Source organism: Cellulosilyticum sp. WCF-2, from assembly GCF_003990395.1.
Taxonomy (GTDB): Bacteria; Bacillota; Clostridia; order Lachnospirales; family Cellulosilyticaceae; genus Cellulosilyticum; species Cellulosilyticum lentocellum.
This window is the reverse complement of record NZ_CP034675.1, coordinates 3270040-3385382: the sequence shown is the minus strand read 5'-3', so window position 1 is coordinate 3385382 and position 115343 is coordinate 3270040. Positions and strand designations below refer to the sequence as shown.

The window sequence follows — 115343 nt, the reverse complement described above, 5'->3', positions numbered from 1 at the left end:
ACCACAGGTAAAGAAAGAAGGGCTTTTGAATCAATGACTTCTAGTGCTTCTTTAGCGGTATGTGTCATCCTCAAAGTGGTTAAATCACTTACAGGAATCATGATATTCTTAATTAACATAATTATCACCTCTTTATGTTTATTATACTATTGTTTAAAGATAAATACCAATAAAATTTACAGATAAATTTCTGTTTGAAGTGAAACAACTTAAAAAAGTAAAATAAATATTTATCTTGATTTTTATCTAGTAAAATAAATAAAAGTCAAGATAAATATTTAAAATAAAGGATAAGGGAATAAATATTGACAGTTAGATGCAAACATAGCATAATGAGTTGACTTAGGTCAAAAATCTGAGACGAAAAATGCTAAGAAAGAGGCGGTAAGATGAGTAGGTTTTTTAATGGTCAAGAGGTAGAGCTCCTAGCACCAGCAGGAAACTTTGAAATTTTTAAGGAAGTCATTCAAACCGGTGCAGATGCCGTTTATTTTGGTGGCAAGAACTTTAATATGCGTATGCATCGTAAAGATTTTAATTTTACACAGGAAGAAATAAGACAGGCCGTGGAAATGGCCCATGCTTTAAATAAGAAGGTCTATATTACAGTTAACAATTTATTAAGTCATGAGGATCTTAAGCATATAGAAGATTATTTGGTCTTTCTAAACGAAGTGGGACCAGATGCACTTATTGTGCAAGATGTTTGCTTAATAGAGAAAATAAAAGAGATGAAGCTTGATTTAACTATTCATGCATCAGTTATGATGAATGTTCACAATTTACCTATGATTAAAACCCTAAGAAATCTAGGTGTAACGAGAATAGTAGCGTCTAGAGAAATGTCTCTAGCTCAAATTAAGGCCCTACATGTTCAAACAGATATGGAATTTGAATATTTTGTTCATGGTGACATGTGTATTGCCCATGGGGCACAATGTACTTATTCAGGGATGATTTTTGGACAAAGTAGTAACAGAGGACGTTGCATGAAGCCTTGTCGTTGGGGGTACAAAGCCATAAAAGACAACAAGCTTTATGATACAACTTATCCTTTAGCGGTAAAAGATATGGCCATGTATAGCCATATTCCTGAATTAATTGATGCAGGCGTTGTTTCCTTTAAAATAGAGGGACGTATGCGTAGTATGGATTACTTAGCAACCATTATTAAGGCTTATAGTGAAGCCATAGATCGCTATATACAAGACCCCATTGATTACAACCGAGAACAGGATTTAGCACAGCTAAAAGCAAATCGTAATAGAGATTTATCAACAGCTTATGCTTTTGGTAAGCCAGGACTTCAAAATATTAATAGACGTTATGAAGGAACTGGTAAATTCTACAGCACAGGTAAAGTGTTTAGCCAGCCAGTAGAAGAAATCGAAATGAAAGAGGAACGTTTGCAGGTTATTAGGGAAGTTTTAACAGGAAATCAAGCAATAACTAAAGCACCTGAACTAACGATTCGCGTTAATGATTATGAGAGTGCAGTATTAGCACTGAGCTTAGGTGTAGAACATATTTACTTATCAGGAGATACGTATGAGCCAAGTAAACCTTTTTCAGTAGCACAAATAAAGGACCTTACGACACGTAAAGCAGGTAGTAAAATTTATTTAGCTTTACCACGTATGATGTACGAAGAAGATTTTAAAGTGTATCATCATTATTTAAGTCAAGACTTGGGATTAGATGGACTTTTAATAACGGAGCTTGGTGCTATTGGTGAGTATAAACATTTAGGACTTGAGCTAATAGGGGATTTCTCATTAAATGTATATAATGCAGAGATGGCTAAATTTTACCAGCATCAAGGCTTAGATCGTATAACTTTATCTATTGAATCACCCCTTTATAATACAAGAGACTTTTTAGCGGCAAGCAGCATGCCAGTAGAAGTCATTGTTCATGGTAGACCGGCTGTGATGTATATGGAACATGATTTATATGATAATACAAAAGCTTTAGCAGGAGCTGAATTAGATGAAACTCATTATAAAGAAGGCATTTTATACCTAATAGATGATAAGGGGTACGAACATCCTATTTATCGTGATTGTAAAGGTAGAAATCATATGTTATTAACCAAAGAATTAGCTTACCTACCCTTTATAGAGGCGCTTTATAAAGCAGGAGCTACGTATTTCCGTATAGAAGGTGCTAGTTATAACTGTGAGGAGTTAGAACACATCATTAGGCTTTATCAAGCCGCACAAAAAGCAATTGTTCAAAAAGAGGAAATGCCACAGTTTATAAGAGGAGAAAAGGGCTATACATTAGGTGCATTGCAATTTGACTAGGAGGAAAATGAAATGGATTCATTAAAGGAGCAAGTGATTGAAAATAAACAAAATTATTTGTGTCCACCTAGCTGGAATCATTTTTACAAAGAGCCACCAGTAATCGTAAAAGGTGAGATGCAGTATTTATATGATGATACGGGCAAAAAGTATTTAGACTTTTTTTCAGGTGTTTCGGTAATGAACTGTGGTCATTGTAATCCGGAAATTATTGAACCAGCTATTGCTCAAATGCGTACATTACAGCACACTAGTATTATTTATTTAACAGAGCAAATGGGAGAATTAGCAAGACGCTTAAGTGGACTTTTACCAGGTGATATATGTCGTTCTTTTTTCTGCTGTACAGGTTCTGAAGCTAACGAAACAGCTTTATTAATGGCTAGACTTTATACAGGGAAAAAAGAGTTTATTGCTATAAAAAATGGTCTCCATGGGCGAACACATTTAACCATGAGTACTACGGCGATACCTATGTGGCGAAGTGATCCTTATTTATCTGATGCCGTTCATTTTGCAGAAAATACATTTATTTATGGTGAAGACATAGAAACAGCAGCTAAGAAGTCTTTAGAAAGTATTAGAAAAATCATTGAGATGAGAGGCAAAGATAATATTGCAGCACTTATTATGGAACCTATTCAAGGTAATGGTGGGATTATTACACCACCACCTCACTATTTTAAGGCACTTAAAGCACTTTTAGAAGCCAATGATATTTTACTTATTATAGATGAAGTGCAAACTGGCTTTGCACGTACAGGAAAGCTTTTTGCTATTTCACATTATGAGGTGGTACCAGATATTTTAACAGTAGCTAAAGCACTAGGTAATGGTATGCCTATATCAGCAGCTTGCACCAATGAAAAGATTGCTATGGCCTTTAATAAACCATCCGCTTCTACTTTAGGAGGTAATCCGGTTTGTAGTACCACGGCTTTAGCAGTGCTAGATTATATTGAAAAATATGACTTATGTCAGCGTGCAGAAACCTTAGGAAAACAATTGATGCAGGGACTAAAACAACTTCAAGAAAAGTATCCTATTTTAGCAGATGTAAGAGGTATGGGACTTATGGTAGGCGTAGAAGTACGTCACTTAAATGGAATGGCAGCACCAGAACTGGTAGATGATATATTAGAAGCTTTAAAAGAATGTGGCATCATTTTAGGTAAAAATGGCTTAGAAAGAAATGTCTTAGCCTTTCAGCCACCATTAGTGATTACGCCAGAGAATGTCAAGGATTTATTAGATGCATTAGATAGCATTTTAGCTGGAATAGCAATAAATAAAGCCGCTTTATACAACGACTAGAGAAGTGGGGACAAATAATGAGTTATAAAAATTTACAAAGCTTTATTAAAAAGCTAGAGGAAGAAGGACAACTTGTAAGAGTTAAAAAAGAAGTAGATTCTTATTTGGAAATTACGGAGATTACGGACCGTGTTTCTAAGGCTTATGGGCCTGCTTTACTATTTGAAAAAGTAAAAGGCTCTCCTTACCCTGTACTTATTAATGCCATGGGAACTTATGAGCGTATGAGTATGGCGTTAAGTGCTAAAAACTTTAAGACTTTAGAAGAAGATTTAGCAAGATTTCTGGATATGACCAATTACATGGGCATTATGAACTTAGCTAAATCAGCACCACGTTTAAGTCGGCTGGCTTCTGTTTTTCCAATTAAGCTCCCTACCAAAGGAAGCTGTCAAGAAGTGATTGAAACCGAGCCGGATTTAACAAAATTGCCAGTGCTTCATTGTTGGCCTCAAGATGGCGGACCCTTTTTTACCTTGCCATTGGTCATTACAAAAGACCCAGAAACAGGTGTGCAAAATATGGGCATGTATCGTATGCAAGTGTTTGATAAGAACACCACAGGGATGCACTGGCATTGGCATAAAGATGGTCGTGAAATTTATGAAAGCTATAAAAAGCGTGGAGGTAAGATGCCGGTATCAGTGGTTTTGGGAGGTGACCCAGCCATTACTTATGCAGCAACAGCACCTCTGCCTAAAATGATAGATGAGATGATGTTTGCAGGGTATCTTAGAAAAATGCCAGTTAAAATGGTAAAATCCATTACCAGTGATATTTATGTGCCAGCTGAAGCTGAGTTTGTCATTGAAGGTTATGTAGACGTTAATGAACAGCCAAGAAGAGAAGGACCATTTGGTGATCATACGGGTTATTATTCCTTAGAAGATGATTATCCAGTTTTTCATGTGACTTGTATTACCCATAAGAAAAACCCCGTTTATCCAGCGACTATTGTAGGGCAACCACCTATGGAAGATTGCTATATAGGAAAAGCAACAGAGCGTTTGTTTTTACCATTGCTTCGTATGATCAGTCCAGAAGTAGTGGACATGGATTTTCCGTTAGAAGGTGTTTTTCATGGCTGTGTCATTATGTCTATTAAAAAACGTTTTCCAGCACATGCTAAAAAAGTGATGAATACCGCATGGGGAATGGGACAAATGATGTATACCAAAATGGTCATTGTAGTAGATGAGGATATCAAACCAAGTGACTATGAAGCCGTAGCAAGTTGTATTCTTAAGAATACAAGGCCAAAGCTAGATATGATCTTTTCACCAGGGCCACTAGATGCACTGGATCATGCATCGCCAATGTCTCATTACGGCTATCGTTTAGGTGTTGATGCTACTCGTAAATGGCCATCTGAAGGAGATATGAGTTTATGGCATGAAAAAGAGCCAGTTGAAGCATGCGTCCCATTTGACCTAGCTGATTTTAAAGAGGTGATTCAAGAAGGAGCGGTTTTAACAAATGGTATTTTAAAAGGGTATACTGTAGTAGCTATTCATAAAACCGATGGCAGCGCAGCTAAAGGCCTGACAGAAGCCTTTTTAAAAGCGCCAAAGGTAGAATCTAAGGTTCTCATTTTAGTAGATGCGGATATTCCAGTAGACAAAGTATCCATTGTATGTTGGAAACTCTTTAATAATATTGATGCCAAACGAGATATAACGGTACAAGAAATAGCTACAGATGATGTAAGAGTGGTAATTGATGCGACTAAAAAACTACCTTCAGAAGGACATGAACGTATCTGGCCAGATGATATTGTCATGAGTGAGGCCGTTAAAACATATGTAACAAATAATTGGGAGGCCTATAAAATTGATAAAAATCATTAAAAAAATAAAGAATAAAGTCAATGATTATGCCACATTAGTGATGTTTTCACACACTATTTTTTCATTATCTTTTGCACTTATTGCCATGTTATTAGCTGCAGAAGGCTTGCCTTCGCTTGATACTATGTTTTGGATTTTGGTAGCTTTTATGGGGGCTAGAACAGGTGCTAATGCCATTAATAGAGTCATTGATGCAGAAATAGATGCTAAAAATGCTAGAACAGCTAATAGACAAATCCCTAGTGGACTTATGAATAAAAAGGAAGTTATTATTTTTACGATGATTTGTTTTATGGTGATGGTATTAGGCGCATTACAGCTGAATACTTTATGTTTCATCCTATCACCACTAGCCATTTTCTTAATGACCATTTATTCATATACCAAACGTTTTACATGGGCTTGCCATCTAGTATTAGGTATTACTTCTGCAGCAGCACCTGTAGGAGCATGGCTTGCAGTGACTGGAAAAATCAGTTTACTACCTCTACTGATGGGGGCTGCTAATACTTTATGGGTAGCTGGCTTTGACGTTATTTATGGTGCGCAAGATTATGAGTTTGATAAAGCTCATGGTATTCATTCTATTCCAGCACGATTTGGTGTGAGAAAAGCTTTAATGATTGCCAGAGTATTTCATGCTTTGGCTTGGGTTATACTAGTGGCAATAGGACTAATGAGTAAGCAATTAAATGTTATTTATGAAATAGGGATGCTTGTTATTGGTATTTTATTTATCATTGAACACAAGTTGGTATCACCAGATAATCTTACGAATGTTAAAATTGCCTCTTACCAGATTAATCAAGTTATTAGCATTGTATTTCTTATATGCGGCGTACTAGCTACAGTATTATAAGATCATTCATTTGATAATAAAGGAGCGTATATGAAAAGAATTGTGGTAGGTATAACAGGTGCTAGTGGTAGTATTTATGCTAAAAGATTAATTGAAGAACTACTAAGGTTAGATTTGGAGATTCATGTGATTGCGACTGCTACAGCTGAAAAAGTATTTGCTTATGAGCTAGACTTAGAGTTTAAGTCTTATATGGAAAAGCTTAGAAAGCAGTACCATCAGCTTATTTTAGAAGAAAACGATCATTTGTTTGCAGGAATTGCTAGTGGTTCTTATGGCTTTGATGCCATGATTGTAATGCCTTGTTCTATGGGAACTTTAGGTGAGATAGCTTATGGTCTATCTAAAAATCTCCTGGTACGTGCGGCAGATGTAGCACTTAAGGAAAAAAGACCACTTATTTTAGTACCAAGAGAAACCCCTTTAAATGCTATTCATTTAGACAATATGTTGAAGCTAGCTAAGATGGATGTGGGTATTTTACCTGCCATGCCAGGTTTTTATCACAAACCCAAATCTTTAGAAGAAGTTATAGATTTTGTAGTAGGTAAAGTGCTAGATCATTTAGGAATCCATCATCAGCTATTTCAAAAATGGACAGATCATTAACCCACAATAGATAACGACTTGATGAAAGGAAAGAGAATGAAGATGAAAAAGAAATTAAGTGTATTATTATGTTTCATATTAAGTGTAGTCATGGTAGGATGTAATGCAAAAGCGCCCATTCCAGAAGCCAGTCCATCACCATCAGAAGCAGGAGCTGAAAAAGAAAGTCTTTCTTTAGGACTTATTAGTTCGATTTCAGCGCTACCCATTATTATGGCAGAGGAGAAGGGGTATTTTGAGGAAGCAGGAGTAGATGTAAAGTTAGAATTTTTTAAAGCTGCTAAAGATCGTGATGCAGCGCTTCAAGCAGGCCAAATTGATGGGGTCATTTGTGATCAGATTGCCATTGCTATTTATCAAAATGCAGGGATTGATATGAAAATTACTGGCATGACAGATGGCGAGTTTGTCTTAGTAGCAGGTGCCAATAGTGGTATTAATCAAGTAGCTGATTTAGTGGGTAAAAAAGTGGCTATTTCAGAAAACACAGTCATTGAATATACATTAGACCAACTATTAGATAAATATGATGTGTCTGAAGCAGCAGTAGAAAAAGTAGCCATTCCAGCAATGCCAACAAGACTTGAAATGCTTAATAATGGAGAAATAGATGCTGCCATTATGCCAAGTCCTTTTTCTGATACAGCCATTGCAAATGGTGGTAAAATGATTGAAAAGGTAGATGTGGATAGTGGTATGTACCCTTCTGTTACAGCATTTAAGCAATCTGTTATTGATGAAAAACCAAATGCTATTAAAGCCTTTTATACAGCCTACAACAAAGGTGTCGATTACATTAATACAACAGATGTAAAAGCTTATGAAGATGTGATTATTACAACCATTGGTTATCCAGAAGAGATGAGAGGTAACATTATTGCACCTGTATTTAGAAAAAATCAATTACCTCCTTTAGAGGAAGTAGAAGATGTATTTGATTGGTGTGAAGATAAGGGACTTTTAACAATTGCGCTTGAACCAGCAGATGCAGTAAGTGACATTGGTGTTATTCAGTAATAGCAACTAGTAAAGAGGTGTTGTACTTAGTTAGTGCAATGCCTCTTTTAGTGTGATGTTTAGAGATAATCTCATGTTAAAATAAAGAATTAAAGAGAGGTGAATACAACATGATTGAGGTAAGGGATTTAGTAGTGAAATATAAAAATAATAAAATTTTTGAAAGGGCATTAGGACCGATTGATTTAACACTAGACCCAGGAGAGATTATTGCCATTATAGGTCCTTCGGGATGTGGAAAGTCTACTTTTATTAAAGCGTTAGCAGGCATAACACCTTATGAAGGAAGTCTTTTAATGAAGGGAGAAAGCTTTAATTATCAAAAGCAGCGCATTGGTTATATTCCTCAAGGTTATGGTCTTTTACCTTGGAAAACAGTATATGAAAATTGTACTTTACCATTTCGCATTAAAAAGATGAAACTGTCAGAAGAAAGAAAAGCGCATCTTGAAGAAGTATTAGAGACTTTAGAGCTTAAGCAGTTAACGAAACGGTATCCAAGTGCTTTAAGTGGTGGACAGCGTCAAAGAGTAGCCCTTGCTAGAGCTTTTGCTTTTTCACCAGAATTATTATTAATGGATGAACCTTTTTCAGCTTTAGATGCCATTATGAAAGAAGAGGCAGAAGAAATCTTTTTGAAAGTTTGGAGAGTGCATCATTGTACGACTTTAATCGTAACACATAGTATCGAAGAAGCACTTTATATGGGAAATAAGATTCTTGTCATGCATCAAAATGGAACAGTAAATGCTATATGGGAAAACCCTCTTTTTGCAGATGCACATTTTAGAGAAAGAGAAGAATTTAAAGTGCTTTATCATCAAATTAAAGAACAAATTAAAAGGGGGAGAAGCTGATGAAGCAAAAGAAAGGTTTATTATTTTTACAAGGTTTCTTATTCTTTAATCTTATATGGTATTTGGGAGCCATTTGGTTAAAAACACCAGCTTTACCAGTGCCGACAAAAGTCTATGGCTATTTACCACAAATTATAGGGGGGCCTATGCTAGAACATATAGGGGCAAGTCTTCAAAGAATTTTTTGGGGGCTATTGATTTCTACGTTAATAGGCGTAATGATTGGGCTATTAATGGGTACTTCACCTGTTATTAACCGTCTTTTAAATCCGTTAATCTATTTTACTTATCCTATTCCTAAAACTGCATTACTCCCTATTCTAATGATTTTGTTTGGTTTAGGAGATCATTCAAAGATTACGCTTATTGTGCTGATTACAGTTTTTCAGGTCATTGTAGCAGTAAGAGGGAGTGTTCAGCAGATTGATGCAGGCCTTTATCATAGTATGAGGAGTTTAGGAGCGAGTAAAGGGCAAATGTTTTACCATGTCACTTTACCAGCAGTACTTCCTGATATTTTAACGCATCTTAGGTTATCAGTAGGGACTACTTTATCTGTTTTATTTTTTGCTGAAAACTACGGAACACAGCATGGGTTAGGTTATTATATCCAAGATAGTTGGAGTCGAATGAATTATTTAGCTATGTATGGTGGTATCTTAATATTAGGTTTATTAGGATTTATGCTATTTATTATGATTGATGGGGTAGAACAATGGTGGTGTAAAAAATAAAATGATGTATTTTAATAATTGATTAGTTAAAAACGACCAATTAAGCTAAAAAATGACCATTTATGCCTAAAAGCTTGAAAAGTTCATATTAGAAATGGTATTTTAATAAAGAGGTAGATTAAAAAAAATCATAAGTGACTAAATAATTATAAGAAAAAATGAAACTGGGGAGACGATATGAGCACAAGAATAGGTATTGAACAAATACAGGTGGGGATGGTTATAGATAAACCTATTTATAAACATAATGGTGTTTTACTTATTCCAAGACAAACTACGATAACATCAAGGGTTCAGCAATTACTAAAAGAGTATTTAGTAGAGTATATAGATATTGAAGAAAAAGCAGCGATGCCTATAGCAACCTCGACTGAAGCTATTAAAGAGACTGAAGCCTTTAAAGTATTCGATCAAGGGATGTTAGCTACTACAGAAAATCTAAAAAGCACACTATCTCATGTAGCTCATACAGACGAAGCACTTGATGTACAAACATTAGTTGCAGAAGTTGATAACTTGTTCAAAAAAGCAGATAATAATATCCAGTTATTGGATATGATGTATTGTATGCGCAGTTATGATGATTTAACCTATACACATAGTGTCAATGTGGCATTAATGTGTCATATTATGGGAAGATGGTTAGGATTAAGTGAAGAGGATATGCAAGTTTTGAGTTTATGCGGGCTATTACATGATGTTGGTAAGGTGGATATTCCACAAGAAATAATTACAAAACCTGGAAGGCTTACAAAAGAAGAATTTGATGTGATTAAAGAGCATCCTGTAAAAGGCTATAAGATATTAGAAAAGCAAGCTATTGACGAACGTATTAAAGCAGCAGCCTGTATGCATCATGAGAAATGTGATGGGACAGGATATCCTAAAGGATTAAAAGGTGAACAAATAGATGATTTTGCAAAGATTGTAACCATTATAGATGTATACGATGCAATGACAGCTAATCGTATTTATAGAAAAGGAATGTGTCCATTTAAAGTTGTAGAAGCACTTATAGATGAAGGATTTGAAAAATATGATCCCAAATATTTACTTTTATTTCTAGAGCGTATAACTGAAACCTATATTAATAAACCTGTTAGATTAAGTAATGGGCAAGAGGGTAACATTGTAATGATTAATAAAAATGATTTATCACATCCTATTATTCAAATAGGAAATGAGTATATCAATTTATCTATCCATAAACAGATTACTATAGAAGCCATTTTATAAGATCTATACAAAATAAGCAGACTTAAAATGAAGTCTGCTTATTTTATATGCCATTCATACGAAATTGTTTTGGCGTAACACCTTTATACTTTTTGAAAGTCTTAATCAGGTGGCTACAATCAGAAAAGCCAGTTTCTTGGCTAATAAAGGCTAAGTCGAAATCAGTGAAACGTAATAAGTCCTCTGCTTTACAAACACGAATAAAGGCTATGTATTCTTTACAAGATTGTCCATAGAGTACTTTAAATTGTTTAGCAAAATGAGAATAGCTCATATGACATTGTTTAGCTAGGTCTTCCACTTTTAAAGGTTCACTAGAGTGAGCGTCAATATATTCAGTAATGGTGTCAATAGAGTCATAGGTATTGTTTTTGGTAAGGACAAGGTCTGTATTAAAGTCATTCTTGCGCCAAAAACGTGCAATGGCAATCAGTAAAGAAGTAAGCTTTGCATAAATAAGTAAATCATAACCAAAGTCTTTAGTCTGAGTTTCATGAATGCAAGTTAGAAAAATTTCCTTCATCGGAAAGCTTTTTAGCTGTTCAGCAGAAAAGAAGACACAAGTATGAACATCTGTTTTAGCAGCTTGAAAAATAGAAGCTAAATCTGGGCCAAAAGTAGAGGAAGGTTGAAGCTTATGAATATCGAACTTTAAAACACCATACTTTAAAGGCGAAGGTGTAGTAGCAGAAATAGCATGAATCATTTTGGGGTGGAATAAAATAAGGTCACCAGATTCTAATACATAAGTATGCTGCTCACAATTAATGAGGGCAGTACCTTCTAGTATAAAAATCATTTCCATAAAGTAATGCCAGTGGGCGCGAATAGGTAAAACATCTTTAGCCGCATCAAATAAAAAAGCTTCATACCAAGTGTAACGTTTATCATTGAACTCAAATAAGTAATGCATGTTTGACTCCTAAAAATAGATTTGTACAATTTTAATATGAGATTATTATATAGTCTGCTTATCATAAAATCTATAATAAGAGAAAAGGGTAAAAGGAGACAGAAGATGGAATTTATTAAAGGTATAACATTTGCACCTTTTGCGGCTCAAGGGAGTTTTGCAAATGAGAAGGCAAAACAAAGTTTAAAAAGTTTACAAGAAAGAACAGGTGCTAATTTTATTATTTTAGTGCCTAATGGCCTTCAAGATACAGCACAGTCAGAGGTGATTGATTTTAAGTCTAAGGCTAATGTATCAGATGAAGAATTAAGAGAGATGATTCGTTTTGCAAAATCATTGGGTCTTAAAGTGGCTTTAAAGCCTACAGCCAATTGTAAAAATGGTACTTGGAGAGCACACATTAATTTCTTTGATAAAGATGTGCATTGTGAACCTAAATGGCATAATTGGTTTAAGTCTTATACAGATTTTCAGGTACATTATGCACGTATTGCTCAAGAAGAAGGCTGTGAGATGATGATTGCAGGCTGTGAAATGGTCATGAGTGAGAGAAGAGCAGACGAGTGGCGTAAGCTTATTGATGACATTAAGCAGGTTTATCATGGCCTTGTATCCTATAACACAGATAAATATCAAGAAGATAACGTGACTTGGTGGGATGCAGTAGATGTTATTTCTTCTAGTGGGTACTACCCTCTTGAAGATTGGGAAAAGGAATTAGATCGTATTGAAAAGGTAGTAGAGCATTTCCAAAAACCATTTTTCTTTGCAGAAGCAGGTTGTATGTCTACGGCTCATTCTTCAGAAGTCCCTAATGATTGGGGAAAAACAGGAGAAGTAGCTTTAGAAGAACAAGCAGCTTGGTATGAAGCTATGTTTAAAGCTTGCTCAAAACGCTCTTGGGTATCTGGTTTTGCTATGTGGGATTGGCCATGGAAGCAATATGATTTAAAAGAAGCAGCAAAAGACAAAGGCTATGCATTATATGGAAAACCAGCTGAACAGGTTATAAAAAAATGCTATAGTCGTTAGTAAGTACTAGACATAAAAGAAAGTTGTACATAAGGACAGAAAGCATAAAATCATGCTTTCTGTCCAACTTATTACAGGGAAAATGACTTGAAAAACAAATAGAAAAATAAGATTGAATAGTCTATAAAAATAAGGTAAAATAAAGCTAATATTAAGGGGGTGTAGCTCATCTGGGAGAGCGCTTGAATGGCATTCAAGAGGTAAGGGGTTCAAGTCCCCTCATCTCCATTAATAATAACATCTACAGGCTCTATTTAGAGGGTTACTTCTAGATAGAGTGTTTTTATTGTGTGACGTATCAAATACATATAGGAGAATAGGATATGAAAGACTTAACAAAAGGAAATCCAGGAAAGCTTATCTTACAGTTTGCTATTCCTATTTTTATTGGTAATTTAGTTCAGCTTTTTTATAGTTTGGTAGATATAAGAATTGTAGGAGAGATTTTAGGAGAACAAGCATTAGCGGCAGTGGGTGCGACCAGTACACTTAATAATTTAATCATTGGCTTTTTAATTGGTCTAACCAATGGATTTGCTATTATTGTAGCAAGAGATTTTGGAGCAGGAGATTTTGAGGCACTTAGAAAAAGCGTAGCAGGTACATTAAGTTTAGGGATGATCACCGCTATTATTTTAACCATAGTTAGTGTAGGTTTATTGGAACCTATTTTAAGATTGCTTAATATGAAAGATGAACTCATGTTACAAGGTATTCTTTACATAAGAGTTGTTTTATTAGGAATGATGGCTGCCATGCTATATAATGTTTGTGCCAGTGTACTTCGTGCTATAGGCGATGCCATTACACCACTTTATTTTCTTGTGTTATCTGCATTAATGAATATAGGGCTTGACTACTTGTTAGTAGGGCCTATGAATCAAGGCGTGGCAGGAGCAGCTTATGCTACGGTTATTTCACAGAGTATAGCTGCTATCTTATGTTTTATTTATATAGTGAAACGCTATCCAATGCTTCATTTAAGGTGGAGTGATTTTAGGCCTCAAAAATCACGTATGGTACTATTATTAAAATCGGGATTATCCATGGGGATGATGCAGTCTTTAGTTTCACTTGGAACCGTAGCCCTGCAAAGTGCTATTAATACTTTCAGTACCAATATCATTGTAGCTCATACGGGTGCCCGTAAAATTACAGAAATGTTAATGTTGCCTTTTAGTGTGTTAGGCATGACTATAGCAACCTATTGTGGGCAAAATAGAGGGGCAGGAGAAATCCAGCGTATCAAAATAGGTATAAAACAGGTTATTTTAGCAGCATGGGGCTGGTGTGTGGTGGTTATTATCATCAGCTATACTTTATCGCCTCTACTGATTCAAATGGTAACAGCAAGTAAAGAAGTTGAGGTGATAGAAACAGCCACTCTTTACTTGCGAGTAGATACATTACTTTATTTTGTAACTGCCATGATTGCAGTTTTTCGAAATGCACTTCAAGGGTTAGGAGATCATACAACACCTATTTTCTCAAGTTTTATTGAACTTATTGGAAAAGTACTTGTTGTTATTTTGCTAGTACCTTCTCTAGGTTATATGGGTATTATTGTAGCTGAACCTATTGTGTGGGTATTAATGGTAATCCCTCTAATTATTCAATTAGTCAGACATCCTTTGTTTAAAGAAAACGTTAACCTTAAAGAAAATAGTAAAATAATGTAAATTAAAAGAGCCTTGTTGCAAGGCTCTTTTTTAATTTTTATAATAAAAGAGATAGATATAGGGGCTAAAAGGAGTAGTCTAATGAACAAGAAACAAAAATTAGCGTATTGCTTGATTATTATAATGATTATAAGTCTAGTACCTCATTTCTCTCGTGGGGCTTCTTGGAACCGTATTAATAAGGTCATAACGGTTATGGAGCAGGAAGTTATTTCTGCAGAAGATGCGCCAGAATTGATTATTGACTTAGTAGATGAGTTAGAAGTAGGCGATTTATTTTATTTACAACTTTCAGGAGCTAAATGGTTAGATGAGCCATACATAAGTACGTTAATAGGTGCAGCATCAGAAGCATCGCTAGAAACAAAATTGATAGGTAGTATGTTGCAGATTAAGATTCAAGGAGCCAGGCTAGAAAGAGGAACAAGTATACGAATTCCTATGGCCCTTCAAATGGTGGATGAAATAAGTTTTGTGGAAATTATAAGTAATAATACAGCTGTGACATCAGGGAGATATCATGTTGCAACAGCTATGAATTATAGAGGAAAAGTGAGTACTCATCAAATACCAACAGCAGTAAAAGAAGGTGAAATGGCAGATCTATGGATTGAAGAGCCTTTTTCTAAAGCCTTTTCAAAGGCAATGAATCAAGGGAAACAAGGGGTTATTGAAATTCAGTTAACTCATCAAGGTTTTTCATTTGATATAAATACGAGTACACCTCAGCTTATAGGAATAAAGGGCTTCGAGGGGATTAATAGTGGAGCTGATGCCATTAAGCAGATAGACGGACAGACTCTAGAAATCCTTTTACCCGATATAAGCCAGGCTAAATATACAGGAGGTTTCATTTTATCAGGTATTAAGATTATAGAAGAAAATCATAATAACTTTCAAGGAAAGCTAGCAGTAAAAGCTAAAGGAGACCTTATTCAAGAAGCTACTGTAGAAGTACTAGAGATAATGGATTACACAGTTGACTTAGAAGTGAAGAGTAAAAAGGTATACTCTGGAACAAAGCAAGAAGTTCAATTTGCTTTAGTAGAAAAAGTAGCAGATTCTTTGGTGAAAGAGAGAGTAACTTATTTTGAGTTTGGAAATGGTGTGAGTTTAGAAACGAATACTCAAGGCAAGGTAGAAGTGACTATGAATGGAGAGGTAATGGTATGCGAACCTATAAAAAAAGGAAACCTAGTTATAGGTTTTAAAGTACAGCAATTACCAAAGGAAGCGAGTCGTTATGATTTCCAGGTGACATTAATGATACCTCATGGCACACAAGGAAATATCGAACTTGTAGTAGAAGGAAGATCGCTTATAAAAACACTAACAGCCAAGGTATTAGCAGTTGACACACCTTTTCAGGTAGAAGTAGAACCTTTTGAGGTTCGTATAGGCTTTAAAGATCAAGTGGGTGGTAAAATTGAAATCCGAGAATTAGCGCCGGGAGAAATAGCTCAAGGTAAAACTATTATATTACAGTTTGAAGAAAGTGGGATGAAATTTACAAAGCTACCACAAATCACGGTAACAGAAGGAGATATACGTTTAGGAACGCCGGTATGGCAATCTAATAGACTAGAGATACCTATTGTTAGACGATCCAATGAGGCTTCTATTATTACAATAAGTCACTTTACCTTAACAGCAGACCAAACCATTGCTTCAGGAAATTATAAGTTACAAATAGGGGGAACTGGTTTTTCTGAATTAGCCACAGAGCAAAGCCTAGATGCTATTTGGCAAGGAGATTTTCTTAAAGTAGCAGAGGAAAATGAAGTTATACCTACACCACCGCCAGTCATGGTAACACCTATAAAATTTACTATTGGTAAGAGTCATTATACAATAGGAAGTACTAATAAATCTATGGATGCCACACCCTATATCTCTAATGGTAGAACTATGCTACCTATCAAGTATGTAGCGGATGCGATAGGTATTGGAGGAGAGTGCATTTTATGGCATCCTACTACTAAAACAGTAACTATTAAAGCTAACCAAACCATTACATTACAGCTAGGAAGCAAAATAATGAAAATAGATGGTAAGACTTATACCATGTCAGCCCCTCCAGAAGCTAAAAATGGACGTACTTTTGTACCCGTTGCAGAGATTACACGGGCTTTAGCTATACAAACAGTGTGGGAAAGTAGTACAAAATCCGTTATTTTTTATATTTATGATTAAGTCTTTTTTTATTTTAAACAAAGGTATAAAATAAAAAGTAGCAATATCATAATTTTTAGTTGAATATAAATAAGATTGTATGACATGGTATCCTGATAATATAACGAGGTTATACTACGTATAGAAAGAGGTGATGGTATGAATCATAATGCAAAAGCCACCTTTGCAGGTGGATGTTTTTGGTGTATGGTAAAGCCTTTTGATGAATGGCCTGGGATAAAAGCCATCCAAGTAGGGTATACAGGAGGACATCAACCTCATCCTACTTATGAAGAAGTATGCTCTAAACAAACGGGGCATGTTGAGGCTGTAGAAATTATTTATGATGAAGAGAAGATAAGCTATGAGGAATTACTAGAAATCTTTTTTAGAAGCATTGACCCTACTGATCCAGACGGACAATTTGGAGATAGAGGAGAGACGTATCATACAGCTATTTTTTACCATGATGAAATGCAAAAAGCTTTGGCACAAAGTTATATTGATAAGCTAGAAGCTAGTGGTTGGTTTAATAAGCCTATTACAGTGCCTATCAAGCCGGCTATGGCTTTTTATCCTGCGGAAGAGGAGCATCAAGATTATTATAAGAAGAATCCTTTTAGATATGGACTTTATTATAAGGGATCAGGTAGGAAGCGTTTTCTTGAAGAAAATAATTATCGTCCTTCTTTAAGTAAGGAGGAGCTACGAAAGCAATTATCTACTATCCAGTATCAGGTGACACAAGAGCAAGGCACTGAGCCACCTTTTCAAAATGAATACTTTAATCATTTCGAAGAAGGAATTTATGTAGATGTAGTAAGTGGAAAGCCTTTATTTAGTTCAAAAGATAAATTTGACTCAGGTTGTGGCTGGCCTGCCTTTGCAAAGCCCATCATAGAAAGTGTGGTATATGATAAAGGGGATACGAGTCATGGCATGAACAGAATAGAAGTAAGGAGTACTTCAGCTAACTCTCATTTAGGACATGTGTTTGAAGATGGTCCTGTAGAATTAGGTGGATTACGTTATTGTATTAATTCTGCAGCACTACGCTTTATTCCAAAGTCTAAAATGGATGAGGAAGGCTACGGTAACTATAAGGATTTACTATAATTTAAAGCGGATAATGGAATATAGAGAGTAAGAAAGAAGGGATTTTAATGATGAATCAATGGTTAAAATCCCTTCTTTCTATATCTAAATAAAATAATTAAAAAGTAAAATTATTTACATTATTTATTAATAAATTGTAAAAAATAAAATGATTATAGTATAATGTAGTAAAAATGAGAAATAGGAGGAAGGATAGTGACCTTATCTATGCTACAAGAAGGGAAAGTAATGACTTCTACCTTGGGCATTTCCTATCGTATCTTAAAGTTATTAGGAAGTGGAGGACAAGGAGAAGTTTATGAGGTGACGGCTGGAAATAAGCATTATGCCTTAAAGTGGTATCATCCTCATATGGCCACACCTAAGCAGGAAGAGACGCTGGTACGTCTTGTACATAATGGTAAACCGGATGAACGTTTTTTATGGCCCATGGATTTTATTAAAACAAGTGAGACCTTTGGTTATATTATGGCGTTAAGGCCTAATGTTTATAAAAGTATTGTTGATTTAATGAAACGTAAAGCTGAACCTACTTTTAAAGCACTATGTAGGGCAGGATATGAGCTAGCTGATTGTTTTCAAAAGCTACATTCCTTAGGGTATAGCTACTGTGATATTTCTTTTGGAAATGCTTTTATAAGACCAGATACAGGTGAGGTATTAGTATGTGACAATGATAATGTTGTGATTAATGGTGCCAGTGCAGATAGTGTACAGGGGACTTTAGGGTTTATGGCGCCAGAGATTGTAAGAGGTGAGAAAGGGCCTACGACAGAAACAGATTTATTTTCATTAGCTGTTTTGTTATTTTATATGTTTATGTTACATCACCCTTTAGAAGGTGCAACAGAAGCTAGTATTAAATGTTTAGATATAAGAGCTAAGGAAGTGCTTTATGGGCAAAAACCAGTTTTTATCTGGGATCCTACAGATTTATCTAATAGGCCTATTGCAGGTTACCAAGATAATGCTATTATTTATTGGCGCTTATATCCTGATTTTATTAAAGACCTTTTTATGGTGGCTTTTACAGAAGGAATACATACGCCAAGTAAACGAATCGTAGAGAATCAGTGGAAACGTGGGTTTAAGCGTTTAGAAGATAGCATTGTTCACTGCCTTCATTGTGGCGCTGAAAATTTTTATGAAGACAAAAGCCATTTAGGAGTGAGCTCTATTTGTTGGTGTTGTAATCAAATAGTAGAAGCAGGTGCTGTATTACTTTTAGGACAAAGAGCTATTGTATTAAACCCTGAAACGATTATTTATGCACACCATTTTCATCAGGATTTTGACTTTGATACGGAAATAGCGAGAGTAATTAGGCATCCACAGGATCCTAATAAATGGGGTGTTCAAAATAGAAGTACTAAAAGCTGGCAGGTAACGACTTCAGAGGGTAGTAGCAGAGTCGTAGCACCAGGTAAAAGTATGACACTATTAACAGGGACAGTTATTGATTTCGGTATAAGCAATACATTAGGTTTTATCAAATAAAAGTATGTCAAAATAGATTAAGAAATAAGGGAGAGGAGGATTTAGTGAAAGTTATTTCACTAAAAAGGAGAATATGATAGAAGGTTTAAAAAGACCAGGTGGAGAAATGGCAGCTAGGCCATTACATTTTATATGGTTAGTCGATTGCTCTGGCTCTATGATGGGAGAAAAAATACAATCACTTAATTATGCTATTAAACAAACTATTCCTGATATGAGAGCTGCCGCTGAGGAGAATCCTAATGCTCAGCTTTATATAAGAGCCATTACCTTTTCAGAAGGTGCTAAGTGGCATATTGCATCCCCCACACCAGTACAAGATTTTGAGTGGATAGATGTAGAGGCAGGAGGATTAACAGATTTAGGTAAAGCATTAGAATTAGTAGCTGGTCAATTAGAAATGCCACCTATGCCGGAGCGTGCATTACCACCAGTACTTGTATTACTATCAGATGGACAGCCTACAGATACTTATGAAGCAGCTCTTAATCAACTTTTAAGTTTACCTTGGGGAAAGAAAGCTGTGAAATTAGCCATTGCCATTGGTAATGATGCAGATAAAGAAGTACTTGCACGTTTTGTAGATCAACCAGAAATGCCCGTTTTAGAAGCTAATAATCCAAGTGCATTAATCAAATACATTAAGTGGGCATCTACCGTGACGAAACAAGTTTCTAGTCCTCATAGTCAGATAGCTAAAAATACTTTTGCTACAAGTATGCCTATAGATTTAGCTACCTTACCTACAGTAACTACTGATGATGCTTTAGATGTTTGGTAGAGCCTATGAGATGGGAGATGATTAAAGGGTGTGTGACAGGGGCATCTCATATCATAAAACAGATGCCTTGCCAAGATGCCATTAAAACTAACTTTTTTTCACCTAACAGCTTTGTTTGTGCTATAGCAGATGGACATGGGAGTAGTGCCTGTCCTTATAGTGATGAAGGGGCTGAAATAGCAGTATCAGTAGCCCTTGCCGTTATAGAAATACTTATATGGCAAAATGATGAAGCTTCCTTATACAGTTTATTACAAAGTATTAAGGAAGTACAATTACCTAGGGCAATTGAGAAAGAGTGGAAAGAACAAATACAGTATCATCACCAACAGAAAGAAAGAGGGGATTATCCTAAAGCAGAACAAATGTGGAAGCTTTATGGTAGTACCCTTATTATTTTATGGGTGATGCCAGACTTTGTTTTTGCTTTGCAGATAGGAGATGGAGATTTATTACAAGTAGATGCAAAAGGTGAAACGAAACGTCTTATTCTAGCAGAGCAGCAATATGGAACAGAAACTTATTCTTTGTGTCAGAAAGAATGCTGGCGTTATTTTAAACACAAACTAATTCCTATTGCTACTCATCAATCACCTTGTTTGTTTCTAATGAGTACAGATGGGTATGCCAATAGTTTTACTAGTGAAAAGGATTTCTTAAGGATTGGAAAAGATTATTTAGAACTACTGAAACATTATGATAGTACTTTGTTAGAGGAACAACTGCCGGTTTGGTTAAATGAAGCATCAAGTAAGGGAAGTGGGGATGATATTACTTTAGCTGTTATTTATCAAAATCCTATGAGGGGGAAGGAGCATGCAAAAACAAATCATTAATCAATTATTAATATTAAAAAAAACTTATGGAGAAGAGCTTTTTAATCAGCCTAAAAGGCTATTAGCTTTTATAAAAGATTACTTTCCTTTTGAAAAAACGCAGCATTATCTTTTAGCACAAAGCATGGTATTTGATATTTATAAGCGCTTAAGTCAGTGTGATACGAAGCAGTATTTATTAGAAAGACATGAATGTATTCGCATCCTTCATGAAGAGGGAATGATGGATCGTTCTCTAGCAGAAGCGGCAGTAGAGTTGTGGATGGGTTTTATTAAAAAGGAAAAGGGTAATGATACAGTTTTTAGTCAAGATAAATTATTAGGTGAAAAGTTAGGTGAAGCAGCAAGTATCATTAACACGCATGAAGAACCACATTTGTCTGATAGCTTAAGTACCGTTTTACACAAAGCACACAGTTATTATAATGGAGAAGGGGTACAAAGAAATAGTAAGGAAGCCATTAAATGGTATGAGAAAGCTGCAGCTATGGGGCATGTAGAAGCGATGTTAGTTCTAGGAAATATTTATTATATGGGACAAGGCATTTTAAAAGATGATGAAACAGCTTTTAAATGGTATACCAAGGCAGCTGATTTAGGAAGTGCAGCAGCCATGAATTATATAGGAAATATGTATTATGAAGGTAAAGGTATAGAAAAAAATTTAGAAAAGGCTATTCTTTTTTATGAAAAAGCAGCTTGTCAGGGGCATTATACAGCCATGTTTAATATGGGGTATATTTACTATGAAGCGCATATGAAGGGATGGGATGAACCCTTTGAAGTTTATTTAAAAGCAGCATTAGAAGGTGACATAGAAGCCATTAACCATGTAGCTTATAGCTATCACACAGGAAGTGATATAGAGCAAAATTATGAAGAAGCCTTCAAATGGTATCAAATAGCAGCTGCTAAAGATCAACCCTCAGCTATGATTTGGTTAGCTTATTTATATCTGAATGGGCAAGGTGCCCCAAAAGACTACCTTAAGGCCTCGTATTGGTGTGAAAAAGCAATAAAAATGTATGAATAGTTTATAAAATATTGATTTTTATTAAGGATGAGTTTATACTTACTTTATTAATTTATTACTTTATCATAGTAAAGTGAGGGGAAGCAATGAAGAATTATGCACTGCATATACCAGAAGGTGTAAAGGATTATACAGGAGAAGAAGCAGCTTTAAAAGGGAAAATTCAAGATCAAGTCAAAAAGGTTTTTGAAGGTTATAGTTACCATTGGGTAGAAACACCTACCTTTGAATACTTAAATGTTTTTACAACCGAAAAAGCAGGGTTTCAATCTCCTAGTCTTTATAAATTTGTAAATAGACAAGGTGAAATGTTGGCACTTCGCAGTGATATGACCAGGGCTATAGCAAGAGTCATTGGGATGCAAAAAGCAGAAAGTATGATGCCAAAGAGATATGCTTACATGACAAATAGTTTTAGATATCCCGAACGCTATCAAGGAAAGCTTCATGAGTTTACACAAGCAGGCGTAGAACTGATTGGCAAAAATAGTATAGAAGCGGATGCAGAAGTCATTAAGTTAGCCATTACCGCTTTAAAGAAAGTGGGCGTGACAGACTTTACTGTTCACATTGGTAGTAGTCAATTTTTAAAATGTACTTTAAGTGACTTAGGTTTAGGAGAAGCAGCAGTTGAAAAGGTTTATGAAGCCATCGATCAAAAAAATGCTGTACTGCTTAAGGATGTTTTACAAGAGGCTATTAAAGATGAAGAAACATTAGCTTTATTATTGGAGCTTATTGAGTGTGCAGGTCATATTGACTTACTTCGAAGTGTAAAGAAAAAAATGAATAGCCCTCAAGCAGTCAAAGCTTTAGATGAAATGGAGCAGCTCTATGAACTGCTAGAGGATTACGGTGTAAGTGAATCTATTTTATTTAATTTCAGCTTATTATCTTATGGTAATTATTATACAGGTATGATGTTTCAAGTTTTCACACCTTATATTGGAACAGCTATTGTAGAAGGTGGACGTTATGACCATCTGCTTGAAGAGTTTGGAAAAGATTTGCCAGCGGTAGGGTTTGGTATGCATATGAACGCTATTTTGCAGCGCCTGATTAAGCAAAAACCTCTTACACCACTATATAGTAAATGTACGTTAGTAGTAGCTAATAAACAAACAAGAAAGATTTGTTATGAAGTCAGTGATCATCATCGTGAAAGTGGCATGGTGATAGAAAATAGTTTTACAGATAACATTGAAGAAGCAAAGGCTTATGCTAAAGCAGTTGGTATGGGTGGCATACTTCATTACAAAGATTACAATAAAGTAGATGTGTATAACTTAGCAGAAGGCACTGTTCAGGAAGCAACTATTAACGAACTCTATAGAGTGGAGAATGAGAGGGGGTAATTACATGAATCAAATTACTTTTGCCCTTGCAAAAGGGAGATTAGCAGAAAAAGCAATGGATGTATTAAAGGAATTAGGTATTAGCTGCAAAGAGATGGAAGAAGAAAGCCGCAAACTTTTATTTACAAGTGATGATGGTCAGTATCGTTTCTTTTTATCCAAGGCATCTGATGTACCTACTTATGTAGATTATGGTGTAGCAGATATAGGCATTGTAGGAAAAGACACCATTTTAGAAGAAAACAGAGCAGTTTATGAAGTGATTGATTTAGGCTTTGGGGCTTGTAAAATGGCAGTAGCAGGTAAGCCAGAGAAAAAAGCACTTCTAGAAAGTGGTGGTCTCATTCGTGTTGCCACAAAGTATCCTTCTATTGCTAAGCGCTATTTTGAAAAAACTAATAGGCCAGTAGAAATTATTAAACTTCATGGCTCAGTAGAGTTAGGACCTATTGTAGGTTTATCAGATGTGATTGTTGATATTGTAGAAAGTGGTAAAACTTTGGTAGAGAATGGCTTGGTTGTATTAGAAGATATCGAACCTTTATCAGCACGCTGTATTGTGAATACGGCTAGTTTAAAAGTAAAGCATAGTGAGATAAGGCGTCTATTAAATGATATTGAAAAGAAAATGGAGGAGCGCAAATGATTCAAATCATAGAAACCATAGAAGCAAAAGAAGCTTTTTTGAAGAAACTTGAAGTAAGAGGCAATATGGATACAGGGGAATATGCTTTAGCTGCTAAAAAAATAGTAGATCGTGTACGTAGTGAAAAAGATACTGCTCTTTTCGAATATACAGCCATGTGGGACTGCCCAGAGATTCATGCAGGTAATGTCAAGGTAAGTGTAGAAGATATGAAAGCTGCTTATGATACCTTAGAACCTGAGCTTCAAGAAGCCATTACACTTTCAGCAGCGCGTATTGAAAGCTTCCATCAAAAGCAAAAACAAAACACATGGATTGATGTGAAAGAAAATGGTGAAATATTAGGCCAACGCGTCACACCTCTAGAAAAAGTAGGCGTATATGTACCAGGAGGCAAGGCGGCTTATCCTTCTTCTGTATTAATGAATGTGATTCCTGCAAAGGTAGCTGGCGTAGAGCGTATTGTGATGGTAACACCCGCTTCTAAGGATGGTCAGTTAACTCAGGAAGTGTTAGCAGCTGCTTATATTGCAGGGGTGACAGAAGTTTATAAAATTGGAGGGGCACAAGCCATAGCCGCCCTCGCTTTTGGAACTGAGACGATTCCAAAGGTGGACAAAATAGTAGGGCCAGGCAATATTTATGTGACTTTAGCCAAAAGAGAAGTATTTGGTTATGTGAATATTGATTCCATTGCAGGGCCTAGTGAAATTTTAATCGTAGCTGATGAAAGTGCTAACCCTACCTTCGTAGCAGCAGACTTATTATCACAAGCAGAGCATGATCAGCTAGCTTCAGCAGTGCTTATTACAACTAGCAAAGCATTAGCAGAAAAAGTACAAAAAGAAGTGGTACGCTTTTATGAAATCATGCCACGCCAAGAGATTTTAAGTGCTTCTTTAGCAAACTATTGTGCCATTGTGATTGAGCCTAGTATGGAAAGTGCCTGTGAACTTGCCAATGCCATTGCACCAGAACACCTAGAACTAGCAGTAACGGCACCTTTTGAAGTTTTAACACGTATTAAAAATGCAGGGGCTATTTTCTTAGGCCATTATACACCAGAACCAGTAGGTGATTATATGGCAGGTCCTAATCATGTTTTACCTACTAATGGTACTGCTAGATTTTTCTCACCTTTAGGGGTAGATGATTTTATTAAAAAAAGCAGTATTTTATCTTTTACAAAAGAAGCCTTAATGCCGATCGGAAAATCAATTGTACGTTTTGCAGAAAGTGAAAGATTATTTGCTCATGCATTATCAGTTCAAGTTCGTTTAGATGAGGAAGTGAAATAATGGTTAAATTTTTAAGAGAACGTTTTGCTACTATGGCACCTTATCATTCAGCTTATTTGACAGAAGGGGTTATTTTGAATTCTAATGAAAGTCCTTATAGCGTACCAGAAGAGTTAGTGGCTTATATGAAAGAACGTGTAGGGGATTTATTAGTGAATCGTTACCCCGATACAGATAGCTTAGAATTAGCAAATGCAGTGGCAAAAGTCTATGATGTAAAGATAGAAAATGTGGTATGTGGTGTAGGGTCAGATGAACTCATTGACTGTATATTAGGGAGTACTTTAGAAGATGGTGACAAGGTATTGATGCCTTATCCCTCCTTTAGTATGTATAGTCAGTTTACTCAGCTCAATAGTGGGCAAATGATTAAAGTACCTTTGAAATCAGATTTTACATATGATGTGACGGCTATTAAAGAAGTGGTATGCAAGGAGCAGCCTAAAGTCATTTTTCTTTGCAATCCTAACAATCCAACGGGCTGTATTTTTACTAGAGATGAAATAAGAAGTATTTTAGAAGTAGCAAAAGGGCTTGTAGTGGTAGATGAAGCTTATGCCGAGTTTAGTGAAAAAGAAATTTCGATGATTCCTTATGTGAATGATTATGACAATCTTATCGTTTTAAAAACCTTTTCTAAAGCTTATGCCTTAGCTGGGGCCAGAGTGGGGTATGGCATTGCTTGTGAAGCTGTGATTAACCTGATTAACACAGTTAGACCACCTTATAATGTGAATATTTTCTCGCAAGCTATAGGAACATGGGCTATAGAGCACCGTGACATCTTTTTAGTAAATGCAAGGCGCATTGTAGATAATAGAAAGATGTTAGAACAAGGACTAAGGAATTTAGGACTTAAGCCTTATCCATCAGAAGCTAACTTTGTATGGCTGACTTTACCAGAGGGTGTTTTTGAAGCCTTAGAAGAAAAACATATTTATATTCGTAAGATGAAGATAGATGGCAGCATTTATTATCGCATTAATGCTGGAACACCAGAAGAAAATAATAAACTTTTAGAAGCGCTTAAAGTACTCGTATAATGATGGACGATGACTTAAAAGGAGACGATGAAGTACATTTTATTAATGACTTAACACGTAGACTGTTTATGATATTAAGCACATACGGGGGGAAATAATGGAGAATATCATCATACGTCAAATGCAAGCTGATGAAGCCAAAGCAGTTCATAAGATTGGTAAAAAAGCTTTTACTGGGCTAGAAAGCTTATGGGTAGCAAAACCAAAACAGGCCTTAGTTGCTGTAAAAGATGGAAAAATTGCAGGGGCTATTCTATACAAATTTATAAAAGCTGGTGGCAGAAAAATTGGCTATGTAGATTATGCTTTTGTAGACCGTGATTATCACAATCAAGGAATTGGGAATGTGCTTTATAAAGGTGCTACCGAGTATTTATGGGAGCAGGGATGTGACGCACTGACTGCACTGGTGAAGGATGATAATGTAGGGTCTTGGGGGTTATTCGAAAAAAATGGTTTTGCTAGAACAAGTTTTGTGAACCTTGCTAAGCAATTTGGATTTTTAGGTGCACTAAAACAATATTTTACTACCCCATTTTGTTTTGCTATTGGTATGGATTATTATGTGGCAACAAAAAATCAGGAAAATGTAGTTAGTACGCCTAATAGCATTAAACAGCTTTTAGCCTTTTTTTTAATCAATGCCTTGTTGTTTAGTGTTACCTCGCTACGTGGGTTAAAATATGACATAACAATTTTGGTTGTCTATCTTATGCTATTGCTATTGACTACGACTACAGAATTTATAGGTACTAGATGCTCATCAGAGCGTCATTGGACATTTAGGCTTACTAGTGGGGGGACTTTAACTTGTGTTTTCGTTAATATTGGGTCACTGTTTCCGATGATTGGTAACTGGTATCCTGAGCGTTATGAAAAAACGAAAGCTTTTAGAAAAGCAATGGGAATGACTGCTTTGGTAAGCTGGATAGCTTTACTTATTCTAACAGCTTTCTTAGTTTTTAGTAGGAGTCAGGGTATGATTGCTTCTGCTGCCAAGCAAGTGGGCATCTATTTATTGATTTATCGTATGATTCCTATTTATCCGTTTGAGTCTTTCGGTAGCAAAAGAGTTTATGATTGGAATAAAGGGATTTATGTCGTGATGGCACTTGCTACATTAGTAGTGATTATTTGCTCTTCTATTTGAATATAAGAAGGCATCGACTTAATGCAAATCACCTAAATGGTACAGGATGTTAGCAAGTTCCTTGTGGTTTAAATAAGATTTTAGTAAAAGGAGGTAAAATATGAGAAGTGCCCAGATTAAAAGAGATACAGCAGAAACGAAGATTACGCTCAGCTTAAATATTGATGGAGAAGGAAAAACAGACATCCATACAGGGATTGGCTTCTTTGATCATATGCTTACTCACATTGGGAAGCATTCATTAAGTGATTTAAAGGTAAATGCAATAGGAGACATCGAAATTGATTGTCATCATACGGTAGAAGATACAGGGATTGTACTAGGGCAGGCTTTTAAAGCAGCACTTGGAAATAAGGAAGGGATTAACCGTTATGGTCATGCCATTGTACCTATGGATGAAGCATTAGTACTTTGCGCCGTGGACCTTTCAGGAAGACCTTATGTGGATGTAGACACACCCTTTACCATTGATCGTTTAGGGGATTTTGATACAGAAATGGTAGAAGAATTTTTTAGAGCAGTGGCTGTTCATGCAGGCATTAACTTGCACATTCAAGTAATAAGAGGTAAAAACAATCATCATATCATAGAAGGCATGTGCAAGGCCTTTGCTAAAGCTATGTTAGATGCTATGAGCTTTAATCCTCGTATTAAAGGAGTGCCTTCTACCAAAGGCATGTTGGAGGTGTAGAATGACTATAGCAATTATTGATTATGGCATGGGTAACCTAAAGAGTGTTAAAAAGGCTTTTGCAGCCTTAGATTTTAACGCAGAAATTACAGCGGATCCAGAAATGATTTTAAAAGCAGATAAGGTAGTTTTACCAGGGGTAGGAGCCTTTAGAGATGCTATTGCAGAACTAAATATCAGTGGTTTAGCCGAGGCTACTAAAGAAGTGGTGAAAAAAGGGACTCCTTTACTGGGCATTTGCCTTGGTATGCAGCTTTTATTTGACAAAAGCTATGAATATGGTACCTATGAAGGGCTAGGTCTATTACCAGGAGAAATCGTGAAAATGACAGCCGAAGAAATGAGAGATGAAAAAGGAGAAAGCTTAAAAATTCCTCACATGGGTTGGAATAATCTAGAGCTTGTAAAAAAAGACCCCTTATTTACAGGTTTAGAACAAGGCAGTAGTGTTTACTTTGTTCATTCCTATTATTTGGAAACTCCTGCTGATGTAGTAAGTGCTTATACAACCTATGGTAAACGTATAGCTGTGGCAGCTCAAAAAGAGAATATCTTTGCTACTCAGTTTCACCCAGAAAAAAGCGGCCTAGTAGGACTTCAAATACTGAAGAATTTCGGAGGAATGAAAGCATGAAACTTTACCCAGCAATTGATTTAAAAGATGGCAATTGTGTCAGATTACTTCAAGGCGATTATAATGAAGTTACAATATACGGTAATAGCCCAGCTGAAATGGCGAAGAAATGGGAAAGTCTAGGGGGAGATTATTTACATATCGTAGACTTAGATGGGGCTAAAGAAGGAAAAGGCATCAATGAAAAAGCTGTTCGTGATATTGTAGCAGCAGTTGAGATTCCTATTGAATTAGGTGGGGGGATTCGCACCATAGAAGATATTAAATGCCAATTAGATAGAGGTGTAGATCGGGTTATTTTAGGAAGTGCTGCTATTAAAAATAAAGCACTTGTTAAAGAAGCTATTGAGACTTTTGGTCCTGACAAAATTGTAGTAGGGGTAGATGCCAAAGGTGGTAAAGTAGCGATTGAAGGCTGGTTAGAAGTAACGGATATCACTGCACTTAGCTTTTGTAAAGCATTAGAAGCGATGGGTGTTAAAACAGTGATTTATACTGATATTGCAAAGGATGGTATGATGCAAGGCCCTAATATTGAGGAAACAGCTAAGTTAGTTGAAGCAACCCAATTAGACATTATTGCTTCAGGTGGCGTATCTAGTATTGAGGATTTAGAGAGATTAGAAGCTATTCATGTGCATGGGGCTATTATTGGAAAGGCTTTATACATTGGAGCCATTGATTTAGAAGAAGCAGTAAGACGTTTTAAATAAGTAGTTAACATTATAAAAATATCTGTAGACTAGCTAGAAAATATAATCTAAGCTAGTCTATTTTTGTGATGTTTTAGGTTAGGATAATAAAAATTAAGCACTATTTATAGAGTGTATTGTAAAGCATTAAAAAATAACATTGTATTAAATTACAAAATGATTTATCTTATATATTACTGATAAACCTTGGTAATATGTGTAAATGAATATAACTTTGAAATGAAAACTATTTTAGGAGAAATAAACCTAAAATAGTTTATTTACATATTATTAATAATAGCTACAAAATAGTCCTTGTATTTAGTATATTCTACAGAAAATAGTATACATTACTTTTTTAGACAAAATTTTACTATATAAAATATTATAATTATTCATGAAATAATTATAAAGGGGAGTTGCTATTTGAAAACCAAAAAAAGAATTTTAGCCTATTTACTTACTTTAACACTAGCTATGACATCAATGCCTACTCAATTATTTGCTCAAATAACAAATGACTTACCACTACCTATGTCATCACTTGTAGATACGCAAACGACTACACCAGGAGCTATACAAATTAATCCTACTAAATATGTTGGGGATGGTTATGAAGTAGAATTTAAAGTAACGAATCAATGGACAGGGGCATTTAATGGGGAATTTGTACTTACTAACACTAGTGATAAACCATTAGAAAATTGGACGTTGAAATTTGATTTTGAACATGAAATATCTAATATGTGGAATGCTCAGATTGTAACATATGACGATGATAATTATGTGATTAAAAATATGGGCTGGAATCAAGACATTGAGCCAGGAAGCAGTGTAACCATTGGATTCCAAGCTAATAGCGATGGTAATATTAATAATCCAAGTAAATATAGCTTGGATATGGAAGAACAAGTAGCAAGTGATGTAGATTACACTATTGGATTTAAGCTAATCGGTAACTGGAATAGTGGCTTCAATGGAGAAATAAGTATTACTAATCAATCTAAAGCACCTATTGAAGACTGGAGCTTAGCTTTTGATTTTGAAGCTAAGATTAATAACTTATGGACTGCTACTATAGTTGACCATACTGGTAATCATTATGTTATTAAAAACAAAGGATATAATGCTAATATTGAACCAGGACAAACTCTAACTTTAGGTTTTGGTGGAGGTAATCTTAAAGATAGTACAGCTGAACCAAGTAATTATAAATTATTCTATATTGGCTCAGTTAAAGAGAAAGAAGAGATTGATTATGAGTTAGACTCTGATAATGATGATTTACCTGATTACTATGAAAACATATTAGGAACAGATCCTTTAAATGCAGACACTGATGGGGATAGCATCCCTGATGGTTATGAGTATTGGGAGTTAATGACAGACCCACTACTTCTAGATTCTGATGGAAACAATATAAGTGATGCAGATGAAGATTTTGATAAGGATGGACTTCCTAATAAAGAAGAGTTTTTATTAGGAACAAACCCCTATGATAATGATACAGATAAAGATGGTTTACTGGATGGGGATGAAGTTAATAAGTTTGATACCATGGAGTATAGTCAATAGTTTGGACACGATTTGTAACGAAAAAATTTGTTGAGATCAATAATTATGCGTGCTGATCCCAGTATTCTGCTTCTAACTCATTTGGCGTTTTATATCCAATCGCACCGTGGGGAAGACGATTGTTATATAGATTTTCAATGTACTCGAAAATATCTAGTCGAAGTTCCTCTAGGGTATGATAGCTTCTGCGATTGGTGCGATTCTTTTTGAGATATTTGAAAAAACTTTCACAACAAGCATTATCGAAAGGGTATCCTTTTTTAGAAAATGACTGCACAACATTATAGGAATCTAAGAGATTTCTAAATGCAAAAGCAGTATACTCAGCTCCCTGGTCAGAGTGAAATATGAGTCCATACTGAACATGACGGCTTTTATAAGCCTTATTAAAAGCTGACATTGTTAAGGTGACATCGTGGTTGCTAGCTATGTGCCAACCAATGATTTTTCTATAAAACAAGTCCATGACAATGCAAAGATAATACCATTTACCATTAACTTTTATGTAAGTGAAATCACTAGCCCACACAAGATTTGGAGCCTTTTGGTTAAATTCCTGATGGAGGTGATTATCGCATTCTCCCTGATTGTGATGTTTTACTCTACAAGGTTTATCTGTAGACATTTTAGGAAGAGACATTGATTGCATCAGTCGGTACACTCGTCCCACGCTGATGTTTATACCATAATCACGACTGAGGATATATGTGATTTTATAAGCACCAAGACATTTATCATAGTCAGAATAAATCTGAAGAATGACACGTTTGATATTTAGGTTTTCCCTTACTCTTGGAGCAGGTTCGGAGTTGAAGTGCTTATAGTAAGTGCTGCGATTTACGTTAAGTACGCGGCAAAGGGTTTTAATATCATGCTGAAAACGTAGTTTATAAACAGCATCTAGTCGCTCAGAGAGTGTGGCGTGAATATGGCAATCGCTTTTTTTAATATGAGGTTCTCTTCCTCAAGTTGAGCCATTCTTTTTTGCATTTCTTTAATTTGTTTAGCAGTTAGGACTTTGCCATCATCGGTTTCAACAGTAGAATATTGTTTAATCCATTTAGCGAGAGAAGTCTGTGAAATATCATATTCTTGGCAGAGAGAAGTCTGAGTTTTGCCATTATGATAAAGTGCAACGATTGATTTTTTAAAATCTTCATCATAACGAGTTTGTTTAGTTGCCATGTGGGCACCTCCTTTTGTGTCTACTTTAATATAATCACTAATATCAAATCGTGTCTACTTATTTAATATAGATCCAACCAATCCACTCGTTTATGATAAGATAGATGAAAATCTAGATACAGATCAAGACGGCTTAGTTGATGGATTAGAGATGAGATTGGGAACTGAACTTAATAACCCTGATACTGATGGGGAAGGCCTTCTAGATGGCTATGAAGTGTTTACTCTTGGAACCAATCCTTTAGAAGGAGACTCCGATCATAATGGCATCAATGATGGAGATGAAGATCTTGATTCAGACGGATTAACCAACTTAGTAGAACAGAAACTAGGAACAGATCCTCAAGTAGCAGATACGGATAAGGATAACCTTAGTGCTGGAGATGAAGTTAATCAATATCATACAGACCCTCTGATATATGATACAGATGGTGACACCATAGGTGATGGGGATGAGATTAAAATAGGACTTAATCCACTTAAATCTGCTACAAATGGTGTACCAGATAATGAATATACATTTGAGCAAGAAGTTTCAGAGGAAGCACTTAAGTTTATTAATACTGAAGAAAATGCTTATGAATTATCAATTGATATGATTGCCTCAGGCAATGCAGCAGATAACATTATTGTTTCAACAAGCCAGCAGGCTCATACTATAAGTGGAAATGATGCTATTGTTGGAACCCCTATTAGCATAGACTATTCTTCAGGAATAATAGAAGAAGGAACGCTTTATTTTCAGCTAAAAGAAGAAGTTCTAACTGAAGAAAGTAAGGTTAATGATATCAAATTACAAGGTCTAAAAAGATATTATGTTTTTAATTATAATCAAGAAATAGGAATGTTAGTACCAGTACCAACAACTTATAATGATAATAACGGAACCATAGTTACTGAAATGATAGGAACGGGTACATATTGTGTCATTGACCTTGAAAAGTGGTTTTTAGATATAGGGGTTTTAAATGAAAACATACAAACATACTCAGAAAGTACAAGAATGAGTCTCAATAGTACGAGTACATTTATAGACCAAGCATCTATGAATTCAGCTAACGCGCGTAGTTTAACTTCAGGTACTTTTAATACTAAACAAAATAAAGTTGACTTAGTATTTGTAGTAGAAACAGGCTATACTATGGAAAGTATAATGAAATCTGTTAAGACAGGAATGAAACAGATTATTGAAACTCTAGAAGCTCCAAACATAGATTTACAAGTTTCCATTATAGACTTAAAGGATGTAAATTACTTTAAATCCTATAATCCCATTATGATAAATGGGATATCAGCAATAGAAGCAGAAGGTAAACGGGAATTAAGCTTTACAAATAGTAAGGAAGAGATATTCTCATTAATAGACTCTCTTGATGCATATGGAGGATATGACAGACAAATAGCTGCAACGCCTCTAGCAGGTTTAGGTTATGTAACTACATTACCATTTAGAGCAGATGCAAATAAGTTCACGTTACTTATTACTGACAAATCATATAGTGCTACTAATTATCATGGTTTCAAAACTGTATTTGAATTACTAGATGTATTGAAACAGAAAAATATCAGTTTAAGTATTTCAACAATGACTATACCTACCCCAGATGATAGCTTACCAGATATGACAGTTCAAAACTATAAGAGGTGGCTTACTAGAGTAGATGGTGTATTTGTACTCTTAAAGAATTTTACTGATAATATTAGTGGTTTTACTGACTATGTACTAGCTCATTTAATAGAACAAGATACTTTTATGATACTTAAAAGTAATAGTTTGGAGGAAGTAATCTTAAGCGATCCTCTTATAAAAGGAGGAAGTACCGACTCTGACGGAGATGGTCTTACCGATAGTGAAGAGGTTAACTGGGGGAATGAATTTACTGGTACTAACTTAATTAAAATTACAGCAGATGGTTATGAACTTCCTACCCTCAATGATCTTTGGGGCATAATATTCATAAAATATGATTACGATTGTGAGAATTTTCCTTATGCAGATAGATTAGATCAAAGAGTATTACCTTTATTATCAGATCCAACAGAAGTAGATAGTGATGATGATGGCTTGCTGGATAAAGAAGATACAATGCCCTTTATAGATGATTTTAAAGAATTATGGTATAAAATGACCATTAATGAAAAAGAATTCTATATTGGTCATACAGGTTATGGCATCAATTCTACTCAGGCACATATTTATGATCATTCAAATGATTCTTGGCAACATTATGGCTTAATTGATGGTATATGGCTATTTTCTGACAAGGCAAAACAAATTAAAAGAGAAATAGATGATATTAAAGATTTAGTTGGTTTTGAGGAAGAGGAAATTGCCTTTGAACATCCAGATGAAGATGTAGTGATTGATTTGGATGAGGTATTGGGAACCTGTAGAGGAGTAATTGAAGGCTATGACAGCTTTATAGAAGATATTAAAGCGGATAATAGGGATGAATTAGATACAGTTTTAGGTATATTCATTGGTTTTATAGATTGCTATTTTGATGAACATCCTGAACTAATTAATGCTAAGAGTACTGGAAAAGTAAAATTAGATATAGCAGATAAGAAAAAAGCAGCATTTAAAATGATGACTCCAGATTTAGATGAAGTTAAATCATTTGTATTATTCTTATTGGATGAAAATGAAGAAGAATTAGAACAAAGTATTACCTATCTAGAGGTTAAAGTAACGACAGATAAAGCATGTACCTTTGGATTCTCTATTATTGGTGGAGCAAGTGCTATTGTAGGAGCAGCCCAGCTAATTAAAGGAGCAGGAGAAGTTACAGCTGGTGTTGCATCTGCCCCAGAAACAGGTGGAGCAAGTATTGCCATAGCAGCCAAAGGTGGAGTATCCTTAAAGAAGGCTGTAGAAAAAATAGACCTAGCTTGTAAATATATAAAGAAGGCAGAAAATGCCTTTGAACAGTATAATATAGATGATAAGAAGTATGATGAATTTAGTGGTTATACGGATATTGATATACTCATAGAACAACTTGAAGAAGAACTAAATAGTGTAGGAGGTGGTCTTGGTAATCCAGCTACCTATGTGGCTAAAGAGCTTCAGCAAATGAATGCCGACAAGATATTATCAAATAGTAAATGCCCCAATACAATTGCTGTACTAAAAATGCCTTCAGGAGACTATAGAATTGGATATAATAGTCAGGGTATATATAATGAAGAGATTCAAGAGATATTGGATGAGTTAGGAAATGTAAATAAGTATAATCGCCAATGTGCAGAGGTAAATGTTTTATCTAGTGCATATGGGGGAGAAGGGTCATTACAAGGAGCAGAAATATATGTTACTTATTTATTTAGAATAGAGAAGGATAAAAAAGGACTAACTGGAATGTTTAAACAGCCTTGTAGTGTATGTGAACCATTATTAGATAAGTGTGGAGTGAGAATGAAATATTGGTAAATAAATGAACAAATCAGGAAGCAAGGAGATAATTTATGAACATTAACTTAGTTGATCCATTTATACTGGATATTTTAAGAAATAATGGATGGTATGAAGGAATAAAGAGTGCAGAAGTATACGAATATGAATTACTTATAGCAGATGGTTTTGCACTTAACCCATATGCTATAGCTATTCTAGAGGAATTTGGAGGGTTTAGTGTAAATCAAATCATTGATTGGAAGAAGTATATTGGTTACCATGGTGCAACTTTTGAATTTGATATTTATTTTGGATGGAATCAAGACTTCTTATTAAAACCTTTCGAATCAAAGATTGGGCATACTATCTTTCCTATAGGACGTATGTATGATGCTGTTGTTTATGTTTCAGATGAAAATAAGATTTATGTTGGAGATTTGCATAACTTAGATTATATAGGAGTAGGTATTGAATCTTATTTTAATTACTTATTTAAAGATGATTACCCTTATGTAGAAATAGGTGTTGAGGGTTTAGTATTTGAGGGCTAGGCATTATAAAGTGAAATAAAGCAATTAATAAGATAAGTGATATGACAATAGACCATATGTGAAAAGTATAATAGTTTTCACATATGGTCTTATTACTTATGTAAGACATTAAATTTTGAGCTGAATTTAACTTAGATAAAATTAAGTTGTGTATCATTCTTATTGGATGAAAATGAAGAAGACATAGAACAAAGTATTATATACTAGAAGTTAAAGTAACAATAGATAAAGCATGTACCTTTGGTTCTCTGTTATTGGTGAAACAGTAGTTTATACAGTGTACAATGATGCAGATACAGAGAGAGTACTTGCGGATGGATTACCATGGCCAACTGAACCTCGCAGGGCAAATTTAGGAGATGGTGTATAGGCTTGGGGAAGTTTATCAGAAGCAGAAAGATATATGGAGATAAAACAAAGAAGAACTTCGGAACACTTGCAAATACTAAAATGTAGTATTTGTAAAAGTAGTTGGGCAATAGATATTAAAATTATTGCAGAAATAAAATCATTCACAGGTTCAAATAATATATGTAAGGAAATTTGTGATGGAATTTGGTTTTCCGTTATTCCGCAACCATTAGTTAAAGGTGAGGTGTTTTGGGAAGAAGATATTAAGTGGTTAATAGAGGGAATAAAATATGTTAGAGAAATGATTATAAAAAATAGCAAATACGGAAATAAAACATGGATAGAGATAGGAAGTCTACAATTTTCGATATGTGATTTTCAAGAAGATGCGTTGCCTATAGCTATGATGTATTGGGCAGCCAAATCTTTTGGATTTGAAATACCCGATGTAGAGGTGACATTTGATAAAACAGAGAATAGGTATTTATTTGAGTTTTAGTAAAGTATATATTTTGAAGGAGTTTCGTCATATCAAATGTGGGGTATCTCAATGAACCTAGAGGATACATTTTCTTATTAACGTCAAATAGTCTCTTCATATTGCCTAAAGGCACGTTGAGACGGTAGTGGAGCTGAGTGAACAAAGTCTATGAATACTAATTTTGGTGTGTGTTCCAAACCTTAATGCATGCTGGTGAGATTTCTAGGTAAATCAAGAATTTCTATAGACATAGCAAAAAGAGCCCAATGATTCGATGAATCATTGGGCTCTTTTTACTTTCTCCAGCTATTCGTTAGTAGCTTTTACATACGGATTCCAATAGCCTACAAAAGGGCATAGGTGTTGCTCCTCAGTACACCCTGTACTTTAGAGGCTAAAGGAATTTGTTATAAAAGCTTAAACGAAGAGTGAGGAGCTCTTATCGTCTTAGCCGGTGCACCCTTGTGATAGGAAACTAAGGCTTTAAGACTCTGGTTTAAAACTTTATTTAGTAATGCTACGTATAAAAACATTTAAAACAACTTATAAGTGGCGCCTTCCTTGCAGCGCACCAGTGAACATCTTCCTTAAGTCCAGAGGTACCTATAACAATAGATTGAGACTTGGCTGACCCGGTCAGTTCCTCAGGTTGAAGCTGTGGTAATTATGCCGTGGGAAGCTATTTATTTTGTTTTTACACTTATATATATGTAGTCAAGCAGCCGAATCCCTAAAAAACAATAAAATATTTTAAAATTATTTTCAATTAACTTGACAATAGTATATAATATGATTGAGTAGTTCACATTTCTTTAGAGTTCAGAGGGTTTTATAAAGGTGAAGATATAGAGGGTTATTACATTATTAAAATAGAGGAGGAAGAAGAGATGCTAAGTAAACGTATTATTCCTTGCCTTGATGTAAAATCAGGAAGAGTGGTTAAAGGTGTTAACTTTGTCAATCTCATAGATGCAGGTGATCCAGTAAAGGTAGCCAAGGCCTATAGTGATGCAGGGGCAGACGAAGTTGTTTTTCTAGATATAACGGCTTCTTCTGATGAAAGAAATATTATTTTAGATGTAGTGGAAAGAACAGCTGAGGAAGTCTTTATTCCTCTGACAGTAGGTGGAGGTATTAGAAATTTAGAAGATATTCGTAATATTTTAAATGCTGGTGCAGATAAGATTTCTATGAATTCCGCGGCTATTAAGGATCCGGATTTAATTAATCAGGGAGCTGAACGATTTGGCAATCAATGTATTGTAGTAGCTATTGATGCCAAAAGAGTGGATTGGGGTAGTGGCTTTGAGGTTTACATACATGGCGGCCGTATTCCAACTGGCATTGATGCTGTAGAATGGGCCAAAGAAGCAGAAAGAAGAGGGGCTGGAGAAATCCTTTTGACCAGTATGGATTGCGATGGCACTAAAGCAGGATATGATTTAGACTTAACAAGGGCTATTAGTGAAGCCGTAGGAATTCCTGTGATTGCTTCAGGTGGGGCAGGTACCATGGCGCATTTTCTAGAAGCTTTTGAGGAAGGAAAAGCAGATGCAGCTTTAGCTGCTTCGTTATTTCATTTTAAAGAATTAGAGATTAATGACTTAAAACACTATTTGCAGGAGAAAGGCATACCAGTGAGATTATAAGAAATGGTATGACTATTATGGGAGGTTGACATGAATAAAGAAGAACTTTTAAAAGCCGTTAAATATGATGAAAAAGGTTTAGTACCTGTGATTGCACAAGATTATCATTCCAAAAAGGTGAGAATGATGGCTTATATGAATGAAGAAGCTTTGCTTAAAACCCTAGAAACAGGGAAGGTACATTACTTTAGCCGTAGTCGTCAGGCACTTTGGTTAAAAGGAGAAACTTCTTCTCACTATCAGTACTTAAAACAAATCAGTGTTGATTGTGATGGAGATACCCTTTTACTTCAAATTGAGCAAGCAGGAGGTATTTCTTGTCACACAGGTAACTCAAGTTGCTTTTATAGAGAACTAACTGAAGAAGTGGTGGAAGCTGAGCGTGAAGCAGTTACCTTAAAAAGTGATGATTCTATGCTGGGAGAACTTTATAGCACCATTATGCAGCGTAAAGAGCATCCCAAGGAAGGGTCTTATACCAACTACTTATTAGATAAAGGACTTAATAAAATCCTAAAAAAAGTGGGAGAAGAGTGCACAGAGGTCATTATTGCAGCAAAAGATGAAGATAATAAAGAACTCACTTTTGAAATTGCAGATTTAATGTATCATTTAACAGTTATGATGGCACAAAAAGGCTTAACTTGGGAAGAAGTTAGTGTAGAATTAGCTCAAAGAAAATAACAGGAAATAGGGTATGAAATGTATAGAAATTTCATACCCTATTTTTATGCAAAGAATAGTAAAAGTATGCTTATTGGAGCAGAAAGCAAGAAAATGACCTAAAGATGCAATGAATGAAGCTTAATGATAGGATTAATATATGGTATAATAAGGAAAACTAAGTGTAAACATAAGGAGAACATCATGAATAAGCCTAAAGTATGTATATTTTTTACAGGTGGAACGATTTCAATGACTGTAGATGAGGAAATAGGTGCGGCTATTCCTACCTTATCTGGAGAGCAAATTCTTTCCATGGTTTCCAATATTGATAAGTTAGCAGATATTGAGGTGGTGAATTTTAGTGAAATTCCAGGACCTCATATGACTTTTGATAAACTATTAGAACTGAAAAAGCTCATTACAGCTAAGCTAGATGAAGAAGATATTAGTGGTGTCATTGTTACTCATGGTACAGATAGCTTAGAAGAAACAGCTTACTTTTTAGATTTAACAATCCATTATGAAAAACCTATTGTCGTCGTAGGTGCCATGAGGAATAGCTCAGAACTGGGTTATGACGGCTCCAGTAATTTGGCCGCTGCTGTTTGTACAGCAGTTTCAGAAAAAGCACGTCATTTAGGGGTATTAGTTGTGCTTAATAACGAGGTTAATTCAGCAGCAGAGGTCACTAAAACCAATACGTTATCTCTCAACACTTTCCAATCACCTTATGGTCCACTTGGAATTATTGATACCAATGACCTTATTTTATATAGAGACTTAGCTTTTAGACAACACATTGATACAGATAGTGTGGAGAGAAGAGTTGATCTTATTAAAACCGTATTAGATATGGATGATCGCCTTGTGAGAAGTGCCGTGGATTTAGGTGCAGTAGGCATTGTAATAGAAGCTATGGGAAGAGGAAATGTACCTCTTAAAGTATTAGAAGGTATACGTTATGCCATTAGTAAAGGAGTCATCGTTGTTATTGTGTCGAGATGTCAGTCAGGGCGTGTGTTAGAAAGCTATGGTTACGAAGGTGGTGGCAAAGAACTCTCTGATATGGGTGTTATTATGGGAAGTGATATGAGGGGACAAAAAGCGAGGTTAAAGTTGATGTTGGCTTTAACAAAAACGCAAGATGTTACTTTAATTCGTGAATTATTTAAAGAGAAGAATTATATTCTTTCGTAATAGATAGGTTAATAGCAAAGTTATCTTAAAAGAGGCTATCATGCGGCATAAGTTCTATATTTTATAGGATTTATGCCGCATTATTTTTGGAGATGGCTCGAAATAAAATCGAATTTTGTATTTTATCAGCAAATAATATAGTGTTAAAATTTCAATAATGTATTAGTAATTTATTGAAAATGATATATAATAAGAAATGATAAACATAGAGAATATATTATAAGTAGAGTTAAAGAACAAAAGGAGTAGTATATGAACAGAAAGCTAAATTTGGGGATAGATGTTGGATCAACAACTATCAAGCTTGTTTATTTAAATGAACAAGATGAAATAGTTTATTCTAAATATGAAAGGCACTTTTCGGATGTAAAAACCACATTAGAAAGGCTATTAAAAGAAAGTTTTATAGCCTTAGGCAGTGTACAGGTAAAGATTGTTAGTACAGGTTCAGGTGCTATGGAAATAGCTTCTCTTCTAAAACTCAAATTTGTACAGGAAGTTATTGCGTGTACCAAAGCTGTAGAAACCTATATAGAAGATGTTAATGTAGCTATTGAATTAGGGGGTGAAGATGGAAAGATTACCTATTTTGAGAGTAGTTTAGAACAGCGTATGAATAGTAGTTGTGCTGGTGGTACAGGTGCTTTTATTGATCAAATGGCTACGCTTTTAGAAACAGATGCTATGGGGCTCAATGAAATGGCAAAATCCTATCATGTGATTTACCCAATAGCTGCAAGGTGTGGTGTTTTTGCGAAGACAGATGTTCAACCTCTTATCAACGAAGGCGTAGCCAAAGAAGATATTGCTACTTCTATTTTTCAAGCTGTTGTTAATCAAACCATTAGTGTTTTAGCTTGTGGAAAGCCTATTAAAGGGAAAGTGGCATTTTTAGGTGGACCATTACACTTTTTATCAGAGCTTAGAAAACGTTTCGTTGAAACACTAAAACTCACAGAGGATGAAGTTGTTGTGCCTGAGAAACCAGAGCTTTTTGTAGCTATAGGTGCAGCTTTACTTGCTAATAAAGAAGAGGCTATAGATTTAGAAATGCTTATAAAAGACTTGCATCATATGAGTAGTGATACAGGAATCAGGCAAACGATAGAGCCTCTTTTTAAATCAGAACAAGAGATTATAGCCTTTAGAGAGAGACACCAAAAGTGGCAAGTGAAAAAAGGAGACCTTTCATCCTATAAAGGAGAAGCTTTTTTAGGAATAGATGCAGGCTCTACTACAACGAAGATAGCACTGATTGGGTCAGATAATGAGCTTTTATATTCTTTTTATGGTAGTAATAAAGGAGATCCACTTAAATTAGTTAAAGAACAATTAATGGTTTTATACGATAGCTTACCAGAACAAGTACATATTGAGTCTTCCTGTGTGACAGGATATGGGGAGGCACTTATTCAAAATACTTTTAAAGTTACTCATGGAGAAGTAGAGACCATTGCCCATTATAGAGGTGCTAAAGCATTTTCTAATCAAGTTAGTTTCATCTTAGATATTGGTGGACAAGATATGAAGTGCATTAAGATTAGAGATGGTGTTGTACAATCTGTTATTTTAAATGAGGCTTGTTCTTCTGGTTGTGGCTCATTTATTGAAATGTTAAGTACTTCCTTAGGGATTAGTGTTGAAGATTTTAGTGAAAAAGCATTATTAGCGAACAAACCAGTAGATCTTGGTACACGTTGTACAGTATTTATGAATTCTAAAGTAAAAGAAGCGCAAAAAGAAGGCGCAGCAATCGGCGATATTTCGGCAGGCCTTTCTTATTCTGTTATTAAGAATGCTTTATATAAGGTAATTAAGTTACGTACAGCTGAAGATATACAAGGTGATGTGGTTGTACAAGGAGGGACATTCTATAATGAGGCCGTATTAAGAGCGATGGAATTAACCTTAGGACGTGAGGTTGTAAGGCCTGATATCTGTGGATTAATGGGCGCTTATGGTGCAGCACTTCTAGCAAAAGAAAGAAAGTCAGAAGCACCTCATCAGCTTTTAAATAAAGAAGCATTACTTCATTTAGAAATAAAGAAAACGCCTACACGCTGTAAAGGGTGTGAAAATAAATGTCTTCTTACAGTCAATACGTTAAATGATGGTAGAAAATTTATTTATGGTAATCGTTGCGAAAAACCATTAGGTCATGTAACAAGCAAAAAAGAGTTGCCTAATTTATTTAACTATAAATATGAGCGCTTATTTGCTTATGAGTCATTAAGTACGGAGATGGCAACAAGAGGAACTGTAGGTTTGCCACGTGTGCTTAATTTATATGAAAATTATCCATTTTGGCATACCTTCTTTACTAAGCTTGGGTTTAAAGTACAACTTTCATCTAGGTCAAGTAAAAAGATTTATGAAAAAGGAATCTCAACGATTCCATCAGAATCAGTTTGTTATCCTGGGAAATTAACTCATGGGCATATTGTAGACTTAATTGAGCAAGGGGTTTCATTTATCTTTTATCCTTGTATTCCCTATGAGAAAAAAGAAGACCAAACAGCAGATAACCATTATAACTGTCCAATAGTAACGTCTTATCCAGAAGTGATTAAAAATAATATGGATGAGTTAAAAGAAGCCAATGTATTATTCATGCATCCATTTTTAAACTTAGATTCACCTAAAGGTGTGCTTAAGCAAATGACTAAAGCTATGGAAAGTTTTGAGATTCCTAAAAAGGAAATGGTAGCAGCTATAAAAGCAGCTTATGATGAGCAAGAAGCTTTTAGAAAGGATATAGCTGATAAAGGTGATGAAACACTTGCTTTTATGAAGGAAAAAGGACTACAGGGAATAGTAGTAAGCGGGAGACCTTATCACTTAGACCCGGAAATTAATCATGGCCTTACAGAACTCATTACAGCAGAAGGATTAGTTGTTTTAACAGAGGATTCAGTAGCACATTTAGCTGAAATAGAGAGACCTATTCGTGTATTAGATCAATGGGCCTATCATAATCGCCTTTATAGAGCAGCGCATTTTGTATGTACTAGAGATGATTTAGAGCTTATGCAAGTGACTTCTTTCGGCTGTGGATTAGATGCAGTAACAGCTGATCAAGTTCAAGAAATTTTAGAGGGCTCAGGTAAAATCTATACACTTATTAAAATTGATGAAGGTGCTAATTTAGGAGCTATTAAAATTCGTATACGTTCTTTAAAAGCTGCAATTGCTGAACGTAAAAAGCTAGCAGAGAAGGTAATCATCCCTGTTAGTGATGAAAGGATTATTTTTACTAAAGAAATGAGAAAAGACCATACTATTCTGGTACCACAAATGGCACCCATACAGTTTCAGTTTTTAGAAGCTGCCTTTAATAGTAGTGGGTATCAGGTTAAAGTATTAGAAAAAGTGTGTCCACAAGATGTAGAAGAGGGTCTTAAATATGTTAATAATGATGCCTGCTATCCTGCAATCATTGTTATTGGTCAGATGCTAAGAGCACTCAAAAGTGGTGCAGTAGACCCACATCATACTTCCCTTATTATTACGCAAACAGGTGGTGGATGTCGCGCTTCTAACTACATTAGTTTCTTAAGAAAGGCTTTAAAGGATAGTGGACTAAGCTATGTACCCGTTATTTCTTTGAGTGCACAAGGTTTAGAGGCTCATCCTGGTGTTAAATTGACTTTGGGACTTGCTAATAAAGCTGTTATGGGCATCTTATATGGCGATTTACTCATGCGTGTTTTATATCGCGTAAGGCCATATGAAGCTGTACCAGGCTCTGCTAATGCCTTGTATGAAAAATGGTGTCGTATAGGAAAAGAAAATGTAGCTACGGGTAACCAGCAACACTTTAAGAAGAATGTTGAGCAATTAATTCATGAATTTGATACATTGCCTTTGACGGATGTAAAGAAACCAAGAGTTGGTTTAGTAGGAGAGATTTTAGTTAAGTTCCATCCTTATGCTAATAATGAAGTGGTGGAAACCATCGAAGCAGAAGGTGGAGAAGCCGTCATGCCAGATCTTTTAGATTTCTTCTATTATTGTGCGTACAATAGTAAATTTAAATATCATGAACTGAGTAAGCCTATCCAGGGATTAATAGGGGCAGAGGCGCTTATGTACTATTTGGATCATAACCGAAAACCTATAGTAAAAGCACTAGAGAAGAGTCAGCGATTTACTGCTCCCCATAGTATAGAACATTTAGCACAGATTGCTAGTAAAGTGATGTCTCTTGGACATCAAATGGGGGAAGGTTGGTTTTTAACAGGGGAAATTATTAGTTTAATAGAAGATGGTGCTAATAATGTGGTGTGTATGCAACCTTTTGGTTGCCTACCTAATCATGTAACAGGAAAAGGGATGGTAAAAGAACTGAGACGTGTTTATCCATTATCCAATGTGGTAACAGTAGATTATGATCCAGGAGCTTCTCATGTCAATCAACTTAATCGCATTAAGTTAATGATGGCAACTGCTTTTAAAAATCTTTCAAAAGTATAACTTACATAGAACAGACCTTGGATAACAGGTCTGTTTTTTGTATTTTTAATAAACTCCTCGCTCTTAGTCATATTATAAAACAAGCTTGTATATATATGATAATAAAGACTTGATGATGAGATAGGGAGGAAACAATGGAGAACAAGTATTATAACCAAGATATAGAGCACATTTATAAAGAGCACCATGTAGATTCTAGTCAGGGGTTATCCCCGAAAGAAGCAGAAAAGCGATTAGAGATGTATGGCCCTAACCTTTTTACTAAAGCGAAGGAGAAAAGTTTACTTCAAGAAATAAAAGAGACACTTACTCAGCAACTCATTGTTATCTTACTTATTGCTGCAGCCATTAGCCTTTTGATTAAAGAATATCATGATGCCATAGGCATTTGTTTTGCAGTACTTTTAAGCACTACGATAGGCTTATTAACTGAAAGTAGATCTAAAAAAGCAGCAGAAGCCCTTAATCGCATGACAGAAGATATACAGGTTAAGGTGCTACGTTCAGGAGAAAAAATACTCATACATAAAAGTGAAATCATTCCTGGAGATATTATCTTTTTAGAAGCAGGAGATCAAGTTCCTGCCGATGGTAGACTTATATCGTGTAATGATTTAAAGGTAAGGGAAGACATGCTTACAGGCGAGTCTGATGATGTTAAGAAGAAGTTAGGCGTTATTAAGCAAGAAGAATTAACACTACAAGGTAAAACGATTTATCAAGATCCTATTCCAGCAAAACAGTATAATATGCTTTTTGGAGGGACGCTAATTGCTTCAGGACAAGCCAAGATGATTGTTATAGCTACAGGTGATGAAACAGAAATGGGATATATTGCAAAAGCATTAGGAAGCAAAGAAGAAAGTACACCTCTAGAAATTAAAATGGATCATTTAGCTCAGTCCATTTCAAAAGTCTCTACCGCAGTAGCAGGTATGTTATTTGTTTATATGATTGTTCAAATTATTGAGGGGTGTAAATTAGCTTTAGATTTTAGCAGTACCCATCAGTTTTTAAGTTCGCTTAGTCCACTTGTGAGCAGTTTTCCAGAGATGAAAACAGCATTTGTGGTATGTGTCGCATTAATTGTAGCAGCAGTACCTGAAGGACTACCGACTATGATTAATATTACCTTAGCCATTACCATGAAACAAATGGCTAAAATTAATGTATTGGTAAGAAAAAAAGAAGCGTGTGAGACAATTGGTTCAGTGAGTGTGATTTGCAGTGATAAAACAGGAACATTAACTCAAAATAAAATGAAAGTGGCTAAGCTGTATTTGGAAGGAAGCTTTAAAAATGAGGTTGAATTAAAGCGTTATCCAGATTTTGTAAGAAACTGTATGATTAATAGTACGGCAGACTTACAGGTGCATGGAAAAGAAGTGAAATACATAGGAAGCGCTACAGAGTGCGCTTTACTACTTTTATGTGAGCAGTATGATTATGCACGTACGAGACTAGGAAGTGAGGTTGTCAAGCAAGTTCCATTTAACTCACAAAATAAATATATGCTTACCATAGCAAAAGAAGAAAATAATTATGAAATTTTTTCAAAGGGTGCACCTGAAATTATATTAAATCAATGTGGTTTTGAAAAAACAGAAGGACAGCTTAAACCATTAACGAATGAACGTAAGAAGCAGATTTTAAAAGAAATTGAGGCATTACAAGTACAGGCTATGCGTGTTTTAGCTTTTGCAGGTCATCGTATGGCAACGAGTTATAATGTGCTTGGGCGAGAAGAATGGAAAGAAACATTAGTATTTGAGGGCTTTGTAGGCATTCAGGATCCTCTTAGACCAGGCGTGAAGGAAGCAATAGAAACAGCAGCAGGTGCAGGGATTGAAACAAAAATGTTAACAGGTGATAATTTGCAGACTGCTATTGCCATAGGCGAAGAAATCGGATTAGTAGGACATGGCAAAAAAGCTGTAGAAGCAAGTTATATTGATGCCTTAAGTGATAAGGATTTAGAAAAAGAAATACGACATATTGCCATTGTAGCTAGATCTAAGCCAGATACCAAAATGCGTATTGTACAGGCACTTCAAAAAAATGGAGAGGTTGTAGCTGTAACAGGAGATGGGATTAATGATGCCCCAGCTTTAACTAAAGCGGATGTGGGTATTGCAATGGGCATTGCTGGTACAGAAGTCAGTAAAAATGCAGCAGATATTATTTTAACAGATGATAGCTTTAGTACGATTGTAGAGGCTATCAAGTGGGGAAGAGGTATCTACAATAATTTTCAACGCTTTATTCAATTTCAGCTAACGGTAAATATTATTGCCTTTCTTATTGCTATTATAAGTCAAATCATGGGGTATGATATGCCTTTTACGACCATTCATCTTTTATGGATTAATATTATTATGGATGGACCTCCGGCATTGGCATTAGGGCTTGAGCCTATTAGAAGCGCGGTTATGAAAAGACGACCTATTAAAAGAGAAGCCCCCATTATTAATCGATTTATGCTACGAACGATTATCATTAATAGTACCTTTATTACAGCCCTTCTTTTCTTGCAAATAAGATATAACTTTTTAGGTGCACAAAGCATTGTAAATGGTAATGCTAGTGAAGTTCAGACTGTTCTATTTAGTTTATTTGCATTTAGTGTGTTATTTAATGCATTTAACTGTAGAGAATTTGGAACAGGTAGTATTTTTCCTAATTTATTTAAGAACCAATTAGCTTTACAAATTATATTACTAACAGCGGTGCTGCAGATTGTAATGATTCAATATTGTGGTGCATTTTTTAATGCTATTCCGTTATCTAAAGAAATGTGGTTAAAAATCATTGGTTGTGGTGCACTCGTTGTTATTGTCAATGAACTTATAAAACAAGCACTTAGAATGTTAAAACGATCGGCTAAAAGTGCAGTCAAGCAGGTTAAAAAAGTCGGTATGAGAAGTCGAAAAGGACTTTCTTAGTTAAAAATAAAATGGCTAAAGTATCCCAAAAGGAATTTTAGCCATTTTTACATGAAGTTAATTTGATATGAACTAGTATCATTCACCATGCTCTGCTAGGAAGCGTGTAGCAGCATCATCATCTTCTAAATCTTCTTCGATAATAGGTTGTTCTTTAATGGCAGGGAAATAACCTGCTTGCTCAAGAATACTACTTAATTGCATGGCAGTTAAAACACCTTGCTCAGGTGTTTTAAGATGGGTAAAAGCTTTTTGAATATAAGTGTTAAAATTATCATGAGACATTACAAAAGGTATATTACTAATGAAATACTGCATGCGGCATTTACGCTCTAATGTAGGAAGTGCAAATAGCTTAGAACGAAGGTCATTTATGAACACTTCAATAATCATAGATACGTCAGTACTATAATTAGATTTCTTTACGGTAGTAAATCCAAAAATCTGATCAATAGACATAGAGAGATAAGATTGCATTAAATTGAAGAAAGGATTTACTTGAGCAGTAGTACTTACTTTTTGCATCTCTTGTTTAATTTCTTTTGTTAAACTCTCTAAACGCTCTTTAAGTGTAGGAAGAAGAACTTCTGATTCGCTTTCTTTAAGAAAAACAGATTTTAAAGAGTAATAAAGGTCAGAAAAACTTACATGCATATCAGTAATGTCAGTAAAATCTAATTGATCAAATAAAAGTAGATTACTTAAGGTACAAATGGTTTTATGCATATGATGAAGCATATCAATAAGGGTTTCTATTGTTTCGTTTAATAAATTAGCTTCTTCAAATAAATCTGTGAGATCATTTAAGATAGCAAGGTTATCTAAGGATTCAACAAGATCTGAAAAATGTTGACCATATTGAGGACAATCTGTACCATCGAAAAGCTGTTTTAAAATAGAAACCAGGTGACTAGCTGCTTCAGGTGTATCTTGAATAGCAATATGCGTGATGCTTTTTTTACAATAAGCTAAATAATTATCTTTAGTTAGTTTAATTGGAATATAAGGTAAAAGTTCATTGGCCTTTTTTTGAATACTAGTTTCCTTATTTTCATTGAAAACATAATGGGTACAATCTAATGCTAATTTTTCATAATCAATTTGTGTAGAGTCAATATCGGTAAGGCCTAATTCTTCCAAATAATCTTTAGTTAAGGAAAAAGCTTGTTGTTTGAGTGTCACGATATGAGTAAGTTCCCTTTGATAAGCAATTAAACAGCGAAATTTTTGTTCTAGAGTAGCACGATAATCTAAAAGCTCTGTAGCACAAGCTTCTTTACTTGAAGAACCTGCCGATAACAGAGTTGGTAATGAAAGAAAAATTTCTTTTAAGCTTTCTTGAAGATGAAAAGTCTCTTCATCAAAATAAATAGTCGAAAAGTACAAAGAATTATTGAGTAAATCTATTTGTGCTTGAATATATTCACTATAGGAATAGGAAATAACTGTAAATAATTGGTCGTTATGTTGGTGCATTATAAGACTCCTTTCTTAATCTGTATCATTAGGATATACAATTTTATGAAATAAGACAAGCTTGTATCTGTAATTGATGTAAGAAACTGGCTTGAAAGATTGAAAAATTTTTAAAAATATATTAAAATCAAATAAAGAGGTGAGAAGATGGGAAATGATAATTTATTAATGGAAAAACAATTTGAGTTATTAGAACAAGGCACCTTAGCTACACCACATAGTATACTTGGTCCACATTTGCTTAATCAAGGAGAAAAACAGATTATACGTGTATTTTGCCCAGGGGCGAAACAAATAGTAGTAGTAGATTTAAAGGATGAGAAAAAATATCCGCTTTACTTTAAGGGGTATCAGGGACTTTTTGAAGGCGTTATAGAAGATAAGCAAGAAAAATTTTTATATAAACTCATATGTGAAGATGATGAGGGGCACACATGGAGTTATATAGATCCTTATCAATTTGATTCTACTTTTACTGAAGATGATCTTTATTTATTTGGAATAGGAAAAGACTATCAGGTTTATGATAAACTGGGCGCACATTTTATAAAAGTGAATGGCGTAGAGGGGGTTAGATTTGCATTATGGGCACCTCATGCTAAGCGTGTCAGTGTGATAGGAGATTTTAATAATTGGGATGGTAGAAGACATCCAATGAGACAGATTGCCAATCAAGGTATTTGGGAACTTTTTGTTCCAGGGCTTGCTGAAGGGGATTTTTATAAATTTGAACTGCGTACTAAAACAGGGGAACTATTATATAAAACAGATCCTTATGCCAATTATTATGAAGTTAGACCTAATAATGCAGCGGTTGTTTATGATATGAGAAAATATAAGTGGAAAGATACGAAATGGATGAATGCTAGGACTAAAAAAGCACCTTATAAAGAAGCGATATCCATTTACGAAGTACATATTGGTTCATGGAAGAAACACGATAATGGAGAATTCTATACCTATCGTGAAGCAGCAGATGAACTTGCTCGTTATGTGAAAGAAATGGGTTATACACATGTTGAATTAATGGGAATTGTAGAACATCCTTTTGATGGGTCATGGGGATACCAAGTAACAGGCTATTTTGCGCCAACCAGTAGGTACGGTTCACCAGATGATTTTAGATACTTTGTAGAAACGATGCACAAGAATAATATTGGTGTTTTATTAGATTGGGTACCAGCACACTTTCCAAAAGATGCATTTGCCTTAGAAAAATTTGATGGTGAAGCCCTATATGAAAAAGCAAATGAGAAAGAGGCATGGCATCCACACTGGGGAACACTTATTTTTGATTATGGAAAACCACAAGTGTCACTCTTTTTAATTGGCAGTGCTCTTTCTTGGTTAGAACGTTATCATATAGATGGACTTCGAGTAGATGCTGTTGCTTCGATGTTATATTTAGATTATGGAAGAGAAGGGGATTTTATTCCAAATCAATATGGAGGCAAGGAAAATTTAGAAGCTATTGCTTTTTTAAAGCAGCTCAATGAGGTAGCTTATTCAAAAGTACCAGGTATTATGATGATTGCAGAGGAATCTACAGCTTGGCCAAAAGTATCGTATGCAGTATCTGAAGGTGGACTTGGCTTTGGATTTAAGTGGAATATGGGATGGATGAATGACTTTTTGAGTTACATGAAGACGCCTCCAGCTGATCGTACAAGAGAACATGGCAAGATTACCTTTAGTTTGATGTATGCTTTTAGTGAAAATTTTATTCAAGTCTTATCGCACGATGAAGTTGTTCATGGTAAAGCGTCTATGATTTATAAGATGCCAGGAGAAAGGCTTGAAAAATTTGCTCACTTAAGAGTGGCATATGGTTATATGTATGCACATCCTGGGAAAAAGATGTTATTTATGGGAGACGAATTTGCACAAACTAAAGAATGGAATGAAGCGGTTGCTTTAGATTGGGATTTATTAAATGATAAAGAACATCAAGGCATTTCAGCGTGGGTGAAAGCACTTAATAAGCTATATACATCTGAGAAGGCTTTATGGGAAACTGGCAATGGCTATGAGAATTTTGAATGGATCGACTGTGAAAATAGAGAACAGAGTATTATTTCTTTCCTACGAAGAAATGTAGAAACAGGGGAAGAACTTGTAGTGGTTATTAACTTTAAAACAGCAAGTTATACAGACTATCGAATAGGGGTACCTACACTGGCAAATTACGAGGAACTATTAAGTAGTGATGCAGCACTTTATGGTGGTAGTAACGCGCTTAATGGCGTGGTAAAAGCTACAGAAACAGGATGGCATGGTAGACCCTATAGTATAGAAATCACTATACCGCCACTTAGTATGATGGTATTTAAGGCAAAGAAAAAATCAGTAAAGAAGAATACTAAATCAGTGAAATCAGCTACAGATAAAGATATGAAAGAGGGAGCTACAGAAGTAGTCGCAAATGCAATACCGGCTAGAAAAACAATTAAATCAAAGAAGGACAAAGAAATAGAAAAAGCAGTAGTGCTACCAAAGACTAAAGAAACAAAGGCTAAAGATGCAAAAGCCAAAGAAACTAAGTCTAAAGAAACAAAAACTAAAGTAACAAAAAGTAAGGAAACAGAAACAAAAGTAAAGCAGCAAGCTTCTAATAAGACGGAGGAAATAATCGTCAAAGAAAAGGCTTCTCCTTTAGTAAGTACAGAAGAAAAGAAAACAGCTGGTAAAACAAAGAAAAATGTAAGTAAAGCTAAAAAGTAAAGAAGTATCTATGATTAGGAGACAAGTACGCAAAGAAACGCATACTTGTCTTTTTTGTGAAAAGGAAGTTAGATTTTTATAAAACCTGCATATTTTTAGTGTATACTAATAAAGAGATTAATCATAAACATAGTGGAGGACCATATGAATAAGAGACTAAGAACTTTAATTTTTGTAATCATTGCCCTACTTTTAGCTGGGATGTTTATCATACAATTTATAATGCCTAAAAGTAGCTATGTAGAAGAGGCTATTACTGATACGACGCTTATTAATGAATTAGATACTAGTGCACAAGCAGCACTTAAGAAGTATTTTGACATTGAAGTAAGCGAAACAGAAGATTGGGCAAAAGGAGCAGTGCGTAATCGTGCTAAAGAAGATAGTGGCTTAGAAAATATACTATCATTAACAGCTAAAGATGAATCAGAAAATAAAGTAGAAGGTGATTTGGAGTTCTACGGGATTATTATGGAGGAAGCTACTAAAGAGATAAGAGGAATGATTTATCAGTATGTAACAGAAGCGCCAGTTTTAGAATTGACAGATGAAGAAGTACAAGCTCGTTGTGAAGCATTTCTAAAGGACAAGGGATTAGTAGCTGAAGATATACCTATTACAGTAGATGCTATTCAATCAGATGAGAAGACACCAGAGCTTAAGATGTTAAGTATGAAAGCGGGAAATCTAGCTTATGCAGTTGCTTATAATTTACAGATAGATAAGGTGATGTATTTTGAATATGTACCTATGCAAGAATAAAATGTTTAAAAAATAGTAAAGTAGTCTACACTTTCAATAAAAAGGAAGGGTGACTATGCAATTAGTATGTCAAGGAATAGCGAATCATACACATTCAAGATGTTTTTATTTTTATGAATATAGAAATTTAAAGTGGATTTTAAAATGTCAAAAGCAAGTGAGTAAGCAAGATGAATTATATGAGTTGCTAACAGTATCTCATGAGCCTATAGATTATGCTATTATTGATTTGAATAGAGTCTATAGGAATACATTCTATGCGTATTCACAGGCTACTATTATTATTATTCCACCTACAGCTGTGTGGCAGTTTTTTAGTAAGCTATGGTTAGTGGGTCAAGAACTATATGTAGAACTGGCTACAACTATTGAAGAAGAGCTGGAGGTCATGCATGGGTATGAATATAATTACGCATTTTTAAAGAATTTATATGAAATGAGTAGCAAAGAAATGGCTGAAGCTTATTATGAACAATGGCAATTAGAGGTTTCATTAACTGACCACTCGATGCAACGTTTTATAAGAACCATGGAGGTTTTTAAAGCTGAAATTTTTAATTATTTTATTTTTAAACAAATATTAGATAATCCTATTCCAATTTTAAAATAATATAGCGTGCTATCACTAAGAAGATAGCACGCTATATTGTTATTCAAAAGAACTATTAAAAGATCTAAAAGATCTCATGTAAAATTATTGCAACCAATCAGTGGCGCTTTTTATATGAGCTGTAACCGCTTTTTCACTTGGTCCCCCTTTTACTTGACGTTCATTGACGCAAGTCTTTAGAGAAATAGCCTCGTAGATGTCTTCATCAAAAATAGGGTGGATCATTTGATAGGTTTCAAGAGGAAGTTCCTCCAAAGTGGTATGTGTAGTAACACAATGCAGAACAAGCTTACCGATTACTTCATGTGCATCTCTAAAAGCGAGACCTTTTTTAACTAAATAGTCGGCCGCATCAGTAGCGTTAGTAAATCCTCCGGAAGCAGCAGTGTACATATTAGTTTTACAAACTCTCATGGTTTTAATCATTTGTGTAAAAATAGGAAGGCACATTTTAAGTGTATCAATACTATCGAATAAGCGTTCTTTATCCTCTTGCATATCTTTGTTATAAGCAAGAGGAAGTCCTTTCATAGTCGTTAATAAACTCATTAGATTACCATATACACGGCCTGTTTTGCCGCGAACTAATTCTGCTATATCTGGATTTTTCTTTTGAGGCATAATAGAGCTCCCTGTACTATAAGCATCATCTAGCTCAATGAAATGAAATTCATGGCTACTCCATAAAATAATCTCTTCACTAAAACGGCTAAGGTGCATCATTAAAGTAGAAAGTGTATAAAGTAAATCAAGACAGAAATCACGATCTGAAACACCATCTATACTATTTTCGCAGATACCATTAAAATCTAAGCTTTTAGCAACTGCATCTCGATCTAAAGGATAAGTAGTAGTAGCTAGGGCACCACTACCTAAAGGTAGAAAATTAGTATTTTCATAAGTGAATTCTAAACGTTTAAAATCACGTTTAAACATTTCAAAGTAAGCCATAAGGTGATGAGCAAAAGTAATAGGTTGTGCACGCTGTAAATGAGTATAGCCCGGCATAATGGTATTTGTATGCTCTTTTGCTAGTGTAATGACTGTTTGCATTAATTCCTTAAGCATCACTTTTAAAGTGATAATCTCATCACGAGTGTAGAGTCTTACATCAAGTGCTACTTGGTCATTACGACTGCGTCCAGTATGCATTTTTTTAGCTACATCACCAATACGGCTAATGAGTAAAGCTTCGATGTTCATATGAATATCTTCCATTTTTTCGTTAAAAGTAATGTCACCTTTTTCAATATCCTCTAAAAGTGAATTTAATCCGTTAATAATGGCATCGCTTTCTGCCATGGAAATAATATTTTGAGCACCTAACATAGCTACATGTGCAATACTACCGATAATATCTTGCTTATATAATCTTTGGTCAAAAGAAATCGAAGAGTTAAAGTGATCAGTAAGTTGATCGGTTTCTTTGGCAAATCTGCCACCCCATAATTTCATAGTAATCCTCCTTGAGTTGAATAATTAAATAATGGTAAAACAAGAGAGTGTTACAAAACTAGGAAAATAATTAGTTTTGAACACTCCTTGGCTTGTTAGATATAGATTAATTATTTGTGATTTTCAGCAGCTTTAAGGGCACGTACACGAAGTGGTAAGCCATAAAGTCTGATAAATCCATCAGCATCTTTATGATTATAAAGGTCACCAGTAGTGAAGCTAGCAAGTGCCTCGCTATAAAGAGAAAATGGAGAAGAAGAGCCTTGTGGAATAACATTACCTTTATAGAGTTTTAACTTAACTTCTCCTGTTACAACCTGCTGTGTACTCGTAACAAAAGCCTGAAGTGCTTCACGAAGAGGTGTAAACCATTTACCATTATAAATTAAATCAGCAAATTCAAGAGCAATTTCTTGTTTATAACGATAGGTTTCACGATCTAATGTAAGGTGTTCTAATTCCTCATGAGCTTTATAAAGAATAGTACCACCAGGAGTTTCATAAACACCACGAGATTTCATACCTACAACACGGTTTTCTACAATGTCTTCGATACCAATACCATTAGCACCACCTAACTCATTTAATTTTTCAAGAAGTGCAGATGGTTCCATAGCTTCTCCGTTTAAATGAGTTGGAATACCTTGGTTAAAGGTTAAGGTAATAGTAGTTGCTTTATCAGGTGCTTGTTCAGGAGATACGCCTAATTTAAGAAGTGTTTCATAGTTTGGTGCATTCCATGGATCCTCTAATTCAAGACCTTCGTGAGAAATATGCCACATGTTACGGTCACGGCTATAACTATCTTCCTTTTTCATCGGAACAGGCAAGCCACGTTTTTCAAGGTATTCGATTTCTTCTTCACGAGAAGAAATATCCCAAATACGCCAAGGCGCAATTACTTTTAAATGAGGTGCAAGTGCAGCAATACCTAATTCGAAACGAATTTGGTCATTACCTTTACCTGTACAACCATGGCAAATAGCTACAGCCCCTTCTTTAAGGGCAACATTAACGAGAGTTTTAGCAATAACAGCACGAGCAATAGAAGTACCAAGGTAATATTTAGATTCATAAATAGCACCAGATTGAATCATAGGAAATACATATTCTCTCATAAACTCATCTTTTACGTTCTCAACATAAACCTTACTTACACCCATTGAAAGTGCTCTTTCTTCAAGGCCTTCTAATTCAGCATCTTGACCTACATTTATACATACAGCAATAACATCATAATCGTAATTTTCTTTAAGCCATGGAATGATAACTGAAGTATCTAAACCACCTGAATAGGCTAAAACAACTTTTTCTTTCATGGTTAATCCCCCTTTAATGATTCTATATATATTAGAATATATGTATAATTATACATTTATAAAAACTTATTTCAAGAGTTTTTATAAAAAAATATATTATTGTTTTATATTATATAATAGTTTTAGGAAAACAAACAGAGAAATGGTGTAAATTAGATGAGAATAATAAAATAATTTATAAGAATAACACATTAGTAGACTAATATAGAGAGTATAGAAAAAAAGGATGATCTATAGTATAATAAGAATAACTAAATATTTATTCAAGGAGGACATAATAGCATGTCAGGTTTTTTTGATTTAGATGCCCCTATATGGGCTTGGATGAATGAAGTAGCAGATGTGATTATTTTATCGCTGTTGTGGTGGATTTGTTCATGTGGCATTATTACAATAGGAGCTTCAACAACAGCTGTTTTTTATGTATTAGGCAAAAAGGTAAGAAAAGAACAAACTTATGTAGTTGCAGATTTTTTTAAGAGCTTTAAGCAAAACTTTAAACAAAGTATTCCTTTAACGATAGTGTATGTAGTGGCAGCTACAAGTTGTATACTTTATGGTATTTTAGTTATTGATGGTATACTTAATCCAGAACATTCCAGTATGTTAAAGTTTGTGATTCCTTTAGCAATCCTTATTGTTTTTGAGTTTTTAAATTACAGTACTTATTTATGGGCGGTACTTTCAAGATTTGATATGAAAACCAGAGTGCTTTGTAAAACCTCATTTGTTATGACACATAAACATTTATTAACTACTTTACTTAATACAGCTTTATATGGTTTAGCAGTTGTTCTTATTTTAAGATTCCCATTTTTAATTGTAGTGGCACCAGGACTTATTATATTAGGACAATCCTTCTTGATGCAAAATTTGTTTTCACATTATATTACATCGGATGAAGAGACGCCATCGACTGAGGCATAAAATAAAATATAAGGTGATATAAAAATAGACTATATTTGCTTTCAGATAGTGAGGCAAATATAGTCTATTTTTATAGAAAGATGTTTAAATTATTTTCATATAAGTAAGCTATACTATATTTATAGAAAAAGAGGTGAAGAAATGGTTATTGATTTTATATTAAATATGATTTTAGTAATAGGTCTTGTAAGCTTATTTAATTTAACACGCTATATATTAAAAGTAAGAAAGGTAGTTAAAAAATACAAGGATAATCCAAATGTTGAGGGGATTACTATTGTAAATGGTGAAATTAAAATTATTGAAAAAAATCAAATGCAAAAAGATCAAGCTACGCAGCTCCTTAAAGAAGAGTTGGTTATAGATCCAATTTGTCATAAAGAAATAGAAAAGTCACAGGCTTATCGCATTGTGAAACAAGGAAAAGAATATTTTTTCTGTTCATGGGAATGTAGAGAACAATTTTTAAAACAAAAAGAAGGTATATAGTGTACCTTCTTTTGCTATTTAGTAGAGAGTAAGCATTGTAGGTAATCTTCATTTAAACGGACCAAAGAACGTGATATAATAAATAAAAAATGATAAGGTAGGGATTGCTATGAATGCAGAAATAATTGCTGTAGGTGATGAGGTTGTTAAAGGATATACAATAAATACAAATGCTAGTTATATTGCTAAACAACTTCAAACCATAGGGATAATACCAGATTATCATACAGCAGTAAGAGACCAGGCAGCGGCTATTAAAGAGGCTATTAATACGGCAATAGTGCGGAGTAAGTATATTATTGTGACTGGTGGATTGGGGCCAACAAAAGATGATTTAACAAAAGAGGCAGTTTGCGAAGCATTAGGCCTACCTCTTTGCATAAGAGTGAATGTATTAGAAGAAATAAAGGCTTACTTCAAAGAAATGAATCAAATAATGCCTAGTATTAATGAAAAGCAAGCAGCTTTTCCAGAAGAAGCTTATATTTTAAAAAATAATTATGGAACTGCACCCGGATGTATTATTGAATATAATGAAGCTATTATTATATTACTTCCAGGTCCACCATATGAGATGCAACCTATGCTAGAAAATGAAGTTATACCTTATTTAAAGCAAAAGAGAGCATTTTATAATGAAACATTAGATATTAAATTATTTGGTCTAGGAGAAAGTGAAGTAGCTACCCAGTTGCAAGGTATGCTTGGTGAATTTGAGTGGGGAAGTATAGCTACTTATGTAGGAGAATATGAGATCATCGTACGTATCAATATACAAAGTGGAAATTTAGAGAAGGCAAAAGAACAGCTTCAACAAAAGAAAAAAGAAGTGGAGGAACGTTTAGGGGGTTTTATAATCGGATATAATAAAGACAGACTTGAAGAAATTATCGTAAGATTCTTGTTAAAAAATAAAAAAACCATAGCTACAGTAGAGTCTTGTACAGGAGGGCTGTTAGCAGGAACATTGATTAATTGTGGTGGTGTATCGGCTTGCTTTAATGAAGGTATTGTTACTTATAGTAATACAGCTAAAATGAAGTATGTAGATGTAAAGGAGGCGACGCTTCAATCTGTTGGCGCCGTTAGTTACCAAACAGCTAGGGAAATGGCAGAAGGTGTTAGAAAGTGTAGTGGAGCTGATATAGGTTTATCTACCACTGGTATTGCAGGTCCTGACGGTGGAACCCCAGAAAAGCCAGTGGGATTAGTTTATATAGGTATTGCTACAGAAGCAAAAACAGATGTATATGAATTGCATTTAAAAGGATCAAGGAGAACGATAAGAGAAAAAACAGTTAAAAATATCTTATTTCAACTTTATAAACTTTTTAAGTAAATTTTCCTTGCTATCAAGACAAAGTTTAGGTATAATGATTACAGAACAAATGTTCGATATATAATGAGGTGATAAGAATGAATGATGAATCAAAAAAGGCATTAGATGCAGCCATTTCGCAAATACAAAAACAATTTGGTAAAGGTTCTATTATGAAATTGGGAGAAGCGACAGATACAAATGTGCATACCTTCCCAACAGGTTCTCTGAGCTTAGATATTGCACTTGGAGTAGGTGGCCTGCCAAAAGGAAGAATTGTGGAGGTTTATGGCCCAGAATCTTCAGGTAAAACAACTGTTACTTTGCATATGATTGCCGAAGTCCAGAAACAAGGTGGAATTGCGGCGTTTATTGATGCGGAACATGCTTTAGACCCATCTTATGCAGCTAAGTTAGGCGTTAATATTGATGAACTTTATATTTCACAACCGGATAATGGTGAACAAGCTCTTGAAATTGCAGAAACTATGGTGCGTTCTGGAGCAATTGATATTATTGTAGTAGACTCTGTTGCTGCGTTGGTTCCAAGAGCTGAAATAGAAGGTGATATGGGTGATTCTCATATGGGCTTACAAGCAAGATTAATGTCTCAAGCACTAAGAAAATTAACAGGTGTTATTAATAAATCAAAATGTACTGTCATTTTCATCAACCAACTTCGTGAAAAAGTTGGTGTTATGTTTGGTAGTAATGAAACAACTACTGGTGGCCGTGCGCTTAAATTTTACGCATCTATTCGTCTAGATGTTCGTAAGATTGAAACTTTAAAACAAAGTAATGAGTTTATTGGAAGTCGTACACGTGTTAAAGTTGTAAAAAATAAAGTAGCACCACCTTTCCAACAAGCTGAATTTGATATTATGTACGGTGAGGGGATTTCAAAAGAAGGAGATGTACTTGATTTAGCAACTAATATCGATATTGTTAATAAAAGCGGTGCATGGTACTCTTACGGCGATTTACGTTTAGGCCAAGGAAGAGAGAATGCTAAAATTTATATCAAAGAGCATCCTGAACTTTTACTTGAGATAGAAAATAAAGTAAGAAGTCATTATGGGATTAGTGCGCTAGATGAAACTGCTCATGAAACAAAAGACGAAATGAATGATAAAATTTTAATGGTGGATGAAGAGGAATAAAATAGTAAAAATCGAAAGGTAGCGTATAGCTACCTTTTTGATTTTTTGACTTAAATTAAAGAATTTAAATTTTATGTATAAATATATATGAAAAGTGATAAAAACACCGTATTTTCAATAGGTAATGCTTGACAGCATTTTTAAAAAGTTATACAATTATGATGTTATTTGCACATTGATAATACTTGGGAGGTGGTAGATATAGAACAAATAGGCTTAATAATAGGAATTATTGTAGTCATCATTATTGTTGGAATAATAGCCTTTTTTAGTGGCGCTTCTTATAGAAAACACATAGCGGAAGCACAAATTGGAACAGCAGAAGAAAAATCAAGAAAAATTATAGATGACGCTATCAAAGCAGGGGAAGCTAAAAAAAGAGAAGTATTATTAGAAGCAAAAGAAGAAAACATTCGTGTCAAAAATGAATTAGATAAAGAAGTACGCGAAAGAAGAAATGAATTGCAACAAATGGAGAAAAGATTACTCCATAAAGAAGAGAATATTGATAGAAAAACAGTAACACTTGAACAAAAAGAAGAACAATTACAAAGAAAAATTGATAAAGCTGATAAGACGAGGGAAGAAGCGGAAGCTTTACACCAAAAACAGTTAGAAGAACTTGAACGTATTTCAGGTTTGACCTTAACAGAAGCAAAACAATATCTTTTAAGAACCATTGAAGAAGATGTAAGACATGAATCTGCTATAATGATTAAAGAGATAGAAGCAAAAACTAAATTGGAAGCAGATAAAAAAGCAAAAGAAATTATCACTAATGCTATCCAAAAGTGCGCTGTAGATCATGTAGTAGATACAACGGTATCTGTTGTACCATTACCAAATGATGAAATGAAGGGCCGTATCATTGGGCGTGAGGGAAGAAATATTAGAACATTAGAGACACTTACTGGTATAGATCTCATTATAGATGATACACCTGAGGCAGTTATCTTATCGGGCTTTGACCCAATACGCCGTGAAGTAGCGCGTATTGCCTTAGAAAAGTTAATTGTGGATGGACGAATTCATCCAGCTCGTATTGAAGAAATGGTTGAAAAAGCTAAAAAAGAAGTAGAAGTACTTATTCGAGAAGAAGGAGAAGCTGCTACTTTTGAAACGGGTGTACATGGCTTACATCCAGAGCTTATTCGTTTATTAGGTAAAATGAAATTTAGAACAAGCTACGGTCAAAATGTATTACGTCATTCAATAGAGGTTTCTAATTTGGCGGGATTAATGGCTAGTGAGCTTGGATTAGATGTACGTTTAGCTAAAAGAGCAGGATTACTTCATGACATTGGTAAATCTGTAGATTATGAAGTAGAGGGTTCTCATGTAAGTATAGGTGTTAATTTATGCCGTAAGTATGGAGAAAATGCAACTGTTATTAATGCTGTAGAAGCACATCATGGAGATGTAGATCCAGAAACAGCAATTGCTGTTATTGTACAAGCTGCAGACACGATTTCAGCGGCAAGACCAGGGGCACGACGTGAAACCTTAGAAACTTATATTAAACGTTTACAGAAACTTGAGGAAATTGCAACTTCCTTTAAAGGTGTTGAAAAATCTTATGCTATTCAAGCAGGTAGAGAAGTAAGAATTATGGTAACGCCAGAGGAAGTAGATGATAATGGTCTAATACTTCTTGCGAGAGACGTTACTAAACGTATTGAAAATGATTTGGAATATCCAGGTCAAATTAAAGTAAGTATCATTCGTGAAACTCGTGCAACTGAATATGCTAAATAGTAAATAGCGATGCTTGGCATCGCTATTTTTATGTGTTAAAATAGTGATAAATTTATGTATTAAATCGAACGAAAACTTATATATATCACTAAACGTTCGAATAATACATTGCTATTTGAGGTAATAATACGTATAATAAAGATAATAAATTAATCATGAAAGGAAATACACATGAGAAATTCATATAAAAGTCCATTAGAGGGTAGATATGCAAGTAAGGAAATGCTTTACTTATTTTCCGAGGAAAAGAAATTTAAAACTTGGAGAAAGTTATGGGTTACTTTAGCTGAAACTGAACATGAGCTTGGCTTAAATGTGACAAAGGAGCAGGTCGAAGAACTTAAGAAATTTAGTGAAGATATTAATTATGAAGTAGCAGAAGAATGGGAAAAGAAAGTACGTCATGATGTCATGGCTCATGTACACGCCTATGGAGAACAAGCTACTTTGGCGATGCCAATTATACACTTGGGTGCTACTAGCTGTTATGTTGGGGATAATACTGATTTAATCATTATGTATGAAGCGCTTGAAGTGATTAAGAAAAAAGTTGTTAATGTCATGGACAAATTAGCAAAATTTGCGATAGATTACAAAGATTTGCCTACTTTAGGATTTACACATTTACAACCTGCTCAGCTTACGACAGTGGGAAAAAGAGCAACTTTATGGCTGCAAGATTTATGGCTAGATTTAGAAGAAATTAATCATTTACTCGAACAAAGAAGACTTAGGGGTGCTAAAGGTACTACAGGTACTCAAGCTACTTTCTTAAATTTGTTTGATGGAGACTATGAAAAGGTTAAATTATTAGATCAAACAGTTGCTGAAAAGCTAGGTTATACTTCTGTTTATCCAGTAACAGGACAAACTTATACTAGAAAGTTTGATTCACTTGTGTTAAATGTATTAAGCCAAGTGGCTCAATCTGCTTATAAATTTAGTAATGATATTAGAATACTTCAACACCTTAAAGAAATAGAAGAGCCTTTTGAAAAGAATCAAATAGGATCATCAGCTATGGCGTATAAACGTAATCCGATGCGTACAGAACGTATTTCTTCGTTAGCACGTTATGTTATATGTGATACATTAAATCCAGCTATTACAGCTTCAACGCAGTGGTTTGAAAGAACACTTGATGATAGTGCAAATAAGAGAATTGCTGTTTCTGAAGCGTTTTTAGCAGTAGATGCGATATTAGAGATCTACATGAATGTAGCAGATGGATTAGTGGTTTATCCAAAAGTAATCGAGAAACATATTAATGATGAATTACCATTTATGGCAACTGAGGTTATTTTGATGGAGGGTGTAAAACGTGGAGGAGATCGTCAAGAACTTCATGAACGTATTCGCGTTTTATCTATGGAGGCAGCAGCAGAGGTTAAGCAGAATGGGAAAAGTAATGATTTAATTGAACGCATTTTAAAGGATGATACTTTCAAGATGTCAGAGTCAGAGTTGAAAGCTATATTGAAACCAGAAAACTTCATTGGCTGTGCAGCAATGCAAGTTGTAGATTTTATTAATGAAGTGATTAAGCCTATATTAGAAGAAAATAAAGCTTTATTAGGTGCAGAAGGTCATGTACGTGTATAAACATAAAGAGATGAGTTTATTAAGCTCATCTCTTTATGTTTTTATGAAAAATTTATAGATAGGATGCGATAGGTATATATAGCCCTTAGGTATACGCTTAGGATTTTAGGTATAAATAGAAAGCTTGTATCATAGATTGTTTTATATGATGGTGATGGGAGAGGTGGAAAGTGAATGGGGATTATTTGTTAAAAGGACGATTATCAGTACTGAAAGAGATGGGGGGCGTTTTGATATTAGTATTAGCAGTTTTTGCTAGTGTTTGGTATGCCTTTTGGATTGAAGGGAAAAATACCCAAACATTTGAAGTTTTATATACATGGCTTACACAAGATTACATGAGTATGAATCTGATGAGCTTTGGTTATATAGTAATAAAATACCTAAAGAAGGTGTTTTTAATATGGCTATTTGGTTGGTTTGGACTTACTGTCCCTTTGAGTTGGATTCTTTTGTTTAGTATGATCTTTTCATATGGGTTTACAACAACTGCATTAATATTGCTTTTTGGAGGTAGAGGCATAATGATTGGGATGTTTTCTTATGGCGTACAAGCAATATTGGCAGTGAGTGTAGGAATAGAAATTTTAAAAAGAAGTATGGATTTAATAGGTGGTGCAAGAGGGCAAGTGAAAAAGCAGTATGTCAAGTTACTCATTTCGATTTTGCTTGTATCGGGAATAATGGCATCATTAGACTTAGGGATAATGAATAATGTGAAAATTCTTATAAAATAGACCTTGGTGGTCTATTTTTTATAGTTAAAATGATACAAGAATAGACACAAATGAACTAAAAAGAGTTTAAAAAATACTTGAACTAAAAGAAATGCATAAAATATAGAGTAATATATGACAATTAAGTGTTTCTAAGGGAGAAGCTTGTTAATATTTATTGCTTTATAACGAATATAATTATATAATTGGTATTATATTAATACATTTGTGCAATTTTGTTTTTAGGTTAACTATTTAATTTAGACTAAAAAGGGGGAAGATGATGAACATTTTTTCTGATATAGATTTAATGAATACAGCAATAAGTGCAACAATGCTTAGAAAAAGTATCATAAGTGAGAATATTAGTAATGTGGACACGCCTGGATATAAAAGGAAAGATGTCAGATTTGAAACTATCTTAGAAAAGGAAATCAAAAAAGGGGGAACAGCCGGATTAAACTTAAAAGATATTGAGCCGGAAATATATACAGATTATGCGAATTCTTCTTATAGGTTAGATGGTAATAATGTGGATATTGACGTAGAAATGGCAGAAGAAGCTAAAGTGAGTGCTAGGTATAATGCTTTAGTAACAAGGGTAAATAGTCAGCTGGGACGTTTCTCTACAGTGCTACAAAATCTAAAATAACAAGGAGGAAAAGGGATGGTTTTTTTTGATTCTATGGATACAGCAGCTAGTGGACTTACAGCGCAACGCTTAAGATTAGACATTATTTCTCAAAATATGGCTAATGTAAATACAACACGTACTGCAGAGGGTGGTCCATATAAAAGAAAAACAGTGATTTTTGAGCAAATGCAAAATGAAAATAGTTTTTCTAGTATATTAAATAAAAAGAAGCAAAGCGGTGTAAATGGCGTTAGGGTGGCAAGGATTGTTGAAGATGAGAGTCAGGGGGCATTGGTGTATAATCCTACTCATCCTGATGCAAATGCACAGGGATATGTTGAGATGCCTAATGTCAATACAGTTGATGAGATGGTTAATATGATTTCTGCAAGTAGATCATATGAAGCCAATGTGACTTCATTCAATACGATGAAATCGATGTTTGCCAAAGCGTTAGAGATTGGCAAATAATTCTGGGAGGAAAGAATATGATAGCAGCAGTTCAAGGCATACAGCTTAATCAGCAATTAATGAATAAAATTCAAGATGAGAAAAAACTTACAGGGAATGAAAGTTTTACATATGCATTAGATGCAGCAAAAGAATTAATACAAGCTAACAAGGCAGCAGAAACAGAAACTAAAAATTTAACTAATGATTTTATTACAGGTGCTAATGATGATATTGCTAGTTTATTAATTGCTCAAGAAAAATCCGGGATATTATTACAATATACGTTACAGGTGAGAAATGGTTTATTAAGTGCTTACAAAGAAATTATGAACCTATCTGTTTAATCTCAGATTGAAATAAAGTGAGGTGAATAATTTGCAACAGACGATTGAACAGATATCGAATCAAATTACAGAGAAATTAAATAATTTAACTAAAAAGCAAAAAATACAAATTGGAATAGGTGTTTTAGCACTTATCATTGCAATCACAGCAGTTGTATTGTTGACTAGGCCCAAGATGAAAAACCTCTTTTCAGAGAATTTGGATTCTAAGTCTATTGGGCAAGTGGCTACTGTTTTAAATGAAAATGGTATTAAGTATAAATTAATTAATGATAGTACCAATATACAAGTACAGGAAAATCAATATGAGCAGGCGTTAATGTATACTGCTATGTCAGATGTGCCAGAAAGTGGAATGACTTTTGATCAGGTGATTAATAATACAATGTCCACAACACAGACTGAGATGACAGCTAAAAACAATGAATATAAAAAACAACAATTGGAGAGAACGTTACGTTCAATGGAGGGGATTGAAAATGCTCGCGTTGAACTGGTTATTCCAGAACAGAAAAATGCATACCTTCAGTCACAAGTAGAAAGTAGAGCGAGTATATTTCTGACATTAAGTAAGACGCTTACAACTAAACAATGTGAAGGTATTGCAACATATATTTCCTCTAGTGTAGCCAATTTAGATAAAAAGAATATTGTAGTTATAGATTCACAAGGTAATACATTATATTCTGGTAGTGAAGAAAGTCAATTAGGCCTTAATAAGCAACAGGAAATAAAGTTATTAGCAGAACAAGATGTTACTCAGAAGGTATCTAATCTACTAGGAAATATGTATGATGATGTACGCGTAAGTCCTAATTTGATTCTAGATTTTGATCAATATCAAGAATCTAGTCAAAAGTATCAAACCCAAGGAGAAGATGAAAGTAGAGGGGTTATACAACAAGAAACTCAAGCTTCTAGTTCGACTAAGAACAATCAAACAGGAGCAGAACCAGGTACCACGACAAATGGAGGAGATATTCCAACTTACCAAACGAATAATGGTACAAGTGGTGAAAGCAAGGAGACGCAAAAAGATATTACTTATGCACCTGATAAGACAGAGTCTGTATATGTAAAAAATCCTGGGAATGTTGATTTGGAAAAATCCTCTTTGTCTGTTAATTTGTTTAAAAATAAAATTTATAGAGAAGAGGAAGTTAAGCCAACATTAACAGGAATGACTTGGAGTGAATTTAAAGTAAGCAACCGTGAGCAACGTACACTTGCTGTAGATGAATCTATTGTTAATTCAGTTAAGAGTGCTACAGGTATAGATAATGTTGTTGTCAATGCCTATGAAAATCCTATTTTCTTAGATCAAGAAGTTTATCAAATTGATTACAAAGACTATTTACCTTTAGTATTCCTGGTGCTGGCATTGCTTCTAATTGCGTTTGTAGTACTTCGATTTAGAAAACATGAAGAAATCGTTGAAGTAGAACCAGAACTTGAAGTGGAAGAAATGCTGAAGGCAGCTAAGGAACAAGTAGAACTTGAGGAAATTGAACTAAAAGAAACATTAGAGACAAAACGTCAAATTGATAAGTTCGTAGATGAAAAACCAGAGGCTGTAGCAAACTTACTTCGTAATTGGCTGACAGAGGAAGATTGGGAGTGATGACATGGTGAAGGAACAATTTTCAAGTAAACAAAAAGCTGCGATGTTATTAATTGCTTTAGGACCAGAAAAGTCTGCTAGTATCTTCAAATATTTAAAAGAAGAAGAAATAGAACAACTTACTTTAGAAATAGCTAGTATTAAAGCTGTATCACCTAAAGTGAAGGAAGAAGTGCTTCAAGAGTTCTATGAAATGTGCTTAGCTCAAGAATATATTGCTGAAGGTGGTATTGGCTATGCAAGACAACTTTTAGAAAAAGCTTTGGGTTCAGATAAAGCAGTAGAGGTTATTAATAAACTTACTGTATCATTGCAAGTACGCCCATTTGAATTTGCTAGAAAGACGGAAGCATCACAGTTGGTTAATTTTATCCAAAATGAGCATCCACAGACTATAGCACTTATTTTATCCTACTTAAAACCAAGTCAATCAGCAGAAATCATCAGAGCGTTACCACCAGAGATGCAAGCTGATACTGCACGTAGAATTGCACTGATGGATAGAGCTTCGCCAGATGTTATTAATCAGATTGAAAGAGAGTTTGAAAAACGCTTATCTACATTAGTATCTGAGGATTATACAAGTATTGGTGGTGTTGATTCAATTGTAGATATTATCAATCAAGTGGATCGTACAACTGAAAAGAATATTATGGAAAATCTTGAAATTGAAGATCCAGAATTAGCAGAAATTATCAAGAAACGTATGTTTGTATTTGAAGATATTACGACGCTTGATCCAAAATCTATCCAACGCGTACTTAGAGAAGTGGACAATCATCAGTTAGCTATTGCGCTTAAAGGTGCAGGAGATAGTGTTAAAGAAGTTATTATGTCTAATGTCTCTAAACGTCTTGCGGCGATGATTGAAGAAGATCTTGAATATATGGGACCAAAGCGTGTTAAAGAAGTTGAAGATGCTCAACAAAAAATCGTTAATGTTATTCGTAAATTAGAAGATGCGGGTGAGATTGTAATTTCACGTGGAGCAGGAGATGAGGTCGTTGTCTAGTATTATAAAGGGTGAAAGAATAAGAACACAAAGTATTATAGATTTTTCTACTAGGCAGATAGATGTGCTTGCAGAAGAAGATTACATAAATGAAACTATAGATCAATCAAGTTTTGATGAAAAAGAACAATTAGAAAGTATTCAAGAAAAGCAACTAAAGGAAATACAGGAACTTATTGATGCTAAACTAGAAGAAGCAGACAATCAAGTGAGGCAGATGCTTTCAGAAGCAATACAAAAATCACAAGCAATAGAGGAAGAAGCAAAGCAATTAAAAACACATATGTTATTTGAAATGACAAAAGAAAAAGAAGAAGTATTAGAAGAAGCTCGAAAGCAAGCAGAACATATTCTAGCAAATGCTCATAAAGAAAAAGAAGAGCTGATTATGAGTACAGAAGGGGAGCTAGTAGAAACCCTTATTACACTCCTTAATCATATTATTAGCGAAGAAATGAATTATCAAGTTGACTGGGTAAAGTATTTAGTTAGAAAGATGCTAAGTAAAGAAGAGATTTTAGGAAAAGTCAAGGTAATTATTTCACCTATTTTATATGCAAGGTTGTCAGAAAAGGAAATCGATGCAATTAAAGGAATTAGAAAAGATTTAGAAATAGAAACAAGAGACAATCTTAATGAAACCACTTGTATGATTGAATTCAATCAAGGAAGTATTGTGTATGATATCTCGCAAGGACTTGAGCGTGTTATTAATGATACAAGAATCTTAATGAATGCAAAGTAGGGGATAATATGATTGATTTTAAAAGGTATGAACAGGTTACAAAAAGCCAGCTGTGGACCTATAAAGGTAGAGTAACGAGAGTGGTTGGAATGAGTATTGAAACCTTGGGTCCAATAGCTAACATAGGAGATATTTGTTATATTCAACCCAGAGGAAAAAAAGAACTAGTCACTGCTGAAGTAGTGGGATTTAAGGACGAGTACTTATTATTAATGCCATTAGGTAATCTAGAGGGTATTGGTCCTGGGTGTGAAGTATTAGCTTATGGTGATAAACTGAGTGTAAAAGTAGATGAGAGTTTATTAGGAAAAGTAGTAGATTGGCGTGCAAAACCTATTAATGGTGATGAACTGCACTGCATGTATCAAGTGCCTATTGATAATACAGCACCTAATCCACTTACAAGAAATCGTATCACTATCCCACTACAGTTAGGTGTACGTGCTATTGATGGCATGTTAACTGTAGGAAAGGGACAAAGGATAGGGATATTTGCAGGTAGTGGAGTAGGAAAAAGTACGTTAATGGGTATGATTGCAAGGAATGCTTTGTCCGATATAAATATTATAGCCCTGATAGGAGAACGAGGTAGAGAGGTAAGAGAGTTTATCGAAAATGACTTGCAAGCAGAAGGTCTTAAGCGATCTATAGTAGTTGTAGCTACTTCCGATCAACCTGCACTCATGCGCCTTAAGGCAGCCATGACAGCAACAGCTTTAGCAGAACATTTTAGAGCTCAAGGAAAAGATGTACTTCTTATGATGGATTCTCTCACAAGGTTTTCAATGGCACAGAGGGAAATAGGCCTTGCTATTGGAGAACCACCTGTTTCTAGAGGTTATACGCCATCAGTTTTTGCACAGATGCCAAAGCTTCTAGAAAGGGCAGGTAATTCAGATAAAGGAAGTATTACAGGTATGTATACTGTTCTAGTTGATGGAGATGACTTTAATGAACCTATTACAGATACAGCGAGAGGCATACTAGATGGGCATATCGTATTATCTAGAAAATTAGCTAATAAGGGACATTATCCAGCAATAGATGTACTAGCTAGTATATCCAGGGTTATGAGCAATATTGTTTCAGACCAACATAAAACTTATGCTAGAGAGATAAAAAAACATATGGCTGTATATAAGGAAGCAGAAGACTTAATTAATGTAGGGGCCTATAATAAGGGAAGTAGTGAGGAAATTGATGCAGCTATTGACAAGATGAAATTCATCAATGAGTTCCTATGTCAATCAGTAGGTGAAAAGGTTGAGTTTGAAAATACTTTACATCATATGCAGGAAATAATTAGTTAGGGTGTGAATATGTTTAAGTATAAATTGGAACCTATTTTAGCTTTAAAAGAAAAGCTAGAAGAAAGCAAAAAGAGAGAATTAGGGCTAGCACATCAATGTCATGAAAAAGCAAAAGCTGAAAAAGAAGTATTGGTGAAGCAAAGAGAAATGGCATATAAAGAAGCAAAAATTCAATCTCATGAAAAAGTAAATATCATACAATTAAGGCAGCTTAATTATTATTCCAATTATATGGAGGAAGCTATTCATTCTAAAAATGAGGAAATTGACTTAGCGGCAAAAAAAGTAGAGCAACGGCGAGAAGAACTAGTAGAAGCCGTCAAAGAACGAAAAATACTAGAGAATTTGAAAGAGCTTCAGTTAGAAGATTATAAAGAAGAAGAAAAGCGAAAAGAAAATAACGTAGTAGATGAAATAGTTACTTACAAATACAGAGCGAATCAAAAGGAGTGAGGATAGATGGGACAAGAAACAAAAGAGAAGAAAATACAAAAAGTAAATAATGATATCCCTCCTTTTAAACCTAAAAAACGTAAAAAGAAAAAATGGTTATTTATAGGCCTTATCTTCATTATTCTAGTAGCAGCTGGTTTTATTTTTAGAAAACCATTGATAAATTTTCTAAGGACTATTCCAGTAGTTGGTAAGCTTGTTCCGAGTACAGCAGACAGTGAGTCAGCCTTATCAAAGGAGGAACTTCTTGTTCAGTATGAAAAGCAGAAACAAGACATACTTACTTTAGAAGAAAAAATAAATCTACTTGAAGAAACCAATAAGGATTTGCAGACACGCAATGTGACATTAAAAGAATATGAAAATAAGTATGAGGATTTTCTTAAGCAAAAAGAAGCATGGGATCAATCAATAGCAGAAAATAATCCAGAATTGTTCATTGAACAATTTGAAAAAATATATCCAGAAACAGCAGCAGAGTTATATAAGACATTAAAAGGTGAAGCTATTAATACAAAAGAACAACAATCATTAGCTAAAGCGGTAGGAGAAATGGATGAAGATCAAGCTGCAAAGGCATTAGAAGTACTTCTAACGACAGATTCCGAATTGGTTCAGACAATCATGAAGGAGATGAAGGATGAGAAAAAATCTCTTATTTTGAGTAGCATGACTTCAGAAGGTGCAGCAACAGTAATAAAGCTTATTTCACCAGAAATAAATAATCAGCAGAACTAGGAAAGGAGGAAAAATATGGGGCAAATTGGTTTAGGTACTATATTTATGAATGCGCAAGTTGCTAATGTGGATACAAATTACACATCTTCTAGAAAGGCGATAGAACCATCAAAGGAGCGCTCATTTAGTAAGGAATTAGATAAGGCGAAAACCTCACAATCAGGAAATCAAGATAAAAATGAAACTGATAAGATAAAAGATGATAAAGGGAATGAAGTTGTACAAAAAACAAAAGATGAGGTTACAAAATCAGAACCGGTTAATAAGGAAAAGGTAGAATCAAAACCAGAAGATGAACTAGAAAACAGCAAAGATAAAGGTGAAATTGATGAAAAGATCCTTTCGTTATTAAGTCAAGTATTAAATGTTACTACCGATCAGTTAAAAGAATTACTTAATCAAATGGGATATGCGCCATCTGACTTGCTTAAACAAGAGATGTTTGGAAAATTTGTCAGTGAAGTTTACACTCAAATAAAAGGTGAAAATCTACTTATGGTGGAAGACGGCGTTAAGGACATTAGTCAATTATTTGATCAGTTACAAGTGATGTGCAGTGAAACAAAGATTGAAGGAACACCTTTAGATCTACAAAAACAGATGGATGTGAAAACAAATATAGAAAAGACCGAACAATCATTAACTACTATTCAAAGTCTTTATGAGGTAGAAGATGAAAACGATATTGAAGTTACTCAGAAAACGCAAGTTCAAAGCGTCGTTCAGAATATGAATACGAAAACAGTAACTCAGCTTCAAACACCGGAAGAACAGTCTAATGTGTTAAATAATAGTGTATTAAATGAGCCTGGTAAAGTAGATTTAGGTATAGTTGTACCGATACAGAATTTTTCTTCAACAGTCTATTCTCAATTATGGCAGCCTGAAGGAACTGGCACATCTCAACAAGTAGCTCAGACGCCACAATTAATAGAAACGGATATCATTGATCAAATAGACTTTAAGACGTTAGGAATGACTAAAGAAATTCATTTGCAGCTTTCACCTAAAGAATTAGGAGAATTGAGTATAAAACTTATAGAGGAAAATAGCAATATTGTAGCACAAATAAAGGTTGACAATGAAAAAGCAAAAGCATTTTTAATCAATGAAATGAACAGCTTGAAAACTGCTTTAGAAGAACGAGGACTCACGGTTACAGATGTTAGAGTTGATATTAAGCAAGATACACATCAATCTCAGATGGAACAAGAAAAGCAAAAATCAAGCAAAAGAATTCAAGAGATTATAGCAAAACATATGGAAGCATTTGAAGAAGAGGAAGAAATAAGACCTGAAAAAATAAGTGATTCAGAAGTTGATTACATGGTATAAGGGGTGAGTAAATGTCAACAACGATTTCAAAAACAGCAGCTTTAAATAGTGATTATTTGAAAGTAACAGAAGAAGTCAAGGAGCAATCTGAATTAGATAAAGATGCTTTTATTAATTTGTTAGTTACACAAATGAAATATCAAGATCCTCTTGATCCCGTAGATAACTCAGAAATGTTAGCGCAATTAGCTCAATTCACTGCACTTGAGCAGATGATGAATGTAGCACAAGCCTCACAAAAACAATTGGCTAATGGCATGATAGGTAAGTATGTTGAATATCTTTATAAAGATTCAGAAACAGGCATCTCTGAATACCTAGTAGGTAAAGTTGATTATGTGAAGGTATCAGGTGATACCCCAGTTCTTGGTATTGGTGATGTAGAAGTAAATCTTGAAGATGTTTATCAAGTTTACGATAGCAGTAATATTCAAGCTAATACGACAGCATTTGAATTATTAGGTAAAACAGTTCAAGGGTTAGTTGAAGAAACCAAAACAGATGGTACCAAAGAAAGTATCATTATTGAAGGTGAAGTATTAGGCATTGAAATGAAAAATGGTAGTCCATATATGGTTATTGGAACAGGTAAAGAAAAAGTATCCATTGACTTTAATAAAATACAAAACATAGTGGATAAACCAAGTATTACAGGAAAAACAGTAACTGGAACCTATACTGACAGCGAAGGTAAAGTTCAAACTATTACTGGAACAGCTGAGTACATACGTATTGAAAAAGCAGGTACTTTTGTTTATGTTAGAGGAGAAAAAGAAGGTCAGTTTGTTAACTTTAATCATATTACATTAGTAGAAGATAAGTAATAGGACAAAATGAGGAGGTAGATTAATATGATGAGATCAATGTTTTCTGCGGTATCTGGACTTAGGGTACACCAGACAAGAATGGATGTAATAGGAAATAATATAGCCAATGTTAATACTATAGGTTATAAATCACAACGTGTCACTTTCAATGATGTGTTTTCGCAAACACTATCAAGTGCTAGTGCTGCAAGTGATGAAACCGGTAGAGGTGGACGTAATCCTATGCAAGTAGGTTTAGGTGTAAATGTCTCTTCTATTGATATGTTAATGACTCAAGGTGCTGCACAGCGTACAGATAACCCATTTGACTTAATGATTAATGGAGATGGCTTTATAGTTGTAGGAGATACAAATGGCACTTATTTTACCAGAGCAGGTGCTTTAAGAGCCGATGTGGATGGTAATTTAATTATTGCTAATGGAATGAAAGTAAAGGGTTGGACAGCACAACTTAATGAAGAAACGAATAAGTATGAAATTGTTAAAGGAGAGGCTGGCTCTATTAATTTAGCTGATCCTAATTTTGTAAGTTCTAAACCAAAGGTAACAGATAAGTTACAGTTATCAGGTAATCTTCCATCTACTTCTACAAAAGAAGAAACAACCTTTCGTTTTTATGATAGTTTAGGAAATTATTATTCACTAGCAACTACCTTAACACCATCAACGGATAAGGTAGATGGCTATTCTGTATGGGAAATGAAGTTGGGTGATATTAAAGATGCAAATGGAAATAAGTTAAACGGGACACTTTCACCTGATACAGCAGTTAAACTTTATTTTGATACAAATGGTAAACTAGCTAGTGTGGGCGATGCAACTAGTGGTGCCACATCCATAGATCTTGAGATAGAAAATACTGATAAGACATCAACCTTTGCAGAAAAAATATCAATTGATTTTTCTTCTATGACTCAATATGCTTCAGCATCTACGATTGACCCTAAAACCATCAATGGTAACGCTGCTGGTAAGATGATAGGTTATGAGATAGGTGGCGATGGCGTGATTACAGCTTCTTATGATAATGGGGATATGAGAATACTTGCTCAAGTTGTAGTGGCTAAGTTTGATAATCCAGAAGGACTTGAGAAGGTAGGAGATAATCTTTATAAAGTAACGCCTAACTCTGGAGAATTTGATGGTGTGGGGACAGTAGGAACCTTTAATACAGGTGTTCTTGAAATGTCCAATGTAGATCTTTCAAGTGAGTTTACAGATATGATTGTTACTCAAAGAGGGTTCCAAGCCAACTCAAGAATTATATCTGTTTCAGATGAAATGCTTCAAGAACTAACAAATCTTAAACGTTAATGTATAGGAGAAGCTTATGATTAAACTTTCAAAATTAAACAATCAGGAGTTTGCTGTTAACTCTGATTTAATTGAAACAATAGAGCAGACGCCTGATACAGTTATAACAATGACAACAGGTAATAAATATGTAGTAAAAGAAACGCAAGAAGAAATTATTAGGCGTATTATTCAATATAAGCGGAAAATATACCTTGTAAATGAAGGGGAGGAATAAGTAAGTGGATATTTCTACAATAATAGGTTTGGTATCGGGAATAGTATTTGTTCTCATATCAATCGTTTTAGGTGACGGAAGAATAATGCTTTTTATTGATTATCCATCAATACTTATTGTTTTTGGTGGTATTATTTCAGCTCTATTTGTGTCATATCCCATTCCTAAATTGTTGGAAGGCCTAAAAACAGGGAAGCATGTATTTTCCAAACAGGAAATAGATCCAACAGAGGTTATTTCAAAAATCAATGAATTAGCTTTGTCTGCTAGAAAAGAAGGCTTATTAGCTTTAGAAGAAATTGCTCAAGGAATGGATGATCCCTTTTTACAGAAAGGTATTTTGCTAATTGTAGATGGTACAGATGCTGAATTATTGAGAAGTATCCTGGAAACAGAAATTGCCTTTGTTGAAAATAGGCATAAAGACAATCAAAAGTTTTGGGATTCAATAGCAGAATTAGGGCCTGCTTGGGGTATGATTGGTACACTTATTGGACTTATTATTATGCTAGACAACTTGAATGATCCATCTACTCTAGGGCCTAAAATGGCAGTAGCACTGGTTACGACTTTCTATGGTTCTATGATTGCCAACTTAGTAGCTACACCAATATCTAATAAATTGAGCTTAAGAAGTAATGATGAAATTTTACATAAGCAAGTTATGGTAGAGGGTTTACTGTCTATTCAGGCGGGAGAGAATCCACGTGTTATTGAAGAAAAACTTAAAGCATTTTTATCACCTGGTACACGTAGGGTATTTGATGTTAAAAATAAAGACGAATAGGTGGTGAAGCATTTTGAAGAAGAGAGAAGACCAACCTAAAAAAGGTGCACCTGCTTATATGAATACCTATGGTGATATGATGACTTTATTACTGACTTTCTTTGTTCTTTTATTTGCAATGTCAACAGTAGATGCTGAAAAATTTGAAGCATTGGCATCTTCATTCCATGCATCTGTCAGCATTTTTGATGGTGGTCAAACGATTCGCATAGATAATAATGTGTTAGAAAATGGTATGTCTCAATTTCCAGTAAAGGAAACACAATTTTCTATAGAGCAAGCCTATCAAGAAGCGCAAGAAACAACAAAAGCAGAGCAAGATATTAAAGCTTATGTAAAAGCAAAGGAAATAGATGATAAAATCACTGTGCAAAAAAGTGGAGATATGATAGTCATTCGTTTTGCAGATATCTTGTTATTTGATACAGGAAAAGCAGATATTAAACCAGGAGCTATTCCTAATTTAAATCTAATTGGTGAAAAACTTAGAGAGTACATTGACCAAGGTTATCATTTACGTGTAGAAGGTCATACAGATAACCAACCTATACATACGGCACAATTTCCAAGTAACTGGGAACTTTCTAGTGCAAGGGCAATTGCAGTAATGAGGTTTTATCTAGAGGAGATGGATTTTAATCCATCTAAGATATCAGCAGAAGGAATGGGTGAATATCATCCTATAAGTTCAAATGCCACAAGTGAAGAACGAGCTCAAAATAGGCGTGTAGAAATCAAACTCAGTAAATCAACATCTTAAAATGAGGGGAGATTAGACATTGGAAAGTAAATTTAAGCTTTTTGTGATTATAGCTATTGTAGTGTTAGGGATTTCTATTGCTGGTAGTACATTTTTTGTATTAAAGCAAATGAATGAGTCCTCTAATGGGCAAACTGCTGCTACAGAAAAGGAATTAAAGCTTACAGAAGTTTCCATGGGTGATGCGATTATGACTAACATTGCTATGGGAGAAGATGCAGTGCAACATTTTGCTAAAATAAAAATTAGCTTAGGAGTAGATGCAAGTGATAAAAAAGCTTATGAAGCTTTTACAAATGCAGTGACTAACCAAGCTGCTAGTATGAGAAATGAGCTTATAGCAGTCATTGGAGAGCAAACCTACACCATGTTAAAAGCAAATGATGGTAAAGCGAAGCTAGCAGATGAAATAGTAGCAAGACTTAATAAATTGTTGAGTACAGATATTATTTATGATGTGTATTATGAAGAATACTTTGTGCAATAAGTATTATTTAAAGGAGGTGACATAGGGTGAGTGAAGTACTGTCACAAAGTGAAATTGACGAGCTTTTTAAAGCACTCAATACTGGCGAAATCAATGTCAATGAGATGCAGGAAGCTAATGAACAAAAGGGCGTTAAATCATATGATTTTGCAAGACCCTCTAAGTTCTCAAAAGAGCAACTTCGAACTTTAGAAATTATTTTCGAAAGCTACGGAAGGGCTATTTCCACCTATTTATCTGGACACCTCAGGACAATGGTATCAGCAGAAGTTATGAATGCAGAAGCTGTTACCTATTCAGAGTTCTCTAATGCACTGATTAACCCTGTTATTTTAGCAGTTACAGATTTTAGGCCATTAAAAGGTTCTATCCTTCTAGAGCTTTCCCCTAATATGGGTTATACCATTATTGACCGTGTACTAGGAGGAAGTGGAAGCGGCCTTGAAACGATTAGAGAATTTACAGATATTGAACGTGTTATTTTGGAAAAGATATTTATTCAGTTTGTTCAGCTTTTAGCTGAACCTTGGCAAAATGTCGTGGAACTTGATCCGATGCTTGAAAAAATAGAAACTAATTCACAAGTTGTACAAATTATATCACCTAATGAAATCATAGCCCTTGTTACACTTAATATAAAAATAGGAAATGTAGCTGGTATGATGAATATATGTATACCACATTTGGTAATAGAGTCCATTATGGACAAATTAAATACTAAGTTTTGGTTTGCACAGAAAGAGCAAGAATTAGGACCATCTTATCATGAGTATATTGAAAAGATGATTGAAAGGTCTAGAATACCTATAAAAGCAATCTTAGGTAAGACACATATTACTGTGCGTGAGTTCTTGGAGCTGTCACGTTCAGACATTGTAAAGCTTGATAAGGACATTGATTCTGGATTAGATATTTATGTTGGAAATATATTAAAATTCACAGGTTCACCAGGTGAATATAAAAATAAAGTAGCTATAAAAATTAATCATGTTATACAGAGGGAGGATGAGTAATGGTAGCCGAAATGCTTTCACAGGAGGAAATAAATGCACTGTTAGGCAATATGAATGCTGATACCACTAGTGATAACAGTGCATTACAAGAAGACTATAGCATGCAAAGTAGTGGCACAGTTACGTTAAGCCCAGAAGAAACAGATGCATTAGGTGAAATAGGTAATATATGTATGGGTACAGCTGCAACGACCTTGTTTACGCTTCTGAATCATAAAGTACTTATTACAACACCAAAAGTTGAAGCTCTAACTTGGGAACAATTTATAAACACAATTACAGACGACTTAACAGCTGTTTCTGTAGACTATACAGAGGGATTTCGTGGCTCTAATTTAATGATTTTAAAAGACCATGATGTGAAAATTATCGCTGATTTAATGATGGGTGGAACAGGGGCCTATGCAGAGGGGCCTGTAACTGATTTACATCTTAGTGCTATTGCAGAATCTATGAATCAAATGATAGGTTCGTCTTCTACATCAATGGCGCAAATATTTAACAAAAAAATTGATATTAGTCCACCACAAGCACTTAAAATGGAAGCTAACTTAGAGGATATTTTTGGCCCTAAAGGAGACATTGTAAAAATATCTTTTAGATTACAAATCGAGGAGAATATTATTGATAGTGAATTAATGCAGGTATTGCCTATTCAATTTGCTAAAGAGCTCATTGCAGGACTTTTAAATCAAGAACAAATAGCAACTGAAGAAGTAGCAGCTCCTCAGCCAATAGAAAATAAATCAGAAGTATCATCCTCAGTAGTACAAACGGCTACTCAGCCTACTATGGTTCAGCCAGAGCCTAAACTACCACCAATAATGGAGCAACCATATATGACAAATGATCCTAATTATTATGGTGAAACCTATCACAAATCTGTTAATAACATAAGGGCGGATGTAGATGTTCAGACGCCACAATTTCAATCATTTGATAATCGTCCAAAAGTTTATCCAAAAGAAAATATGGATCTCTTAATGGATGTTTCATTAGAAGTTTCAGTTGAACTTGGTCGTACATCAAGAAAGATTAAAGAAATACTTGAATTTGGACCAGGAAGTATCATCGAACTTAATCGTTTAGTGGGAGAACCTGTTGATGTACTTGTTAACGGTAAGTTTGTTGCAACGGGAGAAGTTGTTGTAATTGATGAAAACTTTGGAATAAGAATCACAGATATTATTAATCCGGAAGATAGAATATAGGAGAGGTGTATAAAATGGCTAAAAGGGTATTGATTGTAGACGATGCAGCATTTATGCGTATGATGATTAAGGATATCTTAAGCAAAAATGGGTATGAAGTAGCTGGAGAAGCAGAAAACGGTTTAAGAGCAGTAGAGAAGTATAAAGAATTAACACCAGATTTAGTACTGATGGATATCACAATGCCAGAAATGAATGGTATCGATGCAGTAAAAAATATTAAAGCTTTAGATCCAGGAGCTAAGATTGTTATGTGCTCTGCTATGGGGCAACAAGCTATGGTTATTGAATCTATTCAAGCAGGAGCAAGAGACTTTATTGTTAAACCTTTCCAAGCAGATCGTGTTTTAGAAGCTGTTAGAAAGGTTGTTGGTTAAAACACAGAAGCCAGTATTAGTGGTAGCCTATTTTAGGTATACCACTAATACTATATACAAATAATATAAAATTGAATGGTGATAATATGATAAAAGATATGCTCGAATTAGTGTTGTTAATTCTGATTTTTGCAGGGATTTTAGCACTGACCTATTTTGTTACAAAAAAAATGGCAACCTTTAATAAGAGGATGGCTTTCAATAAAAATATGGAAGTGATAGAAGTACTTCAATTGATGCAAGGGCAATATTTGTATATTGTAAAGGTAGGAAATGAGTATCATTTAATAGGAAGTACTCAAAAAGGAAGCATCTGTTATTGTACATCACTTAAGGAAGAACAGTTGAATTTAGAACAAGTGATTACAAAATCTTTTGGGGAGCAACTTAGTCATTTGATGAAAGGTAAACAGGTAGATGAACATGAAGATAAATAAATCCATTCTAAGAAATATAATATGTTTTGCAATTATTTTATTTTATGTTGGGTGTTTATATACCGATACTCAGGCTTCTACAGTACAGGTACCTAATATTACTGTTAACTTAGGTGGAGAGTCACAAGCAGAAAATACGAGTGCTTCTTTACAAATGATTTTTATCATTACTATTATTTCACTGGCACCATCTATTTTAATAATGATGACCTCGTTTTTAAGGATTATTATTGCACTTCACTTTGTAAGATCTGCAATTGGAACACAAACGATGCCACCCAATCAAATTTTAGTTGGTCTAGCGCTATTTTTAACGTTTTTCGTTATGAGCCCTGTTTTTATGCAAATTAAAACAAATGCAATAGATCCTTTGGAAAAGCAACAAATTACTCAGGAACAGGCTATTGAACGAGGTATAGAACCCCTAAAAGAATTTATGCTGAAACAAACAAGAGATGAAGATATTACTTTATTTATGGATTTAGCCCATTTAGAACCCTATACAGAGGGGACTGATCTTGTAAAAGAGATGCCTTTATATGTTATTGTTCCAGCTTTTATTATTAGTGAACTCCGAGCTGGGTTTATTATAGGATTTTTAGTTTACATACCGTTTATCATTATTGACATGGTTGTATCAGCAGTGCTTATGTCAATGGGGATGATGATGTTACCACCGGCTATGATTTCATTGCCTTTTAAGGTTCTGCTTTTTATTTTGGTCGATGGGTGGAATTTGTTTATTGGACAACTTATACAGACGTTTAATTAAGGAGGAAAGGATATGGAACAAATTGTTTTGGACTATATGAGAGAAGCATTAATGATGATTGTTAAAGTATCACTTCCGATCTTGTTAACCGGACTTGTTGTAGGGCTGATTATCAGTATATTTCAAACTGCTACATCTATACAAGAACAGACGTTGGCATTTATTCCGAAAATAATAGCTGTATTTTTAGCTATTATTATATTTGGGTCATGGATCATTAATATGCTTACAGTATATACTGTAAGGCTTTTTAATAGCTTTAATACACTGTTATAAGGAAGGATGCTATGGAAGATCTAGTCTATTTATATGCACATGTAGACGTGCTACTTATTATTTTTTGTAGAATTATAGCGGCTGTATTATTTTTGCCAATTATTGAGGAAAGTAGAATACCTAAATTGGCAATCTCAGGATTATGTTTATGTTTAGCGATGACAGTTTTTATGGTTACAGATTTGGATCAGGTTTATTATGAGCCAACACTCATTAGTTATACCATACTATTAGTAAAGGAAATACTTATAGGCTTGATTATTGGGTTTATACTAAAGATTTATTTTCAGATTTACCAGTTCATAGGCAGTTTATGGAGTACACAAGGAGGGTTGGGAATGAGTATGGCCTTAGACCCTGTAGGAGGTGTACAAACTCCTATAATAGGTCGTTTTTATAATTTATGCTTGTGTGCTATTTTTGTACTAAGTGGAGGGTATCATTGGTTCATTAAAACATTAATAGATACCTTTACATTAATTCCAATTAACAAAGGGGTCTTTGGTACTCATCTTGTAACAGGCATAATAGATACCGTAGGGAACTATTTATTAATTTCATTTAAACTAGCAATGCCAGTGCTGGGGCTTTTAATATTAATTGATTTTGGCCTAGGCATTTTGGCTAGAACTGTACCTCAAATGAATATGTTTGTTATTGGTATTCCATTAAAGGTTATCGTTTTATTTGCACTACTTATTGCTACAGTTGGTTTAGTACCTAGATTTAATACGATTATTATTGATAACATGGTCAATACTATCATGAATTTAATACAAGGAATGAGGCCATTATGATTGAAACAAAGTATCGCTTAGATCTGCAATTCTTTTCAGCAGAAAGTGAAGGAAGAACAGAAAAAGCAACGCCTAAAAAGAAAGAAGATGCTAGAAAAAAAGGGCAGGTTGCAAAAAGTGCTGAATTAAATACAGCTGTTTTAATCGTTGGTTTTTGTGCAGTAAGCTTGTTACTGGGAGGATATATGCTTTCAGGTATTCAAACAAGTATCATAACGAGCATGAATCGGCTCAGTGAAGTTTTTAATGCAGTGACTTCTAATTATATGCTTGTCGTTTTTAGAAGCGCCATATTTGATATTTTATGGATTTGTTTGCCATTATGGATTTGCCTATTTATTATTGGATTTATAGTGAGTTATATACAAGTAGGATACAAAGTAAGCTTTGAACCTATGAAAGTTAAGTTTAGTAAAATGAATCCAATCAACGGCATTAAAAGAATGGTTTCAAAAGATATGATTGTTAGCTTGATTTTATCTGCGGCAAAAGTTATTGTACTAGGAGCTATAGTTTATAATATTATTTTATCTAAGATTCCTATTTTCATGCGATTCTATGAATTAACAATCGAACAAATTTTGAATACGATAGCCATGACAGTTGTTCAAATTGGTTTTTTTGTAGGAGGAGCTTTTCTGATGTTAGCTGTCCTAGATTATGTCTATCAACGCTATAAGCATGCAGATAGTATTAAAATGACAAAGCAAGAGATAAAAGAAGAATATAAAAATGCAGAAGGAGACCCTCAGATTAAATCTAAAATTAAGCAGAAAATGAGGGAAGGCTCAATGCGGCGTATGATGCAAGCTATTCCTGAGGCAGATGTTATTATTACTAATCCTACGCACTTTGCAATAGCGATTAAGTATGATGAATCAAAAGGTACGGCTCCTATAGTAGTGGCCAAAGGCGTTGATTATGTTGCACAAAAGATAAAAGAGAAAGCAAAAGAGCATCATATTGAAATTGTTGAAAATAAACCTTTAGCTAGAGCACTTTACTATACTGTAGATTTGAATAAGGAAATCCCTCCAGAGCTATATGGAGCAGTAGCAGAAGTTTTAGCATTTATATATAACTTACAACATAAAAAGATGAATAGGGGGAGCTAATTGTGAAGTTTAAAACAGGTGATATAGTATTAGGGCTTTTTGTGGTAGGGCTCATTTTTTTAATTATCATTCCATTACCACCTACTATCTTAAGTTTACTATTAATCATCAATATTTCTATATCAACGATCATATTAATGAGTGCACTTTTTTCAAAAGAACCATTAGATATATCGTTATTTCCTACACTACTATTACTTACAACGTTATTTCGATTAGGTCTTAACCTATCAAGTACAAGAATGATTTTAAGAGATGGTTATGCAGGCGAAGTTGTTCAAGCATTCGGTGAGTTCGTTGCAGGTGGAGATATTGTTATTGGATGTATTATGTTCATTATTATTACCATTGTTAATATGCAGGTTATTACCAAAGGATCTGAGCGTGTAGCAGAGGTAACAGCAAGATTTACCTTAGATGCTATGCCTGGTAAACAAATGGCAATAGATGCTGATTTAAACACAGGCTTTATTGATGAAGCAGAAGCAAAAAAAAGAAGAAAGAAGATTCAAGATGAAGCAGCTTTCTTTGGTTCTATGGATGGTGCAGCAAAATTCGTTAAGAATGATGCAATGGTGGGTATTTTAATTACATTTGTTAATGTTATCGGTGGTATGATTATTGGGGTTGCAATGGGGGGATTAGAATTCTCAGATGCCCTCCAAAAATATACGATAGTAACCATAGGTGATGGTTTAGTAAGTGCCATTCCTTCATTGCTCATTTCTACAGCTACAGGTATTTTAGTAACTAAGACATCTACAGAACAAGAGATGAGTACCACATTAACGAAGCAATTACTTTCGTCTCCACTGGTATTAATTATTGTAGGTATTACTATCACTGTTTTAGGCGTATTCACGCCTATGGGAGTAGTCGTAACATTACCTATTGCAGCAGTTTGGTTCTTCATTGCATCAAGGCTGAATAAACAGCAAAAAATTGCTGAAGTAGAGTCAGAAATAGATACAGAAGATGAAGCTGCAGAAGAAATTCGTAAACCTGAAAATGTCATTTCTTTATTACAGGTAGATCCTATTGAATTAGAATTTGGATATGGTATTATCCCACTTGCAGATGTTCATCAGGGGGGAGATCTTTTAGACCGCGTTGTTATGATTAGAAGACAGATAGCGTTAGAATTAGGGAGCATTGTTCCTATCGTACGTTTAAGAGATAATATTCAATTAGCTCCGAATGCCTATAGTATCAAAATTAAAGGTGTAGAAGTGGCAAAAGGAGAGATTTTGTTCGATCACTATATGGCAATGAATCCAGGCTATGTTGAAGAGGAAATTGATGGTATTGCCACAACAGAACCAGCCTTTGGACTTCCAGCGTTATGGATTACTGAGATGCAAAGAGAAAAAGCAGAGGTGAAAGGATATACAGTAGTAGATTGTCCATCCATTATTGCAACACATTTAACAGAGGTTATTAAGCGTCATTTACATGAGCTACTTAGTAGGCAAGATGTACAAACACTTATTAATAATGTGGCAGAGACACATCCAACCTTAATTAGTGAATTAACACCAAAACTACTTAGCGTTGGAGATATTCAAAAGGTACTAGGTAACTTATTAAAAGAGGGCATTTCTATTAGAGATTTAGTAACAATATGTGAAGTATTAGCAGATTATGCAACAAGTGTACGCGATACAGATGTATTAACTGAATATGTAAGACAAGGACTAGCAAGAGCTATTTCAAGGAAATTATTTACACTGCCAACAAACCAAGTGATTACACTCGATCCAACTGTTGAGCAGCAGATTATGTCTAGTGTACAACACACAGAGCAAGGTGCATATGTTGCATTAGATCCTAAAGTAGTTCAAAATCTAATGAATCAATTGAAAAGAGAAGTGAATAAATTAACTTCTGTAGGATTACAACCTATTATTTTGACTTCACCTATTGTGAGAATTTATTTTAAGCATTTGACTGAACAGTATATGCCAGATTTAATTGTTATTTCATACAACGAAATTGAACAAGATGTAGAGATTCAGTCAATAGGGATGGTGAGCATTGCATGAGAATACTTAAATTAAAAGGAAAGTCAGAGGAAAAAATACTAAAAGAAATAGAAAAAGAATATGGTAACCAGGCTGTTATACTGAGTACACAGCAAGAAGAACAGAGCGGACTCACAAAGTGGTTTAAAACGCCAAAAACAATTATTACTATTGCAGTAAAAGATGAAGATGAATTAGAACAAGATAAAAAGGCAATAGAAGAAATACCAAGAGGTAACTTAGTAGCAGAATCAAATGAGAAATTAAAAGAGGAATCTTATGAAGTATTATTGGGCCTAAAAGACCAATTAAATCAGTTGCAAAGAGAGATTGGTACCATAAAACAAGTACAGTTAGAAGATAAGAAGGACTCTGATAATGATACATTAGAAGCTGACAATAAATGGCTGAATTATTTGAAAGCAAAATTAGTCCAATTAGGATTAAAAGAAGAGATTTGTACCCAATACTTAGAAGGAATGAGTGATGAATCTCCAGAAGAAATGATCCGTAAAATTTATTCAGAACTAGAGAAATCACTACGTGAAAAAGAAGAAAAGGATCTGGCACAGATTATTTTCTTCATTGGATCCACAGGTGTAGGAAAAACAACTACATTAGCTAAGCTAACAGCAAAATATGTATTAGAAGAGCATAAGAAAGTAGTTTTGTTTACAGCAGATACGTATAGAATTGCTGCTGTTGAACAGCTAAAAACTTATGCAGATATTTTAGGCGTAGAAATAGAAGTTATTTATAATGAAGCAGAGTTGCCACAGTACATAGAAAAGTGGAAGCATATGGATTATATACTCATAGATACAGCTGGGCGTTCGCATAAGAATGAGGAACAAGTAAAAGAGCTTAAAGCCTTGATGAAAAATGTAGAAAAAAAACAAGTGTTTTTAGTATTAAATGCGAGTACAGCAGCAAAAGATGTAGTAGCCATTGTAAATACTTATGAGAAGGCAGAATCAGAATTTGATTTAATCATTACAAAGCTTGATGAAACAGACGAAATAGGTAACGTTGTTAATATTGGTTATTATGCTAAAAAGCCAATCATGTATTTAACGAACGGTCAAAATGTACCGGCTGATATAAAAATATTTAATAAAGACGAGTATATAACAGATTTGTTAGGGAGAATAAGTAATGAATGATCAAGCTGAAGCACTTAGACAAATGGTAGGAATAAATGAAGTAAATAAGTTTGCACAGCAAGAGGATATGAGGATTATAACAGTTGCAAGTGGCAAGGGTGGCGTTGGAAAAAGTAATTTTAGTGTCAATCTCGGACTGGCTATGCAAGTACTGGGGCAAAAACCAATTATCTTAGATGCAGATTTTGGGCTAGCTAATGTGGAAATTATTTTAGGTGAGAGGCCAAAGTTTAATTTGTCGCATCTTATTAAAGGACAATGTCATATTTATGATCTAGTAACAACGAGTAAATATGGACTTCCTTTTATTTCTGGTGGCTCAGGTATAAAAGATATGAATTTTTTACCTACTTATCAAATTGATAAAATTAGTTCACAATTAGCTGAACTAAGCAGCTTAACAAATATGCTCATTATAGATACTGGAGCAGGCATTAATGATATTGTCGTTAAGTTTTGCAAATTAGCTCATGAAGTTTATATTATTGTAACGCCAGAACCGACTTCTATAACAGATGGTTATGCATTAATAAAAACATTAATTGGCCAATTTGATTTAGATACTACTATTAAAGTTATTGTCAATAAAGCTATGTCCCAAGAAGAAGCGCATGAAGTATTTCATAAACTTTATTATGTAACAGAGCACTTTTTAAAACGTCCTATCCAATATGGAGGATTTGTTCCATATGATGAACAATTATTTAGGTCTGTTAAAGAACAGGTCCCAGTATTTGAATATAATCGTCAAGCAAAGTCTAGTATGGCGTATTATCAAATAGGAAGAATCATTTTAGGAGATAAATCTAAGCAAACGATTAAAAAGGAAAATTGGGTAAGTCGATTTAAAAAAATATTTAGTCATTAAAAATACTCATATTAAAAGAGAATACATAAAAATAAACAACTAAAGTAGATATAGTATAAGTATACTTGAGATTATAGGAGATTAGATAAATGAGTCAGATAAGTAGAAATGCTGCAACCATAGAAGAGCAACAATATGAGTATATTATTGCTATGGGAATATCAACAGGTGGACCCAAACTATTAAGTCAAATTATACCTACTCTAGAACAGAATTTATCTGCAACCTATTTAATTGTACAACATATGCCACAAGGATTTACTAAAAATCTAGCGGCTAGATTAAATAGTTTAAGTGCATTAGAAGTAAAAGAAGCCGAACATGAGGAAGTCTTAAAAAGAGGTACGGTTTATATAGCACCTGGAGGAAAGCAACTTAAGATTATTAATGGATTAAGACCGCAAATTAATATTACAGATGACCTTCCTTATAAAGGGCATAAGCCTTCTGTAAACATTATGATGAGTTCTTTAGCAGAGTTAAAAAGTTGCAGTAAAAAAATGATTGCTGTCATTATGACAGGAATGGGTTCAGATGGGTTGGAAGGCGTAAGTGATTTAAAACGAACATATCCGTGTGAAGTGATTGCTCAAGATCAGGCTTCATCTACGGTTTATGGTATGCCTAAAGCTATAGCAAATGCTGGTTTGGCAGATTATATTGCATCTGCAGAGAATATTACACAAATAATAAAAAGAATAGTGGGGGATAATCATGGACGTTAGTCAATACTTACAAATATTTATTGAAGAATCAAAAGATAATTTACAAACTCTAAATGAAAATCTACTTAATCTAGAAAACAATCCTGATGATATAGAAACTTTAAATGCTATTTTTAGAGTTGCACATACACTCAAAGGTATGGCAGGAACTATGGGGTTTGTAAAGATGCAAAAATTGACCCATACAGTAGAAAATGTATTATCCGAAATTAGAGCGGGTAAGCTTGCTGTTAATTCTAGTATAGTAGATACTCTTTTTCAAAGTTTAGATGCATTAGAAAATTATGTAGAAGAGATAACTAATACTTCAAATGAAGGCAATGAAGATTATGCCGAACTAGTAAAAGCCCTAGGAAGAATTATAGAGAATGAAGATAAATCACCAACTGCCACTGTACATACACAGGCTAGCGAGGAAGTTAAAGAAAAGGCAGAGAATCCTAGCGATCAAACATTAATGGACTTACCTGAATCACAACAATTAGTAAAGAATAATGCATTAAGCATGGGAATGAATGTTTTTCAAGTAGAGATAGAATTATCTGCAAATTGTGTTTTAAAGTCAGCGAGAGCATTTGTTATTTTTACAGATCTTGAGCGATTAGGAGAGATTATACATTGTGTACCAAGTACGCAAGATATAGAAGACGAAAAATTTGAAAGTCAATTTTCTGTTGTATTTGTTACAAAAGAAACTAAGCAAAAAATAGAAGAAACTATTTTAGGCGTTTCAGAAGTAGAAAAAGTAGTTGTTAATGCATTTGCTTCAGAAGAGAATTTTCAATCTAACGTACAACAAGAACAATCAGAAGAGCATACTTCCTCCTCACAAACCCAAGAGAATAATTCAGCACAGAACGCAAAACAACAAGTATCAAGTAAAACAGTAAGAGTTAATATTGATCGTTTAGATACATTGATGAATTTAGTAAGTGAACTTATTATAGTTAAAACTCAGTTAGAGGGGTTAAATGTAAAAGAAAATGAAACGAGCAATAATTATAATGATTCAGTTGAGTACCTAGAACGTATTACAACTAGTTTGCATGATGCAGTTATGAAAGTAAGAATGGTTCCAGTAGAAACAGTGTTTAATCGCTTCCCACGTATGATTCGTGATGTTTCTAGAAAGCTTGGAAAAGAAATAGAACTTGTTATGTCAGGTGAAGAAACAGAACTTGATAGAACTGTAATTGATGAAATCGGTGATCCACTTATTCACTTACTTCGAAATGCAGCCGACCATGGTTTGGAAACAACAGAAGAACGTATGAGTATAGGAAAACCTAGAAAAGGAACCATTAAGTTGCAAGCCTACCAAGATGGCAATAGTGTAGTAATAGAAGTTGAAGATGATGGTAAGGGTATTAATATTAACAAAATTAAAAATAAAGCCATCGAAAAAGGTAGTGTTACGAAAGAAGAAGCAGCTACGATGACTGAACATGAAGCGATAGAACTCCTTTTTAGACCAAGCTTTAGCATGGCTGAAAAAATCTCTGATTTATCAGGAAGGGGAGTAGGCCTAGACGTAGTTAAAAGTAAGATTACTTCACTTGGTGGACACGTAGAGGTACAAACAGAACTTGGTAAAGGAAGCAAATTTATTGTTAGATTACCGCTAACACTGGCTATTATTCAAGCACTAATGATTAGTATTGGTGATGAAAAGTATGCTATTCCATTAAGTAATATTCAAAATATTGAAGATGTAAGAAAAGAAGATATTAAGCTTGTCCAAAAGCAAGAAGTGATTGTTGTAAGAGATGAAATCATTCCAATCATACGTTTACGTAGCGTATTAGGATTACCAGAAGAAGTAGATAAAGACTTAATGATGGGTGTCATTGTGAAGAAGGGTGAGAAACAAGTTGGCTTTATTATTGATTCATTAATTGGTCAACAGGAAATTGTTATTAAATCATTAGGTAAATATTTAAGCGGAATAGATATTATTGCAGGAGCTACTATACTAGGAAATGGTGAAGTTGCACTTATTTTAGATGTTAATTCGCTTATATAGGAGGAAAAGAAAATGGAGCATATTAGTGAGACAATACAACAATTTATTGTATTTAAGTTAGACACGCAATTATTTGGAATTGATATTCAGAACGTGCAAATTATTGAAAAGATGAAATCTATTATGCGTGTGCCTAAAGTTCCTGCTTGTGTAAAAGGCGTTATGAATTTAAGAGGAGAGATTATTCCTGTTATAAGTTTAAGAGAGCAATTTGAATTAGAACATTTAGATTATACAGATAAGACAAGAATTGTTATTGTAAAATTGGAAGATGCAATGGTAGGTATTATAGTTGATGAAGTGAAAGAAGTCATTGAAATAGCAAATGATCAAATTGAAGCGGTACAAAATATACAAGGTAAAATGAAAACAAGTCATATACTAGGCGTTGGAAAGGTTGAGGAAAATATTGTAACTTTACTCAACTTATCTAATATAATAGATGAAGCCTTTGAAAACGAGGAATTAAGATAGGAGGATTACCTTGGGGACTCGCAATTATCAAGATATTACAAGCGAAGAGATGGATATGCTACGTGAAGCGGGAAATATTGCTTCAGGCAATGCTATGACATCTTTAGGACAGCTTATTGGTTGTACATTAGATATGAATGTCGCTAGAGTGAGAATAGAAAATATTCAGGAGCTAGCAGATGTCTTAGGTGATGCAGAAGAGGTCATTGCTGGGATGATTATTAATGTATATGGAGACATTAATGCCATGTTACTTTTAGCATTAGAGCCTGAAAGTGCTACTAAAATAGTAAATATGATGCTAGATAAAAAAATGCAGGATTTAAATGAATTAGACGAATTAGGACATTCGGTATTATGTGAAACTGGTAATATTTTAGCAGGTTCTTATCTTAGTGCCCTTAATACATTTACAGGATTAGAGTTAGATGTATCTATACCTCAAATGTCTATTGATATGGCAGGGGCTATATTAAGTTACCCTGCTATTGAATTTGTTAGAAATGATAATACCATGTTATTCATTGAAACTGCCTTTAGAGATGTTAATGGTATATTAAGTGGTACATATATACTTATCATTGATAATGAAGCTTACAATAAAGTCATAGATGCATTAGGTGTGTACATATGAGTAGCGAAGCCAATATTATAAAAGTAGGTATGGCGGATTTGAATACAGGTAAAGATCCGGATATATTAACAACATTAGGACTAGGTTCATGTGTAGGAATTGCATTATATGATGCAACTATAAAAATTGGCGGCTTAGCACATATTATGCTTCCAGATAGTACGCAGATTAAAAATAATAGTAATATAGCGAAATTTGCAGATACAGCTATTGAGGCACTTATTAATAAATTAGTAGAGCAAGGGGCAAGAAAAAGTAGGTTAGTTGCTAAGATTGCTGGAGGAGCTCATATGTTTGAGTTTAAAAATATGGATGATATGATGCGTATTGGCACACGTAATGTCAATGCCGTCATACAAATATTAGAAAGCAATAATATTCCAATTTTAAGCCAAGATACAGGGAGCAATTATGGAAGAACAGTAGAACTTTATACAAGTACAGGAATCTTTCGTGTTAAGACAATTGGTCATGGCATCAAAGAAATATAGGAGTAATAATGGGGGTTCTTGCATGGAAAAAAAGGATATGAATGCTGTCTGGGCAGAATATGTAAGTACAAGAGATACAGCACTTAAAAGTAGTTTGATAGAACATTATGTCTATCTTGTTAAGTTAGTTGCTGGAAGATTAGGCATATATCTTAATCAATACGTAGATAGCGATGATCTTGTCGGTTATGGTGTACTAGGCCTGATTGATGCTGTGGATAAGTTTGACCCAGGGAAAAATGTTAAATTTGAAACATATGCTTCTCTAAGAATTAGAGGAGCTATATTAGATGCTATAAGGAAATTAGACTGGGTACCAAGGACACTTAGGAAAAAACAAAAAGATATTGATAAAGCGTATATTGAGCTAGAAGGAAGATTAGGAAGGCAACCATTGGATGAAGAGGTGGCTGACTTTTTAGAAATTAACATTGAGGAATATAATGAACTTTTAAAAGAAGTGAATATTTCTAGCTTAATATCTATAGATGAATATATGTATCAATTTGAATCTGTTAAGGATCCTAGTGCACCTATTCCAGAGAATTACATTGAGGATACTGAAGTAAAAGAAATGTTGGCTGAGTTTATTGATAGCTTACCAGAAAGAGAGAAAAAGGTTATATTCTTGTACTATTATGAAGAGTTAACATTAAAGGAAATTAGCCATGTACTAGAAGTATCAGAGTCTAGAGTGTCTCAATTACATACGAAAGCAGTTTCTAGATTACGAGCGTATATGCAAAAACACCATTTTGTAGTACCTTTATAAAATAGCAGATATAAGGAGTGAAACTATGCTGCGTCCTATAGATACACAAACTATTTATCAGCAATCTCAAGAAATTTCAAACAGGCAACAAGCTCATAGGCAAGGAGAAGAGATGCAACAGATGCAGTTTGCACATCTTCTGCAGAAAGAAACTAAAGAGAAAAGAGAAGTTGTTAAGGAAGTTCAGCATGATGAAAAAATAGATAATGAACTCAATAAAAAGAAAAAGGGACAGCATAACGAAGAGGAAAAAAGAAACAATAAGAGTAAAAAGAAGGAAAATAAAGAAGCGATAAAAGAGCAAACAACACATTTTGATGCCAGAATTTAAAAGGAGAAAAAATGAGTATAACAATAGATACAATGCCTATTATATGTTTGTTGTGGATTGTTGTGGGGGTCGTTTTTATTATTATTAGTGTGATTCGTTTAGCCAATCATCAAGAATCAGATAATCACTATGTTACTTTGAATAAAGAACAAGGACAGCAAACTAATGATTTGGAAGAATTATTTAGCTATTTTCTAGAAGAAGAAGAAAAGAAGAATCAAGGATTTCGTGACTTATTAGTTAATATTTTAAGAAAACAAACAGATTTAGAGGCAGACCACCTGCAACAATCTACTAAAGAACACCAGAAACGGCAGATGACAAATGAAAAACTTTATGATGAGATTGTTAAACACTATGAGAATGGTGAAAGTATAGAAATGATTGCCAAAAATCTGAAGAAAGGTGTAGGAGAAGTGAAACTTATTCTTTCACTTTATAATATGAGATAAACATATGAAACAAATAAAAATGACATATTGGTTATTAGGATTTGGTTGTGGCATCATTTTATCTGGCATTGTGGGAACTATTTGCACCTTAAATGTTCAAGAATACAAAATAAGTGTGAGTAGTACAGAGGAGTTAGAGCCAATAGAAACAAATAATCAAGATGAGGAAATAAAACCAGACAATGAAAAAGTAGAAGAATATAAAACAGAAAAATATAAAGATGAAATTCAAGTATCAAATCAAGATTCGTCGGAGACAGATAGATTAGAAGTGAATGCACAAATACCTGAAGAAATACCCGAAGAAATAGAAATATATATTCCGTCTATGTCTAATGCAACAGAAATTGCAGGTATTTTAGAAGATGCGGGAATTATAGATGATTCAAAAGCTTTTATTAATTTTCTTAAACAAAATAAAAAGACGACAAAGTTAAAGCATGGGAAGATAACTTTTCCTAAAATAGTAACTTATGAGGAAATTTTATCAATACTTCTAAATAACTAAATAAAATGTTTATAAAACGATTGAACTTGTTGTACAAGTATGATATAATCATTCAGAAAAACGCACGTATATAGATGTACTTGTGGGGTGCTAATATAGTCCACAAGTATTTAATATGTACGGAGGAAAAAACCAGGAGGTATTACAATGAGTGTAATTTCAATGAAACAATTATTAGAAGCAGGTGTACATTTTGGTCACCAAACAAGAAGATGGAATCCAAAAATGAAAGAATACATCTTCACAGAAAGAAATGGTATCTACATTATCGACTTACAAAAAACAGCTAAAAAAGTTGACGAAGCATACAATGTTATTCGTGAAGCTGCAGCTGAAGGCGGTAAGGTATTATTCGTAGGAACTAAAAAACAAGCTCAAGAATCAATTAAATCTGAAGCAGAAAGAAGTGGTATGTACTACGTAAACAATAGATGGTTAGGTGGTATGCTTACAAACTTCTCTACAATTAAAAGCCGTGTTGCTAGACTTAAACAATTAGAGACAATGGAACAAGACGGTACATTCGAAGTACTTCCTAAAAAAGAAGTAATTGAACTTCGTAAAGAAATGGATAAACTTGAAAAAAATCTTGGTGGTATCAAAGAAATGAAAGAACTTCCAAGCCTTATGTTCGTAGTTGATCCACGCAAAGAAAGAATTGCTATTCAAGAAGCTCATATTTTAGGGATTCCAGTAGTAGCTATCGTAGATACAAACTGTGATCCAGAAGAAGTAGACTACGTAATTCCAGGTAATGATGATGCTATTCGTGCCGTAAAATTAATCGTTGCTAAAATGGCTGATGCTATTATTGAAGCAAACCAAGGTGAAATTTTTGAAGCATCTACAGAAGCAGTAGTAGAAGCTACTGAAGAAGTAATCGCTGAATAATTATATAATTTGGAGGGAACAAAAATGGCAATTACAGCTGCTATGGTAAAAGAATTACGTGAAAGAACACAAGCAGGTATGATGGACTGCAAAAAAGCATTAAACGAAGTAAACGGTGACATGGAAAAAGCTATCGAATACTTACGTGAAAATGGTTTAGCTAAAGCTGCTAAAAAAGCTGACCGTATTGCTGCAGAAGGTCTTGTAAAAGAAGCGATTTCTGCAGATGGTAAAACAGCTGCTATCGTAGAAGTTAACTCTGAAACAGACTTCGTTGCTAAAAATGATCAATTCGTATCATTTGTTAATGAAGTAGCACAAATTGTTTTAAATAACGATGTTGCAGATGTTGAAGCATTAAAAGCTCTTGCTTGGCCATCAGATGCATCTAAAACTGTTGGTGATGTATTAACAGAAAAAGTTGCTACAATCGGTGAAAACTTAACAATTCGTCGTTTCCAAAAAATTTCTACAGATGGTACACTTGCTGCATATACACATGGTGGTGGTAAAATCGTAGTAGTAGTTGAAGTAGCGGCTGAAGGTGAAAAAGCTCATGAAGTAGCAAGAAATGTAGCAATGCAAGTTGCTGCTGTTAATCCAGAGTTTGTTTCTGTTGATCAAGTATCAGAAGAAAAGAAAGCTCATGAAAAAGAAATTTTAATGCATCAAGCACTTAATGAAAATCCAGGGAAATCAGAAAATATCATTGAAAAAATGGTTATTGGTAGACTTAATAAACAACTTAAAGAAATCTGCTTACTTGAACAAGAATATGTTAAAGACCCAGACTTCACAGTTGGTAAATATGTTGCAGCTGAACTTGGTAGTGCAGATGCAGTAAAAACATTTGTTCGTTTTGAAACTGGTGAAGGAATCGAGAAAAAAGAAGAGAACTTTGCTGAAGAAGTTGCAAAACAAATTCAAGGTTAATAAAAATGGGGGCACAAGAGTGCCCCTTTTTTATGGGCATAAAGTTAAAAATACATCTAGAAATAAATAACTATTTATGATAGAGTAGTGGTAGCAGGAGGAAATGACGATGAAATATAAACGTGTCTTAGTAAAATTAAGTGGTGAAGCCTTAGCTGGAGAACAAGGAAGAGGCTTTGATCATGAAATCATTGCAGGAGTTGTTAAACAACTTGGAGTACTTATTAGCAATGGTATAGAGGTAGCTGTTGTTATTGGTGGAGGAAACTTCTGGAGAGGACGAACTTCAGGAGATATGGATCGCACTAAAGCTGATCAAATAGGAATGTTAGCAACAGTCATGAATGCTATTTATGTGGCAGATGTGTGTCGTAGCCAAGGATTAAAAGCTAGTGTACAAACACCATTTGAAATAGGTAGTATGACAGAATTATTTTCTAAGGATCAAGCCATTTCGGATTTAGAAGCAGGTAAAATTGTTTTCTTTGCAGGTGGAACAGGCCATCCATTCTTTTCAACTGATACAGGTGCTGCTTTAAGAGGTTGTGAGATTGAAGTAGATACATTATTATTTGCTAAAAATATTGATGGTGTTTATGATAGTGATCCTAAGACAAATCCGAATGCTAAGAAATATGATCGTCTTTCATGTCAAGAAATGTTAAAGCGAGACTTAAAAGCAATTGATACAACTGCAGCCGCTTTATGCATTGAACAAAAGTTACCTATTGTTGTTTTTGATTTAGGTGCGGAGCAAAGTATTGTTAAAGTAGCTAATGGAGATAAAATGGGTACAACCATTTATATAGAAGGGTAGATTATAAGGAGGATATTTAATGAAGCAAGAGTTAAACAAATGTCAAGAAAAAATGAATAAATCACTAGGTGCATTTGCTGATGAATTAGCAACTATTCGTGCAGGTAGAGCTAATCCACACGTATTAGATCGCCTTACTGTAGATTATTACGGTGTTGCTACACCAGTACAGCAAGTAGGAAATATTACAGTACCTGAAGCTCGTGTTTTACAAATTCAACCTTGGGAAGGTACTTTATTAAAAGCAATTGAAAAAGCTATTAATGAGTCAGATTTAGGTATCAATCCTACTAATGATGGAAAAGTTATTCGTCTTGTATTTCCAGAACTTACAGAAGAACGTCGTAAGGATTTAACTAAGGATATTAAGAAAAAAGGCGAAAACTCTAAAATTGCCATTAGGAACATCAGACGTGATGCACTTGAAACCTTTAAAAAGATGGAAAAAGCTAATGAAATGACAAAAGATGAAGTGGAAGTAGCAGAAAAAGAAGTACAAAAATTAACAGATAAATTTGTTGGTGAAATTGATGCATTAGTGGATAAGAAGAGTAAAGAAATTTTATCTGTATAAGGGCCTATTAAACACCCAAATGAATGCTAATAAGAATTGCTCCTCTTGATAAGAGGAGCTTTTTAGTATAGGAGGAATCAGGCATGTCAAATAGAAAAATACCTGAGCATATTGCAGTTATTATGGATGGTAATGGTAGATGGGCTAAAGAAAGAGGTTTGCCAAGAAATGAAGGACATAGAAGAGGGACGAAGACATTAGAAAGTATTATTAAACATGCTGAGAAGATAGGTGTCAAATACTTAACAGTCTATGCGTTTTCAACTGAAAATTGGAAGAGACCTGAGGAAGAAGTTGCTGGACTAATGAACTTGTTTGAAAGATATTTAGACAATCATATTAAGAAAGCAAGTGGAGATATGAATCGTTTTAGAGCTATAGGGGATTTAGAAGCAACGGTTATTCCTAAGCGTATTAAAGAAAAAGTGATTCAGTTAGAAGAAATGACAAAGGATAAAACGGGCATTTGTTTTAATATGGCTTTTAACTATGGTGGAAGAGATGAAATTGTAAGAGCTTGTAAGAAAATAGCTGAACAAGTGAAGCAGAATAAATTAGATATAGCTGACATTAATGAAGTTTGCTTTGAAGATTATCTAGATACAAAAGGAATGCCAGAACCAGATTTATTGATTCGAACTAGTGGTGAAATGAGAACAAGTAATTTTTTGCCATGGCAATTAAGCTATACTGAATTTTATTTTGCATCATGCTTATGGCCCGATTTTAATACAAAGGAACTAGATAAGGCTATAGATGCTTTTAATGAAAGACAAAGAAGATTTGGAAAAAGCGAATAGGAGGAAGTGACGTGCTTACAAGAATTATCACAGCTGTTTTAGGAATTCCCCTTGTTATAATTGTATTATTACTAGGTGGTACATGGTTAAAAGTAGCAATGCTAGTCGTAAGTGGTATTGCTTTATATGAGATGTACCATGTAATGAGAGAGAACTATAAGCCTATTAAGTGGTTAGGATATAGTGTAATTGGTATGTACTATCTTTTTTTTGAGTGGGTACAAAATTACTTTCTTATTTTTATAGGTTTGATAGTTGTATTGCTTCTAACAGTAATGGTTATAAAATATCCTAAGTATTCTATAATAGATGTAGCACTCACTCTTTTTCCAGTACTTTATACGAGTTTATTATTTAGCTTTATTGCCTTAATTCGAGATATAGAGTATGGCATGTTTTGGGTTTGGCTTATTCCTATTAGCTCATGGGGATCTGATACATGTGCCTATTTTACAGGCATTACAATCGGCAAACATAAATTAGCGCCTCAGTTAAGTCCTAAAAAAACGATAGAAGGTAGTATAGGAGGGGTATTAGGAGCCGGTGTTATAGGGTATATTTATACAATGATTTATACTTCATATAGTTCAGCAGAGCTAAGAGGATATATGGTTTTAGTAGTAATAGCGGTGATCTTAAGTGCGATATTATCTCAAATAGGTGATTTAGCTGCATCTGCCATTAAGCGTTATTTTAAGGAGAAGGATTTTGGATATCTCTTGCCAGGACATGGTGGTATACTAGATCGATTCGATAGCTTGTTATTTGTTGCACCTGCTATTTATACAGCGGTATTAGTTGCTGAAAACATCATGAGATAGGAGTAAAAAATGCAAAAGAAAATAGTTATTTTAGGCTCTACAGGGTCTATTGGAACACAAACCTTAGATGTAGTAGGAAGAAATAAGGATATACAAGTAGTGGGTTTAGCAGCTTATAGTAATATAGACTTACTTGAAGAGCAAATTATTGCCTTTAAACCGCAAGTAGTATGTGTAATGCTTCCGGAAAAGGCGACTTTATTAGAAGAGCGCTTAAAAGTAAAGCAGATTCATACAGAAGTTATAAGTGGAGAGGAAGGGTTAGTAACATTAGCCACTTTAGAATCTGCAGATATGATTGTTACAGCTGTGGTAGGAATGATTGGGTTACTCCCCACTTTAGCAGCCATTAAAGCAGGCAAAACAATTGCTTTAGCTAATAAGGAAACGCTGGTTACTGCAGGAGAATTGGTGATGCGTTCAGCTAAAGAAAATAAAGTAGACATTTTACCAGTAGATAGTGAGCACTCTGCTATATTTCAGGCCCTTAGAGGTAATGAGCATAAGAGTGTGTCAAAATTAATTCTAACAGCGTCTGGAGGGCCCTTTAGGACTTATACAAAAGAGCAGTTAGAGCAAGTGACAGTAGAAGCGGCACTTAAACACCCTAATTGGGCAATGGGGAGTAAAATTACCATTGATTCAGCATCTTTAATGAATAAGGGGCTAGAGGTGATAGAAGCAAGATATTTATTTGATGTAGAGCCAAGTCAAATTGATGTTATTGTACACAAAGAAAGTATTGTTCATTCTATGGTAGAATATATCGACGGTTCTACAATTGCACAGTTAGGACAGCCTGATATGAGGCATCCTATCGCTTATGCATTGTATTATCCAGAGCGTACTGATGCATCCTATATTAAGTCACTGGATTTCGCCAGTATTGGAACATTAAGTTTTGAGGCGCCTAAGAAGAATTTATTCCCTTGTTTGCAATTTGCGTATGATGCATTAGAAATAGGAGGAACGATGCCAGCTGTTTTAAATGCAGCTAATGAGGTGGTAGTGGCTAGTTTTTTAAATAAGCAGATAAGATTTTTAGATATTCCTAAAATTATACATATGGTGATGGAAAAGCACATATGTATAAATAGGCCAACCTTAGAAGATATACTAGGGTGTGATGAATGGGCTAGGGAATATAGTAGAAAGAAGGTGACTGAACTTTGATAAAAGTCATTATGATTATATTAATGTTTGCCTGTATTGTTATTGTTCATGAGTGGGGACACTACATTACTGCTAAAAAATGTGGGGTTTTGGTTCATGAATTCGCAGTTGGAATGGGGCCTATATTATGGTCAACAAAAAAAGGTGAAACGGTTTACTCCATAAGATTACTTCCTATTGGTGGATTTTGCAGTATGGAAGAAGAAGTAGGAGAGTCTGTAAATCCTAGAGCAATGGCTGCTAAAAAACCTTGGCAAAAGTTACTGATTGTTAGTGCTGGTGCTATTATGAATTTTGTATTAGCTTGTGTCCTTTTAAGTATTGTAGTGGGTTACCAAGGATATGGAAGTAATGAAATAGCTTCTTTAGAGGCTGATATGCCAGCAGTACAAGCAGGGCTAAAGGTAGGGGATCAAATTATTGCTATTGATGGTCATAAAGTAGAGCGTTTATCTGACATATCTAAGGTTTTAGAAAAAGAAGAAAAAGCATATACACTTACTGTAAAACGAGGAAGTGAAACATTTACGACACCTATTACTTCTAAATGGATGCCTAAAGAAGAACGTTCACGTTTGGGATTTTCACCTACTTTTATTCATTTTAATATATGGGAAAACATTAAAAGCGGTGTTATTTGGGCTTGCTTAATCATAGCTCAGGTGTGGAAGGCATTTGTTGATCTTTTCACGGGTGCTGTAGGCATGAATCAATTATCAGGTATTGTAGGCGTTGTGAATCAGAGCGCAGAGATATGGGATACGAGTATGCAAAGTGGTGGTTTAAGTATAGCTATTTTAAATATGATGACTATAGCAGCAGCATTATCAGCTAATCTTGCAGTAGTCAACTTATTCCCATTACCAGCTTTAGATGGAGGACGTATTGTATTTGTGCTAGTAGAAATGCTGAGAGGTAAACCAGTTCCTCCTGAAAAGGAAGGAGCAGTTCATTTTATTGGATTTGTTTTATTGATGATTTTAACAGTTGTACTTATTTATAATGATTTTATGAGGATAAGCTTATGATATTAAATACAAGAGAAAATACACGCCCTGTACACGTTAAGGATATCGTTATTGGTGGCGGTAATCCTATTGTGATTCAGTCCATGACTAATACGAAAACTCAAGACGTAGAAAGTACAGTGGCTCAAATTTTAGAATTAGAAGAAGCAGGCTGTGAAATGGTTCGTGTAGCTGTTCCTCATGAAGAAGCAGCAAGAGCTATTGAAACTATAGTAAAACGTATTCATATTCCATTAGTAGCAGATATTCATTTTGATTATCGTCTTGCTTTAATGGCTATAGAAAATGGTATTAATAAATTACGAATTAATCCTGGAAATATAGGAAATGAAGAAAAAGTAAAAGCTGTAGTTGAGAAAGCCAAGGCTTATCACATTCCAATAAGGATAGGCGTTAACTCTGGATCTATTAGTAAGGCTAATTTAGAGAAATACGGTGGTGTTAATGCTGAGTCTATGGTAGAAAGTGCCAGTGAGCATATTCGTATTCTGGAAGCGTTAGACTTTAAGGATATTATTGTATCGCTAAAAGCTTCAAATGTACCATTGGCAATAGAAACTTATACAACTTTTGCAGAGCGCTATAACTACCCACTTCATGTAGGGATAACTGAGGCAGGAACACTGTATAAAGGAACTATTAAATCTTCAGTAGGCTTAGGTGCTATTTTATCTAGAGGTATAGGAGATACTATAAGGGTTTCTTTATCAGATGATCCGCTAAAAGAAATTGAATGTGCACAAAATGTGCTTCAATCACTAGGCCTAGGTCATTATGGTGTTGAAATTATTTCTTGCCCTACTTGTGGAAGAACAGAAGTGGCGTTAATAGAACTTGCTAATCGTGTAGAAAAAGCTACAAAGCATATTAAGAAGCCACTTAAAATAGCTGTTATGGGATGCGTTGTTAACGGACCTGGAGAAGCGAGAGAAGCTGATATAGGGATTGCTGGTGGAAAAGGTGAAGGCCTTATTTTTAAAAAAGGACAGATATTAAAGAAGGTCAAGGAAGATGAATTATTTGATGCTTTTATGGCAGAAGTTAATCAAATGTAAGCTTTTTAAGTTTATCATACATGAGGGTTGATTTTTCAGTCAAAAGCTGATATAATTTAGTCATTATAATCATGAACGTGTGAGAAAGAGTGGGTTTTTACCCACTCTTTCGTATTGTTTAGATGTATATATAATTGAGTTTATGCAAAACTATAGGGTATGAGAGGATGAGAGTATGAATAAAAAAGAACTTATTGAAGTAATAGAAGGATACCTAGATCCAATACTCGCTGAGCTACATTATGAACTGGTTGATGTAGAATATGTAAAAGAGGGACCAAACTATTATTTAAGAATCTATATTGATAAAGAAGGTGGCATCACTATCCAAGATTGTCAGCTTACTAGTCGTGCTATAGAGAAGGTACTAGATGAAAAAGATCCTATTAAAGATCCTTATGTATTAGAGGTAAGTTCTCCAGGACTTGACCGTGTTTTAAAAAAGGATAAGGAATTTGAGAGATTTAAAGGGCGTTTAGTAGATGTAAAACTTTATGAAGCTATTAACAAACAAAAGCATTTTACAGGTGAGTTAATTAAAAAGACCGAAGATAAGCTATACATTGACGATGAAGGAACTAATCTTGAATTTGAAATGAAAAATGTAGCTGTTGTAAGACTAGCTATTACCTTTTAGAAGATAAGGAAAAATTTGGAGGAGGATAAAAATGAATCAAGAGTTCATTATGGCAATTGATCAAATTGCAAAATCAAAAGGAATTAATAAGGAAAAATTAATCGATGCCATTAAACAATCCATTGAAGTAGCTTGTAAAAAGCATTTTGGTATCAGCACCAATGGTAAACAAAACATCAAAATTAATATTGATGAGAAAACAGGAGATGTTAAAGTATTTGCTGCAAAAACAGTGGTGCCAGACGAAGAAGTGACAAACGAGTTATTAGAAGTTGGTATTACAGAAGCACAAAATTTAAATAGACTTGTACAATTAGATGACATTATTGACATTGAAATTACACCAAGAAATTTTGGACGTATTGCAGCACAAAATGCTAAGCAAGTTGTTATTCAAAAGATTAAAGAAGCAGAACGCCAAATGGTGTATGAAGAATACAGTGTAAAATTAAATGATATTGTTAAAGGTAAAGTTTTAAGAAGAGAAAAGAATGGTTATATTGTTCAACTTGATTTTACAGAAGCATCTCTCCCATCTACGGAAGCTATGCCAAATGATAATTTTGATGAACAAATGGAAATGAATGATGGCATAGGCGCTTATAAAGCCTTTTATTTATTAAACGTAAAAGACTTTAATAAAAATGAGAATAAACTAGATGGTAAATCTAAAAATGCAGGTGCACAAGTTATTGTATCTCGTACTCACCCAGAATTAGTTAAACGCTTATTTGAACAAGAAGTGGTAGAAATCAAAGATGGGACTGTAGTGATTAAAAGCATTGCAAGAGAAGCAGGTTCTCGTACAAAAATAGCTGTTTATTCGAATGATCCATTAGTAGATCCAGTTGGGGCTTGTGTTGGAGAAAAAGGTAAACGTATTAATAATATTGTTCAAGAACTTAATGGTGAAAAGATAGATGTTGTTCATTGGAGTGAAGATCCAAAAGAATTTATCAGAGAAGCACTAAGTCCTGCTAAAGTCATTGATGTAGAGTTAGAAGAAACTGAAGGGGAAAGAAATGCTAAAGTCATTGTACCTTCACATATTTTAACATTAGCTATTGGTAAGGGCGGACAAAATGTACGTTTAGCAGCAAAACTTTGCGGTTTTAAGATTGACATTAAAAGTGTAGAAGTTAATGAAGAAGTAGAGGAATAGGCCTATGAAACAAAGAAAAATTCCTTTACGTAAATGTACGGGTTGTAATGAAATGAAAAACAAAAAAGAAATGATTCGTATTGTAAGAGATCAAGAAGGTAACTTTTCTTTAGACTTTCATGGGAAGAAACCAGGTAGAGGCGCATATATCTGCCCAAATAAAGCTTGCCTAACGCAAGCAGAAAAAAATAAAGGTCTAGAGCGTTCTTTTAAAATGGCAGTAGATAAAAGTATTTATGAACAACTTAGAAAAGAGTTTGATAATTATGATGGAGAATAGAATTTATCAAATGATTGCCTTGTGTCAAAAAGCAAGACAATTAGTTGCAGGTGAATTTGCTGCAAAACAGGCTGTTTTAGAACAAGAAGCTAAACTTGTTATTATAGCAGAAGATGCATCTCATAATACAAAAAAACTTTTTAATGATAAAAGTGGTTATAGAAACATTTCTTGTAAGGAATGGGGAACAAAAGAAAAATTAGGAAGTATACTTGGAAAAGAGCCCCGTGCAGTTATTGCGATTGTTGATGAAAATTTCGCAAAGAAGATCGACGAGATGATAAGTAAGAGTCAATAACATTTGGAGGTAGATATATGTCTAAGATAAGAGTATATGAAGTAGCCAAACAATTAGAACTTACAAGTAAGGAAATCATGGATAAACTAAAGGAATATGGTTTTGAAGTACATAGCCATATGAGTACTTTAGAAGATGAAGAAGCTGAATTAATTATTAATTATTATAAAGAAGTGAGTGAAAAAGCAGCCCCAGAAGTAGAGCATAATGAAACTGCAGACCAAGTTATACAAACAGAGGTAGCAGCAACAGAGGAAATAATTAAAACTGAGGGCAAGAAAAGTAAAAAGAATAAGAAAGGCGTAAAAGAAAATAAAAATATGAATAATCAACCAAAAAATGAACCGGAAAATATAACAGATGAAATTAAAGTAATTCAATTACCAGTACGTATCTCAATCAAGGATTTTGCAGCAGAATTGAGCGTACCTTCTACTGAAATTATAAAAAAATTGATGAAGAGAGGTACTATTGCTACAATCAATCAAGAAATTGATTATGCGTTAGCTGCTGAACTTGCAGAAGAATATGATATTATTGTAGAACCAGAAGAAGAAAAAGATGTTATGGAAGAAGTCTTTGGAGAAGTCATTGATGATGAAAAAGACTTAGAAAAACGCCCTCCAGTTGTAGTTGTTATGGGACACGTTGACCATGGTAAAACATCATTATTAGATGCTATTCGTTCAACTCATGTAACATCAGGAGAAGCAGGTGGTATTACACAGCATATCGGTGCATCTTCTATTAGTTTAAATGGTGAAAAAATCACTTTCTTAGATACACCAGGACATGAGGCTTTCACTGCAATGCGTATGAGAGGCGCACAAGTAACAGATATTGCTATTTTAGTAGTCGCAGCTGATGATGGGGTAATGCCTCAAACGATTGAAGCGATTAATCATGCTAGAGCAGCTAATGTACAAATTATTGTAGCAATGAATAAAATTGATAAACCAGGAGCAAATCCAGATCGTGTTAAACAAGAACTATCTGATCAAGGCTTACTTGTAGAAGACTGGGGTGGCGATGTTATTTGTGTACCTGTGTCTGCACTTAAGCACCAAGGCATCGACAACTTATTAGAAATGGTACTTCTTGTAGCGGAAATGGGTGATCTTAAAGCCAATCCAAGACGTAAGGCACGTGGTACGATTATTGAAGCTCAACTCGATAAAGGAAGAGGGCCAGTAGCAACTGTTCTTGTACAAAGTGGAACACTTCAAATTGGCGATCCGATTGTAGCAGGTGCTGCGTATGGACGTGTAAGAGCCATGGTTGACAGTAAAGGTAAATCAGTGAAAAAAGCAGGTCCATCAATGCCAGTTGAAATTTTAGGTTTATCTGAGGTACCAATAGGTGGAGATATGTTCTATGTAGCTAATAGTGATAAACAAGCACGTCAAGTAGCTGAACGTATTAAAGCACAAGGCCGTGTACAAATGATTGGTCAAACACCAAATAAAGTTTCTTTAGATGATCTCTTTACTCAAATTCAAGAAGGGAAAATGAAAGAACTTAATATTATCATTAAAGCAGATGTTCAAGGCTCTGTAGAAGCAGTGCGTCAAAGCTTAGAAAAATTAAGCAACGAAGAAGTAAGAATTAGAACAATCCATGGCGGGGTAGGAACGATTACAGAATCAGATGTTCAATTAGCATCTGCATCAGGGGCTATTATTATCGGATTTAATGTACGTCCAGAAGCTGCTACAAAAGCTTATGCTGATCGTGAAGAAGTAGATGTAAGATTATATCGTGTTATTTATAATGCCATAGATGATATTAAAGCTGCGATGAAGGGAATGCTTGATCCAGAGTTTGTAGAAAAAGTAATTGGTCATGCTGAAATTCGTCAAACCTTTAAGGTGTCTGGTGTTGGTACTATTGGTGGGGCTTATGTAACAGATGGTAAAATGGTAAGAAATGCGGGAGTACGTATTGTGCGTGATGGTATTGTTGTTTATGAAGGACATCTTGCCTCCCTTAAACGATTCAAAGATGATGCTAAAGAAGTAGCAACTAACTATGAATGTGGTGTTATGTTTGAAAAATACAATGATATTAAAGAAGGTGACACTGTAGAAGCCTTCATTATGGAAGAGGTTCCTAGATAAATCTCCTCAAAAGGATGTGGATAAAATGGCTAGTCAAAGATTAACTAGAATAAATGAAGAAATGCGTAGAGAAATTGCAGAAATAGTTCGTAGCGATATTAAAGATCCAGGAGTTCAAGATGCAATGATTAGTGTTATTGCAGTAGAAACAACAAATGATTTAAAGACTGCAAAAGTTTTCATTAGTGTACTCCAAGATAATAAAAAAGAGGCAGCATTAGCTGCTTTAACAAAAGCACAAGGTTATATACGTAAAGAAATTGCTAGACGTATTAATTTAAGAAATACTCCTGAACTTTTATTTAGACTAGATGAATCTATCGAACGTGGCATGCAAATGTCAAAGATGATTGCAAATGTTATGAAAGATAACAACAAATAATAAAATAAAGTTAAGAAACTATAGTTACTAAAAGAGTAAGTATTCTAATGATTGAGATAAGGTAATGATAGTTATTAGTGTAGAAATGGCCACTTTATGTGGCCTTCTTCATGGGCATATTACAGCTGAATACGAAAGGCTTTACATGATAGAAAGTGAGAAAGTAGGAATAAGAATGCTAAATGGAATAATTAATATTTATAAGAAAAAAGGTTTTACTTCTCATGATGTAGTAGCTAAAGCTAGAGGTATTTTAAGAGAAAGAAAGATTGGTCATACAGGAACATTAGATCCAGATGCAGAAGGCGTGTTACCATTGTGTATAGGTATGGCTACCAAAGTTGTTCCTTATCTTTCTGATGCCAATAAATGTTATGAAGCAGAAGTTGTTTTGGGAACGACAACAACCACAGAAGATGCCTCTGGAGAAGTGTTAGAACACAAAGAAGTGACAGCTACTAAGGAAATGATTACGGAAGTAGTGAATTCGTTTATAGGTAGCTATATACAGACACCACCTATGTATTCTGCGATTAAAGTAAATGGTGTACGACTTTATGAGCTTGCTAGAAAAGGAATAGTTGTTGAAAGACCGAGTAGAGAAGTAACAATCTATGGATGCGATATTATTGAGTGGATAGATGAGAAACGCTTCAAGATAAGAGTGAGCTGCTCAAAAGGTACTTATATACGCACTTTGTGTACCGATATTGGACGTCAATTAGGCTGTGGTGCGCATATGGGTACATTACTTAGAATACAAGTAGGCCAATTTAAATTAGAAGACAGTATTACTTTAGAACAACTTGAAGCATATAAAGATAGTCTAGAACATTATATAGTAGGCATTGAAGAGTTGTTTGCAATGTATCCTGTAGCTCATATTACTAAAATGAGTGAGAAACTTTTATTTAACGGTAATGCTCTAAGAAAAAGAGATATAGAGAATTTTAATGATAGTTTTATGACTACTTTAATACGTGTAGCAGATACTTCTAATCGATTTGTAGCTCTTTATAAATGGGATTTGGATAAATCGTGTTTTAAAGTAGAAAGAATGTTTTATAATGCATAAATGAAGCACCCTCATACATGTACAACATGCAGGGGGTGTTTTGTTCAACTTACCCCTTTGATGAACGTAAAAATCATGGTATAGTTATAGGGAGTAAATGAATCAAATCATGATAAGAGGTGTAGGGATGCAGTATATTTATGGAACTGCTGATATTATGAGACAGGAGGACTGTGTAGTAGTTTTAGGGAATTTCGATGGTGTACATAAAGGGCATCAAAGATTATTTCAGGTTGCGAAGGACCGAGCTAAAGCAAATGGACTAAGAACAGTCGTGTTTTCGTTTTACCCACACCCAACATGGGTGATTGGAGATAATCGAAAAGCACTTATAATGTCTAGGCGAGATAAAAAACAGGTAATTGGTGAAATGGGAATAGACGAACTAATAGAGTATCCTTTCACGAGAACTTTTGCGGCTATTTCTCCAGAGACCTTCTTTGTAGATATATTAATGAAAAGACTGAAAGCAAAGATACTTGTAGTAGGTAGTAATTATTATTTTGGCAAAGGGAAAACAGGTAATCCTAAGTATTTAAGGCAATTAGGAGAAAAATATAATATAGAGGTATGCATTGTAGATGCAGTAAAGATAGGTGGCAGTATGATATCAAGTTCTTCTATAAGAAAACTTATTTTAGAAGGGAATATAGAAAAGGCCAATGAGATGTTAGGACATCCATATATGATAGTAGGCAATGTGGTGCAAGGAAAACAACTAGGACGTACAATAGGATTTCCTACGATTAATCTCATTGCTGACCCAGATCGTGTGTATCCACCTAATGGTGTTTATGCTACTGTTGTAAGGGTATATAGTAAGACTTATAGGGGCATGACTAATATAGGGGTTAACCCGACTGTATCGGGTCAAAGAAAAATGATAGAAACACATATTTTTAATTATGATGCAGATATTTATGGTGAAGCTGTAGAAGTTTATTTTTATCACTATGTTCGTCCCGAACAAAAGTTTAAAGATATCAACGCTTTAAAAGCACAAATTCAGCAAGATAAATGGCATGTCCAAGAATTTTTCGCAAATCCAATAAACTTATTTGCAAATGACAAGTAGATATGCTATACTATTCGAGGTTATATACCTTTACTCAGAGTTGGGACGCTCCGACCCATTCTTGGTAAACGGCATAAATTAAATTTATTAGGAGGTCAATCAAATGACTAAAGAACGTAAACAAGAAATTATGGCAAAATATGCTAGAGGTACAAATGATACTGGTTCTCCAGAAGTACAAATTGCTTTATTAACAGAGAGAATCAATCACTTAACAGATCACTTAAGAACTCATCAAAAAGATCACCACTCTCGTCGTGGATTATTGATGATGGTTGGTAAAAGAAGAGGTCTTCTTGACTACCTTATTAAAACAGATATCGAAAGATACCGTTCAATCATCGCTGATCTTGGAATTAGAAAATAATAAAAAGTGGGCGGATTATTCCGCCCTTTTTTAACATTTAAGGAATAAAATGGTTAAGAAGAGGAATGATGTATTTTGTGCAATGTTATAATCTGTTTCATGAGAGACGGCTTATAAGATTGCGCAACATTGCTTTCTCTTCTTAATTTGATGAGTTTTAAAATGTAACAAATGAAATCATATTTGGAGAGGAGCAATACAAATGGTAAAAAAATATTCAACCCAATTAGCTGGAAGAGAACTTTCAGTAGAAATTGGAAAAGTAGCAGGCCTTGCGAATGGTTCAGCAACAGTAAGATATGGTGACACGATGATTTTAGCAACAGTTGTTGCAGCAGATGCACCTAAAGAGGGCATTGATTTCTTCCCTTTAAGTGTTAACTATGAAGAAAAATTCTATTCTGTAGGTAGATTACCAGGTGGTTATATTAAACGTGAGTCTAGACCTTCAGAAAAAGCTATTTTAACATCAAGAGTTATTGATAGACCAATGCGTCCATTATTTCCTAAAGATTATCGTAATGATGTTGTGATTACAACAACTGTACTATCTGTAGATCAAGACTGTAGTCCAGAAGTAACAGCTATGATTGCAGCATCTTTAGTAGTAGATATATCTGATATTCCTTTTGCAGGTCCAGTAGGTTCTGTACAAGTGGGATTGGTAGATGGTAATCTTGTATTTAACCCAAATCAAGAAGAACGCCAAAAATCAGACTTAGCTCTTACGGTTTCTTCAACTAAAGATAAAGTCATGATGATTGAAGCAGGTGCCAATGAAGTACCTGAAGATATAATGTTTGATGCCATTATGAAGGGCCATGAGTTTAATCAACAGGTAGTTCAGTTTATTGAAGCGATTAAGGAAGACTGTGGAAAAGCTAAAAATGAGGATTATATTAAATTTGGTGTACCAGCTGAGATTTATAATGAAATAGTTTCTCATATTGGCGATAAACAAATGGAAGAAGCAGTTTTCACTGATGATAAACAAGTAAGAGAAGTACAACTGAAGGCATTAAAAGAGAAGGTTATTGCAGCTTTAACTGAAGCTGGTAAAGAAGAGGATTTAGTTTATCTAGAAGAAGCTTTCTACCAATTTGAAAAGAAAACAGTTAGACGTATGATTTTAAAAGAGTCAAAGCGTCCAGATGGTCGTGCATTAGATGAAATCAGACCACTTGCAGCAGAGGTAGATTTAGTGCCACGTGTTCATGGTACAGGTTTATTCACTAGAGGCCAAACACAAGTGCTTACTGTAACAACTTTAGCAACTTTATCTGAAATGCAGACTTTAGATGGATTAGATGAATTAGAAATTTCTAAACGTTACATGCATCACTATAACTTCCCACCTTATTCAGTAGGAGAAGCAAGAGCACCACGTGCTCCAGGACGTCGTGAAATTGGACATGGTGCTTTAGCAGAACGTGCATTAGTGCCTGTATTACCAACTGAACAAGAATTCCCATATGCTATTCGTACTGTATCAGAAGTACTTAGCTCAAATGGATCAACTTCACAAGCAAGTATCTGCGGTTCAACTTTATCATTAATGGCTGCAGGTGTACCTATTAAAGCACCAGTTGCTGGTATTTCAGTAGGACTTGTAACAGGAGAAACAGCTGATGATTTCGTACTTCTTACAGACATTCAAGGATTAGAAGATTTCTTTGGAGACATGGACTTTAAAGTAGGTGGTACACACAAAGGGATTACAGCTATTCAAATGGATATGAAGATCAAAGGTCTTACACCTGAAATTATTAAAGGTGCCTTAGAAAATACAAAAAAAGCAAGATTTTATATTTTAGATGAAATCATGTTAAAAGCAATTCCAGCAGTAAGAGATCATTTATCTCCTTATGCACCAGTTATTACACAAATCACTATTGATCCAGAAAAGATTAGTGAAGTAATTGGACCAAAAGGTAAAATGATTAATCGTATTATTGAAGAAACAGGCGTTAAGATTGATATTGAAGACGATGGACGTGTCTTTATTTGTGGTTCAGATGCTGATAAAGCACAAAAAGCAATTCAAATGATCGAAGGTATTGCTAAGCCAATCGAAGAAGGGCAAGAATTTGATGGTAAGGTTATGCGTCTCATGAATTTTGGTGCTTTTGTAGAATTAGTGCCAGGTAAAGAAGGACTTGTTCATATTTCTCAATTAGCTCATGAACGTGTAGCAAAAGTAGAAGATGTAGTAGCTGTTGGTGATTCTATTAAAGTAAAGGTAATCGAAATCGATAAACAGGGTCGTATTAATTTATCTCACAAGGTACTTCTTCCAAAGCCAGAAAAGGAAAAAGAATAAAAAATAAAAGGGAGGGAAACCTCCCTTTTATTTTTTAGAGATTATTATCAATAAATGGAGGAAACTATGAAGTCTCAAGTATCAGCTTTATTTAAGGCCATTTTATTAGTCGGATGGTTTATGCTTGCTTCTACAATGGTAAGCATAGGAGTAGAACTATTTACTGGAAATCCAGCAAATTATCAGATGGTTATAACAGAGCATAGATATGCTATTAGTTTAGCAAGTCAGATCCTTTGTTTCATAGGGCTTGTTATTTTTACGGCAAATCAGCCGGTTATTAAGCAAGAGAAACAAGAGATTCATATTAAATTAATCCTACGTTATGTTATAATGGGATTAGGAGCTTGGCTCATGTGTATTATTGTAACACAAGTACTCATTCCCTTTTTTCCAGAATATGAAGCAATTAGTGAACTTTTTAGTAAGAATGAGATTATTTTAAGATTTATTGTTTTAGTCATCATGGCACCCTTTTTAGAAGAGTATTTATTTAGAGGGAAAATGCAAGCTTACTTAAAAGAAGGATTTGGAGCAACTTTTGCTATTGTTATTCAAGCTATTTTGTTTGGAAGCTTACATCAATTAGGTTTACAAAAGATATATAGTACTTTTATGGGACTAGTGTTCGGAATAGTAACAGAAAAGGAAGAAAATTTCTTGTCTACTTTTATCATGCATATGGTTATTAATTTCATTGGTTGGTATGTGGGTAGTTTTGTGGGTCGTATTTTATAGGAGATAAATGTTATTCAGTTGAAGATTGGTTATAATAAACAAGGAGAAACAAGTATTATTTTTCTAAAAGAGGGGGAAGGTGAAAATGGATATTAAGGAATTAGACCGGTTAGCAAAAGAAAATGCACCCATGCCTAATGGGTTAGCTATGCATGAGCAGTGTTACTATATTTCTTCACGAGGCCTATATCAGCAATATGCAGCAAAAGCCATTAGCCTTTCACAAGCTAAACTAGAAAAGAAGCAAGTGATAGAACAATATCAAAAAGGTCAGGAACAATGGCAATTATTTATAGGTCTATTTGAGGTGCAAAATAAGCTTCAACAATTGAAAGAAGAAGAGTTTAATAGTGTATTAGAATTTGAGATATTAGAGTGTATCAATCAGTTGTTATAGATCTAGTATCTAGTTATAAAGGAAAGACAATCAGATATTCTGAGCATTACGCTTTGGAAGGGACAAAATTAAACCATCACTTGAAGTGATGGTTTAATTTTGAGTATCTCATTATAAATGATATTTTAACGTAATTCACTTTTTTCATTACAAAATGAATCACAGAGTTTCATAAATCTTATCAGCTTCTAGGTTATTTTCTGACAAGATGGTATCTTCCCCTTAAGAGAACTCCTTTTTATCATCTAAGTACTATTCCATTGTCTGCATCTAAAATAAGGACTTCATTTTCCGTTAATTGATTGATAAAGGTACCACAGCCAACAATGCATGGAATGTTATATTCCCTTGCCAAAATAGCTGCATGACAGAGCCTACCACCTTGCTCGGTAATGATGCCAGATATCTTATGAATAGCGATCATAAAATCTGGTGTGGTCATTCTTGAGGCAATAATACATCCTGAGTAAATGTTTTTTAAGTCTTCCATATCTTCTATAATAGCAACGTGTGCTTTAACACATCCGCTTACAACACTAAGACCAGATGTGACAAATTGGCTAGCATCAGATTCGTGTTTAATACTATTTCCTGTAATCTGTCTTCTGCCATCTAGGATTTCTCTCATTAGAGGACTCCAAGCTTGCAACTCTTGATGATTAGAAAGATTTTTTTCAAGTCTTGTGTGTAATTCGAAAACCATTCGATCAAAAGACATAATTAAATCTCTTGTAGATAAACCTAGTTGTTTATGGTTCATTACGATATCAAAATATCGTTGCTTATACTCTGGAATATAGGGTTTGAACTGATCTAATAGAATAGTTACCTCAATTATATGTTGAGTCATTTTAGCTTTAGCATCTTCTAACGCTCTATTATTTTGAAAAAATGCTATGCTTGTATAAGCTTGGTCTAATTTTTCTTTGATTTCTTGGCTATTAGTTTGTAAAAGTTTTCGTACAGTATTCATTCAATCCTCCTGGTTAATAAGAGGGTTACCGTCTAGCTAGCCCCCTCTGTGTAGTTGGTTGTATAAGAATAATCATTGAAGCACTCATCTGCATCATCCTTCCGTTGTTATATTTATTAGATAGTAGCACAATGATATAAAATAAACAATACTATGTTTAGTTAAGAAAAAATCAAACCAGTGATTATCTTCTCTGTAATTGTTGTAAGGTGACTTTAGCTTTTATTACATAATTAACTAGCGATTTACTACTAATACTTATTACTTTTATCCATTACTATTATCTAATAGACTTGAAAACGTTATCCATTACTGTTATAGTAAGAAATATTGACTAATGAACTTGAAAGGATTGACTACCAATAGATGAAGAAGAATAAAATTCAAAAAACCAAGTGGAAAGCGGGAAATATGGTTTATCCGATTCCAGCTGCCATGGTAAGCTGCGGGGATAGTGAAAGAGCTAATATTGTAACTGTAGGTTGGACAGGTACCATTTGTACTAATCCTCCTATGACCTATATTTCTTTAAGGCCGTCTCGCTTTTCCTATGATCTTATTAAAACAAGTGGGTATTTTGTCATTAACCTTACCACTAAAAGCCTTGTGCGAGCTACAGATTTTTGTGGTGTAAAAAGTGGAAGAGACATAGATAAATTTCAAGCTATGGACCTGACGGTAATAAGAGATGAGGACACAGGTTGCCCCATGATAGGGGAAAGTCCTGTAAGCATTGTTTGTAAAACAAAAGAAATCAGAGAATTGGGTTCGCATCATATGTTCATTGCAGATGTGATGAATGTTCATATTGATGAAAAATATTTAGATGAAAAGGGAAAATTTCATTTAAATGCAACAGATTTAATTGCTTATTCTCATGGAAGCTATTTAAGCTTAGGTGAAGAATTAGGAAGCTTTGGTTATTCTATTTGTAAGACGAAAAAGAAGGATATTAAAATACAAAAAGGATCTAAAAGTTTCCAAGCTAATAAAATAAAGGATGAATCAACTGATAATCATAAAAACAGAAATAAAAGCCAGCAAAAAGCTAAGAAAAAGTATAAGGCGGAGAGTAATACGAAAAAAGTTGAAACCTTAAAGAATACTTTCTCAAAAAAGACTGTTACTCGTCAGAAAAAGAAAAACTAGGATAGTAGAAGTTGATGATAAGGCGTTCTCTATTCGTTTATGAACAGAGGCAGAATAATAAAAACAAAGAAATAGGAGTGAATAAATACGAAATTTATTCACTCCTATTTCTTTGTTTGAGATGTACTTAATTTCCTTATTAAAAAGATAAAAAAGAACTGCCATCAATAGATAATAAAAAGTGTATAGGATAAGTTTCTGAAGCATTTCCAATTAGATAAAGTGTATAAATGCGAGCAACTTTTAAAGAGCAATTTTTTAATTCACAGAAAGAATGAGTTTGATTATGAGACAAAGCAGTTATGCTATAGGTACTAGGAGTAAAAGAAAGATAATGGGAGCTTTGATGGGGAGAAATCTTTTTAAAAGTCGGAGTTTGTTCAGAAAATTGAACATTGACTAAGTCTGATAAATCACAAAAAGTACCTAGACGTAATAAACAATGTCCTTCAGGAATGGGACGCTTAGCATCGTTAATCAAATAAAGACCAGGACCTGATGTTTTAAAATCAGTGGTAATAATAAGGGTATAAATTTTTTCATTACTTATCCAAATAGAACGTGTGCATAAAATATCAGTTTGCTCATGTACAGTAATGTAGATCTGGTGTTCTCCTCTTGTAAGAGGTTCATAATAACTAAAGTCTTCATAAAGCAAGT

At 34.4% G+C, this 115343-nt stretch carries 111 protein-coding genes and 1 tRNA gene (2 of these 112 only partly in view); 104 read left to right on the top strand and 8 right to left on the bottom strand.

The features are described 5' to 3' along the window. A protein-coding gene (locus EKH84_RS15185; RefSeq protein WP_013657509.1) for a CBS domain-containing protein crosses the window boundary here: on the bottom strand, window positions 1-119 show its 5' portion. Its footprint begins 502 nt before the window's first position; only the first 119 of its 621 coding nucleotides appear in the window; the start codon lies at window positions 117-119; the stop codon falls past the left edge of the window. A gap of 270 nt (window positions 120-389) precedes the next feature. On the opposite strand from EKH84_RS15185, the gene EKH84_RS15180 reads away from it, so the two are divergent. The 9 genes from EKH84_RS15180 (at window position 390) to EKH84_RS15140 (ending at window position 10779) form a co-directional block, all read left to right on the top strand. Next, a complete protein-coding gene (locus EKH84_RS15180) occupies window positions 390-2306 on the top strand; it encodes a peptidase U32 family protein (RefSeq protein WP_127066942.1) in 1917 nt (638 codons plus the stop codon). Window positions 2307-2318: 12 nt separating this feature from the next. Next, window positions 2319-3620 (top strand): aspartate aminotransferase family protein, encoded by a 1302-nt coding sequence (locus EKH84_RS15175; RefSeq protein WP_127066941.1) that lies wholly within the window; start codon window positions 2319-2321, stop codon window positions 3618-3620. 17 nt (window positions 3621-3637) lie between these two features. Further along, complete coding sequence (locus EKH84_RS15170) at window positions 3638-5467, top strand: menaquinone biosynthesis decarboxylase (RefSeq protein ID WP_127066940.1); 1830 nt, start codon at window positions 3638-3640, stop codon at window positions 5465-5467. Further along, entirely contained in the window at window positions 5451-6326 is an 876-nt protein-coding gene (locus EKH84_RS15165; RefSeq protein ID WP_207669745.1) for a UbiA-like polyprenyltransferase, read from the top strand. The genes EKH84_RS15170 and EKH84_RS15165 overlap by 17 nt, the downstream gene beginning before the upstream one ends. A gap of 30 nt (window positions 6327-6356) precedes the next feature. Next, window positions 6357-6935: a UbiX family flavin prenyltransferase gene (locus EKH84_RS15160; RefSeq protein ID WP_127066939.1), complete on the top strand. Its 579-nt coding sequence runs from the start codon at window positions 6357-6359 to the stop codon at window positions 6933-6935. A 42-nt stretch (window positions 6936-6977) separates the two neighbouring features. Continuing rightward, window positions 6978-7952 (top strand): ABC transporter substrate-binding protein, encoded by a 975-nt coding sequence (locus EKH84_RS15155; RefSeq protein ID WP_243118603.1) that lies wholly within the window; start codon window positions 6978-6980, stop codon window positions 7950-7952. A 110-nt stretch (window positions 7953-8062) separates the two neighbouring features. Continuing rightward, window positions 8063-8809 carry an ABC transporter ATP-binding protein gene (locus tag EKH84_RS15150; protein ID WP_127066937.1) on the top strand — a complete coding sequence of 249 codons (747 nt, stop codon included), beginning with the start codon at window positions 8063-8065 and terminating at the stop codon, window positions 8807-8809. Beyond that, window positions 8809-9543, top strand: coding sequence for an ABC transporter permease (locus EKH84_RS15145; protein ID WP_127066936.1), 735 nt, complete (start codon window positions 8809-8811; stop codon window positions 9541-9543). The genes EKH84_RS15150 and EKH84_RS15145 overlap by 1 nt, the downstream gene beginning before the upstream one ends. A 177-nt stretch (window positions 9544-9720) precedes the next feature. Beyond that, a complete protein-coding gene (locus tag EKH84_RS15140) occupies window positions 9721-10779 on the top strand; it encodes an HD-GYP domain-containing protein (RefSeq protein ID WP_127066935.1) in 1059 nt (352 codons plus the stop codon). 43 nt (window positions 10780-10822) lie between these two features. On the opposite strand, the gene EKH84_RS15135 is transcribed toward EKH84_RS15140, so the two are convergent. Continuing rightward, the gene (locus EKH84_RS15135; RefSeq protein ID WP_127066934.1) at window positions 10823-11692 is read right to left on the bottom strand and encodes an AraC family transcriptional regulator; all 870 of its coding nucleotides are present in this window, start codon (window positions 11690-11692) and stop codon (window positions 10823-10825) included. Window positions 11693-11797: 105 nt separating this feature from the next. On the opposite strand from EKH84_RS15135, the gene EKH84_RS15130 reads away from it, so the two are divergent. The 18 genes from EKH84_RS15130 (at window position 11798) to EKH84_RS15045 (ending at window position 30922) form a co-directional block, all read left to right on the top strand. After that, window positions 11798-12724, top strand: a complete 927-nt coding sequence (locus EKH84_RS15130; RefSeq protein WP_127066933.1) for a glycoside hydrolase family 113 — start codon at window positions 11798-11800, stop codon at window positions 12722-12724. A gap of 155 nt (window positions 12725-12879) precedes the next feature. Continuing rightward, window positions 12880-12952: transfer RNA gene (locus EKH84_RS15125), tRNA-Ala, on the top strand. A 95-nt stretch (window positions 12953-13047) separates the two neighbouring features. Next, on the top strand, window positions 13048-14403 hold the full coding sequence (locus EKH84_RS15120) for an MATE family efflux transporter (protein ID WP_127066932.1): 1356 nt from the start codon (window positions 13048-13050) through the stop codon (window positions 14401-14403). A gap of 81 nt (window positions 14404-14484) precedes the next feature. Beyond that, window positions 14485-16596 carry a copper amine oxidase N-terminal domain-containing protein gene (locus EKH84_RS15115; protein ID WP_127066931.1) on the top strand — a complete coding sequence of 704 codons (2112 nt, stop codon included), beginning with the start codon at window positions 14485-14487 and terminating at the stop codon, window positions 16594-16596. Window positions 16597-16734: 138 nt separating this feature from the next. After that, a complete protein-coding gene (gene msrB / locus EKH84_RS15110; RefSeq protein ID WP_127066930.1) occupies window positions 16735-17691 on the top strand; it encodes a peptide-methionine (R)-S-oxide reductase MsrB in 957 nt (318 codons plus the stop codon). Window positions 17692-17886: 195 nt separating this feature from the next. Beyond that, on the top strand, window positions 17887-19188 hold the full coding sequence (locus tag EKH84_RS15105; protein WP_207669744.1) for a protein kinase domain-containing protein: 1302 nt from the start codon (window positions 17887-17889) through the stop codon (window positions 19186-19188). A gap of 73 nt (window positions 19189-19261) precedes the next feature. Then, on the top strand, window positions 19262-19969 hold the full coding sequence (locus tag EKH84_RS15100; RefSeq protein ID WP_013657493.1) for a vWA domain-containing protein: 708 nt from the start codon (window positions 19262-19264) through the stop codon (window positions 19967-19969). Between the two features lie 17 nt (window positions 19970-19986). Next, entirely contained in the window at window positions 19987-20805 is an 819-nt protein-coding gene (locus EKH84_RS15095) for a PP2C family serine/threonine-protein phosphatase (protein ID WP_013657492.1), read from the top strand. After that, on the top strand, window positions 20786-21838 hold the full coding sequence (locus EKH84_RS15090) for a tetratricopeptide repeat protein (protein ID WP_127066928.1): 1053 nt from the start codon (window positions 20786-20788) through the stop codon (window positions 21836-21838). The genes EKH84_RS15095 and EKH84_RS15090 overlap by 20 nt, the downstream gene beginning before the upstream one ends. An 86-nt stretch (window positions 21839-21924) precedes the next feature. Then, entirely contained in the window at window positions 21925-23193 is a 1269-nt protein-coding gene (hisZ, locus tag EKH84_RS15085) for an ATP phosphoribosyltransferase regulatory subunit (protein WP_127066927.1), read from the top strand. A gap of 4 nt (window positions 23194-23197) precedes the next feature. Beyond that, on the top strand, window positions 23198-23839 hold the full coding sequence (gene hisG, locus EKH84_RS15080; protein ID WP_013657489.1) for an ATP phosphoribosyltransferase: 642 nt from the start codon (window positions 23198-23200) through the stop codon (window positions 23837-23839). Continuing rightward, the gene (hisD, locus tag EKH84_RS15075; protein ID WP_127066926.1) at window positions 23836-25137 is read left to right on the top strand and encodes a histidinol dehydrogenase; all 1302 of its coding nucleotides are present in this window, start codon (window positions 23836-23838) and stop codon (window positions 25135-25137) included. The genes hisG and hisD overlap by 4 nt, the downstream gene beginning before the upstream one ends. After that, on the top strand, window positions 25137-26180 hold the full coding sequence (hisC, locus tag EKH84_RS15070; protein WP_127066925.1) for a histidinol-phosphate transaminase: 1044 nt from the start codon (window positions 25137-25139) through the stop codon (window positions 26178-26180). Before hisD ends, hisC begins: the two co-directional genes overlap by 1 nt. Window positions 26181-26277: 97 nt before the next feature. After that, entirely contained in the window at window positions 26278-27330 is a 1053-nt protein-coding gene (locus tag EKH84_RS15065) for a GNAT family N-acetyltransferase (protein ID WP_127066924.1), read from the top strand. 100 nt (window positions 27331-27430) lie between these two features. Then, window positions 27431-28021, top strand: coding sequence for an imidazoleglycerol-phosphate dehydratase HisB (gene hisB / locus EKH84_RS15060; protein ID WP_127066923.1), 591 nt, complete (start codon window positions 27431-27433; stop codon window positions 28019-28021). A 1-nt stretch (window position 28022) separates the two neighbouring features. Further along, window positions 28023-28655, top strand: a complete 633-nt coding sequence (gene hisH, locus EKH84_RS15055; RefSeq protein ID WP_127066922.1) for an imidazole glycerol phosphate synthase subunit HisH — start codon at window positions 28023-28025, stop codon at window positions 28653-28655. After that, window positions 28652-29368: a 1-(5-phosphoribosyl)-5-[(5-phosphoribosylamino)methylideneamino]imidazole-4-carboxamide isomerase gene (gene hisA, locus EKH84_RS15050; RefSeq protein ID WP_127066921.1), complete on the top strand. Its 717-nt coding sequence runs from the start codon at window positions 28652-28654 to the stop codon at window positions 29366-29368. Before hisH ends, hisA begins: the two co-directional genes overlap by 4 nt. A gap of 405 nt (window positions 29369-29773) precedes the next feature. Then, window positions 29774-30922 carry a cellulose binding domain-containing protein gene (locus EKH84_RS15045; RefSeq protein ID WP_127066920.1) on the top strand — a complete coding sequence of 383 codons (1149 nt, stop codon included), beginning with the start codon at window positions 29774-29776 and terminating at the stop codon, window positions 30920-30922. 43 nt (window positions 30923-30965) lie between these two features. On the opposite strand, the gene EKH84_RS15040 is transcribed toward EKH84_RS15045, so the two are convergent. Then, window positions 30966-32107 (bottom strand): IS3 family transposase gene (locus EKH84_RS15040; protein WP_243118602.1). Its coding sequence is split into 2 segments (ribosomal slippage): window positions 30966-31858 and window positions 31858-32107, totalling 1143 coding nucleotides; the frame shifts between segments, so codons are not numbered across the junction. A gap of 151 nt (window positions 32108-32258) precedes the next feature. On the opposite strand from EKH84_RS15040, the gene EKH84_RS15035 reads away from it, so the two are divergent. The 9 genes from EKH84_RS15035 to EKH84_RS15000 all read left to right on the top strand — a co-directional run bounded on the left by EKH84_RS15035 (window position 32259) and on the right by EKH84_RS15000 (window position 47814). Next, window positions 32259-35540 carry a hypothetical protein gene (locus EKH84_RS15035; protein WP_127066919.1) on the top strand — a complete coding sequence of 1094 codons (3282 nt, stop codon included), beginning with the start codon at window positions 32259-32261 and terminating at the stop codon, window positions 35538-35540. Window positions 35541-35575: 35 nt separating this feature from the next. Beyond that, window positions 35576-36055 carry an SUKH-3 domain-containing protein gene (locus EKH84_RS15030; protein WP_127066918.1) on the top strand — a complete coding sequence of 160 codons (480 nt, stop codon included), beginning with the start codon at window positions 35576-35578 and terminating at the stop codon, window positions 36053-36055. 232 nt (window positions 36056-36287) lie between these two features. Continuing rightward, window positions 36288-36425 carry a hypothetical protein gene (locus EKH84_RS22120; RefSeq protein ID WP_190283342.1) on the top strand — a complete coding sequence of 46 codons (138 nt, stop codon included), beginning with the start codon at window positions 36288-36290 and terminating at the stop codon, window positions 36423-36425. Between the two features lie 33 nt (window positions 36426-36458). Then, on the top strand, window positions 36459-36905 hold the full coding sequence (locus EKH84_RS15025) for a hypothetical protein (protein WP_127066917.1): 447 nt from the start codon (window positions 36459-36461) through the stop codon (window positions 36903-36905). A gap of 869 nt (window positions 36906-37774) precedes the next feature. Next, entirely contained in the window at window positions 37775-38536 is a 762-nt protein-coding gene (hisF, locus tag EKH84_RS15020; protein WP_127066916.1) for an imidazole glycerol phosphate synthase subunit HisF, read from the top strand. Between the two features lie 30 nt (window positions 38537-38566). Beyond that, on the top strand, window positions 38567-39220 hold the full coding sequence (hisIE, locus tag EKH84_RS15015; RefSeq protein WP_127066915.1) for a bifunctional phosphoribosyl-AMP cyclohydrolase/phosphoribosyl-ATP diphosphatase HisIE: 654 nt from the start codon (window positions 38567-38569) through the stop codon (window positions 39218-39220). A 183-nt stretch (window positions 39221-39403) separates the two neighbouring features. Then, window positions 39404-40399, top strand: a complete 996-nt coding sequence (locus tag EKH84_RS15010; protein ID WP_127066914.1) for an asparaginase — start codon at window positions 39404-39406, stop codon at window positions 40397-40399. A gap of 252 nt (window positions 40400-40651) precedes the next feature. Further along, window positions 40652-44872 (top strand): 2-hydroxyacyl-CoA dehydratase, encoded by a 4221-nt coding sequence (locus tag EKH84_RS15005; protein WP_127066913.1) that lies wholly within the window; start codon window positions 40652-40654, stop codon window positions 44870-44872. A 134-nt stretch (window positions 44873-45006) separates the two neighbouring features. Continuing rightward, on the top strand, window positions 45007-47814 hold the full coding sequence (locus EKH84_RS15000; protein WP_127066912.1) for a calcium-translocating P-type ATPase, PMCA-type: 2808 nt from the start codon (window positions 45007-45009) through the stop codon (window positions 47812-47814). Between the two features lie 78 nt (window positions 47815-47892). On the opposite strand, the gene EKH84_RS14995 is transcribed toward EKH84_RS15000, so the two are convergent. Further along, complete coding sequence (locus EKH84_RS14995; protein ID WP_127066911.1) at window positions 47893-49290, bottom strand: hypothetical protein; 1398 nt, start codon at window positions 49288-49290, stop codon at window positions 47893-47895. Window positions 49291-49437: 147 nt separating this feature from the next. Between EKH84_RS14995 and glgB the strand changes: the two genes are divergently transcribed. The 3 genes from glgB (at window position 49438) to EKH84_RS14980 (ending at window position 53383) form a co-directional block, all read left to right on the top strand. Next, window positions 49438-52011 (top strand): 1,4-alpha-glucan branching protein GlgB, encoded by a 2574-nt coding sequence (glgB, locus tag EKH84_RS14990; protein ID WP_127066910.1) that lies wholly within the window; start codon window positions 49438-49440, stop codon window positions 52009-52011. Between the two features lie 144 nt (window positions 52012-52155). Continuing rightward, the gene (locus EKH84_RS14985) at window positions 52156-52773 is read left to right on the top strand and encodes a hypothetical protein (RefSeq protein ID WP_127066909.1); all 618 of its coding nucleotides are present in this window, start codon (window positions 52156-52158) and stop codon (window positions 52771-52773) included. Window positions 52774-52828: 55 nt separating this feature from the next. Further along, the gene (locus tag EKH84_RS14980) at window positions 52829-53383 is read left to right on the top strand and encodes a hypothetical protein (RefSeq protein ID WP_127066908.1); all 555 of its coding nucleotides are present in this window, start codon (window positions 52829-52831) and stop codon (window positions 53381-53383) included. 84 nt (window positions 53384-53467) lie between these two features. On the opposite strand, the gene argH is transcribed toward EKH84_RS14980, so the two are convergent. Both argH and EKH84_RS14970 read right to left on the bottom strand, forming a co-directional pair. After that, window positions 53468-54838: an argininosuccinate lyase gene (gene argH, locus EKH84_RS14975; protein ID WP_127066907.1), complete on the bottom strand. Its 1371-nt coding sequence runs from the start codon at window positions 54836-54838 to the stop codon at window positions 53468-53470. Window positions 54839-54948: 110 nt separating this feature from the next. After that, window positions 54949-56157 (bottom strand): argininosuccinate synthase, encoded by a 1209-nt coding sequence (locus EKH84_RS14970; RefSeq protein WP_013657471.1) that lies wholly within the window; start codon window positions 56155-56157, stop codon window positions 54949-54951. A 282-nt stretch (window positions 56158-56439) separates the two neighbouring features. On the opposite strand from EKH84_RS14970, the gene EKH84_RS14965 reads away from it, so the two are divergent. From EKH84_RS14965 to EKH84_RS14650, 64 genes are all read left to right on the top strand, one after another. Continuing rightward, window positions 56440-57084 (top strand): YesL family protein, encoded by a 645-nt coding sequence (locus EKH84_RS14965; protein WP_013657470.1) that lies wholly within the window; start codon window positions 56440-56442, stop codon window positions 57082-57084. Between the two features lie 141 nt (window positions 57085-57225). Continuing rightward, window positions 57226-57573 carry a YHS domain-containing protein gene (locus tag EKH84_RS22350; RefSeq protein WP_013657469.1) on the top strand — a complete coding sequence of 116 codons (348 nt, stop codon included), beginning with the start codon at window positions 57226-57228 and terminating at the stop codon, window positions 57571-57573. 109 nt (window positions 57574-57682) lie between these two features. Next, window positions 57683-58912 (top strand): competence/damage-inducible protein A, encoded by a 1230-nt coding sequence (locus EKH84_RS14955; RefSeq protein WP_127066906.1) that lies wholly within the window; start codon window positions 57683-57685, stop codon window positions 58910-58912. A gap of 77 nt (window positions 58913-58989) precedes the next feature. Continuing rightward, window positions 58990-60051: a recombinase RecA gene (gene recA, locus EKH84_RS14950; RefSeq protein WP_127066905.1), complete on the top strand. Its 1062-nt coding sequence runs from the start codon at window positions 58990-58992 to the stop codon at window positions 60049-60051. 168 nt (window positions 60052-60219) lie between these two features. Continuing rightward, a complete protein-coding gene (gene rny, locus EKH84_RS14945; protein ID WP_013657465.1) occupies window positions 60220-61806 on the top strand; it encodes a ribonuclease Y in 1587 nt (528 codons plus the stop codon). 171 nt (window positions 61807-61977) lie between these two features. Next, window positions 61978-63408 (top strand): adenylosuccinate lyase, encoded by a 1431-nt coding sequence (gene purB, locus EKH84_RS14940; RefSeq protein WP_127066904.1) that lies wholly within the window; start codon window positions 61978-61980, stop codon window positions 63406-63408. A 170-nt stretch (window positions 63409-63578) separates the two neighbouring features. Next, window positions 63579-64145 carry a hypothetical protein gene (locus EKH84_RS14935; protein ID WP_127066903.1) on the top strand — a complete coding sequence of 189 codons (567 nt, stop codon included), beginning with the start codon at window positions 63579-63581 and terminating at the stop codon, window positions 64143-64145. A 262-nt stretch (window positions 64146-64407) separates the two neighbouring features. Next, window positions 64408-64776: a flagellar basal body rod protein FlgB gene (flgB, locus tag EKH84_RS14930; protein WP_207669743.1), complete on the top strand. Its 369-nt coding sequence runs from the start codon at window positions 64408-64410 to the stop codon at window positions 64774-64776. A 15-nt stretch (window positions 64777-64791) separates the two neighbouring features. Then, complete coding sequence (gene flgC / locus EKH84_RS14925) at window positions 64792-65229, top strand: flagellar basal body rod protein FlgC (protein WP_127066901.1); 438 nt, start codon at window positions 64792-64794, stop codon at window positions 65227-65229. A gap of 17 nt (window positions 65230-65246) precedes the next feature. Further along, window positions 65247-65555 carry a flagellar hook-basal body complex protein FliE gene (locus EKH84_RS14920; protein ID WP_127066900.1) on the top strand — a complete coding sequence of 103 codons (309 nt, stop codon included), beginning with the start codon at window positions 65247-65249 and terminating at the stop codon, window positions 65553-65555. Between the two features lie 31 nt (window positions 65556-65586). Then, a complete protein-coding gene (gene fliF / locus EKH84_RS14915) occupies window positions 65587-67176 on the top strand; it encodes a flagellar basal-body MS-ring/collar protein FliF (RefSeq protein ID WP_190283341.1) in 1590 nt (529 codons plus the stop codon). A 4-nt stretch (window positions 67177-67180) separates the two neighbouring features. Further along, window positions 67181-68188, top strand: coding sequence for a flagellar motor switch protein FliG (fliG, locus tag EKH84_RS14910; protein WP_013657458.1), 1008 nt, complete (start codon window positions 67181-67183; stop codon window positions 68186-68188). After that, a complete protein-coding gene (locus EKH84_RS14905) occupies window positions 68181-68933 on the top strand; it encodes a FliH/SctL family protein (RefSeq protein WP_127066898.1) in 753 nt (250 codons plus the stop codon). The genes fliG and EKH84_RS14905 overlap by 8 nt, the downstream gene beginning before the upstream one ends. Window positions 68934-68941: 8 nt before the next feature. Beyond that, window positions 68942-70243 (top strand): flagellar protein export ATPase FliI, encoded by a 1302-nt coding sequence (gene fliI, locus EKH84_RS14900; RefSeq protein ID WP_127066897.1) that lies wholly within the window; start codon window positions 68942-68944, stop codon window positions 70241-70243. Window positions 70244-70252: 9 nt separating this feature from the next. Then, window positions 70253-70696, top strand: a complete 444-nt coding sequence (gene fliJ / locus EKH84_RS14895) for a flagellar export protein FliJ (RefSeq protein WP_127066896.1) — start codon at window positions 70253-70255, stop codon at window positions 70694-70696. A gap of 6 nt (window positions 70697-70702) precedes the next feature. Further along, complete coding sequence (locus tag EKH84_RS14890; protein ID WP_127066895.1) at window positions 70703-71434, top strand: hypothetical protein; 732 nt, start codon at window positions 70703-70705, stop codon at window positions 71432-71434. Between the two features lie 15 nt (window positions 71435-71449). Continuing rightward, window positions 71450-72769 carry a flagellar hook-length control protein FliK gene (locus EKH84_RS14885; RefSeq protein WP_127066894.1) on the top strand — a complete coding sequence of 440 codons (1320 nt, stop codon included), beginning with the start codon at window positions 71450-71452 and terminating at the stop codon, window positions 72767-72769. An 11-nt stretch (window positions 72770-72780) separates the two neighbouring features. Beyond that, on the top strand, window positions 72781-73593 hold the full coding sequence (locus EKH84_RS14880; RefSeq protein ID WP_127066893.1) for a flagellar hook assembly protein FlgD: 813 nt from the start codon (window positions 72781-72783) through the stop codon (window positions 73591-73593). 27 nt (window positions 73594-73620) lie between these two features. Next, window positions 73621-74910, top strand: a complete 1290-nt coding sequence (locus tag EKH84_RS14875) for a flagellar hook protein FlgE (protein WP_127066892.1) — start codon at window positions 73621-73623, stop codon at window positions 74908-74910. 16 nt (window positions 74911-74926) lie between these two features. After that, window positions 74927-75127, top strand: a complete 201-nt coding sequence (locus EKH84_RS14870) for a flagellar FlbD family protein (protein WP_013657450.1) — start codon at window positions 74927-74929, stop codon at window positions 75125-75127. Between the two features lie 4 nt (window positions 75128-75131). Beyond that, the gene (locus EKH84_RS14865) at window positions 75132-75914 is read left to right on the top strand and encodes a motility protein A (protein WP_127066891.1); all 783 of its coding nucleotides are present in this window, start codon (window positions 75132-75134) and stop codon (window positions 75912-75914) included. A gap of 13 nt (window positions 75915-75927) precedes the next feature. Next, the gene (locus EKH84_RS14860; protein WP_013657448.1) at window positions 75928-76674 is read left to right on the top strand and encodes a flagellar motor protein MotB; all 747 of its coding nucleotides are present in this window, start codon (window positions 75928-75930) and stop codon (window positions 76672-76674) included. Between the two features lie 19 nt (window positions 76675-76693). Beyond that, window positions 76694-77161, top strand: coding sequence for a flagellar basal body-associated FliL family protein (locus EKH84_RS14855; protein ID WP_127066890.1), 468 nt, complete (start codon window positions 76694-76696; stop codon window positions 77159-77161). Window positions 77162-77187: 26 nt separating this feature from the next. Beyond that, window positions 77188-78174, top strand: a complete 987-nt coding sequence (gene fliM, locus EKH84_RS14850; RefSeq protein ID WP_127066889.1) for a flagellar motor switch protein FliM — start codon at window positions 77188-77190, stop codon at window positions 78172-78174. After that, window positions 78174-79385: a flagellar motor switch phosphatase FliY gene (gene fliY / locus EKH84_RS14845; RefSeq protein WP_127066888.1), complete on the top strand. Its 1212-nt coding sequence runs from the start codon at window positions 78174-78176 to the stop codon at window positions 79383-79385. The genes fliM and fliY overlap by 1 nt, the downstream gene beginning before the upstream one ends. A 14-nt stretch (window positions 79386-79399) precedes the next feature. Next, window positions 79400-79762 (top strand): response regulator, encoded by a 363-nt coding sequence (locus EKH84_RS14840; protein WP_013657444.1) that lies wholly within the window; start codon window positions 79400-79402, stop codon window positions 79760-79762. Window positions 79763-79848: 86 nt separating this feature from the next. Then, window positions 79849-80199, top strand: coding sequence for a flagellar biosynthetic protein FliO (locus tag EKH84_RS14835; RefSeq protein WP_013657443.1), 351 nt, complete (start codon window positions 79849-79851; stop codon window positions 80197-80199). Continuing rightward, window positions 80186-80971 (top strand): flagellar type III secretion system pore protein FliP, encoded by a 786-nt coding sequence (gene fliP / locus EKH84_RS14830; protein WP_127066887.1) that lies wholly within the window; start codon window positions 80186-80188, stop codon window positions 80969-80971. The genes EKH84_RS14835 and fliP overlap by 14 nt, the downstream gene beginning before the upstream one ends. Window positions 80972-80983: 12 nt before the next feature. Beyond that, window positions 80984-81247: a flagellar biosynthesis protein FliQ gene (gene fliQ, locus EKH84_RS14825; protein WP_127066886.1), complete on the top strand. Its 264-nt coding sequence runs from the start codon at window positions 80984-80986 to the stop codon at window positions 81245-81247. Window positions 81248-81258: 11 nt separating this feature from the next. Next, window positions 81259-82044 carry a flagellar biosynthetic protein FliR gene (gene fliR, locus EKH84_RS14820; protein WP_127066885.1) on the top strand — a complete coding sequence of 262 codons (786 nt, stop codon included), beginning with the start codon at window positions 81259-81261 and terminating at the stop codon, window positions 82042-82044. After that, entirely contained in the window at window positions 82041-83159 is a 1119-nt protein-coding gene (gene flhB / locus EKH84_RS14815) for a flagellar biosynthesis protein FlhB (protein ID WP_127066884.1), read from the top strand. The genes fliR and flhB overlap by 4 nt, the downstream gene beginning before the upstream one ends. 2 nt (window positions 83160-83161) lie before the next feature. Continuing rightward, window positions 83162-85201 carry a flagellar biosynthesis protein FlhA gene (flhA, locus tag EKH84_RS14810; RefSeq protein WP_127066883.1) on the top strand — a complete coding sequence of 680 codons (2040 nt, stop codon included), beginning with the start codon at window positions 83162-83164 and terminating at the stop codon, window positions 85199-85201. Continuing rightward, window positions 85198-86343: a flagellar biosynthesis protein FlhF gene (gene flhF, locus EKH84_RS14805; RefSeq protein WP_127066882.1), complete on the top strand. Its 1146-nt coding sequence runs from the start codon at window positions 85198-85200 to the stop codon at window positions 86341-86343. Before flhA ends, flhF begins: the two co-directional genes overlap by 4 nt. After that, entirely contained in the window at window positions 86336-87211 is an 876-nt protein-coding gene (locus EKH84_RS14800; protein WP_127066881.1) for a MinD/ParA family protein, read from the top strand. Before flhF ends, EKH84_RS14800 begins: the two co-directional genes overlap by 8 nt. A gap of 89 nt (window positions 87212-87300) precedes the next feature. Beyond that, window positions 87301-87936 (top strand): CheB methylesterase domain-containing protein, encoded by a 636-nt coding sequence (locus EKH84_RS14795; RefSeq protein WP_013657435.1) that lies wholly within the window; start codon window positions 87301-87303, stop codon window positions 87934-87936. Beyond that, window positions 87926-89959, top strand: a complete 2034-nt coding sequence (locus EKH84_RS14790; protein WP_127066880.1) for a chemotaxis protein CheA — start codon at window positions 87926-87928, stop codon at window positions 89957-89959. Before EKH84_RS14795 ends, EKH84_RS14790 begins: the two co-directional genes overlap by 11 nt. Window positions 89960-89971: 12 nt before the next feature. Beyond that, entirely contained in the window at window positions 89972-90433 is a 462-nt protein-coding gene (locus EKH84_RS14785) for a chemotaxis protein CheW (protein WP_127066879.1), read from the top strand. A 10-nt stretch (window positions 90434-90443) separates the two neighbouring features. Then, window positions 90444-91067, top strand: coding sequence for a chemotaxis protein CheC (locus tag EKH84_RS14780; protein ID WP_013657432.1), 624 nt, complete (start codon window positions 90444-90446; stop codon window positions 91065-91067). Further along, window positions 91064-91558, top strand: a complete 495-nt coding sequence (locus EKH84_RS14775) for a chemotaxis protein CheD (RefSeq protein ID WP_013657431.1) — start codon at window positions 91064-91066, stop codon at window positions 91556-91558. Before EKH84_RS14780 ends, EKH84_RS14775 begins: the two co-directional genes overlap by 4 nt. A gap of 22 nt (window positions 91559-91580) precedes the next feature. Next, window positions 91581-92330 carry a FliA/WhiG family RNA polymerase sigma factor gene (locus EKH84_RS14770; protein WP_127066878.1) on the top strand — a complete coding sequence of 250 codons (750 nt, stop codon included), beginning with the start codon at window positions 91581-91583 and terminating at the stop codon, window positions 92328-92330. Window positions 92331-92355: 25 nt separating this feature from the next. Continuing rightward, complete coding sequence (locus EKH84_RS14765) at window positions 92356-92661, top strand: hypothetical protein (protein ID WP_127066877.1); 306 nt, start codon at window positions 92356-92358, stop codon at window positions 92659-92661. A gap of 11 nt (window positions 92662-92672) precedes the next feature. Then, window positions 92673-93113 (top strand): DUF6115 domain-containing protein, encoded by a 441-nt coding sequence (locus tag EKH84_RS14760; protein WP_013657428.1) that lies wholly within the window; start codon window positions 92673-92675, stop codon window positions 93111-93113. 4 nt (window positions 93114-93117) lie between these two features. Next, window positions 93118-93621, top strand: a complete 504-nt coding sequence (locus tag EKH84_RS14755) for a hypothetical protein (RefSeq protein ID WP_127066876.1) — start codon at window positions 93118-93120, stop codon at window positions 93619-93621. 147 nt (window positions 93622-93768) lie between these two features. Next, the gene (gene rpsB, locus EKH84_RS14750; protein ID WP_013657426.1) at window positions 93769-94512 is read left to right on the top strand and encodes a 30S ribosomal protein S2; all 744 of its coding nucleotides are present in this window, start codon (window positions 93769-93771) and stop codon (window positions 94510-94512) included. A 24-nt stretch (window positions 94513-94536) separates the two neighbouring features. Then, window positions 94537-95445 carry a translation elongation factor Ts gene (gene tsf / locus EKH84_RS14745; protein ID WP_013657425.1) on the top strand — a complete coding sequence of 303 codons (909 nt, stop codon included), beginning with the start codon at window positions 94537-94539 and terminating at the stop codon, window positions 95443-95445. A gap of 109 nt (window positions 95446-95554) precedes the next feature. Continuing rightward, a complete protein-coding gene (gene pyrH / locus EKH84_RS14740; RefSeq protein WP_127066875.1) occupies window positions 95555-96262 on the top strand; it encodes a UMP kinase in 708 nt (235 codons plus the stop codon). 19 nt (window positions 96263-96281) lie between these two features. Then, on the top strand, window positions 96282-96836 hold the full coding sequence (gene frr, locus EKH84_RS14735) for a ribosome recycling factor (RefSeq protein WP_013657423.1): 555 nt from the start codon (window positions 96282-96284) through the stop codon (window positions 96834-96836). An 83-nt stretch (window positions 96837-96919) separates the two neighbouring features. Further along, on the top strand, window positions 96920-97636 hold the full coding sequence (locus tag EKH84_RS14730; protein ID WP_013657422.1) for an isoprenyl transferase: 717 nt from the start codon (window positions 96920-96922) through the stop codon (window positions 97634-97636). An 11-nt stretch (window positions 97637-97647) separates the two neighbouring features. After that, complete coding sequence (locus tag EKH84_RS14725; protein WP_013657421.1) at window positions 97648-98457, top strand: phosphatidate cytidylyltransferase; 810 nt, start codon at window positions 97648-97650, stop codon at window positions 98455-98457. Between the two features lie 9 nt (window positions 98458-98466). Continuing rightward, window positions 98467-99630: a 1-deoxy-D-xylulose-5-phosphate reductoisomerase gene (locus EKH84_RS14720; protein WP_127066874.1), complete on the top strand. Its 1164-nt coding sequence runs from the start codon at window positions 98467-98469 to the stop codon at window positions 99628-99630. Next, the gene (locus EKH84_RS14715) at window positions 99627-100658 is read left to right on the top strand and encodes a M50 family metallopeptidase (RefSeq protein WP_127066873.1); all 1032 of its coding nucleotides are present in this window, start codon (window positions 99627-99629) and stop codon (window positions 100656-100658) included. Before EKH84_RS14720 ends, EKH84_RS14715 begins: the two co-directional genes overlap by 4 nt. Next, window positions 100655-101713, top strand: a complete 1059-nt coding sequence (gene ispG, locus EKH84_RS14710) for a flavodoxin-dependent (E)-4-hydroxy-3-methylbut-2-enyl-diphosphate synthase (RefSeq protein ID WP_127066872.1) — start codon at window positions 100655-100657, stop codon at window positions 101711-101713. The genes EKH84_RS14715 and ispG overlap by 4 nt, the downstream gene beginning before the upstream one ends. Before the next feature lie 175 nt (window positions 101714-101888). Further along, a complete protein-coding gene (rimP, locus tag EKH84_RS14705; RefSeq protein ID WP_013657417.1) occupies window positions 101889-102350 on the top strand; it encodes a ribosome maturation factor RimP in 462 nt (153 codons plus the stop codon). A gap of 31 nt (window positions 102351-102381) precedes the next feature. Beyond that, entirely contained in the window at window positions 102382-103512 is a 1131-nt protein-coding gene (nusA, locus tag EKH84_RS14700; protein ID WP_127066871.1) for a transcription termination factor NusA, read from the top strand. Between the two features lie 4 nt (window positions 103513-103516). After that, complete coding sequence (rnpM, locus tag EKH84_RS14695) at window positions 103517-103792, top strand: RNase P modulator RnpM (RefSeq protein WP_013657415.1); 276 nt, start codon at window positions 103517-103519, stop codon at window positions 103790-103792. Then, a complete protein-coding gene (locus tag EKH84_RS14690) occupies window positions 103779-104090 on the top strand; it encodes a L7Ae/L30e/S12e/Gadd45 family ribosomal protein (protein WP_013657414.1) in 312 nt (103 codons plus the stop codon). The genes rnpM and EKH84_RS14690 overlap by 14 nt, the downstream gene beginning before the upstream one ends. Window positions 104091-104107: 17 nt before the next feature. After that, window positions 104108-106207 (top strand): translation initiation factor IF-2, encoded by a 2100-nt coding sequence (gene infB, locus EKH84_RS14685; protein WP_127066870.1) that lies wholly within the window; start codon window positions 104108-104110, stop codon window positions 106205-106207. 25 nt (window positions 106208-106232) lie between these two features. Next, the gene (rbfA, locus tag EKH84_RS14680) at window positions 106233-106589 is read left to right on the top strand and encodes a 30S ribosome-binding factor RbfA (RefSeq protein ID WP_127066869.1); all 357 of its coding nucleotides are present in this window, start codon (window positions 106233-106235) and stop codon (window positions 106587-106589) included. A 64-nt stretch (window positions 106590-106653) separates the two neighbouring features. Continuing rightward, window positions 106654-107664 carry a tRNA pseudouridine(55) synthase TruB gene (gene truB, locus EKH84_RS14675; protein WP_127066868.1) on the top strand — a complete coding sequence of 337 codons (1011 nt, stop codon included), beginning with the start codon at window positions 106654-106656 and terminating at the stop codon, window positions 107662-107664. A gap of 97 nt (window positions 107665-107761) precedes the next feature. Further along, window positions 107762-108739, top strand: coding sequence for a bifunctional riboflavin kinase/FAD synthetase (locus tag EKH84_RS14670; RefSeq protein ID WP_013657410.1), 978 nt, complete (start codon window positions 107762-107764; stop codon window positions 108737-108739). Window positions 108740-108842: 103 nt separating this feature from the next. Further along, complete coding sequence (gene rpsO, locus EKH84_RS14665) at window positions 108843-109106, top strand: 30S ribosomal protein S15 (RefSeq protein WP_013657409.1); 264 nt, start codon at window positions 108843-108845, stop codon at window positions 109104-109106. A 202-nt stretch (window positions 109107-109308) separates the two neighbouring features. Next, entirely contained in the window at window positions 109309-111426 is a 2118-nt protein-coding gene (locus tag EKH84_RS14660) for a polyribonucleotide nucleotidyltransferase (RefSeq protein ID WP_127066867.1), read from the top strand. A gap of 66 nt (window positions 111427-111492) precedes the next feature. After that, on the top strand, window positions 111493-112164 hold the full coding sequence (locus EKH84_RS14655) for a CPBP family intramembrane glutamic endopeptidase (protein WP_190283340.1): 672 nt from the start codon (window positions 111493-111495) through the stop codon (window positions 112162-112164). Between the two features lie 85 nt (window positions 112165-112249). Continuing rightward, entirely contained in the window at window positions 112250-112561 is a 312-nt protein-coding gene (locus EKH84_RS14650) for a hypothetical protein (RefSeq protein ID WP_013657406.1), read from the top strand. Between the two features lie 241 nt (window positions 112562-112802). Here the strand turns inward: EKH84_RS14650 and EKH84_RS14645 are convergent, their stop codons facing one another. Further along, window positions 112803-113534, bottom strand: coding sequence for a PEP-utilizing enzyme (locus EKH84_RS14645; RefSeq protein ID WP_127066865.1), 732 nt, complete (start codon window positions 113532-113534; stop codon window positions 112803-112805). Between the two features lie 366 nt (window positions 113535-113900). Between EKH84_RS14645 and EKH84_RS14640 the strand changes: the two genes are divergently transcribed. Further along, window positions 113901-114683: a flavin reductase family protein gene (locus EKH84_RS14640; protein WP_127066864.1), complete on the top strand. Its 783-nt coding sequence runs from the start codon at window positions 113901-113903 to the stop codon at window positions 114681-114683. Between the two features lie 139 nt (window positions 114684-114822). On the opposite strand, the gene EKH84_RS14635 is transcribed toward EKH84_RS14640, so the two are convergent. Then, window positions 114823-115343, bottom strand: partial view of a DUF4397 domain-containing protein gene (locus EKH84_RS14635; RefSeq protein ID WP_127066863.1) — the 3' portion only. Its footprint extends 106 nt past the window's final position; 521 of the gene's 627 nt are visible here — the last part of the coding sequence; its start codon lies off the right edge, out of view — the gene reads right to left on this strand; it ends in the stop codon at window positions 114823-114825.

Coding starts and splice junctions, on each gene's coding strand:
- EKH84_RS15170 (WP_127066940.1), top strand. CDS start 3,638: ATGAGTTATAAAAATTTACAAAGCTTTATTAAAAAGCTAGAGGAAGAA.
- EKH84_RS14650 (WP_013657406.1), top strand. CDS start 112,250: ATGGATATTAAGGAATTAGACCGGTTAGCAAAAGAAAATGCACCCATG.
- EKH84_RS14965 (WP_013657470.1), top strand. CDS start 56,440: ATGTCAGGTTTTTTTGATTTAGATGCCCCTATATGGGCTTGGATGAAT.
- EKH84_RS15135 (WP_127066934.1), bottom strand. CDS start 11,692: ATGCATTACTTATTTGAGTTCAATGATAAACGTTACACTTGGTATGAA.
- EKH84_RS14730 (WP_013657422.1), top strand. CDS start 96,920: ATGTCAAATAGAAAAATACCTGAGCATATTGCAGTTATTATGGATGGT.
- EKH84_RS14755 (WP_127066876.1), top strand. CDS start 93,118: ATGAAACAAATAAAAATGACATATTGGTTATTAGGATTTGGTTGTGGC.
- EKH84_RS14890 (WP_127066895.1), top strand. CDS start 70,703: ATGGGACAAGAAACAAAAGAGAAGAAAATACAAAAAGTAAATAATGAT.
- EKH84_RS14720 (WP_127066874.1), top strand. CDS start 98,467: ATGCAAAAGAAAATAGTTATTTTAGGCTCTACAGGGTCTATTGGAACA.
- flhB (WP_127066884.1), top strand. CDS start 82,041: ATGATTGAAACAAAGTATCGCTTAGATCTGCAATTCTTTTCAGCAGAA.
- EKH84_RS15140 (WP_127066935.1), top strand. CDS start 9,721: ATGAGCACAAGAATAGGTATTGAACAAATACAGGTGGGGATGGTTATA.
- EKH84_RS15150 (WP_127066937.1), top strand. CDS start 8,063: ATGATTGAGGTAAGGGATTTAGTAGTGAAATATAAAAATAATAAAATT.
- msrB (WP_127066930.1), top strand. CDS start 16,735: ATGAATCATAATGCAAAAGCCACCTTTGCAGGTGGATGTTTTTGGTGT.
- hisB (WP_127066923.1), top strand. CDS start 27,431: ATGAGAAGTGCCCAGATTAAAAGAGATACAGCAGAAACGAAGATTACG.
- rimP (WP_013657417.1), top strand. CDS start 101,889: ATGAATAAAAAAGAACTTATTGAAGTAATAGAAGGATACCTAGATCCA.
- EKH84_RS14995 (WP_127066911.1), bottom strand. CDS start 49,290: ATGCACCAACATAACGACCAATTATTTACAGTTATTTCCTATTCCTAT.
- EKH84_RS15000 (WP_127066912.1), top strand. CDS start 45,007: ATGGAGAACAAGTATTATAACCAAGATATAGAGCACATTTATAAAGAG.
- fliJ (WP_127066896.1), top strand. CDS start 70,253: ATGTTTAAGTATAAATTGGAACCTATTTTAGCTTTAAAAGAAAAGCTA.
- rpsB (WP_013657426.1), top strand. CDS start 93,769: ATGAGTGTAATTTCAATGAAACAATTATTAGAAGCAGGTGTACATTTT.
- EKH84_RS15120 (WP_127066932.1), top strand. CDS start 13,048: ATGAAAGACTTAACAAAAGGAAATCCAGGAAAGCTTATCTTACAGTTT.
- EKH84_RS14840 (WP_013657444.1), top strand. CDS start 79,400: ATGGCTAAAAGGGTATTGATTGTAGACGATGCAGCATTTATGCGTATG.
- fliG (WP_013657458.1), top strand. CDS start 67,181: ATGGTGAAGGAACAATTTTCAAGTAAACAAAAAGCTGCGATGTTATTA.
- EKH84_RS15145 (WP_127066936.1), top strand. CDS start 8,809: ATGAAGCAAAAGAAAGGTTTATTATTTTTACAAGGTTTCTTATTCTTT.
- EKH84_RS22120 (WP_190283342.1), top strand. CDS start 36,288: ATGTACCTTTGGTTCTCTGTTATTGGTGAAACAGTAGTTTATACAGTG.
- fliI (WP_127066897.1), top strand. CDS start 68,942: ATGATTGATTTTAAAAGGTATGAACAGGTTACAAAAAGCCAGCTGTGG.
- truB (WP_127066868.1), top strand. CDS start 106,654: ATGATAGTTATTAGTGTAGAAATGGCCACTTTATGTGGCCTTCTTCAT.
- rpsO (WP_013657409.1), top strand. CDS start 108,843: ATGACTAAAGAACGTAAACAAGAAATTATGGCAAAATATGCTAGAGGT.
- EKH84_RS15035 (WP_127066919.1), top strand. CDS start 32,259: ATGAGATTGGGAACTGAACTTAATAACCCTGATACTGATGGGGAAGGC.
- fliR (WP_127066885.1), top strand. CDS start 81,259: ATGGAAGATCTAGTCTATTTATATGCACATGTAGACGTGCTACTTATT.
- EKH84_RS15160 (WP_127066939.1), top strand. CDS start 6,357: ATGAAAAGAATTGTGGTAGGTATAACAGGTGCTAGTGGTAGTATTTAT.
- EKH84_RS14920 (WP_127066900.1), top strand. CDS start 65,247: ATGATAGCAGCAGTTCAAGGCATACAGCTTAATCAGCAATTAATGAAT.
- argH (WP_127066907.1), bottom strand. CDS start 54,838: ATGAAATTATGGGGTGGCAGATTTGCCAAAGAAACCGATCAACTTACT.
- EKH84_RS14640 (WP_127066864.1), top strand. CDS start 113,901: ATGAAGAAGAATAAAATTCAAAAAACCAAGTGGAAAGCGGGAAATATG.
- EKH84_RS14800 (WP_127066881.1), top strand. CDS start 86,336: ATGAATGATCAAGCTGAAGCACTTAGACAAATGGTAGGAATAAATGAA.
- hisZ (WP_127066927.1), top strand. CDS start 21,925: ATGAAGAATTATGCACTGCATATACCAGAAGGTGTAAAGGATTATACA.
- EKH84_RS15100 (WP_013657493.1), top strand. CDS start 19,262: ATGATAGAAGGTTTAAAAAGACCAGGTGGAGAAATGGCAGCTAGGCCA.
- rnpM (WP_013657415.1), top strand. CDS start 103,517: ATGAAACAAAGAAAAATTCCTTTACGTAAATGTACGGGTTGTAATGAA.
- nusA (WP_127066871.1), top strand. CDS start 102,382: ATGAATCAAGAGTTCATTATGGCAATTGATCAAATTGCAAAATCAAAA.
- EKH84_RS15010 (WP_127066914.1), top strand. CDS start 39,404: ATGAATAAGCCTAAAGTATGTATATTTTTTACAGGTGGAACGATTTCA.
- EKH84_RS15090 (WP_127066928.1), top strand. CDS start 20,786: ATGCAAAAACAAATCATTAATCAATTATTAATATTAAAAAAAACTTAT.
- EKH84_RS14970 (WP_013657471.1), bottom strand. CDS start 56,157: ATGAAAGAAAAAGTTGTTTTAGCCTATTCAGGTGGTTTAGATACTTCA.
- frr (WP_013657423.1), top strand. CDS start 96,282: ATGAAGCAAGAGTTAAACAAATGTCAAGAAAAAATGAATAAATCACTA.
- hisG (WP_013657489.1), top strand. CDS start 23,198: ATGAATCAAATTACTTTTGCCCTTGCAAAAGGGAGATTAGCAGAAAAA.
- EKH84_RS14655 (WP_190283340.1), top strand. CDS start 111,493: ATGAAGTCTCAAGTATCAGCTTTATTTAAGGCCATTTTATTAGTCGGA.
- fliY (WP_127066888.1), top strand. CDS start 78,174: ATGGTAGCCGAAATGCTTTCACAGGAGGAAATAAATGCACTGTTAGGC.
- EKH84_RS14770 (WP_127066878.1), top strand. CDS start 91,581: ATGGAAAAAAAGGATATGAATGCTGTCTGGGCAGAATATGTAAGTACA.
- EKH84_RS15025 (WP_127066917.1), top strand. CDS start 36,459: ATGGAGATAAAACAAAGAAGAACTTCGGAACACTTGCAAATACTAAAA.
- flhF (WP_127066882.1), top strand. CDS start 85,198: ATGAGAATACTTAAATTAAAAGGAAAGTCAGAGGAAAAAATACTAAAA.
- EKH84_RS15155 (WP_243118603.1), top strand. CDS start 6,978: ATGAAAAAGAAATTAAGTGTATTATTATGTTTCATATTAAGTGTAGTC.
- glgB (WP_127066910.1), top strand. CDS start 49,438: ATGGGAAATGATAATTTATTAATGGAAAAACAATTTGAGTTATTAGAA.
- EKH84_RS14880 (WP_127066893.1), top strand. CDS start 72,781: ATGTCAACAACGATTTCAAAAACAGCAGCTTTAAATAGTGATTATTTG.
- EKH84_RS15175 (WP_127066941.1), top strand. CDS start 2,319: ATGGATTCATTAAAGGAGCAAGTGATTGAAAATAAACAAAATTATTTG.
- EKH84_RS14870 (WP_013657450.1), top strand. CDS start 74,927: ATGATTAAACTTTCAAAATTAAACAATCAGGAGTTTGCTGTTAACTCT.
- fliP (WP_127066887.1), top strand. CDS start 80,186: ATGAAGATAAATAAATCCATTCTAAGAAATATAATATGTTTTGCAATT.
- EKH84_RS14835 (WP_013657443.1), top strand. CDS start 79,849: ATGATAAAAGATATGCTCGAATTAGTGTTGTTAATTCTGATTTTTGCA.
- hisF (WP_127066916.1), top strand. CDS start 37,775: ATGCTAAGTAAACGTATTATTCCTTGCCTTGATGTAAAATCAGGAAGA.
- EKH84_RS14875 (WP_127066892.1), top strand. CDS start 73,621: ATGATGAGATCAATGTTTTCTGCGGTATCTGGACTTAGGGTACACCAG.
- EKH84_RS15095 (WP_013657492.1), top strand. CDS start 19,987: ATGATTAAAGGGTGTGTGACAGGGGCATCTCATATCATAAAACAGATG.
- hisH (WP_127066922.1), top strand. CDS start 28,023: ATGACTATAGCAATTATTGATTATGGCATGGGTAACCTAAAGAGTGTT.
- EKH84_RS14645 (WP_127066865.1), bottom strand. CDS start 113,534: ATGAATACTGTACGAAAACTTTTACAAACTAATAGCCAAGAAATCAAA.
- EKH84_RS14985 (WP_127066909.1), top strand. CDS start 52,156: ATGAATAAGAGACTAAGAACTTTAATTTTTGTAATCATTGCCCTACTT.
- hisIE (WP_127066915.1), top strand. CDS start 38,567: ATGAATAAAGAAGAACTTTTAAAAGCCGTTAAATATGATGAAAAAGGT.
- purB (WP_127066904.1), top strand. CDS start 61,978: ATGAGAAATTCATATAAAAGTCCATTAGAGGGTAGATATGCAAGTAAG.
- EKH84_RS15005 (WP_127066913.1), top strand. CDS start 40,652: ATGAACAGAAAGCTAAATTTGGGGATAGATGTTGGATCAACAACTATC.
- EKH84_RS14690 (WP_013657414.1), top strand. CDS start 103,779: ATGATGGAGAATAGAATTTATCAAATGATTGCCTTGTGTCAAAAAGCA.
- EKH84_RS14795 (WP_013657435.1), top strand. CDS start 87,301: ATGAGTCAGATAAGTAGAAATGCTGCAACCATAGAAGAGCAACAATAT.
- fliQ (WP_127066886.1), top strand. CDS start 80,984: ATGGAACAAATTGTTTTGGACTATATGAGAGAAGCATTAATGATGATT.
- EKH84_RS15065 (WP_127066924.1), top strand. CDS start 26,278: ATGGAGAATATCATCATACGTCAAATGCAAGCTGATGAAGCCAAAGCA.
- EKH84_RS15130 (WP_127066933.1), top strand. CDS start 11,798: ATGGAATTTATTAAAGGTATAACATTTGCACCTTTTGCGGCTCAAGGG.
- tsf (WP_013657425.1), top strand. CDS start 94,537: ATGGCAATTACAGCTGCTATGGTAAAAGAATTACGTGAAAGAACACAA.
- EKH84_RS14785 (WP_127066879.1), top strand. CDS start 89,972: ATGGAGCATATTAGTGAGACAATACAACAATTTATTGTATTTAAGTTA.
- rbfA (WP_127066869.1), top strand. CDS start 106,233: ATGGCTAGTCAAAGATTAACTAGAATAAATGAAGAAATGCGTAGAGAA.
- EKH84_RS14660 (WP_127066867.1), top strand. CDS start 109,309: ATGGTAAAAAAATATTCAACCCAATTAGCTGGAAGAGAACTTTCAGTA.
- EKH84_RS14955 (WP_127066906.1), top strand. CDS start 57,683: ATGAATGCAGAAATAATTGCTGTAGGTGATGAGGTTGTTAAAGGATAT.
- EKH84_RS14885 (WP_127066894.1), top strand. CDS start 71,450: ATGGGGCAAATTGGTTTAGGTACTATATTTATGAATGCGCAAGTTGCT.
- hisC (WP_127066925.1), top strand. CDS start 25,137: ATGGTTAAATTTTTAAGAGAACGTTTTGCTACTATGGCACCTTATCAT.
- EKH84_RS22350 (WP_013657469.1), top strand. CDS start 57,226: ATGGTTATTGATTTTATATTAAATATGATTTTAGTAATAGGTCTTGTA.
- hisA (WP_127066921.1), top strand. CDS start 28,652: ATGAAACTTTACCCAGCAATTGATTTAAAAGATGGCAATTGTGTCAGA.
- EKH84_RS15180 (WP_127066942.1), top strand. CDS start 390: ATGAGTAGGTTTTTTAATGGTCAAGAGGTAGAGCTCCTAGCACCAGCA.
- EKH84_RS14760 (WP_013657428.1), top strand. CDS start 92,673: ATGAGTATAACAATAGATACAATGCCTATTATATGTTTGTTGTGGATT.
- EKH84_RS14980 (WP_127066908.1), top strand. CDS start 52,829: ATGCAATTAGTATGTCAAGGAATAGCGAATCATACACATTCAAGATGT.
- ispG (WP_127066872.1), top strand. CDS start 100,655: ATGATATTAAATACAAGAGAAAATACACGCCCTGTACACGTTAAGGAT.
- hisD (WP_127066926.1), top strand. CDS start 23,836: ATGATTCAAATCATAGAAACCATAGAAGCAAAAGAAGCTTTTTTGAAG.
- flgC (WP_127066901.1), top strand. CDS start 64,792: ATGGTTTTTTTTGATTCTATGGATACAGCAGCTAGTGGACTTACAGCG.
- EKH84_RS14775 (WP_013657431.1), top strand. CDS start 91,064: ATGAGTAGCGAAGCCAATATTATAAAAGTAGGTATGGCGGATTTGAAT.
- recA (WP_127066905.1), top strand. CDS start 58,990: ATGAATGATGAATCAAAAAAGGCATTAGATGCAGCCATTTCGCAAATA.
- pyrH (WP_127066875.1), top strand. CDS start 95,555: ATGAAATATAAACGTGTCTTAGTAAAATTAAGTGGTGAAGCCTTAGCT.
- flgB (WP_207669743.1), top strand. CDS start 64,408: ATGAACATTTTTTCTGATATAGATTTAATGAATACAGCAATAAGTGCA.
- EKH84_RS14765 (WP_127066877.1), top strand. CDS start 92,356: ATGCTGCGTCCTATAGATACACAAACTATTTATCAGCAATCTCAAGAA.
- EKH84_RS14670 (WP_013657410.1), top strand. CDS start 107,762: ATGAATCAAATCATGATAAGAGGTGTAGGGATGCAGTATATTTATGGA.
- EKH84_RS15115 (WP_127066931.1), top strand. CDS start 14,485: ATGAACAAGAAACAAAAATTAGCGTATTGCTTGATTATTATAATGATT.
- EKH84_RS14790 (WP_127066880.1), top strand. CDS start 87,926: ATGGACGTTAGTCAATACTTACAAATATTTATTGAAGAATCAAAAGAT.
- EKH84_RS15030 (WP_127066918.1), top strand. CDS start 35,576: ATGAACATTAACTTAGTTGATCCATTTATACTGGATATTTTAAGAAAT.
- infB (WP_127066870.1), top strand. CDS start 104,108: ATGTCTAAGATAAGAGTATATGAAGTAGCCAAACAATTAGAACTTACA.